This window comes from Agrobacterium larrymoorei, from assembly GCF_013322225.1.
In the GTDB taxonomy this organism is placed as follows: Bacteria; Pseudomonadota; Alphaproteobacteria; order Rhizobiales; family Rhizobiaceae; genus Agrobacterium; species Agrobacterium larrymoorei_A.
Map to the genome: position 1 here is coordinate 170,156 of NZ_JAAMFB010000027.1, position 114,586 is coordinate 284,741.

General features: G+C 56.1%; 105 protein-coding genes (2 of these 105 cut by a window edge). 46 read left to right on the forward strand and 59 right to left on the reverse strand.

The window, feature by feature from the left end; genetic code table 11:
• The 11 genes from G6L28_RS17270 to G6L28_RS17320 all read left to right on the forward strand — a co-directional run.
• On the forward strand, positions 1–471 hold the 3' portion of the coding sequence (locus G6L28_RS17270; RefSeq protein ID WP_174065059.1) for a LysR family transcriptional regulator. It extends 444 nt beyond the left edge of the window; 471 of the gene's 915 nt are visible here — the last part of the coding sequence; its start codon lies beyond the left edge, outside the window; its stop codon occupies positions 469–471.
• A 230-nt stretch (positions 472–701) separates the two neighbouring features.
• Entirely contained in the window at positions 702–1,757 is a 1,056-nt protein-coding gene (locus G6L28_RS17275) for a dipeptidase (protein ID WP_174065060.1), read from the forward strand.
• A gap of 38 nt (positions 1,758–1,795) precedes the next feature.
• Entirely contained in the window at positions 1,796–3,436 is a 1,641-nt protein-coding gene (locus G6L28_RS17280; protein ID WP_174065061.1) for an ABC transporter substrate-binding protein, read from the forward strand.
• Positions 3,437–3,460: 24 nt separating this feature from the next.
• On the forward strand, positions 3,461–4,522 hold the full coding sequence (locus G6L28_RS17285; protein ID WP_425292687.1) for an ABC transporter permease: 1,062 nt from the start codon (positions 3,461–3,463) through the stop codon (positions 4,520–4,522).
• Positions 4,519–5,451: an ABC transporter permease gene (locus G6L28_RS17290; RefSeq protein WP_174065063.1), complete on the forward strand. Its 933-nt coding sequence runs from the start codon at positions 4,519–4,521 to the stop codon at positions 5,449–5,451. The genes G6L28_RS17285 and G6L28_RS17290 overlap by 4 nt, the downstream gene beginning before the upstream one ends.
• Positions 5,448–6,284 carry an ATP-binding cassette domain-containing protein gene (locus G6L28_RS17295; protein ID WP_174065064.1) on the forward strand — a complete coding sequence of 279 codons (837 nt, stop codon included), beginning with the start codon at positions 5,448–5,450 and terminating at the stop codon, positions 6,282–6,284. The genes G6L28_RS17290 and G6L28_RS17295 overlap by 4 nt, the downstream gene beginning before the upstream one ends.
• Positions 6,281–7,030 carry an ABC transporter ATP-binding protein gene (locus tag G6L28_RS17300; protein ID WP_174065065.1) on the forward strand — a complete coding sequence of 250 codons (750 nt, stop codon included), beginning with the start codon at positions 6,281–6,283 and terminating at the stop codon, positions 7,028–7,030. Before G6L28_RS17295 ends, G6L28_RS17300 begins: the two co-directional genes overlap by 4 nt.
• A gap of 201 nt (positions 7,031–7,231) precedes the next feature.
• On the forward strand, positions 7,232–8,131 hold the full coding sequence (locus G6L28_RS17305) for a LysR family transcriptional regulator (RefSeq protein ID WP_174065066.1): 900 nt from the start codon (positions 7,232–7,234) through the stop codon (positions 8,129–8,131).
• Between the two features lie 186 nt (positions 8,132–8,317).
• Positions 8,318–9,802: an ABC transporter substrate-binding protein gene (locus G6L28_RS17310; RefSeq protein WP_425292688.1), complete on the forward strand. Its 1,485-nt coding sequence runs from the start codon at positions 8,318–8,320 to the stop codon at positions 9,800–9,802.
• Positions 9,803–9,980: 178 nt separating this feature from the next.
• Complete coding sequence (locus G6L28_RS17315; RefSeq protein ID WP_174065068.1) at positions 9,981–10,925, forward strand: ABC transporter permease; 945 nt, start codon at positions 9,981–9,983, stop codon at positions 10,923–10,925.
• Complete coding sequence (locus tag G6L28_RS17320; protein WP_174065069.1) at positions 10,922–11,740, forward strand: ABC transporter permease; 819 nt, start codon at positions 10,922–10,924, stop codon at positions 11,738–11,740. The genes G6L28_RS17315 and G6L28_RS17320 overlap by 4 nt, the downstream gene beginning before the upstream one ends.
• On the opposite strand, the gene G6L28_RS17325 is transcribed toward G6L28_RS17320, so the two are convergent.
• The 9 genes from G6L28_RS17325 to G6L28_RS17365 all read right to left on the reverse strand — a co-directional run bounded on the left by G6L28_RS17325 (position 11,741) and on the right by G6L28_RS17365 (position 22,445).
• Positions 11,741–13,315 carry an FGGY-family carbohydrate kinase gene (locus G6L28_RS17325; RefSeq protein WP_174065070.1) on the reverse strand — a complete coding sequence of 525 codons (1,575 nt, stop codon included), beginning with the start codon at positions 13,313–13,315 and terminating at the stop codon, positions 11,741–11,743.
• Positions 13,316–13,470: 155 nt separating this feature from the next.
• Complete coding sequence (locus tag G6L28_RS17330; RefSeq protein WP_174065071.1) at positions 13,471–14,160, reverse strand: HAD family hydrolase; 690 nt, start codon at positions 14,158–14,160, stop codon at positions 13,471–13,473.
• Positions 14,161–14,164: 4 nt separating this feature from the next.
• Positions 14,165–15,649 carry a mannitol dehydrogenase family protein gene (locus tag G6L28_RS17335; RefSeq protein ID WP_174065072.1) on the reverse strand — a complete coding sequence of 495 codons (1,485 nt, stop codon included), beginning with the start codon at positions 15,647–15,649 and terminating at the stop codon, positions 14,165–14,167.
• Between the two features lie 91 nt (positions 15,650–15,740).
• The gene (locus tag G6L28_RS17340; protein WP_174065073.1) at positions 15,741–16,739 is read right to left on the reverse strand and encodes an ABC transporter ATP-binding protein; all 999 of its coding nucleotides are present in this window, start codon (positions 16,737–16,739) and stop codon (positions 15,741–15,743) included.
• An 11-nt stretch (positions 16,740–16,750) separates the two neighbouring features.
• Positions 16,751–17,575, reverse strand: coding sequence for a carbohydrate ABC transporter permease (locus G6L28_RS17345; protein WP_137395102.1), 825 nt, complete (start codon positions 17,573–17,575; stop codon positions 16,751–16,753).
• Between the two features lie 10 nt (positions 17,576–17,585).
• Positions 17,586–18,458, reverse strand: coding sequence for a carbohydrate ABC transporter permease (locus tag G6L28_RS17350; protein ID WP_174065074.1), 873 nt, complete (start codon positions 18,456–18,458; stop codon positions 17,586–17,588).
• A 123-nt stretch (positions 18,459–18,581) separates the two neighbouring features.
• Entirely contained in the window at positions 18,582–19,895 is a 1,314-nt protein-coding gene (locus G6L28_RS17355; RefSeq protein WP_174065075.1) for an ABC transporter substrate-binding protein, read from the reverse strand.
• A gap of 143 nt (positions 19,896–20,038) precedes the next feature.
• Entirely contained in the window at positions 20,039–20,992 is a 954-nt protein-coding gene (locus tag G6L28_RS17360; protein ID WP_174065076.1) for a sugar-binding transcriptional regulator, read from the reverse strand.
• A gap of 163 nt (positions 20,993–21,155) precedes the next feature.
• Entirely contained in the window at positions 21,156–22,445 is a 1,290-nt protein-coding gene (locus G6L28_RS17365) for a Gfo/Idh/MocA family oxidoreductase (RefSeq protein WP_174065077.1), read from the reverse strand.
• Positions 22,446–22,743: 298 nt separating this feature from the next.
• Here G6L28_RS17365 and G6L28_RS17370 point away from each other — a divergent pair, with 298 nt between their 5' ends.
• The gene (locus G6L28_RS17370) at positions 22,744–24,903 is read left to right on the forward strand and encodes a methyl-accepting chemotaxis protein (protein ID WP_202033691.1); all 2,160 of its coding nucleotides are present in this window, start codon (positions 22,744–22,746) and stop codon (positions 24,901–24,903) included.
• Positions 24,904–24,925: 22 nt separating this feature from the next.
• Here G6L28_RS17370 and G6L28_RS17375 read toward each other — a convergent pair whose 3' ends face one another.
• The 4 genes from G6L28_RS17375 to G6L28_RS17390 all read right to left on the reverse strand — a co-directional run bounded on the left by G6L28_RS17375 (position 24,926) and on the right by G6L28_RS17390 (position 29,816).
• Entirely contained in the window at positions 24,926–26,008 is a 1,083-nt protein-coding gene (locus G6L28_RS17375; protein ID WP_174065078.1) for an RHE_PE00001 family protein, read from the reverse strand.
• A gap of 99 nt (positions 26,009–26,107) precedes the next feature.
• A complete protein-coding gene (locus G6L28_RS17380; RefSeq protein ID WP_174065079.1) occupies positions 26,108–27,436 on the reverse strand; it encodes an ATP-binding protein in 1,329 nt (442 codons plus the stop codon).
• Between the two features lie 4 nt (positions 27,437–27,440).
• On the reverse strand, positions 27,441–28,094 hold the full coding sequence (locus G6L28_RS17385; protein WP_174065080.1) for a response regulator: 654 nt from the start codon (positions 28,092–28,094) through the stop codon (positions 27,441–27,443).
• A 66-nt stretch (positions 28,095–28,160) separates the two neighbouring features.
• On the reverse strand, positions 28,161–29,816 hold the full coding sequence (locus G6L28_RS17390) for a phosphoethanolamine transferase (protein WP_272955851.1): 1,656 nt from the start codon (positions 29,814–29,816) through the stop codon (positions 28,161–28,163).
• Between the two features lie 308 nt (positions 29,817–30,124).
• Between G6L28_RS17390 and G6L28_RS17395 the strand changes: the two genes are divergently transcribed.
• Entirely contained in the window at positions 30,125–30,721 is a 597-nt protein-coding gene (locus G6L28_RS17395; RefSeq protein WP_202033693.1) for a hypothetical protein, read from the forward strand.
• Here the strand turns inward: G6L28_RS17395 and G6L28_RS17400 are convergent, their stop codons facing one another.
• Complete coding sequence (locus G6L28_RS17400; protein ID WP_174065082.1) at positions 30,722–31,738, reverse strand: DNA topoisomerase IB; 1,017 nt, start codon at positions 31,736–31,738, stop codon at positions 30,722–30,724.
• Between the two features lie 116 nt (positions 31,739–31,854).
• The gene (locus tag G6L28_RS17405) at positions 31,855–33,072 is read right to left on the reverse strand and encodes a PQQ-dependent sugar dehydrogenase (RefSeq protein ID WP_174065083.1); all 1,218 of its coding nucleotides are present in this window, start codon (positions 33,070–33,072) and stop codon (positions 31,855–31,857) included.
• 190 nt (positions 33,073–33,262) lie between these two features.
• On the opposite strand from G6L28_RS17405, the gene G6L28_RS17410 reads away from it, so the two are divergent.
• Complete coding sequence (locus G6L28_RS17410; RefSeq protein WP_174065084.1) at positions 33,263–33,448, forward strand: hypothetical protein; 186 nt, start codon at positions 33,263–33,265, stop codon at positions 33,446–33,448.
• Here G6L28_RS17410 and G6L28_RS17415 read toward each other — a convergent pair.
• From G6L28_RS17415 to G6L28_RS17425, 3 genes are read right to left on the reverse strand one after another with little or no spacing between them, the layout of a single operon-like run.
• Complete coding sequence (locus G6L28_RS17415) at positions 33,445–34,068, reverse strand: class I SAM-dependent methyltransferase (RefSeq protein ID WP_174065085.1); 624 nt, start codon at positions 34,066–34,068, stop codon at positions 33,445–33,447. The two genes, G6L28_RS17410 and G6L28_RS17415, sit on opposite strands and share 4 nt — an antisense overlap.
• A gap of 7 nt (positions 34,069–34,075) precedes the next feature.
• Entirely contained in the window at positions 34,076–34,741 is a 666-nt protein-coding gene (locus G6L28_RS17420) for an RluA family pseudouridine synthase (protein WP_174065086.1), read from the reverse strand.
• Positions 34,742–34,787: 46 nt separating this feature from the next.
• Positions 34,788–35,378 carry an IMPACT family protein gene (locus tag G6L28_RS17425; RefSeq protein ID WP_174065087.1) on the reverse strand — a complete coding sequence of 197 codons (591 nt, stop codon included), beginning with the start codon at positions 35,376–35,378 and terminating at the stop codon, positions 34,788–34,790.
• 76 nt (positions 35,379–35,454) lie between these two features.
• Between G6L28_RS17425 and G6L28_RS17430 the strand changes: the two genes are divergently transcribed.
• Both G6L28_RS17430 and G6L28_RS17435 read left to right on the forward strand, forming a co-directional pair.
• Complete coding sequence (locus G6L28_RS17430; RefSeq protein WP_174065088.1) at positions 35,455–36,672, forward strand: TIGR03862 family flavoprotein; 1,218 nt, start codon at positions 35,455–35,457, stop codon at positions 36,670–36,672.
• Between the two features lie 119 nt (positions 36,673–36,791).
• The gene (locus G6L28_RS17435) at positions 36,792–39,740 is read left to right on the forward strand and encodes a hybrid sensor histidine kinase/response regulator (RefSeq protein WP_174065089.1); all 2,949 of its coding nucleotides are present in this window, start codon (positions 36,792–36,794) and stop codon (positions 39,738–39,740) included.
• Positions 39,741–39,791: 51 nt separating this feature from the next.
• Here G6L28_RS17435 and G6L28_RS17440 read toward each other — a convergent pair whose 3' ends face one another.
• The 10 genes from G6L28_RS17440 to G6L28_RS17480 form a co-directional block, all read right to left on the reverse strand.
• A complete protein-coding gene (locus G6L28_RS17440; RefSeq protein WP_174065090.1) occupies positions 39,792–40,736 on the reverse strand; it encodes a 2-hydroxyacid dehydrogenase in 945 nt (314 codons plus the stop codon).
• Positions 40,737–40,866: 130 nt separating this feature from the next.
• A complete protein-coding gene (locus G6L28_RS17445; RefSeq protein WP_174065091.1) occupies positions 40,867–43,215 on the reverse strand; it encodes a polysaccharide biosynthesis tyrosine autokinase in 2,349 nt (782 codons plus the stop codon).
• Between the two features lie 77 nt (positions 43,216–43,292).
• Positions 43,293–44,198 carry a sugar phosphate nucleotidyltransferase gene (locus tag G6L28_RS17450; RefSeq protein WP_174065092.1) on the reverse strand — a complete coding sequence of 302 codons (906 nt, stop codon included), beginning with the start codon at positions 44,196–44,198 and terminating at the stop codon, positions 43,293–43,295.
• Between the two features lie 46 nt (positions 44,199–44,244).
• Positions 44,245–45,240: a glycosyltransferase family 2 protein gene (locus G6L28_RS17455; RefSeq protein ID WP_174065093.1), complete on the reverse strand. Its 996-nt coding sequence runs from the start codon at positions 45,238–45,240 to the stop codon at positions 44,245–44,247.
• Positions 45,237–46,166, reverse strand: coding sequence for a glycosyltransferase (locus G6L28_RS17460; protein ID WP_174065094.1), 930 nt, complete (start codon positions 46,164–46,166; stop codon positions 45,237–45,239). Before G6L28_RS17460 ends, G6L28_RS17455 begins: the two co-directional genes overlap by 4 nt.
• Positions 46,163–47,179 (reverse strand): glycosyltransferase family 2 protein, encoded by a 1,017-nt coding sequence (locus G6L28_RS22925; protein ID WP_234902618.1) that lies wholly within the window; start codon positions 47,177–47,179, stop codon positions 46,163–46,165. The genes G6L28_RS17460 and G6L28_RS22925 overlap by 4 nt, the downstream gene beginning before the upstream one ends.
• Before the next feature lie 12 nt (positions 47,180–47,191).
• Positions 47,192–48,373, reverse strand: coding sequence for a glycosyl transferase family 1 (locus G6L28_RS22930; protein ID WP_234902619.1), 1,182 nt, complete (start codon positions 48,371–48,373; stop codon positions 47,192–47,194).
• A gap of 18 nt (positions 48,374–48,391) precedes the next feature.
• Positions 48,392–49,180: a glycoside hydrolase family 16 protein gene (locus tag G6L28_RS17470; RefSeq protein WP_174065095.1), complete on the reverse strand. Its 789-nt coding sequence runs from the start codon at positions 49,178–49,180 to the stop codon at positions 48,392–48,394.
• Positions 49,181–49,184: 4 nt separating this feature from the next.
• Positions 49,185–50,291 (reverse strand): acyltransferase family protein, encoded by a 1,107-nt coding sequence (locus G6L28_RS17475; protein WP_174065189.1) that lies wholly within the window; start codon positions 50,289–50,291, stop codon positions 49,185–49,187.
• Positions 50,292–50,691: 400 nt separating this feature from the next.
• Entirely contained in the window at positions 50,692–52,176 is a 1,485-nt protein-coding gene (locus G6L28_RS17480; RefSeq protein ID WP_174065096.1) for a lipopolysaccharide biosynthesis protein, read from the reverse strand.
• A 119-nt stretch (positions 52,177–52,295) separates the two neighbouring features.
• Between G6L28_RS17480 and G6L28_RS17485 the strand changes: the two genes are divergently transcribed.
• Complete coding sequence (locus G6L28_RS17485; RefSeq protein WP_174065097.1) at positions 52,296–53,261, forward strand: glycosyltransferase family 2 protein; 966 nt, start codon at positions 52,296–52,298, stop codon at positions 53,259–53,261.
• Positions 53,262–53,299: 38 nt separating this feature from the next.
• Complete coding sequence (locus G6L28_RS17490; RefSeq protein ID WP_174065098.1) at positions 53,300–54,253, forward strand: polysaccharide pyruvyl transferase family protein; 954 nt, start codon at positions 53,300–53,302, stop codon at positions 54,251–54,253.
• Between the two features lie 65 nt (positions 54,254–54,318).
• Here the strand turns inward: G6L28_RS17490 and G6L28_RS17495 are convergent, their stop codons facing one another.
• Positions 54,319–55,314, reverse strand: coding sequence for a glycosyltransferase family 2 protein (locus tag G6L28_RS17495; RefSeq protein ID WP_174065099.1), 996 nt, complete (start codon positions 55,312–55,314; stop codon positions 54,319–54,321).
• A 115-nt stretch (positions 55,315–55,429) separates the two neighbouring features.
• Complete coding sequence (locus G6L28_RS17500; RefSeq protein WP_234902620.1) at positions 55,430–55,771, reverse strand: exopolysaccharide production repressor protein; 342 nt, start codon at positions 55,769–55,771, stop codon at positions 55,430–55,432.
• A gap of 217 nt (positions 55,772–55,988) precedes the next feature.
• Between G6L28_RS17500 and G6L28_RS22935 the strand changes: the two genes are divergently transcribed.
• The gene (locus tag G6L28_RS22935; RefSeq protein WP_234902621.1) at positions 55,989–56,339 is read left to right on the forward strand and encodes a DUF6074 family protein; all 351 of its coding nucleotides are present in this window, start codon (positions 55,989–55,991) and stop codon (positions 56,337–56,339) included.
• A gap of 8 nt (positions 56,340–56,347) precedes the next feature.
• On the opposite strand, the gene G6L28_RS17510 is transcribed toward G6L28_RS22935, so the two are convergent.
• From G6L28_RS17510 to G6L28_RS17520, 3 genes are all read right to left on the reverse strand, one after another.
• Positions 56,348–57,604 carry an NAD(P)/FAD-dependent oxidoreductase gene (locus G6L28_RS17510; RefSeq protein WP_174065100.1) on the reverse strand — a complete coding sequence of 419 codons (1,257 nt, stop codon included), beginning with the start codon at positions 57,602–57,604 and terminating at the stop codon, positions 56,348–56,350.
• 81 nt (positions 57,605–57,685) lie between these two features.
• The gene (locus G6L28_RS17515; RefSeq protein WP_174065101.1) at positions 57,686–59,248 is read right to left on the reverse strand and encodes a glycosyltransferase family 39 protein; all 1,563 of its coding nucleotides are present in this window, start codon (positions 59,246–59,248) and stop codon (positions 57,686–57,688) included.
• A gap of 198 nt (positions 59,249–59,446) precedes the next feature.
• Positions 59,447–61,735 (reverse strand): NADP-dependent malic enzyme, encoded by a 2,289-nt coding sequence (locus tag G6L28_RS17520; RefSeq protein WP_174065102.1) that lies wholly within the window; start codon positions 61,733–61,735, stop codon positions 59,447–59,449.
• A gap of 315 nt (positions 61,736–62,050) precedes the next feature.
• Between G6L28_RS17520 and G6L28_RS17525 the strand changes: the two genes are divergently transcribed.
• A complete protein-coding gene (locus tag G6L28_RS17525; RefSeq protein ID WP_174065103.1) occupies positions 62,051–63,481 on the forward strand; it encodes a mannose-1-phosphate guanylyltransferase/mannose-6-phosphate isomerase in 1,431 nt (476 codons plus the stop codon).
• Positions 63,482–63,487: 6 nt separating this feature from the next.
• Here G6L28_RS17525 and G6L28_RS17530 read toward each other — a convergent pair whose 3' ends face one another.
• The 10 genes from G6L28_RS17530 to G6L28_RS17575 all read right to left on the reverse strand — a co-directional run bounded on the left by G6L28_RS17530 (position 63,488) and on the right by G6L28_RS17575 (position 73,752).
• Positions 63,488–64,180: a ParA family protein gene (locus G6L28_RS17530; RefSeq protein ID WP_174065104.1), complete on the reverse strand. Its 693-nt coding sequence runs from the start codon at positions 64,178–64,180 to the stop codon at positions 63,488–63,490.
• Positions 64,181–64,362: 182 nt separating this feature from the next.
• Positions 64,363–65,451: a protein-glutamate methylesterase/protein-glutamine glutaminase gene (locus G6L28_RS17535; protein WP_174065105.1), complete on the reverse strand. Its 1,089-nt coding sequence runs from the start codon at positions 65,449–65,451 to the stop codon at positions 64,363–64,365.
• Between the two features lie 6 nt (positions 65,452–65,457).
• Entirely contained in the window at positions 65,458–66,306 is an 849-nt protein-coding gene (locus tag G6L28_RS17540) for a CheR family methyltransferase (RefSeq protein ID WP_234902622.1), read from the reverse strand.
• A 14-nt stretch (positions 66,307–66,320) separates the two neighbouring features.
• A complete protein-coding gene (locus G6L28_RS17545) occupies positions 66,321–66,815 on the reverse strand; it encodes a chemotaxis protein CheW (protein WP_174065106.1) in 495 nt (164 codons plus the stop codon).
• An 89-nt stretch (positions 66,816–66,904) separates the two neighbouring features.
• Positions 66,905–68,602 (reverse strand): methyl-accepting chemotaxis protein, encoded by a 1,698-nt coding sequence (locus G6L28_RS17550; RefSeq protein ID WP_174065107.1) that lies wholly within the window; start codon positions 68,600–68,602, stop codon positions 66,905–66,907.
• 124 nt (positions 68,603–68,726) lie between these two features.
• Positions 68,727–70,544: a methyl-accepting chemotaxis protein gene (locus tag G6L28_RS17555; RefSeq protein ID WP_174065108.1), complete on the reverse strand. Its 1,818-nt coding sequence runs from the start codon at positions 70,542–70,544 to the stop codon at positions 68,727–68,729.
• A gap of 1 nt (position 70,545) precedes the next feature.
• Positions 70,546–71,091 carry a chemotaxis protein CheW gene (locus G6L28_RS17560; RefSeq protein WP_174065109.1) on the reverse strand — a complete coding sequence of 182 codons (546 nt, stop codon included), beginning with the start codon at positions 71,089–71,091 and terminating at the stop codon, positions 70,546–70,548.
• The gene (locus G6L28_RS17565; RefSeq protein ID WP_174065110.1) at positions 71,088–73,076 is read right to left on the reverse strand and encodes a chemotaxis protein CheA; all 1,989 of its coding nucleotides are present in this window, start codon (positions 73,074–73,076) and stop codon (positions 71,088–71,090) included. Before G6L28_RS17565 ends, G6L28_RS17560 begins: the two co-directional genes overlap by 4 nt.
• The gene (locus G6L28_RS17570) at positions 73,073–73,441 is read right to left on the reverse strand and encodes a response regulator (RefSeq protein WP_174065111.1); all 369 of its coding nucleotides are present in this window, start codon (positions 73,439–73,441) and stop codon (positions 73,073–73,075) included. Before G6L28_RS17570 ends, G6L28_RS17565 begins: the two co-directional genes overlap by 4 nt.
• Positions 73,438–73,752 carry an STAS domain-containing protein gene (locus G6L28_RS17575; protein ID WP_174065112.1) on the reverse strand — a complete coding sequence of 105 codons (315 nt, stop codon included), beginning with the start codon at positions 73,750–73,752 and terminating at the stop codon, positions 73,438–73,440. Before G6L28_RS17575 ends, G6L28_RS17570 begins: the two co-directional genes overlap by 4 nt.
• Positions 73,753–74,619: 867 nt before the next feature.
• Between G6L28_RS17575 and G6L28_RS17580 the strand changes: the two genes are divergently transcribed.
• From G6L28_RS17580 to G6L28_RS17635, 12 genes are all read left to right on the forward strand, one after another.
• Positions 74,620–75,855, forward strand: coding sequence for an ABC transporter substrate-binding protein (locus G6L28_RS17580; protein WP_174065113.1), 1,236 nt, complete (start codon positions 74,620–74,622; stop codon positions 75,853–75,855).
• A 120-nt stretch (positions 75,856–75,975) separates the two neighbouring features.
• Positions 75,976–76,878, forward strand: a complete 903-nt coding sequence (locus tag G6L28_RS17585) for a carbohydrate ABC transporter permease (RefSeq protein ID WP_174065114.1) — start codon at positions 75,976–75,978, stop codon at positions 76,876–76,878.
• Entirely contained in the window at positions 76,871–77,812 is a 942-nt protein-coding gene (locus G6L28_RS17590; RefSeq protein WP_174065115.1) for an ABC transporter permease subunit, read from the forward strand. The genes G6L28_RS17585 and G6L28_RS17590 overlap by 8 nt, the downstream gene beginning before the upstream one ends.
• A gap of 5 nt (positions 77,813–77,817) precedes the next feature.
• The gene (locus G6L28_RS17595) at positions 77,818–78,906 is read left to right on the forward strand and encodes an ABC transporter ATP-binding protein (protein WP_174065116.1); all 1,089 of its coding nucleotides are present in this window, start codon (positions 77,818–77,820) and stop codon (positions 78,904–78,906) included.
• Positions 78,907–78,950: 44 nt separating this feature from the next.
• Positions 78,951–79,712: a sugar phosphate isomerase/epimerase family protein gene (locus G6L28_RS17600; RefSeq protein ID WP_174065117.1), complete on the forward strand. Its 762-nt coding sequence runs from the start codon at positions 78,951–78,953 to the stop codon at positions 79,710–79,712.
• A 25-nt stretch (positions 79,713–79,737) separates the two neighbouring features.
• Positions 79,738–80,871 carry a Gfo/Idh/MocA family protein gene (locus G6L28_RS17605; RefSeq protein ID WP_174065118.1) on the forward strand — a complete coding sequence of 378 codons (1,134 nt, stop codon included), beginning with the start codon at positions 79,738–79,740 and terminating at the stop codon, positions 80,869–80,871.
• 57 nt (positions 80,872–80,928) lie between these two features.
• Positions 80,929–82,542 carry a glycoside hydrolase family 43 protein gene (locus G6L28_RS17610; RefSeq protein ID WP_174065119.1) on the forward strand — a complete coding sequence of 538 codons (1,614 nt, stop codon included), beginning with the start codon at positions 80,929–80,931 and terminating at the stop codon, positions 82,540–82,542.
• Between the two features lie 89 nt (positions 82,543–82,631).
• Positions 82,632–83,342 (forward strand): 7-cyano-7-deazaguanine synthase QueC, encoded by a 711-nt coding sequence (queC, locus tag G6L28_RS17615; RefSeq protein ID WP_174065120.1) that lies wholly within the window; start codon positions 82,632–82,634, stop codon positions 83,340–83,342.
• Positions 83,342–83,710: a 6-carboxytetrahydropterin synthase QueD gene (gene queD, locus G6L28_RS17620; protein WP_174065121.1), complete on the forward strand. Its 369-nt coding sequence runs from the start codon at positions 83,342–83,344 to the stop codon at positions 83,708–83,710. The genes queC and queD overlap by 1 nt, the downstream gene beginning before the upstream one ends.
• Positions 83,707–84,444, forward strand: a complete 738-nt coding sequence (queE, locus tag G6L28_RS17625) for a 7-carboxy-7-deazaguanine synthase QueE (protein WP_174065122.1) — start codon at positions 83,707–83,709, stop codon at positions 84,442–84,444. Before queD ends, queE begins: the two co-directional genes overlap by 4 nt.
• A gap of 163 nt (positions 84,445–84,607) precedes the next feature.
• The gene (locus tag G6L28_RS17630) at positions 84,608–84,802 is read left to right on the forward strand and encodes a hypothetical protein (RefSeq protein ID WP_174065123.1); all 195 of its coding nucleotides are present in this window, start codon (positions 84,608–84,610) and stop codon (positions 84,800–84,802) included.
• 165 nt (positions 84,803–84,967) lie between these two features.
• A complete protein-coding gene (locus G6L28_RS17635) occupies positions 84,968–85,126 on the forward strand; it encodes a hypothetical protein (protein ID WP_174065124.1) in 159 nt (52 codons plus the stop codon).
• On the opposite strand, the gene G6L28_RS17640 is transcribed toward G6L28_RS17635, so the two are convergent.
• On the reverse strand, positions 85,123–85,671 hold the full coding sequence (locus tag G6L28_RS17640) for a DNA-3-methyladenine glycosylase (RefSeq protein WP_174065125.1): 549 nt from the start codon (positions 85,669–85,671) through the stop codon (positions 85,123–85,125). The genes G6L28_RS17635 and G6L28_RS17640 overlap by 4 nt on opposite strands.
• A 113-nt stretch (positions 85,672–85,784) precedes the next feature.
• Between G6L28_RS17640 and G6L28_RS17645 the strand changes: the two genes are divergently transcribed.
• The 3 genes from G6L28_RS17645 (at position 85,785) to G6L28_RS17655 (ending at position 88,516) form a co-directional block, all read left to right on the forward strand.
• A complete protein-coding gene (locus tag G6L28_RS17645; protein ID WP_174065126.1) occupies positions 85,785–86,564 on the forward strand; it encodes an SDR family oxidoreductase in 780 nt (259 codons plus the stop codon).
• A 140-nt stretch (positions 86,565–86,704) separates the two neighbouring features.
• Positions 86,705–87,760, forward strand: a complete 1,056-nt coding sequence (locus G6L28_RS17650) for a L,D-transpeptidase family protein (protein WP_234902623.1) — start codon at positions 86,705–86,707, stop codon at positions 87,758–87,760.
• A 21-nt stretch (positions 87,761–87,781) separates the two neighbouring features.
• On the forward strand, positions 87,782–88,516 hold the full coding sequence (locus G6L28_RS17655; RefSeq protein ID WP_202033695.1) for a L,D-transpeptidase: 735 nt from the start codon (positions 87,782–87,784) through the stop codon (positions 88,514–88,516).
• Positions 88,517–88,531: 15 nt separating this feature from the next.
• Here the strand turns inward: G6L28_RS17655 and G6L28_RS17660 are convergent, their stop codons facing one another.
• From G6L28_RS17660 to G6L28_RS17670, 3 genes are read right to left on the reverse strand one after another with little or no spacing between them, the layout of a single operon-like run.
• On the reverse strand, positions 88,532–89,566 hold the full coding sequence (locus G6L28_RS17660; RefSeq protein ID WP_174065128.1) for a histidine kinase dimerization/phosphoacceptor domain -containing protein: 1,035 nt from the start codon (positions 89,564–89,566) through the stop codon (positions 88,532–88,534).
• A 7-nt stretch (positions 89,567–89,573) separates the two neighbouring features.
• Positions 89,574–90,011, reverse strand: a complete 438-nt coding sequence (locus G6L28_RS17665) for a response regulator (RefSeq protein WP_174065129.1) — start codon at positions 90,009–90,011, stop codon at positions 89,574–89,576.
• Positions 90,008–91,462: a sensor histidine kinase gene (locus G6L28_RS17670; protein ID WP_174065193.1), complete on the reverse strand. Its 1,455-nt coding sequence runs from the start codon at positions 91,460–91,462 to the stop codon at positions 90,008–90,010. The genes G6L28_RS17665 and G6L28_RS17670 overlap by 4 nt, the downstream gene beginning before the upstream one ends.
• Positions 91,463–91,693: 231 nt before the next feature.
• On the opposite strand from G6L28_RS17670, the gene G6L28_RS17675 reads away from it, so the two are divergent.
• A complete protein-coding gene (locus G6L28_RS17675) occupies positions 91,694–92,005 on the forward strand; it encodes a hypothetical protein (RefSeq protein WP_174065130.1) in 312 nt (103 codons plus the stop codon).
• A gap of 30 nt (positions 92,006–92,035) precedes the next feature.
• Complete coding sequence (locus tag G6L28_RS17680; RefSeq protein ID WP_174065131.1) at positions 92,036–93,232, forward strand: low temperature requirement protein A; 1,197 nt, start codon at positions 92,036–92,038, stop codon at positions 93,230–93,232.
• A gap of 6 nt (positions 93,233–93,238) precedes the next feature.
• Here the strand turns inward: G6L28_RS17680 and G6L28_RS17685 are convergent, their stop codons facing one another.
• The 5 genes from G6L28_RS17685 to G6L28_RS17705 all read right to left on the reverse strand — a co-directional run bounded on the left by G6L28_RS17685 (position 93,239) and on the right by G6L28_RS17705 (position 98,756).
• Complete coding sequence (locus G6L28_RS17685; RefSeq protein ID WP_174065132.1) at positions 93,239–94,060, reverse strand: sugar phosphate isomerase/epimerase family protein; 822 nt, start codon at positions 94,058–94,060, stop codon at positions 93,239–93,241.
• Positions 94,057–95,487, reverse strand: a complete 1,431-nt coding sequence (locus G6L28_RS17690) for a mandelate racemase (RefSeq protein ID WP_174065133.1) — start codon at positions 95,485–95,487, stop codon at positions 94,057–94,059. Before G6L28_RS17690 ends, G6L28_RS17685 begins: the two co-directional genes overlap by 4 nt.
• 1 nt (position 95,488) lies before the next feature.
• On the reverse strand, positions 95,489–96,652 hold the full coding sequence (locus G6L28_RS17695; protein ID WP_174065134.1) for a dihydrodipicolinate synthase family protein: 1,164 nt from the start codon (positions 96,650–96,652) through the stop codon (positions 95,489–95,491).
• Between the two features lie 11 nt (positions 96,653–96,663).
• On the reverse strand, positions 96,664–97,806 hold the full coding sequence (locus G6L28_RS17700; protein WP_174065135.1) for a Gfo/Idh/MocA family protein: 1,143 nt from the start codon (positions 97,804–97,806) through the stop codon (positions 96,664–96,666).
• A gap of 245 nt (positions 97,807–98,051) precedes the next feature.
• Positions 98,052–98,756: a TetR/AcrR family transcriptional regulator gene (locus G6L28_RS17705; protein ID WP_174065136.1), complete on the reverse strand. Its 705-nt coding sequence runs from the start codon at positions 98,754–98,756 to the stop codon at positions 98,052–98,054.
• 120 nt (positions 98,757–98,876) lie between these two features.
• On the opposite strand from G6L28_RS17705, the gene G6L28_RS17710 reads away from it, so the two are divergent.
• Genes G6L28_RS17710 through G6L28_RS17735 form a run of 6 tightly spaced genes read left to right on the forward strand, consistent with a single transcriptional unit; the run spans position 98,877 to position 105,179 of the window.
• The gene (locus G6L28_RS17710; RefSeq protein WP_174065137.1) at positions 98,877–100,166 is read left to right on the forward strand and encodes an ABC transporter substrate-binding protein; all 1,290 of its coding nucleotides are present in this window, start codon (positions 98,877–98,879) and stop codon (positions 100,164–100,166) included.
• 6 nt (positions 100,167–100,172) lie between these two features.
• Positions 100,173–101,126, forward strand: a complete 954-nt coding sequence (locus G6L28_RS17715; RefSeq protein ID WP_174065138.1) for a carbohydrate ABC transporter permease — start codon at positions 100,173–100,175, stop codon at positions 101,124–101,126.
• A complete protein-coding gene (locus G6L28_RS17720; RefSeq protein WP_174065139.1) occupies positions 101,119–101,991 on the forward strand; it encodes a carbohydrate ABC transporter permease in 873 nt (290 codons plus the stop codon). The genes G6L28_RS17715 and G6L28_RS17720 overlap by 8 nt, the downstream gene beginning before the upstream one ends.
• Before the next feature lie 19 nt (positions 101,992–102,010).
• Positions 102,011–103,021: a Gfo/Idh/MocA family protein gene (locus G6L28_RS17725; RefSeq protein ID WP_174065140.1), complete on the forward strand. Its 1,011-nt coding sequence runs from the start codon at positions 102,011–102,013 to the stop codon at positions 103,019–103,021.
• Positions 103,014–104,081 (forward strand): Gfo/Idh/MocA family protein, encoded by a 1,068-nt coding sequence (locus G6L28_RS17730; protein ID WP_174065141.1) that lies wholly within the window; start codon positions 103,014–103,016, stop codon positions 104,079–104,081. The genes G6L28_RS17725 and G6L28_RS17730 overlap by 8 nt, the downstream gene beginning before the upstream one ends.
• A gap of 21 nt (positions 104,082–104,102) precedes the next feature.
• Positions 104,103–105,179 (forward strand): ABC transporter ATP-binding protein, encoded by a 1,077-nt coding sequence (locus G6L28_RS17735; protein ID WP_174065142.1) that lies wholly within the window; start codon positions 104,103–104,105, stop codon positions 105,177–105,179.
• Between the two features lie 14 nt (positions 105,180–105,193).
• Here the strand turns inward: G6L28_RS17735 and G6L28_RS17740 are convergent, their stop codons facing one another.
• From G6L28_RS17740 to G6L28_RS17765, 6 genes are all read right to left on the reverse strand, one after another.
• Positions 105,194–105,895, reverse strand: coding sequence for an SDR family NAD(P)-dependent oxidoreductase (locus tag G6L28_RS17740; RefSeq protein ID WP_234902624.1), 702 nt, complete (start codon positions 105,893–105,895; stop codon positions 105,194–105,196).
• Between the two features lie 95 nt (positions 105,896–105,990).
• A complete protein-coding gene (locus tag G6L28_RS17745; RefSeq protein WP_202033698.1) occupies positions 105,991–107,124 on the reverse strand; it encodes a PLP-dependent cysteine synthase family protein in 1,134 nt (377 codons plus the stop codon).
• A 234-nt stretch (positions 107,125–107,358) separates the two neighbouring features.
• Complete coding sequence (locus G6L28_RS17750) at positions 107,359–108,111, reverse strand: ABC transporter ATP-binding protein (RefSeq protein ID WP_174065144.1); 753 nt, start codon at positions 108,109–108,111, stop codon at positions 107,359–107,361.
• Entirely contained in the window at positions 108,105–109,172 is a 1,068-nt protein-coding gene (locus G6L28_RS17755; protein ID WP_174065145.1) for a FecCD family ABC transporter permease, read from the reverse strand. Before G6L28_RS17755 ends, G6L28_RS17750 begins: the two co-directional genes overlap by 7 nt.
• Positions 109,173–109,174: 2 nt before the next feature.
• Positions 109,175–110,311 (reverse strand): ABC transporter substrate-binding protein, encoded by a 1,137-nt coding sequence (locus G6L28_RS17760; protein ID WP_174065146.1) that lies wholly within the window; start codon positions 110,309–110,311, stop codon positions 109,175–109,177.
• A 93-nt stretch (positions 110,312–110,404) separates the two neighbouring features.
• Positions 110,405–111,538, reverse strand: a complete 1,134-nt coding sequence (locus tag G6L28_RS17765; protein ID WP_174065147.1) for an ABC transporter substrate-binding protein — start codon at positions 111,536–111,538, stop codon at positions 110,405–110,407.
• Positions 111,539–111,649: 111 nt separating this feature from the next.
• Between G6L28_RS17765 and G6L28_RS17770 the strand changes: the two genes are divergently transcribed.
• The 3 genes from G6L28_RS17770 (at position 111,650) to G6L28_RS17780 (ending at position 114,209) form a co-directional block, all read left to right on the forward strand.
• Complete coding sequence (locus G6L28_RS17770; protein ID WP_174065148.1) at positions 111,650–112,465, forward strand: class I SAM-dependent methyltransferase; 816 nt, start codon at positions 111,650–111,652, stop codon at positions 112,463–112,465.
• A gap of 55 nt (positions 112,466–112,520) precedes the next feature.
• Positions 112,521–112,919, forward strand: a complete 399-nt coding sequence (locus G6L28_RS17775) for a (R)-mandelonitrile lyase (RefSeq protein ID WP_174065149.1) — start codon at positions 112,521–112,523, stop codon at positions 112,917–112,919.
• Positions 112,920–113,162: 243 nt separating this feature from the next.
• A complete protein-coding gene (locus G6L28_RS17780; protein ID WP_174065150.1) occupies positions 113,163–114,209 on the forward strand; it encodes a LacI family DNA-binding transcriptional regulator in 1,047 nt (348 codons plus the stop codon).
• Positions 114,210–114,220: 11 nt separating this feature from the next.
• Here G6L28_RS17780 and G6L28_RS17785 read toward each other — a convergent pair whose 3' ends face one another.
• A protein-coding gene (locus tag G6L28_RS17785) for a carbohydrate ABC transporter permease (protein WP_174065151.1) crosses the window boundary here: on the reverse strand, positions 114,221–114,586 show its final stretch. 693 nt of this gene lie beyond the right edge of the window; 366 of the gene's 1,059 nt are visible here — the last part of the coding sequence; its start codon lies off the right edge, out of view; it ends in the stop codon at positions 114,221–114,223.

Sequence of the window (114,586 nt, forward strand, 5' to 3'; positions counted from 1 at the left end):
ATCCACATCGGTCAACCGGATTGGCCTGCGGCAGAGAGTATTTTCCTGATGGACGAGATGGTGGCACCGGTGTGCAGCCCCGCATTCCTCGAGAAAAATCCTATTCGTCAGGCCGAGGATATCTGCGGCCAGCCGCTTTTGCACATGGCGTCCCGTCCCGGTGCATGGGACCATTGGTTCAAGAGCCTAGGGATTGCAGCTCACCATGCCCCTGCCATGCGGTTCGAGCAGTTTTCGAGTGTCGCCCAGGCTTGCACGGCCGGGCTTGGCGTTGCCTTGATGCCGCTTTTCCTTATCGAGATCGAACTGAAAGCGGGGCAACTGGTGCAGGCGTTCGATCATCAGGTGAAAAGTCCCAGTTCCTACTATGCGGTGGCGCCGCTATCACGCATCAACCACGCACCGGTCGCGCTTTTCAGGCGCTGGTTACTGGGAGAAAGCGAAAATTTCCGTGCGCAAGCCAGCGGTTAATCAACCTATAATTTTGAAGATTTTTGACGAACGCCAAGCGTTTTGGTCATTATTTCATCCTGCTTAATTTTTGACTCGCGCAGTTTCGATTTATCATCCTAGGATCGCGCCGACAGAAAGAACGGCTTGGAGCTTGTGGCCCACCAGGCCGCGCGCGGTGGCATTCCGGCGTCTGCCAAGCTTATGGTTTCAAACGTAAAAGTCTCGCTCTCGCCTTGGAATATCCCCACATGCAATTGGTTTTCGATGGTCATAATGATGTGCTGCTTCGGCTGTGGCGCACAGCCAAAACGGGCGGGAATCCATTAAAGGAATTCGTGCTGGGCACGACAGAAGGCCATATCGATGCGCCTCGCGCCAGGGCAGGCGGATTGGCCGGTGGTATCTGCGCCATCTATATTCCCTCGGGCGATCTCATCTTGCAGGAGCCGGATGAGAACGGCCACTACGTAACGCCGCTTGCCGCCCCATTGGAACGCCAGCCGTCACTCGATATTGCGATGGAAAAGGCGTCCATCGCGTTGCAGCTGGAGCGCGCTGGCGGATGGAGGCTTTGCCGCTCCACCGCGGGTATCCGCAAAGCCATGGAAGATAACGTTTTTGCCGCCGTGCTACACATGGAGGGCTGCGAGCCTATTGCCGAAGATCTGGATGCGCTGGACGTGTTTTACGCCGCGGGTCTGCGCTCGCTCGGCCCAGTCTGGAGTCGCCATAACGTCTTCGGCCATGGCGTTCCCTTCGCTTTTCCAATGTCGCCGGACACGGCGCCGGGCTTGACCGATGCGGGTTTCGAACTGGTCAAACGCTGTAATCAGCTCGGCATCCTTGTCGATCTGGCGCATATTACCGAAAAGGGCTTCTGGGACGTTGCAAAGACGACCGATCAGCCTTTGATTGCCAGCCACTCCAATGCCCATGCCCTGACCGGCGTTGCCCGCAACCTGACCGACCGTCAGATGGATGCGATCAGGGAAACCCGCGGGCTCGTCGGGCTCAATTACGCCGTCACGATGCTGCGCCCGGATGCCCGCGACGATGCCAATGCGCCGCTTTCCGACATGGTTCGCCATATCGATTATATGGTGGAGCGGATGGGGATCGACTGCGTGGCGCTCGGCTCCGACTTCGACGGCGCGACCATTCCGGCGGAAATCAGAGACGCCAGCGGCAATCAAAATCTGGTTGCCGCACTGAAATCAGCAGGATACGCTGATGAAGAACTTGCTAAAATTTGCCGGGAAAACTGGCTGCGTGTTCTGGCTCAGGCATGGCATGAGCCGAACTGAAACGAGTGATATCAACCTGCTATAAAAAGGGGAGAACAATGACCAAATCGCTCAATAAAATGGCCCGCATCCTTGCCACAAGCGCTGCGCTGTCCCTGATCGCACTTTCCGCGCCGCAGGCTTTTGCGGCGACACCAGCCGATACGCTGGTCGAAGGCTTTGCGATAGATGACATTATTTCTCTCGATCCGGGCGAAGCGTTCGAAATCTCGACCGCCGAAGTCACCGGCAACACCTATAGCAAGCTGGTTTCCATCGACATTTCCGATACGTCCAAGGTGAAAGGCGACCTTGCCGAGAGTTGGACGACGTCTGAAGATGGCCTCACCTATACGTTCAAACTCAAGCAAGGACTCAAATTCGCCTCCGGCAATCCCGTGACGGCTGAAGACGTGGCTTTTTCAATCGAACGCGCCGTCAAGCTTGACAAGAACCCCGCCTTCCTTCTCAACCAGTTCGGTCTTAAGGGCGACAACGTCACTGAAAAGGCCAAGGCGACAGATGCCAATACCTTTGTTCTGACGGTCGACAAAGCCTACGCACCAAGCTTCGTTCTGAACGTTCTGACCGCCACTGTCGCCTCTGTGGTGGACAAGAAGCTTGTGATGGAAAAGGCTAAGGCCGTCACGCCAAGCGCGGATTACAAATATGAGACCGATTTCGGAAATGAATTCCTGAAAACCGGTTTTGCGGGCTCCGGTCCCTTCAAGATTCTTGGCTGGAAGGCCAACGAAGCTGTCATCCTCGAAGCGAATCCGAACTATTACGGTGACAAGCCGAAGCTCAAGCGTGTCATCTATCGCCACATGAAGGAAAGCGCCGGTCAGCGTCTGGCGCTGGAAAATGGCGATATCGATGTGGCGCGCAACCTGGAGCCCGGCGACATGGAAGCGGTTTCCAAGAAGGAAGGCTTCACCGTCATCTCCGCACCCAAAGGCACCGTCTATTATCTCGGCCTCAACCAGAAAAACGAAAATCTGAAGAAGCCGGAAGTGGTCGAAGCCTTCAAATATCTGGTCGATTATGAAGGCATCGGCGCGACCATCATCAAGGGCATCGGCGAGATACACCAGACCTTCCTGCCGAAGGGGCAGTTGGGCGCGCTGGACGAAAATCCTTACAAGCTGGATGTCGCCAAAGCCAAGGAATTGCTGGCCAAGGCTGGCCTGAAGGATGGCTTCAGCGTCACCATGGATGTGCGCAACACGCAGCCGGTGACGGGCATTGCCGAGAACATCCAGCAGACCCTGGCCCAGGCTGGCATCAAGCTCAGCATCATTCCCGGTGACGGCAAGCAGACCTTGACCAAGTATCGCGCCCGCCAGCACGATATCTACATCGGCGACTGGGGCTCGGACTATTTCGACCCGAATTCCAACGCTGAAACCTTCACCATCAACTACGACAATTCCGATGAGGGCAAGAACAAGACACTGGCTTGGCGCAATGCCTGGGATGTGCCTGAGCTGACCAAGGTAACGCAGGCTGCCCTTCTGGAAAAGGACAACGCCAAGCGCGCCGCCATGTATCAGGACCTTCAGAAGAAGGTGCTGGAAAGCGGTCCTTTCGTCGTCATCGAGCAGAAGACGGAAATTGCCGGCTTCTCCAATAAGGTCAAGGGCCTGAAGCTCGGACCGAGCTTCGACACGAACTATGTCTATCCGGTCTCCAAGGAGTAATCCGGCAGGATTGGTCCATTGAGCATCGCTGACACATCGCCAAGGCCAAGGCGCGGCAAGAGCCGCGCCAACAAGCGCCTGTTTGCCGTTCTGGGCTTCGTCGTTACCGTCGTCACGACTTTTTTGGGTCTGCTAGCGGTAACTTTTTTTATCGGTCGCGTTATCCCAATCGATCCTGCGCTTGCCATCGTGGGGGACCGCGCGCCTGCCCATGTGGTGGAGCGCGTGCGGGAGGAACTCGGCCTAAACCTGCCGCTGTGGCAGCAGTTTTTCATCTATCTCAAGCAGGCGCTTTCCGGTGAGTTCGGCACGTCGGTGCTGACCACCAATCCGGTGATGCAGGATATCAAGCGCGTCTTCCCGGCCACCATCGAGCTAGCGACGCTAGGAACGTTGATCGGTGCGATTTTCGGTATTCCGCTCGGCGTGCTGGCTGCGGTGAAGCGCGGCAGCATCATCGACCAGATCGTGCGCGTCATCGGTCTTGTCGGTTATTCGGTGCCGATCTTCTGGCTCGGTCTTCTGGCGCTTCTGGCATTTTATGCCAAGCTGAACTGGGTGGCCTATCCTGGTCGTATCGATATCGTTTACGAATTCACGTTCCAGCCGGTTACGGGTTTTTACCTGTTCGATGCCCTGTGGCAGCGGCAATGGGATGTGGTCTGGGATCTGTTCCGCCACATCATTCTGCCCGCCGGGCTGCTGGGCTATTTTTCGCTGGCCTATATCAGCCGCATGACGCGCTCCTTCATGCTTAATGAGCTGGCGCAGGAATATGTCGTGGCGGCGCGGGCCAAAGGCCTGTCGGAAACGCGCATCATCTGGTTTCACGCGCTGCGCAACGCCGCCGTGCCGTTGCTGACCGTCATCGTGCTGTCCTATGCCGGGCTGCTCGAAGGTTCGGTTCTAACGGAAACGATCTTCTCCTGGCCGGGGCTTGGCCTTTACATCACCAATTCCTTGCAGAATGCGGATATGAATGCCGTTCTCGGCGGCACCATTGTCATTGGCGCCGTCTTCATCGGCATCAATCTCCTGTCCGATCTGCTCTACCGGACGCTCGATCCAAGGACGCGCAGCCGATGACCGATACAGTTTCCATCGTCAAACGCTATAGCCGCGAATGGCTGCTGTCCGACCGACCGACCTCGCGCAAGCAGGCGCGGCTTGGGCGTGCCTATGTCATCTGGCGGCGTTTTTCCGAAAACCGGTTGGCGCTGGCCGGTCTCGGAATCATCCTTGCGCTCATTCTGGTCGCGATCTTTGCCGATGTGCTGGCACCGCACTCCGCTGTTCAGGGCGATTTGCGCAACGCCCGCCTGCTATCACCCGGAAGCGAAGGATATTGGCTCGGCACGGATGATCAAGGCCGCGATATTCTCTCGCGCCTCATCCACGGCTCTCGCCTGACCCTCTTCGTGGTGGTGCTGGTGGCCATCATCGCAGCACCCATCGGGCTCATCGTCGGCACGGTTTCCGGCTATGCCGGGGGCTGGATCGATGCGGTGCTGATGCGCATTACCGATATCTTTCTTGCCTTTCCGAAGTTGGTTCTGGCGCTGGCGCTGGTGGCGGCACTCGGGCCGGGTATCGAGAATGCGGTGCTTGCCATCGCCATCACCTCATGGCCGCCTTATGCCCGCATCGCGCGCGCCGAAACTATGACCTTCCGCAATTCCGATTTCATCGCGGCGGTCAAGCTCATGGGCGCTTCGCCGTGGCGCATCGTGCTAAAACACGTCATGCCGCTGTGCCTTTCGTCGCTCATCGTGCGCGTGACGCTGGATATGGCGGGCATCATCCTCACTGCGGCAGGTCTCGGCTTCCTCGGCCTCGGTGCCCAGCCGCCTCTGCCGGAATGGGGCGCGATGATTGCCTCCGGTCGCCGTTTCATTCTCGATCAATGGTGGGTTGCTGCCATGCCGGGTATCGCCATTCTCATCGTCAGCCTTGGCTTCAACCTGTTGGGCGATGGCCTTCGCGATGCGCTCGATCCGAAGGAGGCTGGCCAGTGACGACACCTCTTTTGACGGTCGATAATCTGCGCGTCAGCTTTCCCACCCGCACCGGGCTTGTGGAAGCGGTGCGCGGCGTTTCCTTCTCGCTGGGTAAGGAGCGGCTTGGCATCGTCGGTGAATCTGGCTCCGGCAAGTCGCAGACCGGCCGCGCTATCATGGGGCTGACGCCGGGACACGCGAAGATCGAAGCGGATGCGCTCCGTTTCGGCGATATCGATCTCCTGAAAGCCTCGGCGAAGCAGCGCCGCGCCATTCGCGGCAAGCGCATCGCCATGATTTTGCAGGACCCGAAATACTCCCTCAACCCGGTCATGACCATCGGTCGCCAGATCGTAGAAACGCTGAAGACCCATGAACGCGTCGGCTCGGCCGAGGCGAGGAAGCGCGCGCTCGACATGCTGGAAGCGGTGCAGATCCGCGGTCCCGAACGCGTTTTCAATCTCTATCCGCATGAAGTATCCGGCGGTATGGGCCAGCGCGTCATGATTGCCATGATGCTGGTCTGTGGCCCCGAGCTTCTGATCGCCGACGAACCGACCTCGGCGCTTGATGTGACCGTGCAGTTGGAAGTGCTGGATATTCTCGACAGACTGGTACGGGATCGTGGCATGGGCCTCATCTTCATCTCGCATGATCTGCGCCTCGTCTCCTCCTTCTGCGACCGCGTCATTGTTATGTATGCAGGCAAAGTGGTGGAGGAGCTGCCATCGGCCAACCTCCAGAATGCGCAGCATCCCTACACGAAGGGACTGTTGAACTGCCTGCCGAAAATCGGTGAGGACAGGCATCCGCTGCCGGTTCTCGAGCGCAAGGCGGAGTGGCGCCTATGACGACGGTTCTCTCCGCCCGCGATATGGTCGTGGATTTCGAAGGCTATCTGGCGCTGGATCGCGTCAGCATAGACGTCGCAAAGGGCGAATCCTTCGGCCTTGTCGGTGAATCCGGTTCGGGCAAATCCACGCTTCTAAGAGCCATTGCAGGCCTCAACCATTTCGATGAAGGCTCCCTCATGGTGGAGGGGCGGACTTACGACCGCAAATTCCGCGACAAGTCCTTCTACCGCGATGTGCAGATGGTGTTTCAGGATCCTTATGGATCGCTTCACCCGCGCCAAACGGTGGATTCGCTGCTACTGGAGCCGCTGGTCATTCACGGTCTGGATGACAGGGAAGGGCGTATCACCCGCGCCCTGGATGAGGTGGGCCTCGGCTCCGGCTTCCGCTTCCGCTACTCCCATCAGCTTTCCGGCGGGCAACGCCAGCGCATCGCCATTGCGCGCGCCTTGATCCTTGAGCCGAAAATCCTGCTTCTGGACGAACCGACCTCGGCGCTCGATGCCTCCATTCAGGCGGAAATTCTCAATCTGCTCGAACAGGCCCGTAAGGGCCGCGGCCTCACCTTCCTCATGGTCAGCCATGATCTTGGTGTTATAAGTCATATGTGCGACCGTCTAGCCGTGATGAAGAGCGGGAAGATCGTCGAGACGCTGGATGTAAAGGCGTTGGAAAGGCGGGATTTCGGGGCGGATTATACGCGCCAGTTGATGGTGGCGAGCGAAGGTTTTCGTCGCGATTGATGGATGGCTTTGAGCTTTGCCCACCCACCGCCGTCATTCTCAGGCTTGACCCGAGGATCCACAGAGGGGTACGGCATTTTCTCGTTTGCCGACAATGCGATGCACCGGCGGCAGATCCTCGGGACAAGCCGAAGGATGACGGCAGTGGAGTAGGTGTGGTCTACGATTCTTCCGAGACGCAGGCTGAGAGAAGGACGAAACATGCACCTGCGCGCATTGATGTATTTCGATGAACTTGTCCACACCAATTCCATGCGTGCAGCGGCGGAGAATCTCGGTGTGGCACCAACCGCCATCAGCCGCCAGATCGAAAGTCTGGAAGAACATTTCGGCACGCAGCTGGTGGAGCGTTCCAGTCGCGGCGTGAAACTGACGGCGGCGGGGGAGCTTTTGGCGGCCCGCGCGGGCAAGACTTTGCGCGAGCTGAACCTCGTACAGCAGCTGATGGACGACCTGAAGGGGCTGGAGCGAGGCGAGGTCACCATATTCGCCAATGGCGCGGCGGTGAACCTGCTGGCACCGGTACTGTCAGGCTTCAGCATCAAATATCCAAAACTGCGTTTCAATGTGCAGATTACCAGCGCGCGGCAGGCCATAGATGCCCTCAACTCGGCTGAAGCCGATGTGGCGCTGATACTTTTCGGCCCCAATGTTTCGGAGGTGGAAATCCGCGCGCGCAAGGACATCGTCTATGATGTGATCCTGCCTGCCGACCATCCCTTAGCGAGTGCGAAAAGCGTTACTCTGAAGGAGATCGCAGGCTATCCGCTGGCGCTTCCCGAAAAAGGTTTCGCTGCGCGGCAGGCTTTTGAAGAGATTTTTGCCTCTGCCAAAGTCGCACTCGACCCGGTCTTCACTGTCAGCTCGCTGGAGCTTTTACGGGAGCTGGTGCTGGATAAAGCGGCGATTACGCTCCTGCCGTCGCTCTCGGTATCACGCGACATCCGGGCCGGGCAGATGGTGGCGGTGCCGCTTGCGGGCACGAAGGGCGTGCGCACCGAGATCCAGCTCTGCACCGCGCCGGATCGCGATCTTTCTTTTGCTGCATCCACCTTCATTTCCTTCGTGCAAGAGGTGATGAAGACGGATGGCCAAAAATAGCGGCTTGCTTTTGCCACTCTATTTCGTGTAGCGATTTTCGCAACACGGTGGACACATAATGAGTTCACTGCTGGAACTTCTTCGCTTCCACGCGGTTCTGGCCACTCAGGCGCCGCCGCATCACAGGGGACAGGGATGGCAGCTTTTTCGACTTCGCAGACTTTGAGCATCACGCGCCGGCTGTTGATGGGAGCAGCATTTGGCGCGGGTCTTGCGCTTTCGCTGGGTTCGACCGCAGCTTTAGCTGCACAAAAGACCAGTGTCGTCCTTGGGATGGGCATCGAGCCTGCTGGTCTTGATCCCACCGTTGCGGCCCCGGTCGCTATCGGACAGGTGACTTGGCAGAACATCTTCGAAGGCCTTACCACCATCGATAAGGACGGCAAGGTGCAGCCTCAACTGGCGGCAAGCTGGAATGTGTCCGAGGATGGCAAGAGCTACACGTTTCATCTGCAGCAAGGGGTGAAGTTCCACGATGGGGAGGCGTTCAATTCCGCGGTCGCCAAGGCGTCTTTGGAGCGTGCGCGGGGAGATGGGTCCGTCAATCCGCAGAAGCGCTTCTTCGCGTCCATCGATACAATCGAGACACCCGATGCAAACACGCTTTTGCTGAAGCTCAAGCAGCCTGCGGGCAGTCTGCTTTACTGGCTCGGCTGGCCCGCCTCGGTCATGGTGGGCACGAAGTCGGCTGAAAACAACAAGACGACGCCCATTGGCACAGGGCCATTTAAATTCGTCAGTTGGGCAAAAGGCGACAAGGTCGAACTGACGCGAAACCCGGATTACTGGAACAAGGACGCCAACGTCGCTCTGGAAAAGGCCACCTTCCGCTTCATCACCGACCCGCAGGCTCAGGCTGCGGCCTTGAAGGCGGGGGATGTGGATGCGTTTCCGGAATTCGGCGCGCCGGAATTGATGAGCTCTTTCGACGGCGATTCACGTCTTGGCACTGCCGTTGGCAACACCGAATTGAAGGTGGTTGCGGGTATGAATAACGCCCGAAAGCCCTTCGATGACAAGCGTGTCCGCCGGGCTTTGATGAAGGCCGTCGACCGATCAATGGTCATCGAGGGTGCCTGGTCCGGCTTCGGCACGCCCATCGGCAGCCATTACACCCCGAATGATCGCGGCTACATTGATACGACCGGCGTGCTGCCTTACGATGCCGAGAAGGCAAAAGCACTCCTGGCGGAAGCGGGCTACCCCAACGGTTTCACCTTCACCATGAAGGCACCGCAGATGGCCTATGCCCAGCGCACCTCACAAATCCTGCAGGCCATGTTCGCTGAAATCGGCGTCACGATGAATATTAAGACCACGGAGTTCCCGGCAAAATGGGTTTCCGAGGTGCTGAAGGGCGCGGATTACGACATGACGATCGTGGCGCATGCAGAGCCCATGGATATCGACATCTATTCACGCGATCCATACTACTTCAACTATAGAAACCCGACCTTTAACGAGATCGTCCGCAACGTGGAACTGACATCCGATACCGTCGTGCAGGATAAGCTTTATGGTGATGCACAGAGGGTTTTGGCGGATGATGCTCCGGCACTGTTCCTGTTCGTCATGCCGAAGCTTGGCGTATGGGACAAGAAGCTGCAGGGCCTGTGGGTAAACGAGCCTATTCCGTCCAACGTTTTGACGGATGTTCATTGGGACGAGTAAGGGCCACACCCACCCTCATTCCTGTGCTTGTCACAGGAATCCAGTCAGCCCAGTCTTGGGCTGAAAAGAGTTCTTCCGCCGCGCAGACGCGCGGCGACTGGATTCCTGTCACAAGGACAGGAATGAGGGTGGATAGGCTCGCAAATGTTGTGCGCCATCACGCAGGATTGCATCTGACATGACAGCTCTCATTTCGAAACGCCTCCTCAGCCTCATCGCAACCCTTCTCGTCGTCTCATTCCTCATCATGGGCCTGCTGCCGGGTGATCCCGCAGCCATCATGCTCGGCACCTCCGCAAGCCCCGATACGCTCGCAGCATTGCAAAAACAGATGGGCCTCGATCAGCCTCTTTTACTGCGTTATATCGGCTGGCTTACCGGCGTCGTTTCGGGAAATTTGGGGCAGTCCTATACCTACGGCGTTCCGGTCATGGGCCTCATTCTGGAGCGCTTGAGCGTTACGCTACCGCTGGCGATGATGGCAGTCACTCTTTCCATCCTCATCGCATTGCCGCTCGGCGTCTGGGCCGCGCAGCATCGCAACGGACCGCTTGATTTCGTCGTGGGTCTCTTTGCCCAATCGAGCATTGCCGTTCCCGGTTTTGGGGTCGGTTTGTTGTTGATCATGCTATTCTCGACGGCTCTCGGCTGGATGCCAGCCGGTGGTTTTCCAGGTTGGGGTGTGGGGTTTGGACCGTCACTCAAGGCGCTCGTGCTTCCGGCGATTGCCTTGTCATTATCGCAGGCGGGTGTGTTGACGCGGGTGTGTCGCTCTGCCGTCTTGGAGGTTTTGAACGAGGATTTCGTTCGCACTGTTCGCGCCAAGGGCATCAGCGATGCGGCCATTCTCTGGAAACATGTGTTGCCAAATGCCCTGATCCCGGTCGTCACCATGGTTGGCCTGCAATTCACCTTCCTGATTGCGGGTGCGGTGCTGGTGGAAAACGTCTTCAACCTGCCAGGCCTAGGAAGGCTTGCCTATCAGGCGCTGACACAGCGCGATATCGTGGTGATGCAATCCGTCGTGCTGTTTTTCTGCTCACTTGTCATTGTGATGAATTTCCTTGTCGACATAGCATATCTCTTCATCGACCCGCGTTTGCGGGTGAAGGTACGAAGATGAGACTGCTTTCCCGCCAGCCAGCCTTCTTCGCCGGTGCTGTCATCGTTAGCATTCTGCTTGCCATGGCGCTGCTTTCACTCGTGTGGACCCCCGCGCCGCCTACGAAAATCCAGATTCTTGCCAAGCTGAAACCGCCGTTTGAGGCTGGGCTGCTGGGCACGGATCATTTCGGGCGGGACGTCCTGTCCATGCTCATGGTTGGAGCGTGGAATTCTCTGTTCACATCGGTCATTGCCGTTGCGATTGGCGCGTCGATTGGAAGTCTTGTCGGCATTATCGCGGCCGCGCAACGCGGTATCTTGGAAGCTGCACTGATGCGGCTCTGCGATATCATCTTTGCACTGCCGCCCATTCTGTCTGCGATGATGCTCGGTGCCTTTATCGGCTCCGGTCGCTTTACCGCCATCATCGCCATCGGCACATTCATGGTGCCAGTCTTTGCGCGGCTGACCTGTGGGGCGGCGCTGCAGATGTGGGCGCGGGATTTCGTGCTGGCGGCGGAAAGCATCGGGCGTAGCAAGATGGGTATCACCTTTTCTCACATCCTGCCGAACCTCGCCAATCTCATCATCGTGCAGATCAGCATTCAGCTGGGACTGGCGATCCTGACGGAGGCGGGACTGAGCTTCCTCGGCCTAGGCATGCCGCCGCCGACTCCCACCTGGGGCCGTATGCTGTGGGAAGCGCAGACATATCTCGGCACTGCACCTTGGCTGGCGATCCTGCCGGGCCTCATGATCGCGCTTGCCGTTATGGGCTTCAATCTAATGGGTGACGGGTTGCGTGACATGCTCGACCCTCGGTCAAGGCGCTAGTTAAAGCCGATCAAGCTCCTCGCGGTGGCGATACATTGCCAGAAACCGCTGGTAGTCGCGCTCATAAGCGCCACGGCGCGCGGGGTTGGCGGTGAGCTCCCGATATCCGGAATACATTGCGCTCCCTGCTGCAACCAGTCCCTCATGGATACCGCCTGCCGATGCTGCTGTCATCGCTGTGCCAAGCAGAACCGCATCGGTGGTGCCTGGGACGATGATGCGTTTGCCCGTGATATCGGCATAAAGCTCCATCAACAGGGGGTTATGGATATGTCCACCTGCGACGTGAAGGGTTTCGACGCGGTAGCCGAAGCCCTCCATCGCATCCAGAACATGTCGAGTGCTAAGCGCAATCGACACGGCGGTACGCCAGTAGAGCGCGCATAGGCTGTCGAACGATGTGTCGAGCGTCAACCCGCTGATAACGCCGCGCGCATGCGGATCGGCAAGGGGAGAACGGTTGCCATGAAAGTCCGGCAGAACATGCAGGCGCTCGGCGAATTTATCTCCCTCGTGCGACCGCAATTCCTGAACCCGTCTTACGATACGGGCATGGAGAGTTGTCGTGGGCTCTCCACCCGCAGAATGTAGCCGCACGATGTGGTCGAGCAAAGCACCGGTTGCCGATTGGCCACCTTCCACCAGCCAATGGCCGGGAAGGGCGGCCTGCCAATATGGCCCCCAAAGGCTACGACCCGGCATGGATTTACCGGTGAGCGTAACAAGGCAACTGGAGGTTCCAGCAATCAGCGCGACGCTGCTCTCGACATTCGATTCTAGGCTACCGCCAAGGGCGCCCAAGGCACCCGCATAGGCATCGATCATGCCTGCTGCCACATGGCAGCCAGTATCTAGACCGAGTTCTTTTGCTGCCTGCGTGGACAGGGTGCCGAGGCTTGCGCCAGGCAAGATTGTATCCTTGGGGAGCCCGCCACGCTCAAGCAGATCGCCAACTCCTGCATGTTCCAGATAATCCTGCTGCCAGCCTTGTTCTTCATGTGCCAGGAAATTCCACTTGGCGGTCAACGTGCAGTTGGAACGTTTGGTAGTACCGCTCGCCCTCCACGTCAGGAAATCCGCGAGATCGAAGAAATAGCCTGCCTTCGACCAGCTTTGCGGCAGGTGCTTTTTCAGCCACATCAGCTTGGGCATCTGCATTTCGGGCGAAATCGAGCCGCCTGCGAAATCCAGCACCCGATGGCCGGATGCCGTCAGGAAATCGGCCTCGGTAATCGCGCGGTGGTCGAGCCAGACGATGGTGTCGAAACGGGCTTCGCCGGTTGTGGAGACCGAAATCGGTTCACCGGATTTGCCGCGCATGACGAGAGAGCAGGTGGCATCGAAACCGATGGCGGCGACTTCATCCGCTGGAATGGCCGCTTCCACCATCGCAGCGCGCACGGAAAGGCATACGGCGTTCCAGATATCTTCGGAATCATGCTCTGCATGATTTTCCTTCGGCCTGTTCATGATTATGGGATGGGTCGCGCGAGACTGCAAATTGCCCTTGGCATCGAAAACGCCCGCTCGCGCGCTGCCTGTTCCGACATCGACCGCAACAAGATATTGACGCATTCCCCTCATTCCTGTCCTTGTGACAGGAAACTAGTCGACGCGCGTCTGCGCGGCGGGAAAAGTTCTTTCAGCCCAAGGACTTGGGCTGACTGGATTCCTGTGACAAGCACAGGAATGAGGGAGGAGTAGGTGTCGATGGTCACGTTAGCCAGCCTTCATTCTGGAGCCCTAAGGTTCCTCGTGCCGACAAGTTGAACCAAATCCGGCATGGCGTCAAACAACAGATCGGGCTCCAGACCGGCAATCTGCTCCCGGAATGCGGGAAAGCGCGCGTGAGAACCACCTGTAAAAGCGAAAACGCACATACCGGCAGCCTTCGCCGCCAGAATGCCCGCCGGGCTGTCTTCGATAACGATACAGTTGGCGGGATCGACGCCCATCTGGCTTGCCGCGTAAAGGAAGAGATCGGGTGCTGGCTTGCCGTTCTTGACCATGGTCGCACTGAAAATATGTGGCTCGAATTTTTCAAGCAGCCCTGTCAGTCCGAGCGAGTAACGAATGCGCTCCGGCTGACTTGAGGATGCCACGCAACGCGGCATTTCAAGGCGGTCCAGCGTTTCTGCCATGCCTTCGATTGCTTTGAGTTCCAGCCGAAAACGCTCAAACAGGGCACTGCGCATGTGATCGAGAAAATCGATATCGGTTTCGATACCGTATTCTTCCCAGAGCGTTGCGGTCATGCTGGCAAGGCTGCGACCAAGGAAGCGCTGATAGGCCTCTTCCTCGGTCAGTTCGACGCCCAGATGGGCGAGCATATCGATTAGGACGGCGACTGAAACCGGCTCGCTATCGACGAGAACACCGTCGCAGTCGAAGATCAGCAGGGGGCCGGTTTCGCTTGGCATAAGATCAGCTTTCGGTGAGTTTATTGTCCAGATAGAGTTGCAGGGTATTGGCGGTGCCTTCGCTCCACAGCGTCTTTAGAGCATGAGCGAAGCGCTTGCGGAAGAGATCGGAATTGGCGACGTCTCCGAAAATATCGGACAAGGCCAGAAACGCCATCGGGTCGTCCTTCGCCTTGATTGCCGCTGCCTTCAAACGTTCGGCACTGGCATCGTTGAAGACGATCTCCTTGCCGCTGTCCGACGTGCCGTAGAAATAGCGGCACCACAGCGCCGATACCAGCGAGAGACCAACGATATCGTCACCCTTTGCCAGACGATCCGCTGTCGATGGCAGGATGAATTTCGGCTGGCGGTTGGAGCCATCCTGCGCCAGACGCGGAATGGTGTCGCCGATCTTCGGATTGAGGAAGCGGCGCTCGATCAGGTCGAAATATTCGTTGAGATTGGTGTCCGGTACCGGCGGGATGATCGGGATGATCTCTTCCTTTTCGAGTTTGGCCAGAAAAGCGCGGATCAGCGGATGCTCCATCGCCTCATGCACGAAATGGATATCGAGCAGTGCTGCCGGATAGGCAATAGCCGCATGGCCACCATTGAGGATGCGGATCTTCATATGCTCATAAGGCGCAACGTCAGGCACGAACTGCACACCGACCTTTTCCAGCGCCGGGCGACCGGCGGGGAACTTGTCCTCCATCACCCACTGCTTGAACTCTTCGCAGAAGACCGGCCAATTGTCCTCAATGCCGAAATCATCGCGTGCGATGCTTTTTTCGCGATCACCCGTTGCGGGCGTGATGCGGTCCACCATGGAATTGGGGAAGGACACGTTTTCGCCGATCCAGTTGGCGAAGGCAGGGTCGGACAGGGCCGCTAGACCAACGACCGCGTTTTTGGTGACCTTGCCATTATGCGGAATGTTATCGCAGGACATGACGGTGAAGGGCTGCAAGCCCTTGTCGCGGCGGGCGCGCAAACCGGCGACGATGAGGCCGAAAACCGTTTTTGGCGAAGCTGGGTTTTTGCCATCCTCGGCAATGGCGGGATGCTGCGGGTTGAACGAGCCTGATGCATCTATGAAATATCCGCCTTCCGTGATCGTCATTGAGACGATGCGAATATTCGGGTCTGAAAGCGCTTCGATGATCGCCTTAGTGTCGCCAACCGGAAGAATATCGATCATCGGTCCCGTCACGCGGGCGGCGGTGCGGTTGTTGTCCTGCTCGACAACAGTCGTCAGAAAATCCTGTGCCGCGAGTTTCTCACGCATGGCCGTATCGGACGGCAGAACGCCTGCGCCGATGATCGCCCAGTCATGGTCCGCGCCGGTGTTGAACAGATCGTCTAGATAGATCCCCTGATGTGCGCGGTGGAAATTGCCGACACCGAAATGGACGATGCCTGGGGATAGATCGTTGCGGGAGTAGGACGGAACCGCCGCTGTGGCCTTTGCCTGATCAAGCGTTGCAAGGGATAGTTTGCACGTCATGAGACAATCCTCGAATAAATGTCGGTCATGGCCCGGCGCATCGGGTGCGCCCGGTCCTTCGCGTTAATGACTGGTCAAAAAGGGATCGAGGTTAGATCGCCAATCCCTTGTCGTTGAACTTGTGAACCTTGCTCTCATCAGGCGTGATGAAGACCGTATCGCCGTGCTGGCAAGCAAACTCGCCACCGGCGCGGGCGGTTATCATGCCGATGCCATCGACATCGATATGCAGGAAGGTGTCGGAGCCGAGATGCTCGGCCACCGAGACCGTACCGCGCCACAACCCGCTCTCTTTGGACAGCAGCAGATGTTCCGGGCGAACGCCTGCCGTATGCGCGCCCTTGCCTTGCGCATATTCGCCCTTGACGAGGTTCATGCGCGGCGAGCCGATGAAGCCCGCAACGAAGAGATTGGCGGGGTTGCGATAAAGATCAAGAGGCGAGCCGACCTGCTCGATATTGCCGCGATTGAGCACCACGATCTTGTCGGCCATGGTCATGGCTTCCACTTGATCGTGGGTGACGTAGATCATCGTGGTCTTGAGTTGATTGTGAAGATCGCTGATCTCAAGCCGCATCGTGCCGCGAAGGGCAGCATCGAGGTTCGACAAGGGTTCATCGAACAGGAAGGCGGAAGGTTCGCGCACGATTGCGCGACCAATGGCGACGCGCTGGCGCTGGCCGCCCGAAAGCTGCGACGGACGGCGGTCCAGATAATCCGTCAGGTTGAGGATAGCCGCAGCATCATTGACCTTCTTGTCGATGGCGGATTTTTCCATCTTTGCCATCTTCAGCGGAAAGCCGATATTGTTGCGGACCGACATATGCGGATAAAGCGCGTAAGACTGGAACACCATGGCAAGTCCGCGTTCGGCGGGTGCCCTTTCGGTCACGTCCTTGCCATCGATGACGATCTGGCCGCCGCTGACATCTTCAAGCCCCGCGATCAAGCGCAGTAGCGTGGACTTGCCGCAACCGGATGGCCCGACGAAGACCACGAACTCGCCATCCTCGATATCGAGATTGATGGAGGGAATGACCTTGGCGTCACCGAAAACCTTGGAAACGTTTTTAAGCGAAATGCTGCCCATTGTTGTTTTCCTTATTTCACCGCGCCAAAGGTCAGGCCGCGAACGAGTTGTTTCTGACTGAACCAGCCAAGCACGAGGATCGGAGCAATCGCCATCATCGAGGCTGCGGAAAGCTTTGCCCAGAACAGGCCTTGAGGCGACGAGAAGGAGGCGATGAAGGCCGTCAGCGGTGCTGCATTTGTGGTCGTCAGGCGAATGGTCCAGAAGGATTCGTTCCACGCCAGAATGATATTGAGAAGAAGCGTAGACGCTATGCCGGGAACAGCCATCGGCGTCAGAACGTATATGATCTCGTTCCATAGCGACGCGCCGTCCATGCGGGCCGCTTCAAGAATTTCACCCGGAATTTCCCGGAAGTAAGTGTAGAGCATCCACACCACGATCGGCAGGTTGATCATGGTCAGCATGATCGTGAGGCCGATGCGCGTATCGAGCAGCCCTGCATTGCGGAACATCAGATAGATCGGCACCAGCACTGCAACTGCCGGCATCATTTTGGTGGAGAGCATCCACATCAGAATGTCCTTGGTGCGTTTGGTCGGCGAGAACGCCATAGCCCATGCTGCCGGAATGGCGATGATCAGTGCCAGAATGGTGGAGCCGACCGACAGGACGACCGAATTCATGAAGGGCTTGAAGTAATCGCGTTGCGTATTGACCGTGATGTAGTTTTCCAGCGTGCCCGATGGCCAGAGGCTAAAGCCCGCAATGGCTTCCGGCTCCGTCTTGATGGAGGTGAGGAAGGCATAGAGGATCGGGAAGAAGAGGATGAGCGCGACCACCCACGCGGCAATGGAAAAGCCGATCTTTGAGCGGGTAGAGACTTTACGAGCCATGATACGTCTCCTAGCGATCGAGGTTCTTGCCGACGGCGCGCATCAGGAAGATGGCGACGATGTTGGCGAGTACGATGGCGATGATGCCGCCAGCCGATGCGCCACCCACGTCATATCCAAGAAGCGCGGTGCGGTAGATCAGGAACGGCAGGTTGGTCGAGGCATAGCCCGGTCCGCCATTGGTGGTGACGAGAATTTCGGCATAGACGCCCAGAAGGAAGATCGTCTGGATAAGGATGACGACGGTGATCGCCCGCGCCAGATGCGGCAGCGTCAGATAGATGAAGCGGTTGAAGAAATTCGCGCCATCCATTTCGGCTGCTTCCTTCTGCTCTCCGTCCAGGGACTGAAGGGCGGTCAGAATGATCAGCGTTGCAAAGGGCAGCCACTGCCATGCCACGATGATGACGATGGACAGAAGCGGAAATTGCGAGAACCAGTCTATGGGTTGGAAACCGAAGAACCTGTTCAGGTCCGCAAGCACGCCGTATCCGGGGTGCATGATCATGTTCTTCCAGATCAATGCAGCGACTGGTGGCATGACGAAGAAAGGCGAGATCACCAGAATGCGCACGACGCCCTGTCCGAAGATCGGCTGGTCCAAGAGAAGCGCAATGGCGGTGCCGCCGATGATGGTGATGAGCAAGACACCGCCGACGATGACGAGCGTGTTCCAGATGGACTGGAAGAAGGCCGGATCGGTGTAGAAGAATTTATAGTTGAACAGGCCAGCAAAGCTGACATTGGTCGGGTTCAGAAGATTGTAGTTCTGGAAGGAGAACCACAGCGTCATCGCCAGCGGCACGATCATCCAGATCAGAAGCAGGAAGACGGAGGGCGCCATCATCACGCGCGCCAGATTTCTGGTATTTTGCGTCGCCATAAGCTGCCCTCCCAATGTCGCGCGCGGTTGAACCCGCAGGCGGTGTCGTTCTTCTTTTATTGGTGACTGTCTGTCCAAGTGGCCGCCGCCCGGCGGATTGCCGGACGACGGTCTTCGGGAGGATTACTTGATGTAACCGGCGCGCGTCATTTCACGCGTTGCGGTGGACTGGGCGCCTGCAAGCGCATCGTCGACCGAGGACTGGCCTGCAACGACCGCGGAGAAGAGCTGACCGACCGTGGTGCCGAGCGACTGGAACTCGGGGATCGCCACGAACTGACCACCCGTGTAAGGCACGGGCTTGACGGTCGGCTTGGTGATGTCGGCTGCGTTCATTGCCGCAAGCGTCGTCTTGGCGAATGGCGCTGCCTTCTCGTAGTCCGCATTCTTGTAGAGCGAGGTGCGCGTGCCCGGAGGAACGTTTGCCCAGCCTTCCTTGGAAGCGACGAGTGCGGAATAGTCCTTGCTGGTTGCCCAGGAAATGAACTTTTCAGCCGCATCGGCCTTTTTCGAGCTCTTCGGGATGGCAAGGTTCCAAGACCACAGCCAGTTGCCATGGTTCTTCAGCTCGCCATGCGTCGGGAACAGCGCATAGCCGACCTTGTCCGCAACCGTCGAATCCTTGGGGTTGGACACGAAGGACGCAGCGACGGTCGCATCGATCCACATACCGCACTTGCCCTGCTGGAACAGCGTCAGGTTTTCGTTGAAGCCGTTGGAAGCTGCACCGGACGGACCGGCATCCTTCATCAGATCCACGTAGAACTGGAGAGAGCTCTTCCATTCAGGCTGATCGAACTGAGGCTTCCAGTTTTCATCGAACCAGCGACCGCCAAACGAGTTGTTCAGCGCGGTGATGAAGGCCATGTTCTCACCCCAGCCCGCCTTGCCGCGCAGGCAGATGCCGTTGATATCGGTATTGCGGTCGGTGATCTTGCGGGCCGCATCGCCGATGAATTCCCATGTCGGGTTTTCCGGCATCTTCAGACCCGCTTTTTCAAACAGGTCCTTGCGGTACATGATCATTGCGGATTCGCCGTAGAACGGTGCCGCATAGAGTTTGCCGTCAACCGTCAGGCCGCCCTTGATGGACGGCAGCATGTCGTTGACGTCATAGTTGTCGCCGAGCTTTTCGAGCGGCAGAAGCCAGCCCTGTTTTGCCCAGATCGGAACTTCATAGTTGCCGATGGTCATGATGTCGTACTGGCCGCCATTGGTGGCGATATCCGTCGTCACGCGTTCGCGCAGGACGTTTTCTTCCAGCGTGACCCATTCAACCTGAATGTCCGGGTTCTTGTCGGTAAATTCCTTCGTCAGGCCCTGCATGCGGATCATATCACCGTTGTTGACGGTGGCGATGGTCAGCGTTTCTGCGGAAGCGAGGCCCGAAAAGGCGAGAGCCGAGCACGCGCCCAGCAGAAGTGTCTTCAATGTCATGATCTTCCTCCCAGAAGAAAATTATGAGCATTCGCTTTGCTCGAGGGCAATTACTCACTTTTGGGCATCAAAAGTCAAGCATCATCCTGCGCTGCGATGCACAAGTAATAGCTAAAATACTGATTTTATTTGCAAATTATTGCTCAATTGGCGAGCAAATACTCGGCGGAGTGCTCATCCGTAATGATGCCATTCAGCAATCCGCCCCGCAGCGCAGCAAGGATTGCGGGTGATTTTCTCTTGCCTTGAGCAATGCCGATGACGGTGCAGGTTTCCCGGGACGGCACCGGAACGGAGGCGACCCGATCATTGATCGGATTGTTCATGATCCTGCCGTCGCCATCATAGAACCAGCCGCAGATTTCTCCGGCAGCCCCCTCAGCGATCAGGCGCTTCATCTCGTCTACGGCAATGAAGCCATCGAGACAAAGCGGTGCGTTTTCGCCCAATTCGCCGACGCCGACGAAAGTGACGTTCGCCGCCGCCCCAAGTGCCAGATTGGAGCGAACCAAAGACTGCTCATGCAGCAATTCCCGCTCTTCCGCCGAAGGGCAGAGTACCGGCAGCGGCATGGGAAAATGCCGGGCCTTAATGGCATCCGCCATGGAGAAGATGACATTGTAATAGGCCGCAGAACCATCGGGTCCGATATTGCCGGTCAGGGAGACGATGCGGTGCTGTGGACATTCCATGGGCGGCAACTGATCGACGGCAGCCCTCAGCGTTCGCCCCGTGCCGATTGCAAGTACGATGGGCTCGGGCGTGCGGAGCCATCGCTCGATTTCTGCAGCACCCGCTTCGGCGATACCGACGGTGGATGAAATCCCTGTCGGATCGCTAGGCACGACTTCGACATGCTTCAGAGAAAAGCGTTGCCGCAGAGCCTGCGCTTTTTCCAAACACGCGGCGATGGGGTGATCGAGCCTGACCTTGATCAGGCGTTCGGCAACCGCGAGAGAGACGAGCCTTTGTGCTGACTGGCGGGAAATTCCCATTGCGGCGGCAATCTCATCCTGTGTTCGACCCGCGACATAATACAGCCAGCCAGCCCTTGCCGCATCGTCTAACCGCCCACCGCTATCGGATCGCCTGGCCATGCACCTGCCTTTACGTCAAATTTTATAATTGCTGACATTTTTCGCAGGGATATGTCAAACGTCTTGGCCGCCTGGCGACATGTTCGGCGGCGGCGTTCGGATGGCGTCGGCGCCATGCATTTTAAGGCAGCGCAGACGCTCTCAAGGATTTGGGCGACACGTTTCAGATTTGTATGCCGCGAGATATTAGCATCGTGCGAATGTTGACTGCCGATCCTGTTTCGATCGAAGCGTTTGCCGCGATACCGGTCAGGATCGACCAAGCGCCTGATACGTGGTCGGAAGCGCGGTTGAACCTGTCTGGCTCCATGCCGGTGGGGTCGAAGATGTAGCCGAGCATAACGGGATCTGCGCCGCCGTGGCTGCCTTTGACCTTCGGTACGTCAACGGCTTTTGGAGCCTCTCCGGCAAGATGAATTGAAGTCGTGACTGCCTCTTCATCGGCATGGTCACGCACCCCGCCAAACACCCCGTGAACCTCGATGTGCTTGTGGACGATTTCTCCCTTGGTCCCCTGGAAGCGAATCTCCAGACCTTCCCAAGGTGAGTAGGCCGTCAAGGTATAGTTTGCGGTAGCGCCGGAGGCGTAACGTATATGTGCCTGCATAGTGTCTTCGATGCCGATATCTGCGTCGAAAACGCATCTGTCACGGAAGTAACCGTCTTCGCCCTCGGCGTCGAGATAAAGCGCTTTCAGCTGCTCATCGGCAGACAAATCCAGCCTAAAAGCGCAGCGCTGCGCGACGGGACAGTCTGTGCAACGCGGCCCATGATCCGCAAGGCCAAGCTCGACTGCAGTTTCCGGTCTGTAGAACGCACGCTGGCCGGACGCGAAAACCTCCGTAGGAACGGAGGCCAGCCACCAGTTCAAAAGGTCGAAATGGTGGGTGGATTTATGAACCAGCAAGCCGCCGGAATTCTCCTTGTGCCGATGCCAGCGCCGGAAATAATCGGCGCCATGAACGCGGTCGAGATGCCAGCGGAAATCGACTGCGGTTATCTGACCTATCATGCCTGACGCCAGCATTTCCTTTATCTGCGTGCGCGCGGGCGAATAACGATAGTTGAAGGTCACCATGACCCTCTGCCCTGTGCGCGCTTGTGCATCCACGATTTGCTTCAATCGGGAAAGATCGATCGTCAACGGCTTTTCGCAAATGACATCACAACCGGCTTCGAACGCTTTTATGATGTATTCGGAATGCAGAAAATCGGGCGTTGCGACAACGACCGTATCCGGCCTCTGTTCGGCAATCAGTTGGTCGAAGTTATCTGCGAGATAAGTGGCAACACCGTTTGTTCCGGGTTTTGAAATCGCGCGTGCCGCTTCGCCTAGCCGATGGGCGTTCGTATCGCACAAGGCAACGATCTCATGTTTGTCGGAATAATCTTCCGTAACGGAAGCGCGGAACATCTTATGTCGGGAACCGCAGCCGACTATTGCTATTTTCACGTCTCTTCCCTTTGCATTGTCATGTCAGAAGCCAGCCGTCGAAGGTGCGCACAATCCTCCACACACCATAAGCACTCATTTTAGGTCTGGCTAACTGATAATACGCTTAGATTAGATTCATAATATCATTTCTGGCAAGGCAAATGCGATGGAAGCGTTATGAAAATTATGCGGGTTTTGCCCGACGAACGCGCCCGAATTTGCCGATTATTTATCATTTTCGATAATAATATTGTAGAGAACAAATAGGGGTCCCGTTCATGGGAAGTATATTCAGATCAGTTCAGGCAAACTCGTATTGGCAACAGGGACCGCTATTACCTGTATCCTCATTGCCTACACCGCATTTAATGTCGCTGCCGTCAAGGAGCGGACGGAGCGTGACGTCATGGCGCTTGCGGCGGAAAAAGCCAGTGTCGTCAGCCAGGATCTGGCAGCCGGTATTACAGAAGCGACATCTGCAAGTGCCGCACTTGCCGCCACTTTGACCGGATTCCTGAACGACGGTACGCGCAGCCGCTCCGACATAATTGCCATGATCAAGGCCGTTGCTCCGCAGTATCCGAGCGTTTTCGGCGCATGGATGTGTGAACTGATTGACGGCAAAACGCCGAAGCCAAGCCTTGGGCCTGAGGGATTGAACAAGGAGGGCATTTTTACGCCCTATTGGACGAAGGGCGATAATGGGCAAATGGAGTTCTCCACTTGGACCATCAAGCCTGCTGACGAATATTACGACCGTGTGCTGAAAACCGGACAGCCGATCATCACATCACCCTATCTTACTGGCATGAAGAAGCTGGTGACGTCTGTCTCTGTGCCAATGAAGATCGATGGAAACATCGTCGGCCTTGCTGGCGTCGATATCAAGCTTGATGACCTCACGGCGTCGCTTGCAACGATGAAGCCGTTCGAAGGCGGTCGGGTCATGCTGCTAGCGAATAACGGCAAATGGCTTGCGCATCCCGATGCAGGCCACCTGATGACGGATTATACGGAAACCGGTGCAGATGCAGTTAAGGCTGCGCTGGCAGACGGGAAGATGAAGGTCATCTCGGATATGCCGGACGGCTCGGTCCGTCTTATCTATCCCTTCACAGCCACTGGAATGAATACGACCTGGGCGGCGGTTCTCGATATTCCGCCAGCTGTTTTCTCCGCACCGGTCTGGCAGCAGGTTTACAGCACCCTCATCGGTGGCCTGCTCATTCTTTTTGTGACGCTCGGCGTAATACTGCTGGCCACACAAATGCTTATCAAAAAGCCGTTGACGGGCGTGCTTGGAGCGGTTCGCAAGATGGCGGACGGTAATTACACGCATGAGGTCAAACAGACCGGCCGTCAGGATGAACTGGGAAGCCTGACCTCGGCACTTGAAAAATTCAGAACGGCGCTGTCCCGTGGCGAGCAGATGCAGGCGGAGCAGGAAATGCTTCAGCAGCAGATCGAAGTCGACCGCAAGCGCCAGGGCGAGCTCGATAATGCTAAAGCGGAAGACCTGCGCCATTTCGTGGAACTGGTGCAGAGCCGGTTCGATATTCTCGCTTCCGGCGACCTGACGGTTCGCATGAGCGAACGCGTCGCACCGGAATTCGATAGCATCCGCCAGAATTTCAATGCGTCCGTCTCCACTCTGGAAGAAACGATCAGTGGCGTCGTTCATGCGGTTTACACCATCCGCTCCGGCCTCGGTGAGATATCGACGGCTTCGAATGATCTGGCGCGGCGCACCGAACAGCAGGCTGCTGCTCTGGAGGAGACCGTCGCCGCACTTGGTGAAGTTACGCGTGGCGTCAACGAAACTGCAGACGGTGCCAACAGCGCGCAGCAGACCGTGAATGTCGCACGCGGGGATGCCGAAAAGGGCGGCCAGGTCGTCGCCCGTGCGATTGCCGCAATGACTGAAATCCAGGGATCTTCCAGCAAGATCGGCAATATCATCAGCGTTATCGACGAGATCGCTTTCCAGACCAACCTGCTTGCGCTCAATGCCGGTGTCGAAGCGGCCCGTGCGGGTGAGGCGGGCAAGGGTTTTGCCGTCGTTGCACAGGAAGTCCGCGAACTCGCGCAGCGTTCCGCTCAGGCCGCCAAGGAAATCAAGGAATTGATTTCCACGTCGTCCTCGCAGGTCGAATCCGGTGTCAATCTGGTTGAGGAAACCGGTTCCTCGCTGGGCAAAATCGTTGAGCAGGTTCTGGGCATGAGCCAGACCGTGAACCAGATTGCATCTAACGCACGCGAACAGGCGATCAGCCTCCGCGAAGTGTCATCGGCAGCCGACCAGATGGACAAGGTCACTCAGCAAAATGCTGCGATGGTTGAGGAAACCACGGCCGCCGCACAGAGCCTATCACAGGAAACCGAAAGCCTTGCTACGATGATTGGTCGGTTCAAGGTCGGGCAGTCACAGGCTCAGCGTCCGCAAGGAGACTATCAGCGCTACGCCATGGCAAGCTGATCTCCCCGACCAAACGGGATCGTTAAACAGCACCCCAGGCGCGGAACCGTCCGCGCCCGGTTACTTCACGAAGCTCAAGCTGGTTTGCAAGGCCGACAGCGCCCTGCGGCGTCGTTCCCAAGGCTTTGACGATCATCGCAGTCGAAACCACCGGGCGCGCCAATACGAGCTCGGCAAGTTCCGGTAGCCGTGAATTGGAGCGTCGGCCGGAAAGCCGCCGGTCCATCCGCTTCTTGGCGTTTAGCAGGCGGTCGTGCTCCTTAAGACCCAGCATGGCGGTTTCAATAAAGCCATCGAGTATGGCACTCAGCCGCTCAACTTCACTTTTTGCGCGTCTACGCTCTCGGGAAATTGACCGTAACCCGGTGTTTACAGCGGGAAGGTGAGATAGCCCCTGTTGCCGAAGCAGAACCGCAGCCAACTGACGGCCAAGCCATGGGCTGCGCTGCAATACCTCCATCTCATTCCACGCGTCCAGCATGACCGCAGCGAGCGGGGCAGGGGGGAGTCCGTGCCACTGTTTGAGGCGTTGCTGCCACTGTTTCAGTCTCCTATCTTTGTCCCAATCAGAGTCGTCGTACAGAGATTGATCTACAGCAGTGGTAAGCACGGGCTTCTGTTCTAATATCGCGTCCAGGGTTGCGGAACTGCGGGCGAGCAGGGCATCCATTTCCACAAGTTCGTCCGTTAGCAATGCATCGCCCTCCGTCGAAGATCGTGGCGCCACGTCTGCAATGTCGTTGGAACTCGACGACATTTGGCCTTTGCCGCGCAGCTGTGAGATCCCTGCGTCACTCAGCGCCCAGTCAGGTTCCTGCCCGAAGATCAACCGTCGCATACGAAGAATGCGATGAGCATTGATCATTTCGTGGGTGGGCGCACGCACGTCCATCTGAGCATCGTGAAGCGCTAGATCCTCGATGTGAACAAGCTCGCCGTCCAGCCACAAGGAGGATACCGCGTCGAAAAAATCCTGCCGTTCCAGAAACCCTGTCCTAATCGGCGAACGAGCCACGCGTTCGTCCAGGCGGGCGAGGGCTTCGGTCGCTTTAACCAATGGATTGAGCAGTTCCGAAAGCGAAAGCTGTGTCGTGTGATCGGCCATCTGCCGTTTTTAATACAGAGTTGCTTGTGAAAGCAATCTCGCCATTCACTTTCAAATTCTTATCCAGCGATATGTTGTTTATACATTGAAGACCGAAATTCAGACCTTCGGTATATCGATCCGGGCTTCAAAGCCCTGCTTTCTGCCGCTGGCGGGAGACGAGAGCGTAAGAGAGCCGTTCATTCTGTCGGCGAGGTTCTTGACGATGGCGAGCCCCAGACCGGAGCCGCTGGCCTGCGTCGGTCCGCGTGTGAAACGCGTTGTCAGGCGTGGCATAAGTGTATTGTCGAGCGTTGGACCATCATTGACAACGCGAATGCAATTTTCAGTATCGATATAGACATCGACCGCACTTCCCTCGGGGCTGTGAACAAGTGCGTTTTCCAGAAGATTGCGAACAGCAATACCGAAAGCGTCCGGGTTGATCATGCCTTGCAGATTGACGTCCGGCGATTGGTGAAGGTGAATGCGGCCTGCACCCAGTTCCGACCGGCTGAGGTCTTCGACAAGTAGTTCCACGACAGGAAAGAGGTCTGCGATGGTCTCCGAGGCACCGATACCCGCTTCTGCCCGCGACATCTGGAGAAGCTTTTCGGAAAGCTGGGCGAGGTGAGACAGGGAACGTTCGATCTGAGAGAGACGCGGCGCGAACTCTGGCGTAATATCTGCTTGCAGGCGCTGGGCCTGCGCGAGAGCTCCAGCAATGGGTGTACGCAATTCATGTGCGCTGTTGGATGCGAAAGAGCGTTCCGATTCCAGCGCGGATCGCAACCGCTCTAGCAAAAGATTTACGGAGCGTGCAATCGGGTGAAGTTCCGAAGGGAGTTGTGCGGAATCGACCGGCGCAAGGTTGCCGCTGTCCTTGGTCCCGATTTCGTCTCGCAGAACCTGAATAGGTGCCAGCGTTTTGCGAATGACGAGAATGACGGCGACGATGCTGGCGGGAATGAGAATCAGGACCGGCAATATCAGCGCTGTCCCGGCCTCGACAATTGCCTCACGCCGGTTTGCAAAAGCATCTGCCACTTGAAGATAGAGTTCGCCGTCTGGAGTGGAGACGGTATAGATACGCTGCGATTGCGTATCGGCGAAGCCGGGTGTCAGCGGCACATCGAAAGGTTCTGCCGCACTTTCATGGGAACGAAGGATCACCTCTCCCTCCCGGTCTCGAACCTGATAGGTCAGATATTCCGTGTCCTGCTCGGACTGGAGAAGGCGGCGTTGGGCTATGGGACTACGGTCGCGGAAACCCTCGGTGATGAGAGGCAGAAGCCGATCCGCTGTCTCCTGCACGCTGCTGTCGAAAATCTCCGCAAACTCATCCTGCATCACCATGATGCCGAGCCCGGACGCAACGAGCCAGGATAGGGATAATACACTCATCAATGCGACGACCATTCGGCGGGTCATGCTTTCGCGGCGCTTCATTGTTTCACCTGATCGTGTAGCCAAGTCCGCGAACCGTTTCGACGCGGTCTGAACCGATTTTCTTGCGCAGCCGACTGATGTAGACTTCGACCGTATTGCTTTCGATCTCTGCGCCAAACTCGTAAAGCGTTTCATGCAACTGGTTCTTGGATACGACCGCGCCGGGTCTTTCCACCAGCTTTTCCAGCACCGCCCATTCGCGCGCACTGAGCGTCAGCGCCTTGCCGTCGACGACGATGTTACGAGCGACCTGATCGATCTCGATACCCGGCAGGCGAACGACGGGAGCGGATCGCCCCTCGTATCGGCGTGAGACGGCCAGCATGCGCGCCGTCAATTCCCCGAGATTGAACGGTTTGACGAGATAGTCGTCAGCACCCGCGTTCAGTCCCTCTATCCTGTCCGTGACCTGATCGTGGGCGGTGAGAATGATGACGGGCGTCGGGTCGTTGCTACGGCGTAAACCCCGCAGTAGTGTCAACCCTTCTCCGTCGGGCAAGCGCAAGTCCAGGAGGACCAGGCCGTAACTGACTGTCTGTGTTGCGGCCGTAGCGTCATTCAGCGTCTTGAACCAGTCGACGGCGTGGCCTGCGGCAGCCACGTGGTCGCGCAACGCTTCTCCCAGCACATAATCGTCTTCGACCAGTAGAACCCGCAAGTTCGCTCCGCTCCTGCCACCCGAAATGGGTATCGCTTCGGGGGCATTTGCGCAAGCACCTCGCTATCAGGCATTGGGTCTGGAGACGCAGCCGCTAAACACATCGAGCGACGGATCGTAGACCGAGGTGGAGATGTTCATCATGCCAAGAATACTGTGGAAGAAGTTATCGTGAGATTTGCCGCCGGCTTTCGCCTGATTGGCAAGACATGCCTTGTCCAACCCCATCGATTTGGCAAAATCGTTATCGAACCATACGAGAAATGGCACGTGCGTCTGTTCAGCAGGAGCCAGCATGTAAGGCGCGCCATGCAAGTAGAGCCCATTTTCACCAAGCGACTCGCCGTGGTCTGAAGCATAGATCATGCCGGTCGCCAGCTTGTCCTTGCGCGCCTTCAGCTTGTCTATGATGCTGGACAGGAAGTGGTCGGTATAGAGGATTGTATTGTCGTAGGAGTTGACGATTTCCGCATCCTTGCAGTTGGCGAGTTCGGCGGTCCGGCAGTCCGGTGTGAATTTGCGGAAGGCATCGGTGTAGCGGTCGTGATAGGTCGGACCGTGACTTCCGAGCTGGTGCAGCACGATAACGCTGTCTTTGGTGACCTGATTAAGCCAGCTGTCCAGCCGGTCCAGGAATATGTCGTCGCGGCATTCGCCGGAGGGGCAAAACTGTGGATCGCGCGTAGAGGTCAGATCGAAATAGGGGATACGGTCGGCGACGTTCTTGCTGCCGGTATTGTTATCCCACCAGCGGGCATCAACGCCCGCATGTACGAGCACATCCAGCACGTTTTCATTGGAGAGCGCCTTGCTGTGGCTATATTCGGTACGCGGAAAACGGGAGAACATGCAGGGAATGGAAATAGCCGTTGCGGTGCCGCAGCTGACGGTGCTTGGGAAATAGACGACATCGCGCGTCTTCAGCTCAGGATTGGTTTCGCGCTGATAGCCGTTCAGGGAGAAATTGGCTGCACGCGCGGTCTCGCCCGCAACGATAATAGTCACGCGTGGCTTCGTCACCCCACCCAGCGCAGGTAGAATCTTCGCATCCTGCCCTGTCGGCGTCACGGTCAGCTTCGCTTCCTTGTCCACCTGAGAGAAGTAGTGAATCGTGGAAGAGATCGGGGTGACGGGGTTCAGGCTCTTGACGATATCCTTGTGCTGGCGAACGGCAGTGGTGAAAGTCTTGGAGTTTGCCGCACCGATAGCGCCGACGACTACGAGGCAGGCCAAAACGCTGACTGTATTCCAAAAGAGCTTGCCGAGGATATTATGATGGCGAACACGGACGACCATCAACACGATCATTGGCAACAATCCATAAAGCACCAGGTGCAACAGGAACGCTGGCGTTATGAGGTTGCCCGCTTCATTGGTTGTAGTTTCGAAGGCATTGCGCACCATGTCGCTGTCGATGACAGCGCCGAATCGATCCATGAACCATGAGGACACCGCCGCGATGCCGATGAGAATCATGAAGACCGGCTTCATGACGTACTTGGCGGAAAAGAAGATCAGAACCGCCGAGAACAGTGCGATCATTGCAATGTAAAGAGCGTAGATCGCGACAGGGTAAGGCGACAGATAGGAATCTACCTTTGCCCAGAACGTATGATTGGTGAAGAATACCAGATAAAGCGCAGTCATGATGCTGAGCGAAATGCTGCCAATTTCCGGTCTTTTGAAAAGACTGCGATCAATATTCGTTACCAAAATCGTCAAGTGCATGCTCCCGCGCCGTGAATTCATGCTCGTGCTTGGGTTCTGGATATATCGCAGCGAGCATTCATGGACCTTTGAAGGCGAATTCTGACACGAAGCTGAACGCGCAAGCGGCGGCTGGCACATACGGTAATCGTTGCCCAATTGTTAAAATAAACCACTAAAAATGCGTGGGTTTTCCTTTTCTTCGTTATCTGCAAATCTGCTTTTGTCGCAGTGCAGCGATAGTTTCTCTAGCCCCCGGCCTTCTGCCCTTCTGTCAGGTTACGTTCCCAAACCTGGATCGCTGAAACGAAATGGATGTCCTGATGACGATGCTGACCTTGTCAAAAACGTTGCTGCTGACTTCTTTCCTTCTTCCGGCAACGGCATATGCAGTCGAAGATTTTCCCGCGCTGGATCAGGTTGCGTTGATGAGCGTTGCGAAGAAAAGCGATCTTGTTGGCACCGCAACAAAAACCAAGGAGGTCGATGCCCGCCCGGCCTTGCCGGGTGAGATCGTCATTACCTTTATCAAGGGACAGGGAGTGGAGAAACGGTCGAAACCTGCGGAAGAAGGTGATTGGGTCGTTCGAAACCGCTGCGAGGAAACCGGTAACGAAGAGGTTCTCGTCAAAGCCAGGTACTTCCCAAAGAGTTATGGAGAACCGGTTTCGCCGTCCACTGTTTCTGGCTACATGGCGTTCAAGCCAAAAAGCGGAGAAATGAACTATTTTATCGTGCCGGAAGAATGGGGCGCCTTCAACTTCAAGGCTCCGACCGGGGATACGATGCTGGCCATGCCAGGCGATGCCATCGTACAGGTTTCATCCGATGAGGCGGAAACATACAGAGTTGCTGGCCCCGCGTTCGAATGCACTTACGATGTCGTCGTACCGGCGAAGATGGTAACGGCACTCCGATAGTCAGGGCAGAAATGCCAGAAGCCGCCGCTCATCCGCCCGCAGACCCGAAATAGCTTTCACATCGGATTGCAAGATCTTGCGAAGTTTCCGGATCGATTTTTCTTCCGTAGCGAGATCAAGCACAGCAGGGTGAACGTAGCTCTTGCGGCAGATCGCGGGCGTATTCGAAAGCTCCTGAGCTGCGGCCTCGCACATGCTTTTTATGGTTGGCTCTTCCTGTTCTGAAACACGCTTGGCGGCGTGGCAGAAGGCAGCCAGCGTTCCGCCCCAGGTTCGAAATGTTTTCGCGGAAATGCCTTCGCCTGCTGTTTCTGACAGGTAGGCGTTTAGCGCGCTGGAATCGATCGGGTGGACGATGTGGTTCTCGTCCTGCCATACAAACAACTGCTTTCCCGGCAGATCCGATATCTCTTCCAGAATCTGTTGAAGACGTGGATGCTTAAGTTGACGGCGTACCTTCTGTCTACCCTTGGCCGCGAAACGCAACTCGATCGTTTCGCCCAGAGTGACATGACGCTTGAGCAGTGTGGTTGCGCCGTAGGTTCCGTTGCTTTCCAGATATGCTTTGTTGCCGACCCTTAAGTAAGCCGCATCAAGCAGAAGAACGAGTGCCGCAAGGGTTACATATTGGCTATGCACCTGCTTTTCGATGTCGGATATTGCGCGTCTGCGAATGGCAGGTAGCGCCTCCCCGAATGCTTTCAACTGATAGAATTTCGTTTCGCCGCGGAAGGAATGCCATTCCGGGTGGTAGCGATACTGCTTGCGTCCGCGCGCATCATATCCCGTTGCCTGAAGGTGACCGGTAGGGTCAAGGCAAATCCAGACTTTTTCATAAGCGGGAGGAATGCTGAGCGTTCTGATCCTCGTTATTTCCAGCGCGTCCGCCAGCCGGGTGCCATCCGGCAAGCGGTAGGAGAACCCCTTGCCTCGTCGTTCGCGGGAGATGCCCGGTTCCTGATCGTTGACATAGGTTAGTCCGATCTTTTGCAGAAGGCGTGTGGGATGCTGGTTCATGGTCACTCGAACTCACTGAAGGACTGTCCGAATTAACTCCATGGGCCAAATGTCAGTTCCCAGCAAAATGGGAGCGGAATGAACCGCTCCCAAACAATTTTTATCAACGGCAGATGTTACGCACCGGGTGCAAGCCGCAGGATTTGCGAACCGCCACCGCCTCGTGTCTCGGTCACCGCGTAAACCGCGCCATCGCTGCCGACCTTCACGTCCCGGATACGGGCCTCCAATGGCAGGCGTCCTTCTGTGACTACTTTCTCTCCGTCCACCTTCAAGACGACTATGCCTTGGCTGACCAGCCCACCAATGAGAAAGGTGCCCTTCCATTCGGGGATCGCATCGCTATCGTAATAGGCCATGCCAGAAGGGCCGATAACTGGGTCCCAGTAGTAGACAGGCTGCTCCATGCCTTCCTTCGCTGTCACGCCTTCTCCGACCTTGCCGCCGCTGTACTCGATGCCATAGGTGATGACCGGCCAGCCGTAGTTCAGGCCAGCTTTCGGAAGGTTCAGTTCGTCTCCACCCTTGGGGCCGTGTTCCACGGTCCACAAGCGTCCTTCTGCGTCGACTGCGGCAGACTGGATGTTGCGGTGGCCATAGCTCCAGATTTCCGGCAGGGCATTTTCGCGACCGATGAACGGATTGCCTTCGATGGCCTTTCCGTCTGTATCGATACGAAAGACCTTGCCAAGGCCGCTGGCGATGTCCTGAGCCTGAACGCGAGGTTCTCTATCCGAGCGCTCGCCGACAGTGACGTATAGTTCCTTGTTCGTCCCGAAGGCCAATCTCGAACCATAGTGCTTGTCGCCATCATAGGTTGGGGTCTGTCTGAAGATGACTTTCGTGTCTTCCAGCGCGGCCTTCCCACTGTTTTCCACCAGCTTTGCCGATGCGACCGATGTGCCGTTGCCGCCATCGTGCGGTTCGGAGAATGAGAAGTAGATCATGCCGGACGTTTCGAAATCTGGCGCGAGTGCGATATCGAGAAGGCCGCCCTGTCCTGATGCATCCACTTCCGGCACGCCTTCCAGCGGCTCGCTCGCCTTGCCGTCAGCAACGATATGCATCGTGCCTTCCTTAGCCGACACCAGCATACGACCATCAGGCAGGAGTTCCAGCGCCCAAAGGTTCGGCAGGCCTTCCGCAACGACAGTTTTCTGAAGCGACGGCATTTTTTCCGGTTGCGGTGCCCTCGTCTGCCCTTCAAAAGCTGGTTTCTGATTTGGGGCATTGGGCGCGCCGGTTTCCACAGCCGTGCCCGTTTGGGCTATCGCGGGAAATGCAAGGCACGCCGATAGAAATGTGGTTGTGAGCAACTGCAGTGCGCGGTTCATATGTCTCCCTTCCGTCCAAATAATAAACCAATGAGCCGGGAACATGTGGGGCGAGATTTCGTTCACGCTATGGCTCTCAACAAAACTTGAACGTGCCGTGTACGTGGCTGAATACTAGTTCTTGCCCCTCTAATTTTAGCGGGAACTGAAAACTCCCTCCGGCGTTTCATGTCGTCGGATAGGAGACGTCATGCAAATTTTGGATAATACCGAGCTTGAGGCAACTGAAATCAAGCCTGTACTCAGTGTCGTGGAATTTTGCCGCAGATACCGGCTGGATGAAGCGGAGGAGATTCGATTGCGCAAGCTTTTCGGAGAATTTGCCTCCCGTCATGAACTCTTGATGAATGCTCAGCGCAAGGCAGTCTTTCGCTAATCTTCTGGGAGATCGTCCTTGAAAATCATGAACACGTCATAGCGCGTGTTCTTGCCAATGATCTGGTGCGAGGGGCTGCGAATTCCCGCCATAGGCGCAGCCCTCAGAGGCCACTTCAGAATGACGCGTTTGCTGGCGCTGGCAAGCGCGATTTCCATAAGTTCGGTCTGGTCAGGATCGGAACCGACGACATCCCGTAAAACCCTCATTTCCTTTTTCACCAGTGCCGTATTTTGCCTTGGCGGATGCATGGGGTCGACAACGATCACCTCCGGCTGCAGGGATTTTAGAAGTTCGCGAGAATCGCCGTGAAGCAGCGTCATGCGCGAAACGATTTCCTTGTAAATTTCGCCTTCGTTTTTTGCCCGTTCGATACCTTCGGCAAGATGTGCATGCATTTCCGGCGAGCGTTCGATGAGCGTTACCTCGGCACCCAGTGACGCCAGAAGGAAGGCGTCGCGGCCTAATCCTGCCGTTGCATCCACGATCTTAGGCGTACGGCCTTTGCTGAACCCCGCCGCTTTCGGCAGAGCCTGCCCGCGCCCTTCGCCAGAACGAAGCCGATGGCCGACTGCTCCACCAACGAAATCGACAATGAAGCTTTCGTCTTTTCTTTCCATGGTCGCCTCAGAACGGACAGGGGATATGGAAGGTCAGGTCGCGCCCGTCGGGATGGCGCAAGCCTAGTTCTTCCGCATGCAGCAGAAGTCGATCTGCTGCTGCCAATGCTTCGCCTTCCGCGTAAAATTCATCTCCCAATATTGGATGACCCATTGCTTTCATATGGACACGAAGCTGGTGTGTGCGCCCCGTTAGAGGATGAAGCCGCAGCCGTGTCGCATTTGCGGCGCGATCCAGCACCTGCCATTCCGTCTGAGAAGGTCTGCCATTCTCATGATCGACACGATGGCGTGGTTTGTTCTCGATGTCGCTACCTAAGGGAAGATCGATGAGACCTTCCTCACCTTCGACTGTGCCCCACACCACGGCAATATAGGATTTTCTGGTGGTGCGATTTTCGAATTGGGATGCAATTGCCGCATGGGCTTTGCGGTTCAGGGACATCAAAACGATGCCGGACGTATCCTTATCCAGCCGGTTGATCATCAATGCTTTCGTAAACTGTTTCTGCACCCGGGTCATCAGGCTATCGTGCAGCGCCGGGTCGCGCCCCGGAACTGACAGCAGGCCGCTCGGTTTGTCGAGCACGATAAGATCGTCATCGCGATGGATGATCGAAATATAGGGCTCCATCGGCGGATTGTAGATAAGGTTTGCAAGCTCGGACGACATGATGCCTCTTACCAATGTTTTTACGCGCTCGCCAGCGTCACGGATTTCATTGGTCCGGCAGCGCCATCGTCACACGTCCGCTGGTAATGTCGCTGATCATCTGCGCTGCCCGCTCCACCTCTATGCTGGGAAGAGAAAGCTGGAGGTCGGCCCCGGAGGCGGTGAAATTTTCACTATCGATGGAAAGGTGTGGAATGGCAAGCAACCTCGCCTTTACCAGCGCAAGATCGGAAAATCCGCATGCGATACTCGTTGCGAACATCGCAATAACTTCGGCTTTTTCCGCATTTCTGAGACAGGTGGCCGCCGTACCGCCATAGGCGCGCATAAGCCCACCGCTTCCAAGTAGAATGCCACCGAACCAGCGAATGACCACGACCGCAACCGAATCCAGGGACTGGCCGTCGATCGCCTGCAAGATAGGCTTTCCCGCTGTGCCGGAAGGCTCTCCATCATCGCTGAAGCGATAGGTCTGCCCTGTGCGCCACGCCCAGCAATTATGATTTGCCGAAAGGTCCGAATTCTCGGCAATGAAACGCTTTGCGGCGTCTTCGTTGGCCGCGGGGGAGGCGAAGGCAACGAAGCGGCTTTTCTTGATGTCCTGCGAGAAGGTTTCGGTGCGGGTAAGCGTGAACATGTTGCTTCAATATCGCATATACCGGGCAAGGCAATCTCTATAAGAGGGCCTGTAAAAAGATAGGGAGTTTTCGCGTATGCAGTACGGCCAAGTGGCAATCATCGGCGGTGGACCAGCCGGGCTCATGGCTGCAGAAACGCTGGCTCAGGCTGGTGTCGCAGTAACGCTTTACGAGGCGATGCCAACGGTTGCGCGCAAATTTCTGATGGCGGGAAAATCGGGGCTCAACATCACCCATGCGGAAGATTACGCTCGTTTCACCTCCCGTTTCGGACGCGCTAAGGAGCGTCTGGACAACACACTCGATAATTTTACGCCCACAATGCTTCGGGCTTGGGTCGCGGATCTCGGGCAGGAAACATTCATCGGCACCTCTGGACGTGTCTTTCCGACGGTCATGAAGGCATCACCCCTCCTGCGAGCCTGGCTTCACCGGCTGGAAGCGCTGGGTGTGGAGATCAGAACCAGACATCAGTGGCTTGGCTATGATAGTGATGCGCTGGTTTTCCAGACACCGGATGGTCGGCAACGGATTGAAGCCGATGCAATAATTCTGGCTCTTGGCGGGGCAAGCTGGCCACGCTTGGGCTCAACGGCGGCATGGGTGCCATGGCTCCGCGAGAGGCAAGTTGAGATCGATGATTTCCAGCCTGCCAATTGCGGGTTCAACGTTGCATGGAGCGATTATTTTCGCGAGCGCTTTGCGGGCGAGCCATTGAAATCCGTGGCAACGACCTCTGCTGCCGGTCGCTTCGAAGGAGAATTCGTTGTTACGAAACATGGCGTAGAGGGCAGTGTCGTCTACGCGCATTCCGCCGTTCTGCGAGACCAGATTGCTATCGAAGGAAGCACAACGATTACTATCGATCTCGCTCCTGACAGGTCAGTAGATCGGCTTTCCAGAGATATGAACCGTCAGTCTCGAAAGGAGAGCCTGTCCAACCGCCTGCGAAAAGGGGCAGGTCTGTCGCCGGTAAAAAGCGCCTTGCTGCGGGAATGTGAACCAAATTTGGTGGGAAAATCTGCCGAAGAGATCGCGGCACTCATAAAGACGCTTCCGCTTCGATTGCAGTCACCACGCCCAATCGACGAAGCCATCTCCAGTGCGGGAGGCATTACATGGAGCGCACTTGACGAGAACTACATGCTGAAAGTGCTGCCCGGCACATTTGCAGCAGGGGAGATGCTGGATTGGGAAGCACCGACCGGCGGCTATCTGCTGACTGCATGTTTTGCGACGGGAAAAGCGGCTGCCAAGGGCATTATCAAGTGGTTTGAAAGTTATCCTTCATGACAAACCCGTTATGCCTCTTGCGCAATAACACAAAAAAAGCTTGATAAGCCTATTCGAATGAATGGGCATTCAAACGATGCTGCTGTGGACAGGGCCCTGCTCTTGTTGGTGATTCTTGCATGACTGATATGGACGTTTCTTCCCACTGGCCAATCGGTGGTGGCCAAACCGGTGCCCTGGTGCGTGCCTTCGACTGGTCGAAAACCTCGTTGGGATGCAGATCCACATGGTCCAACATTCTGCGCCTGAAGGTGAATTCCGTCGTTAATTCGCCCATTCCACAGGTGTTGATGTGGGGCGAAGACCACGTCATGATCTATAATGACGGTTACGTGGAGATCGCTGGAAATTATCACCCCGCAGCCCTTGGCGGCACTGTCCCAGGGACCTGGCCGGAAATCTGGGACTGGAACAAGAAAGTTCTCGAGGCAGGTTTTCGTGGCGAAGTGCAAGCCTTCCGCGATCAGAAAATGGTTCTTCGTCGCCACGGCGAACCCGAGGAAGTAGTCTTCGACCTCTTCTACACGCCCATTTACAACGACCACGCTATCGTTGAAGGCGTTCTTTGCACGGTGCTGGAAAACACCGAGAAGGAAAAGGCCATTCAGGCTCTGGCGGAAAGCCGCGAGGAATTGAGCCGCCTGACGGCTGCGCTGCCGATACTGGTCGGCTTCATCGACCGCGATCATGTGTACCGGTTCGCCAATCAAGGTTACATCGAATGGTTTGGTCATGCGCCCGAAGATGTAATTGGCCGTCGCGTCCTCGATATCGTTGGCGAGGAGTTCTATCGTCAGCGCCTACCATTCATAGAGAAGGCCTTGGCGGGCGAAAGCGTGATCACCGACACGCAGATAAAGCGTCCCGACGGCAATCTACGGGCCGCTGAAATCCGCTATGTTCCGCGCAGGACGCAGAGTGGCGAAATCGATGGCAGCTATATTCTCGTCATCGATATCGAGACACGCAAACGCGCCGAGCTTGATCTTATCCTCAGCAACAATCGGTTCCGGGCCGCCGTTGAGGCCGTTCACGGTGTTCTCTGGACCAACAGCCCGGATGGCCGGATGCTGGGAGAACAGCCGGGCTGGTCTGCTCTCACCGGGCAGAGTGCCGATCAATATCAGGGCTTCGGCTGGTCCGAGGCAGTCCACCCGGAAGATCGCGAAGGTTCCATCAACAGCTGGAACAAGGCGGTCGCGGCCAAGGCGACCTACGTGTGGGAGCACCGGGTGCGCCGGGGTGACGGCATCTACCGGACATTCGCCATCCGCGCCGTGCCCATCATCGATGGTGCTGGCACCATCGTCGAGTGGGTCGGTATCCACACCGACATCACCGAGCATCGAACGGCGGAAGCATCGCTCAAGGAACATGCGGCCAATCTGGAACGCGAAATCCGTCATCGCATTCGTGCGGAAGAACAGCTTCGCCAGTTGAATGAAGGGCTTGAGGCCCGCGTCGAAAAGGAAATCGCCGAGCGCCGCCAGACGGAAAAGGCGCTGCAACAGGCGCAGAAGATGGAATCCATCGGTCAGTTGACCGGCGGCGTGGCGCACGATTTCAACAACCTGCTTCAGGTCATCGCGGGTAATCTCCAGCTTCTGTCCAAAGATGTGGCCGGAAACGAACGGGCCGAGCGGCGCGTCAGCAATGCATTGGCGGGTGTGAGCCGTGGTGCGAAACTCGCCAGCCAGCTTCTTGCGTTCGGGCGTCGTCAGGCACTGGAGCCACGGGTCATCAATGTCGGTCGTTTCGTCGCAGGCATGGACGATCTCTTGCGGCGCTCGCTGGGAGAGGCGGTGGAGGTCGAGGTCATCACGGCTGGCGGTCTGTGGAACACATATGCCGACCCGAACCAGGTCGAAAATGCCTTGTTGAACCTCGCCATCAATGCCCGCGATGCGATGGACGGATCAGGCAAGCTCACCATCGAGGTCGGCAACGCCTCGCTGGATATGGACTATGCGCGCAGCCATGCAGAGGTCGAACCGGGACAGTATGTCATGCTGGCGGTAACGGATACCGGCTCCGGCATGGCACCGGAAATTCTCGACAAGGTGTTCGAGCCATTCTTCTCCACCAAGCCAGAAGGCAAGGGGACCGGGCTTGGCCTCTCCATGGTCTACGGCTTCGTCAAGCAGTCCGGTGGTCACGTTAAAATCTACAGCGAGCTCGGGCAGGGCACGACCGTCAAGGTCTATCTGCCGCGTTCCATGTCCGACGAGGATCGGGAAATCGTCATCCATAATGGCCCTGTCGTCGGCGGTTCGGAAACGATTCTGGTGGTGGAAGACGACGATGAAGTCCGCGGTACCGTCGTGGAAGTCCTGACCGATCTAGGCTATCGCGTGCTGACGGCACGTGATGCGCAGGCTGGGTTGACCGTTGCGGAAAGCGGTATTCCCATCGACGTCATCTTCACGGATGTGGTCATGCCCGGCCCTCTGAAAAGCAGTGAAATGGCGCGGCGTGCCAAGGAGCGGTTGCCGCATCTCGCCATCCTCTTCACTTCCGGTTATACGGAAAACTCCATCGTCCATGGCGGCAAGCTGGATGCGGGCGTGGAGCTGCTTTCCAAGCCTTACACCCGTGAAGCCCTGGCAAGACGGCTTCGCCACGTTATCGCAAACCAGAAACAGAGAGCAGAGTCTGGTCGAGACCGCTCTAACGAGCCACCTTCGGTCAACGAAACGATCGCAAGAATGCGCAACCAGAATGCCGTTCGTGTTATGCTGGTCGAAGACGATGAGCTGATCCGGATGAACACGACCGATATCCTGCTTGAAGTTGGACACTCTGTTCTCGAGGCTGCCAACGCCACCCAGGCAATCGACCTTCTGGAGCGGGAAGAGGTCGATGTTCTCGTGACCGATGTCGGTCTGCCGGACATGAGCGGGGCCGACCTGGCGGTGCTTATCAAGCAGCGAATGCCGGAAATCGGCATCGTTTTCGCGACGGGCGATAATTTCCTGCCTAACAACGCGCCAGCCGGTTCTGTGCTCTTGTGCAAGCCTTACAACGAAAGCGACGTGCGCTTTGCGATAGAGCAGGCGACCAGGGCCTGACGCAGGATGCGTAATGCGCATCCTGCGAATTCGTTGTTATGAAGAATGATTTCAGTATCCGAGGGTCATGTCCACGGTTGCTGGTAATTCTCCAGTATTGCGCCAATTCTCAATATTCTGCGCCACGATGCCTGCGGACGTCTTCCGGTTCGTCGGAGCGGAAATGTGCGGAAGCACGGTCACTTTCGGGTGCTGCCAGAAGGGGGAGGCAGCATCGAGCGGTTCCTGCTCGAACACATCGAGCACGGCGTGGGAGATGCGCCCTTCATCCAATGCTGCCATGAGATCCTTCGCGACGATTACGGCGCCACGCGCGAAATTTATGATCGCCGCACCCTGTTTCACATGAGTCAACCGCTTGGCGTCGATCAGTCCACGCGTTTCAGCCGTCAATGGAACCAGGCAAACCGAGATATCGCTTTTTCCCAGAAGATCATTCAGACCACCATCGCCATGTGTCGTCTCGACACCTTCAATCGTCTTCGGCGAGCGGCTCCAGCCGATGACGTTGAAGCCCGCATCGCGCAGTCTCCGTGCTGAGGCTGTGCCCAGCGTGCCGAGACCGATCAGGCCCACGGTTACGTCCTGCGGGTGCCTGTACTCCAGTTCTTTCCAGAGAGCTTTCTGTTGATGCTCCCGATAGGCAGGCATGTCGCGGTGAAGATAATAGGTCCATGCAAGCACAGCCTCCGCCATCACCCGGGTCAATTCTGGGTCGGTCAGGCGCACGATGGGCGGCGCCTGCGTGCCGAGTTCAGCAACCAGACGCTCGACGCCTGCCCAAAGGCTGTGAATCCATTTCAGGTTCGTCAACTTCGCAAGATGTGCGGGATCGGGGTTGGCGACGATGGCGATTTCTGTGGTTGAGCGCTGCCCATCCGTCATCGCCTTGATGGAGATGATCGTCTCGCTTGGCATGGCTGCCGACAACACCTCGATCCATTCTGCTTCGTTGGCTTCGGTCGTACGAGAAACGAATGCGATGGGGGAGGGCATGAACGAGTTTCCTGTTTTGATATCTTTCGAGTGGATATCAATGCGGAAAACGACTTCGAAATCTACCCTTGATTTGGCGAAGTCATTGAAAAGAAATGCCCGCTCAAGGCGGGCATCTCGATTACGTGGATCAGGCCGTTTCCGGCACAGGCTTTTTGGCATCTCCGTAATAGGCGGAGAACTGCTCGTGATAGTGCTCGGAGCCGCCTGGACCGGCATAGCGCTGCAATTCCGTCATGTCGGTCTTGTTGAGCACGATGCCAAGCGTCTTGCGCGCAATCTCCGGTTCGTGGTTCATCAGGTTCTGCACCATCTGGATCGGGGTCTTGCCCCATTCCGTCACAAATACGAAACCATCAACCTGCGAGGCGAAAGCCTTCGCATCGATAACCGGCACGACCGGCGCAAGGTCGACAATAATATAATCGCAGGCCTCGCGCGCAGAATCCATGAATTTGCGCATGCCGGACGAAGCGAGAAGCTCACTGGAATGGGCGAACTGGTTGCTGGTCGAAACCGGCAGGATGCCCATTTTTGTGCGGCTGTCGACTTTCACAGCCTTGGTCCACGGAACCTCATCCAGTACCACCTCGACCAGACCTGCCGACTGGCGCGTCGTCAACATGCGGCTGAGGCCCGGATTGCGGATGTCGGCATCAACGACAAGCGTTCGCTTGCCCGTCGTGGCAATGAGCCCTGCGAGGTTCAGTGCGACCACCGATTTACCTTCATTCGGCAGGCAGGAGATGACACCGATCACCCGGCACTGGCGTTCCTGTATCACCACATCCGCCGTCAGCTTCACGTTGCGCAACGTCTCAGTGAAGCTGGAGCGCGGGCTGTCCACGGCAAGCCGCAACATTTTCTGGAACGAGACCTGACCGTTATCCTCAATGTTGGTGTCAGGAATTTCGGGCGTTGCGGCACCGGTTTCCGCCTTCGCGGTCTCCACGCCCTTTTCACCGATGAAGGGAAGGTAGCCGAGGAAGCGCATGCGAAGATTGTCGCGCACGTCGTTGCCCGTGTGGAAATAACGGTCACGGAATTCCAGAACTGCCGCTACACCACCGCCGAGCATCAGGCCGAGTACGATGGAAAGCGCCATCGTCATGGTCTTCTTCGGGCTGGAAGGTGAGGTTGGCAGACCAGCTTCCGAGATCACGCGAGCCTTGGCGATCGGGAAGGATTGCTTCTGTGATGCTTCTTCGAAACGGCCAAGGTAGGATTCGTATAGCGTCTTCAAAGCCGCAGCCTGTTGCTCAAGCTCCCTCAGCTTGACCATCGTCATATTGGCTTCGGAGTTGCGTCCGGCCACTCGGTCGATGTTTTGGCGCAGCGATTCCACGCGGGACTGCGTGACGTCGAACTCGTTCTTGAAGCTGCCGGTGAGCTGTTGCAGTTCCTGATAAATCTGGCGTGCAACGTCACTCTTTTCGCTTGCCAGCGCGACGGCCTGCGGATGGTCTTTGCCAAACTGCTGTATAACCCCGCGCTCACGGTCGGAGATCGTGATGTAGCGTTTGCGAAGATCCTGAATGACGGTGTTATCCGTATCGCGGGCTGAGACGACGGCGTTGTTCACCGCATTGTCCGGACCCTGATCGATGATCGATTTGTACTGGCTGTAACGGGCCTGTGCTGTCGCGGCATCCGCTTGGGCAGCAATCAGCTGACCGTTCAGGTCAGCAAGCTGACCTTCGGACATCAACTCGCCACGGGACGAGACGATGTTGTTCTCCGCTTTGTATTTTTCCACGGCGAGGGAGGCTGCTTGCGAACGTTGGTTGAGATCGGTCAAGCGTTCCTGAAGCCAGACAGAAGCGCGCTCCGAGGCATTGAAATTAGCATCAAGCTGTTCCGTCAGGTACGAATTAGCATAGGTCTTGGCGATGTTGGTCGCTAGCTGACGATCCGTTGAGCGGATCGAAATCGCGATTACGGAGCTTCGTCCGACGCGCTCCACCTCCAAAGCCTGCTGAATGACGGCGGCGGCTTTTTCGCGGCGACCATTGCGCATGGCCTCTTCGGAGGCAGGCGGCGAATTTGGCGTCAGCAGATCGACGACACCCTTAACGGAAGACTTGACCAGATCGATCGGCGACATCGGCGGATTGACGATGGTGTCGTTTTCATCGAGCTTCGCCTTGTCTACGACATTCAGGGCCATCTCCTTCGATTTCAGGATTTCGACAGCGCTGGCGATGCGGTTGTCTATAACCTGAGCGGCGGGTACTGGGCTTTCCTCTTCCGCATAACGGGACAGGCTCTCATCTAGCAGAACCTGCGTCATCGCCGTATAGACGGGCGTCGCAAGAACGAGGTAGAGCCCTGCCAGCACCATGCTTGCAACAACGCAGGCGGCGATGACATTGGCACGGCGCACCACGGCGGCCCAAAGGCGGTCGAGGTCGATAAATGTATCGGAATCCTTATCGGAGCCCGGGAAATTTACATTCGATCTAAAGGTCTTTTGGTGCATGGACCACCTTGTGATTTTTAAACGGCGCGCGGGAAGGCAGTCATCTACCGCCTTCCCGCCTCCCGCTGTTTCTAGTTTCAGGCCGCTTTCACACGGCTTTCATGGGTCAGAACCAGTTCCTTGATGGAGGCCAGAACCTGAGCCTCCATGTCCGAGCGCATGAGCGAAAATGCGACGTTGGCGGCGATAAAGCCCTGCTTGCTACCGCAATCGAACGTGCGCCCTGTATACTTCTGTGCATGGAACGGCTGGGTTTCGGCTAGGCGCTTCATGCCATCTGTTAGCTGAATTTCATTGCCTGCACCGCGTTCCTGTTTGGCGAGAATGTCGAAGATTTCTGGCTGCAGAATATAGCGGCCATTCAGGTAATAATTGGACGGGGCAGCAGATGGTTCCGGCTTCTCGACCATTTCTGTCACCTGGAAGCCGTGGCTGACGCGATTGCCGACGCCAACGACACCATAGGAAGACGTTTCCTCAGGGAGGCATTCTTCGACGCCGAGGATATTGCCGCCGACCTCCTCATAAAGCTCCATCAGCCCTGCGATGCAGCCGCGTGCACCGTAGGAAACCATGTCCGGCAGCAGAAGGGCAAACGGCTCCTTGCCGACGAGCTCGCGCGCGCACCATACCGCGTGACCAAGGCCAAGGGGGACTTGCTGGCGGGTGTAGCTCACGGTTCCGGCGACAGGCAGCATTTTTTCAAGCTGGAGAATCTGCACCGTCTTGCCGGATTTGGTCAACGTATTGACGAGTTCCGGCGCGCTGTCGAAATAGTCCTCGATAGCGGTCTTGTTGCGGCTGGTCACGAAAATGATGTGTTCGATGCCGGCCTGCATCGCTTCGTCGACGGCGTATTGCACGACGGGCCGGTCGACGATTGTCAGCATTTCCTTCGGCATGGCCTTGGTGGCGGGCAGGAAGCGTGTTCCGTTACCTGCAACAGGGATAACTGCTTTTCTAACGGTGTTCTTTAGGTCCACGGCGTTCTCCTTGATTTGAAATACGGAAAATCAGTCCTTATGAAATTCACGAAGTTTGTCTTTTCGCACCCGTCTGCACGCCCGATGTGAAAACCGCATCGCGCATCTTTTTCAGCCTGACGGCGATGGGCATACGCAAATGCCGCAATGCCACCGGATCTCGCAAAGCAGTGCGCATCACACCGGAAATGGAGCGGCGCTTGATACTGTCCACGAGCATGAGAAAATGCCTGGCTTCGATCAGGCTTCGGCTGCGCTCCCTTTGTGCGTCCATTGCGGCAGGCAGAAGCGTGTAGTTTGCGAGAAATTCGGCATCGGCGGCGATCATGGCGTCCACATGCTTCAATTCCAGCACGCGGGAGATCGAACCCTCGCGTATATTGTATACGTAGCCGGGGGAGGGCTCGATAGCGCAAAGGCCGCCAACAGCAAGGGCAGAAGCCAGGAGAAGGTAGTCTTCACCGATACGTAGGTCCGGGCGGAAACGCAGAGCATGCGCTTCCAAAAAATCCCGGCGGAACATCGGCTTCATGTAGCCGAAATTGAAAGTGGATTTGAACAGGATGTTCGACCGTATGAATTGTTCGAGTGAGAGCGTTGCCGTGTCCGCCAGAAACTTCGGGCAGAACATCGTGTCTTTGGCGCGTCCGTCCATGTAAACGACGTCGAGATTATCGACCGCTATCTCCGCGCCCGCACTCTCTGCTCGCGCAATCATTTGTGCGCTCCGCGGTGCGTAGATCATGTCGTCGGAATCGAGTACCGCAATCCAGCGACCGGATGCAGCGTCGATTCCTGCGTTTCGAGCGCCGCCGGGCCCCAGGTTATTCTCCAAAGCGATTAGGCGCACACGGGGTTCGCGCTCGCTGAGCGCCGTGACGATCTCGCGTGTGTTATCAACCGAGCGATCATCCACGACGATCACTTCCAGCGTCACGCCTTCCTGCGCAAGCGCGCTTTCAACCGCCAGGACAATCGTTTCTGCGGAATTATATGCGGCGATGACGAAGCTGACGTCCGGTTGCGCGATGGGTGGGGTCATGCGGCCTCCACGGTGCCGTATTGGCGGATTTCGCGTACCCCGAAGGCACCACTGAGCGAGCCGATGTGCAGTGCCGCCCGCAATGCCGAGCGATTTCGGCGAACCGGATTGAATGCTGCAAGCACTATCGCCAATCCGCAATAAGCTATCTTGGCCATTGCCGCCGCAATCTGGGGCAGGCGGCGAAGCCCGGGCTTTCTTTCGGCAAGAAGACGTCCATGGGTTTGGCCCGAGCGAAAACGACGCTTGGCGAGCCACATGAAGCTGGCGCGAGTTTCCGGTACGGGTTCAGAAAGCATTGCCCTTTCCGCAAAGGCAATGCGACCGCCCGCGGCGTGCATGTGCGAGAAGAAATGCGTATCTTCTCCGCCGCTCTGACCAAGCGAGAGTGCAAATCGACGTCCCTCTATCGAGGGCGCGTCCATGCGTAGCAGCGTATTGCAGGTGTAGCCAGTGATGATTTCGCCGTTTACCCAAACGGGGGATGTCGAATGAAAGTCGCCCTTCTTCATCCACCCGGGGGTGCTGTCCTTGTAAATCGCGGTCACTGGACCGAGCACAGCTTCCGCCCCGGTCTCCTGTGCAACCTTCAAAAGCTCTGCCAGCCATTCACGCGACGCGGTCTCATCATCATCGATGAAAGCCAGATAATCGGCCTCGCAGGCAGAAAGGCAGGCGTTGCGCGCAATCGAAATGTTCGATTTCGGGCAATGAATGTAGTTAATCTCGAAGGGTGAAGTCTCGCGCAGGCGGTCTATGCTGTCCTTCGCAGATGGTTCAGCGTCGTTATCCGCGACGATCAGCCGGACATGGACGCCTTCTGGGACATCCAGTTCGAACAGTGAAAGCAACGTCGCCACCACCGCCGGGCGGCGGTAGGTGCAGATGCCGATATCGACTCGGATGGGGTGCGAGGCAAAAGTCATGAAACAGCCTTTCTCGTAAATGGCGCAGGCGTGCCGAGAGAACTGAAAAGCTCCAGCCAAAATCCAGTGGACCATGCCAGATGCATGATCATGGCGGAGACTGCCGCCAACGGGCCGTATGAATTCTTCTGGCCAATAGCCATCCACATGCCGTAGCCGAGACATGCGGCGATCCAGAGGCAAAGCGGCACGAGCGCTACCCAGTGGAACACACCGAAAAGCGCAAGCACTGCGACTGGTAACACGCTGAGCGGTATCATCTGGCGAATTTTGGGTACGGTATGGTGCTTCAGCAGGTTCTTTGCACGACCGCGGCCATAGGCGAGGTACTGCTTGAACAATGGCGTGACGCTGGCGCGAGGATAATAGGTCATGCGCGTTTTGTCAGTCATCCAGATACGGAAACCGGACTTGCGTAGACGATGATCAAGTTCGGCATCTTCATTATGGCTGAAGCTTTCGTCATAACCCCCAACAGCGGTAAAAGCGGCGACGCGCATCAACGCATGATGGCCATGATCGATCCAATGGCCTTTGGCACCAGCACGGTGTTTAGATCCGCCATTGCCAAGCTTCGAGTTCTGGGCGATGGCAGTCGCCTTCTGGAAAGTGCTATGGCCGACGGTGTCCATGGCGACGACCACCGAATCCGCCCCGGTTTTCACCGCGTCTTCCAACAGACAATGACAATAATCGTTCGGATAATCGCCATGTGCATCAATGCGTATGAAATAATCATAATCCTTGCCGAACATCTCGACGGCGAGATTGATGCCCGCGCTCTGAATGCGCTTGGGGTTCGCAAGAAGAATGACGCGCGGGTCCTGCCGGGAGAAATTCGCGACGATATCGCGTGTGCCATCGGTGCTGCCGCCATCTGCGACCACGATGCGATCTGCAGTGCTGTTCAGCGTGCCCGAAAATTTTAGCAAAAGGTCGTCAATGGTCTTGGCCTCGTTGAGGCACGGTATGACGATCAGCGTCTTTACATCGGGAATTGGCTGCAATTTCATCTCGTTCCCCTGTCAAACCGTCGAAAGCGCTGCTTCCACTGCACGCGTGTTGCGCGGTGCGGCGAGCGAGTGCAGTTTGCGAACAAGTTCGTCGCAATCGTTCTGGTCGGTAATCCACTGATGGCGATCTATCGCAATCAGTGAAGCGAAAGACTCAAGATAGACCTGTTCAGTCATGCCATGGAAAAGGGCCTCCAATGTTTCAGCATTGGCGACCGGCAGAACGTGATCGATGTCACGTTTTTGCAGGAAGCGGGCTGTCTCCGTTCCTTCGAGCGCAATCGGCAAGGTGCCATAGAGGCAACCCTCGTATAGCCGGTTTGGAAGCAGCCAGCTGGAATTCTGGCCCTCTTCGAAAAAGTCGATTGCCCAGGTGAATTGAACCTCGTTGTAAATCGAGGCCAGATCCTCCGGGTTCTTGTAGGGGCCGTGAAAGGTTACATGCGGAGCCCTGGCAACAAAACTGTCAAAGTCATCGAATTCGGAATAGGCAGGACGTCCACGAAGAATGATCTCGACTCTACCATCCATACGCCGGGCGAAATCGGCAAGAATGCTAAGGGATTTTCGGCAGCGAAGAGCACCGAACCAGCCGATTTTCCATGGCTCGTCAGCTTCTGGCACGCGAGGCGCGGGCATTGCCGCGTCGATGCCATCAAGCATCAACACCTTGTTCTCCTGCAACATCACTGGAAGATCGAGATTGGAGCGCGGGGTGAAATAATTCTCCACGAAGGCAGGCGAACTGGTGATGAGCAGTCGTGCACCTCTTGCGAAATAACGTTGCGCCGAATTCAGAAGGTTGCCTGGAAGTCCATCGTTTAAAAGCAGACGGTGAATATCGAGGCATTCATAGACGACCGGAACGTCTCCGCCATAAATTGCGTTCGCCCGACGCGCCAGCGCCAGCATCTCTAAATTTCGGGCGATGATCACATCGGGTCTGGGAACGGCCGCAAGTAGGCCACTAAGCGCGATACTCGACTTCACGACAGACATGACTCGTTGTGCGAAACGACCATCTGCCGTTTCGCCGAGAATGACAGGTGTCAGACCCTCCACGCTCGCCAATGCGTTTTCGCCCCGCTTGAAGCCTGCAAGGCTGATGATCGCGCCGCCGGTTTGCAACGTCATGACGCGCCGGCGGATGGCCGGATCGGCTAGGTCATGTGCGAGGTAGAGAATGTGGGTCATGACGTTTTGTTTTCCACCTCAGTTCGAAACGCAGGCGACGGATTCCGGAAACTGGCACTTGTCGCCAAGTGCGGTGAAGGCAAACCTGTCGACCAACATCGTGGTTGGGCCGCTGTAATCAAACTTGCCCATCCAGCTTTTCAGTGTGTCCGTGCCCCAGAGGCTGAAGAAAATCTTCTGCGCATTCTGCGGAATTTTTGATGGGTCGGTCACGTCGTGAACCATCTTGCCGTTCACGTAATATCGCAGCCTTTGTGGTTCCCAAACGAAGGCATAGTCGTTAAAGCCCTTATCGGCCCCACCGTGAACATCCACCAGCTGCTCGTTGCCGCCTTTAGCGGAAATATACTGGTTGAGTTGCACCTGGCTGCTGTTCTTGCCCAGAACTTCCATGTCGATTTCGTCATGCGGCTTCTTGTCGGTGGGGCCGATATAGGTGAAGAAGGCGGAGTTCAGGCCAGAACCGGGTGCCGTCTTGATCCGCGCCTCGTAGGTGCCGTAGCGATAGCGGCCCTTGGTTTGGATTTCACCGCAGGAATAATTGCGGTCGCCCGCCTTACCCTCCTGAAAACCGAGCTGAAGATTGCCGTCTTCAAATTTCACGAGCTTCTTTGACCATGTGCAGTTTTGATGCGGGCCGTTGTTCCAGCCATCGGACACGTACCAGAAGGAACGGTCCATGCTGTCAAACTTCTCAATGAAGGATTTGCCATTGCTTTCCTGCGCAATCGCAGAGGATGCGCCGAGGCTTAAAGCGAGAATTGCAGTGGTCAGGAAGCGCGACTGAACGCGGGTGAAACAGGTCATAAGGTCACCTCTGTCGTTGCGAATAAATGGCGTCGGCGGAGGGCTTTCGAGAGGCCTGCCCAGCCGGTACGCTTTGATGAACTGGTGTCGGTTTGCCGTTGCGACTGCCCGTCAATACCGCGTAGACTGTGGGCATTCTGGCGCGAACCTGAGCGTTGCTGAAAATCAGGATGCCGAAAGTCAGCAGAACGGCACCAAGATAAAACGCAGGATAAAAATCAGGGCCGCCCCTGTTCCAAATCATCCACATGATGACAAGCAAGGGGTAATGGGCGCAGAAAATCCAGAAGCTAAGGCTGCCGGTTTTCGAAAGGCGCTGACCGAGCCGGTTTTCCACCATAATGGAGGAGGCGACCCAGAAGCCGACTGCTCCGAATACGGCCAGCAGGTTCCGCAGCATGTTCAGCTCGAAGGTGAATTCGGGGCCAGTAAAGTAGAGACCCGTCGCCAGCATCGCTGCGGTAGCGAGTGTCATGATCGCGAGCTTCCCGGCGTGCGGATCAAGTTTCTTCAGGTCAACGTGATGCAAAGCTAGCGCGATGCCCAGAGTGAAGCTGAAGAGAATGGATTTTTTCTGCACGATGAAGATCGTGAGGTCCGGCACGGCGGTAATCACCAGCAGCGCGGCAAGCGTCGGCAGAGCGAAGCGCTTTACGCAGAAGGCCAGCAATGGCGACAGCAAAATGCAAACGAAAAGATCGCGTAGAAAATAAAGCGGTACGTTGACCGGCAGCTCTTCTATAGCAGCACCGTGGCTGATCATCTCGCGAGGGCTGGCATTCCAAAGATCGGGAAAATACCCAACCCCTAGGCCAACGCGCTGAATAAGCAGGACAGCCAGAAACAGCGCTCCATTCCAAAGAAGGAATGGAAGCAGCACCGTTTTCGTCTTGGACTTGATCGTGGCTGTGTAGTCGAACGCTTTCATGCCCCTGCGGAACAGCAGATAGCCGGAAATAGCACTCAGACATGGCACGCCGATGCGAAATAGCGCATCGCCGAGAAACACACGAAGCCAGTCGAAGAAACCATAGACACCCAGAAATGGGCTGGTTTCAGGATTGTGTGGCACGTGAACAAACACAATGCCGGATATCAAAAGTATGCGCATCAAATTGATACGGGAAGATAGGTTCTGATCAACAGTCACACCAGTTACCCTAGTTGGGCGGTGTCTCCCCTACACCGCGTTTCACACAGAGCGAACTTGAGCCCGTGACCGAAAGTCTGGTTTTGAGTTGAGGGTAAAATGTGGCGACGCAGAAAAAATGGCTCTCGAAATGTGAGGGGTAAATGTCTGGAGAGGAGCCTTACGTAACGATCGATGCCGATTAAAGATTTGATTTTAAATCGGTTTGTAGAATGGTCGTCACATGGGCCTTGCGGGAAATTTTACACCACCGCATCGGTGAATATGTTGCAGTGCAAAATATTCATGCGATTTCGCCACTGAATTTTTAGTGGCGATGTCAAAAACCGGTCGAAGTCGTGTCAAAAGTAAGGCGAAGCTTCTATGCTGGCTCTGTGACGGTCGCGTTTTCGGATTTCCTGTTCTTCACGAGGCCCAGAATTTTCTCCAAGAGTGTGCGTTCCGTTAGGAGAATGAGCACGCCGTAAATCACGCCACCCGCAACGCCGCCGACCAGAACCTGCATGTAGGCGTGGGGCAGGCTCGGTTCTGCGAGAGTAAGGATGTAACGTACCACCAGAGCCATCACGAAGGCAGCGATCATAGGGCGGCTGCTGGTGTAGAGACCGCGGAAAAATGGCGTTTCGCTCGCTTTAAACACCGCCCAAGAATAGGCAATCAACGTCGCGGCATTTACGATACACAGCCAGACCATGGCTTCGATCAACGTTCCATAGATCGCCGCCAGCCAGACCGCGACGGTTGTAACAATGGCGCGAATCGTTGCGGACCAGAAGAGTACGCGTCCGTAGCCTGCACCCTTCAGATAGGGGATGAAGGTGCTGCATGGCGTCAGGATCGCCTTGGAAAGAGCAAGCAGCCCCAGCACCGGCCACGCATAGGCCCAGTTCGGACCGAAGATCACCAGCATCGCCGGTTCTGCGACGGCCCAAAGCCCGAACATCATCGGCGCGAGGATTACCGTCAAAACCTGCGTGCTGAACATCAGCGCGTCTCGACGTCGCTGCTTATCGTCCATCATTCGGCTGAAGGCGGGAAAAAGCACACCCATGACGGCAGACAGCACGACCTGATTCGGAATGCTGGCGAAACGGTTCGATGCCGAATAGGCACCGGCATCCGCAAGGCCAAGATAGCGGGCAATGATGACCATGGGCGACTGGAAGGTAACGAAGTTGGCAATTTCCGAACCCATCAGTCCCGAGCTGAAGCCGAGCAAAGGTACCAACCGCTTTGGTTTCATGACCAAACGGGGCATGTAACGTGAGACTGCGTACAGGCCGACGAGCCTGATCAGCGCTGCGGCGAACAACTGGATGATAAGCGCCCAGACACCAAATCCTGCAAAAGCCAGCACGACCGCAATAATCGCCGCCGCACTTTCGGACGCCATGCTCCATATTGCGTCCTTGCTAAAATTCATGCGTCGCGCCAGGAGCGAGTATGCGACGTCCCCCGCCAGCTGCAGCGGAATGAGGAAGGCCATGATTCGTAGCAAATAAGCGCTCTCGACAGCGCCCAACAGGCCACCGAAGAACTCCGCACCGAAGTAGAGAATAGCGGCCATGGTGCAGGAAATCGCAAGATTGGCCCAGAAGACGGTATGGATCGTGTCCATATCCTCTTCCTTCTCCACGATCAGCGCGGAGGTGAGGCCGGCACCGGCGATCATCGTCAAAAACTGCACGACCGTCAGGCCAACGGCTACAACGCCGAATTCTTCTGGCGTCAGCAAACGCGCGAGAATCGGCACCGTGACAAATTTAAGCCCGAATGTGCCTGTCTTTGATAGCACGCTCCAGCCGACATTGGCCGTAATTGTCTTGACGCTCGGGGCTGGAGGCATAAGTGCTTCCTATATTTGGAGGCCAGCGAATGGTATCGCTGGCGGGGAGAATTGCCACTCATCGGGGCCGCGTCATTTAGCGGGCCCGACACTTCTTGATCAGAACAAGGGGCGAAACAATGGCGAAATTTACAGTCGTTATTCCATACTATCAAAAACAGCACGGCGTACTTGGCCGAGCACTGGTATCCGTTTTCTCCCAGACCTGCCAGGATTTCGACCTCGTCATCGTGGATGACGAGTCGCCTTATCCTATTGAAAATGAACTGAATGAGCTGGACGAAGCACAGCGGAACCGCATCAAGGTCATTAGCCAAGCGAATGGTGGGCCGGGTGGTGCGCGTAACACCGGGCTTGATAATGTGCCAGCGGAAACGACCTATGTCGCCTTCCTCGATTCAGACGACATCTGGACACCAGATCATCTAAAGAATGCCGAGCACAGTCTCGATAGCTTCGGAGGTGAGTGCTATTGGGCGTCGATGCAGGCAAGCGACGAATTCTATTATCACTTCGCCATGTCCGAACTGGAGAAAAACGAAGGTGCCACCCGGCTCTCCGAATCTCCAAAGGTGATCGAGCTACCGGATCTGGCCAGCGTCATGCTGCGCAACTGGAGCTTCCTGCATCTTTCCTGCATGGTCATCGCCAGGCCACTGTTTGAAAAAGTTCGATTCGATCCGGCACTGAGACTGGCAGCGGAAGACGTATTGTTCTTTTGCGACTGCATCCTTGCATCCAAACGTTCACTGCTTTGCGACGATGCGGGCGCTGCGCGTGGCATGGGTGTCAACATCTTCCATAGTATCGACAACACCTCACCAGAGTTTCTGCGCCAGCAATTCAATACCTGGGTGGCGCTGGATACGTTGCAGGGACGTTTTGCCAAACGCCCGGCGGATGTAGCGTCCATTGCATCTTACAAAAACACGGCGCGCAAGCAGGCTTTGTGGAGCCAGGCGGGTAATCTGAAACGGCGGAAGCCGCCGGAATTCGGGCTACTGTTTAAATGGATGATGCGCGATCCGGCGATTTTAAGAGCGGCTTTCGAGCTGGGTGCCGGAAAATTTGCACGGCCGAAGTGAGCTGCCTTGCGGTCTTAAACTTTATTCAGGAGTGATCCATGAAACCATATCACTGGGAATCGCATCACGGTAACTTCGGCGATGACCTCAATCTCTGGCTCTGGGACTTTCTGTTGCCGGGCCTTCGCGATGTGCATCACGACGTTCTGCTCGTTGGCGTCGGCACGGTGTTGAATGACGTTCTCTTCCCGCCCGGTCAGCGAAAACTCGTCGTTGGTAGCGGCTATGGTTACGGTGCAGTGCCAAACACGTCCGATACGTCGCTGTGGGATATCCGTTGCGTGCGCGGTGAAATGACTGCGGCAAAGCTTGGATTACCCGCCGAAATGGGCATCGTTGACCCCGCAGTGATGGTCACGGAAATGCCGGAGTTTCGCAACCTGACGAAAATCCACAAGAAGACCTTCGTTCCGCATTGGGAATCGGCGGAGTTCGGCATGTGGGAAACGGTTTGCGAGCCATCCGGTCTGACTTATCTCGATCCTCGTGGTGAGGCCAAATCAGTAATCAAGCACATTGCTCAGTCGGAATTCATCGTCGCCGAATCCATGCATGGCGCGATTCTGGCAGACGCTTTCCGCGTGCCGTGGGTCGCTGTCAGCACGTCTACGTCTATCAACAGCTTCAAATGGAGCGACTGGGCCGGTAGCGTCGGCGTGAAATACGAACCGCGCTACGTACCCGTTTCAACCCGTGCCGAGGCGGCGAAGAAAGGTTCGAAGTTCTGGGGCATGAGCTTCCCACCACCTGCACCAGCGGAAATCGTGGATCGCCCGGCCATTGAGCATCATGACGACGGGGACGTTCTGGTTCGTGCTGAGCCTCAGCGCCCGCTACGAAAGCTTGCCAAGCAAGTGCTTGCCGCTCCGTCCAGTCTTGCCTTGTGGCAGGCGAGCCGCGCAGAACCACGCCTCAGCCCAGACGGCCGCCTCGAGGAGCGCAAGGAACGCTTCCAGACAGTGATCGAAACGATCAGGCGTGATTATCTTTAAGCTAAACCATATCTTTATCGCAAACCGCTGTGCAGATTTGCGACATGCTTAGGATAGCCGCTACCTTATGACGGTAGCGGCGTTCCCTTCAGCAGATAACGAATATCGGCGGGCTGTTGTGGCTTCTTGCGAAGCCGGGCGGTTTTGTCGAACCATATGCCGCTTGTGATGGCTGGCACAGCCGGTAGCCGTGCAAGTGCGTGGCTCACCGCGCCGCCCAGGCCACCTTTAGCCTTCGCGTCCAGAAAGTCTCTTAATTCGAATTTTTGGCGGATGTGCCGTTCGTGCTCTTCCAGAATGGCTATCTCCGGTGCGGTAAGTGAGTAGTCCTCCAGTATTTTTCGGTCTGCCTCGTAAAGGAGCCGCAAGTCTTCAGTCCTGTGTCGTCCGCTAAGCGAATCACCGCGGATGATCGCCCCGTAACCGCAATTGCGGATAACTTTGTAGCGTGCTCCGCATGCAAGCGCGCGGACATAGAGTTCATAGTCCTCACCTAACCGGAGGGGCTCGTCATACCGCAAATTATGCTGTTCCAAAAAAGAACGTCGAATAACGGGCTTGAGAAACCCTGTTTCTCCACGCTCTAATCCGCGCTTTGAAATGTTGCCTTCAACGAATTCGGTGAGGTTTAGAAACTGATGGTCGGGTGCGAAACGATCCGGCGTGATGGAGGATGCTCGCTGGACACCTTGCTGAATGAAAGCGATATTATCTGCAACGAGATCCCAGTCGTCATCCGCCAGCATTGCGGTGAAGCGCCCTTTGAAGAAGAAATCATCGGCATCCAGAATACTGATCAGCGGAGCCGACGAAATCGCAATAGCGTGGTTACGGGCAGCCGAAGGTCCACGGTTGACATCGAAACGTTCGACCTTAAGGCGACCGCTCCCGTCATCGCAGGCTTGGGCTATCGCGGAAGTCGCGTCGGTCGAACCGTCATCGATCACGACGACTTCGCTGACCTCAGTCTCCGCCAAAGCCGATGATATAGCCGTTGAAATCGTGTCGGAGGCGTTCTTTGCAGCGATGATCACGCAAATGGAATTCGAACCGAATGTCATGCCTGCTCCCTTGCTTCGTTGCCGAAGTGACTTTTGGAAACAGAAAATGTCAGGGATAAGGAACGATCAATTTTATTTCGCACCTGCAAAAAATCAGGAAGCGAGATGGCGTCGATCAGATATCGGTAAGCTTGGGATGATGTCGCGGAACGGACGAAATATTTTCCGCTGCTGAATGTTCTGGCGCTGGCGATACTTCACGCTGGAACTCCAGCGTCTTGCGCATAAGCTTCTTTTCGCGCGAAACCAGAAAGAGCACTCCAACAAAATATCCGATCTGGATAATCACAAGACAGATCAGGGTCTGGATAAATGCGGTGTAAAACGAGCCGTGAATAAAATATGTCGCAACCGCAAACACCATCAGGGCACAGATCATGCTGATGAAGACGCGCGGCGCGTGCATGTCACTTTCCTCCCCTGACTGAGTTCTCCCTATGGAGATATCATTTTTCATTGGTTCTTTTTCGCGCGAATATATTATGAAACAGATGTCGTTTCAACTGAGTTATACTTCCATTAGCGTGCGCGGAATGAAATTTCGGTAAGGTTTAATGGTAAAGTTTACGCGAATTCGCGTGATTGTTCGAAATATTTTCCTGAAACGTTTTAGGGAGCCGAAGCGCAGGGTTGTATGTCGTCGGCGTCTTTTAAAAACTAGGAGCAGTCTACCGATGGGGCATATTGGTACGTACGTTGCAAACTTCATTAACCATGTACGCCTTAAAAATGGGAAATCGATTCCCAACCACCAAGGTGTGCGTGTGACAAAGCGTTCTGAAGTAATTGCGTTTCCTGCCAAAAATCGACTTCGCGACATTCAGCGTTGCGTGCAGATGCTCGGCAACCTCCACGGCATCGAAGCAAACAGCTTCTGGCGCGACGAATGCCGCGCGCTCGCTGCGCACCTCACCAACCTTGGTTATGACGACGCGGCAATGCGTCACGAAGTCATGGAATTCCAGGATGCGGTTCAGATGCAGCTCTGGTCCTTGTCTCAGCCGGAAGAAGCTATTCGAGTTTAAGCTCGCACTCAGGCGAAACGGCTGGCGCGAAATGGATCGATCCAAATCGACGTATCCTCGCCATTGACCAATTCCGTGACAAGTCGGGCAGTGGCCGCAGACTGCGTCAGGCCCAGATGACCATGGCCGAAGGCGTAAATCACCGACGATGTTGCGCGAGACGGCCCGATGACTGGCAGGCTATCGGGCAGCGATGGCCTGAAACCCATCCATTGCTTGCCGTCCTCAATCTTCAAGCCGGGCAGGAAGCGGCTCGCCTTTTTCAGTATTGCTTCCGACCTTTTGAAATTTGGTGGAAGATCAAGTCCGCCCAGCTCTACCGCACCACCAACGCGAACTCCGGACGAGAGCGGCGTGACGACGAATGCATGGTCGTTGAAATACAATTGCCGCTTCAGATCGAATGCGCCTTTGGGCAGGGTGGTGTTGTAACCGCGTTCAGTTTCCAGCGGCACGATGTTGCCAAGTGTTGCCGCAAGCGATTTGGACCACGCGCCGCCAGCAACGATGACCCTATCCGCATCGATCTTGTCGCCATTTGCCAACGTGACGATGGTGCTTTCACCCACCGGCTCTATTCGGATCGCTTCGCCCTTTCTGAGTGTAGCGCCTCTGGAGATCACCAGATCGGCAATCCCTCGCGTAAACTCGTAAGGATCGCTGACCTGCAAACCGGCTGGCGTGAAGATGGCATGTGCAAATTGCGGTGCGAGACCTGGTTGCAGTTCGTCGATCTCGGCCCTGCCTATTCGGGAGAAGGTGAAGCCCGCTTTGGCCTTTTCCTCCCAGTGTGCTGCAGATCCGTCGAAGGATGACCGAGAGCCATAAAGATCAAGGGTTCCCGTGTTGGAAATGAAGCGCGACAGCTCCGGTATTGCCGCGACATGCTGCATCTCCGCAGCTGCCAGCGCCATCATCTTTGTCTGCACTTTCAGTCCGTGCTCAAACATACGCGGCGAGCTGGATTTCCAGAAGCGCCAAAGCCACGGAGCGATTTTATGCGCATAGGCAGGCGGAACGCTGAGGGGACCCAAGGGATCGACCAGCCACTTCGGCGCTTTCTTCATGATGCCGGGGGCGGGAATCGGAATGATTTCCGGGAAGGCGAGTATCCCGGCATTTCCTGCGCTGGCCCCACGCGCAACCTCGCCTCGTTCAAGCAATGTGACTGATTTTCCTGCATTTTGCAGGTACAGCGCTGACATGACGCCGATGATGCCCGTGCCAACGACGAGCACTTCGCACTTACCAGAGTTTCCGTCCATGGCTTGCCTCATTCACACTGCGCACTTAGACGCCACTCGCGTCTGGCCCGTTTCGTACCATTGTTGAATACAGTTTGTCGACTAGCGCGGTGGGGAGGCTGCTTCGAAGTTATCCGGCGTTATGACGGCATAGCTGAACACCTGCATCTTTCCTCCGACTGGAAAATACATGGGTGTTTTAAACTGCTGGATCGTTACGCTCTTGAGCTTGACGCTGATCTGTTCTTCCAGCCAGTGCGATAATCTGTCCGTTGCGTCACCATCACCGTTCCAGACAAAGAGAATTGGATGATCGAAGGACGGCTGAAACTTGGGATCGAAATCATCATAGATGATCGTAGCGACTGGCGTCTTGTTGAACACGAACCGAAGATTTCCTCCCGTATGCCAGTCCGGTGTGATGATGACGGAGGGGGAGATACCTTTATCGTTATGAATGTAACGCTGGAAACTTTCGTAGTCATAGTTCGATCTGGAGGCTTTACCCGTCCATGCTTGCAAAGGAACGCTCAGGATCAGCGCAACAGGCAGTAATGCCATGATTGCGAGTGCGGTAGGCAGAACTCTCTTTTGGAACCCGACCTCATCGAGTGACCGCTGCTCAAGCCAAAGCGCAGCAAGAATGGGAAACGGCATCATTAACGGCAAAAGCCACCGATCGCGCACTTCGGTCATGGTCGTGGAAACAATGACGACGAAGAGGACCACGGTGAGGGCAAAGAAATAATGCACGAAGAAACGCAGCCAGTCGGATTTGGCGGCACGGCTTGTTTTGCCGGCAGTTTGTTTTTGAGCCGACCACCAGATGAGCAAAGAAGGCAGTGCGATGATGACGAGCGAACCGAACGCGACGCGCGCCAGCCCGAGCAGGATTTGCAGTGGCCTGCTGTCCGGTGCCTCTTCTGCCATACGCCGCATCGTCACATCGGATGCAAAGGTAAAGTTTTCGAAGAGCCAGAAAGCATGAGGCAGAAAGACGATAAGGCTGATGCCGATGGTAAGCAGAAAGCGACGGTCGAGAATGCGCTCGCGCCCCTGCGGATGAAACCACACGGCGGCAAGCACCGCTGGCAGGACAAGCACAAAATTGTACTTCGACAACATTCCGAGGCCGACAGCGAGGCCAACGAGCGCATAACCCACCGTCGTCGGCTTCTGAATGAGGCGAATGCTGAGATAAACGACCCATGTGCAGGTCAGCATCAGCATCGTGGTATGGGTGAGATCCCGCTGCGCCTGCCAGAATACCTGCGGACTGAAGAATAGCGCCATGGCTGCAATCAGAACCAGTCGCTTGTCTTTTAATACAAGAGCGGCGCTCTTGATGTAGATGGCGAAGGTAAGGAAAAGGATGAGGTTCTTGGCGATGGCAATGGTGGCCAGAGATGTGCCAAATAGCTGGAAGACTGCCTGCTGAAACCAGTTGTAGAGCGGCGGCTGCGCATCGTAACCAAGTGCGAGCCACTGTGCGAACAACACCTGTTGCGCTTCATCGATACGCAATGCGGGTGGCATGGCGAGCCGGGTGAATATCTGGAGAAGATAATATAAGCCGAATAGAGCGATAACTGCGTTCGGATTGCCGATGAGACTTTCCGAAATACGCCTGTAAAAACCTTCAGTGGTTTCACCGGACGTTCTCATCGTCGGGCATTTCAACATCGTGTTTCCGTATCCCAGCCACTACCTGCGCTTCTCAGGCAGCACAGATGCCCCCTAATTGCGAAGGGACGCAATCCGAATTATGTGGCTGAAACGTGTTCTCCAGAAAATACAGAGAAACTTCCTGTGAATTATGAAATTGTAGTACCGCCCGGAGTTCTGGGCGGTACTGATTTTTCCTTACCGACCGGCGTTATAGGCCGCAATCGCTGCCATGTTAACGATGTCGCTGTCCTTTGCACCCATCGATGTGATCTGTACGGATTTGTCGAGACCGACGAGTAAAGGGCCGATGACGGTCGCGCCACCGAGTTCCTGAAGCATCTTGGTCGATATTGAGGCCGAATGGATGGCAGGCATCACCAGAACGTTGGCCGCGCCGGAAAGGCGGGCGAAGGGATACTGGCTCTGCATCTTCTGGTGATTAAGCGCGATATCCGCCGACATTTCGCCGTCGACTTCAAAGGCGACATTGCGTTTGTCGAGTATACGCACCGCTTCACGAACCTTGTCGGAACGCTCGCCGGTCGGGTGACCGAAGGTTGAGTAGGCCAGCATGGCCACGCGAGGCTCATAGCCAAACCGACGGGCAAGCCCCGCAGCTTCTTCAGCGATATCCGCCAGATCTTCGGCGGAAGGCATGTCGTGAACGGCCGTATCGGCCACGAACACCGTCCGGTTACGAGAAACAACCAGCGAAACGCCAATGACGCGGTGACCGGGTTTCACATCGATGCAGCGGCGAACGTCTTCCAAGGCGGTGGAATAGTTGCGCGTTGTTCCCGTCACCATGGCATCGGCATCGCCCATTGCCACCATGCAGGATGCAAAGTGGTTGCGGTCATTATGTATCAGGCGCTGAACGTCCCGCAACAACAGGCCTTTGCGCTGAAGCCGAGCATAGAGATAATCGATGTACGCATCGACGCGTCCTGAAAGGCGAGCATTGGTGATTTCGATGTTCGGCCGGTCGAGGTCGATGCCTGCGCTCTCGGCATTTGCCTTGATGATATCGTCGCGGCCCAGAAGAATGGCGGTGCCGAGACCCTGCGCTGTGAACGAGATTGCAGCGCGCATGACCTGTTCTTCTTCCGCTTCCGCGAAAACGACGCGCTTGGGCGAACGACGAACGCGTTCATAGAGCCTTTGCGTCGTGGACGCCATCGGATCGCGTCGAGCGGAAAGCTCACGCGCATAGGCATCCAGGTCAGGCAAAACGCGACGTGCCACTCCTGTCTCGATAGCCGCCTTGGCAACGGCCACCGGAATTGCTGAGATCAGACGGGGATCGAACGGGACTGGGATGATATATTGCGGTCCGAAGCGCGGCCGGTTGCCCTGATAGGCCGCAGCGACATCATCCGGCACATCTTCGCGTGCCAGATCGGCGAGTGCCTGTGCGGCGGCGATTTTCATTTCGTCATTGATCTGGCTTGCACGCACATCCAACGCGCCACGGAAGATATAAGGGAAGCCGAGAACGTTGTTCACCTGATTGGCGTAGTCGGAGCGGCCCGTCGCCATGATTGCATCGTCACGAATGCGTGCAACTTCTTCCGGCGTGATTTCCGGGTCGGGGTTGGCCATGGCGAAGATGATCGGCTTCGGTGCCATGGAGCGGATCATATCTTCGGTGAACGCGCCCTTCTGCGAAAGACCGAATACGACATCCGCGCCCTTCATAGCTTCCGCCAGCGTGCGGTCATCGGTCTTTACCGCATGGGCAGACTTCCACTGGTTCATGCCTTCGGTGCGACCCTGATAGATCACGCCCTTCGTATCGCAAAGCGTGATGTTTTCCGGGTTGAAACCCATCGCCTTGATCAGGTCCATACAGGCAATCGCCGCAGCACCGGCACCGTTGCAGACAAGCTTGGTGGTCTTGAAATCGCGGCCGGTCAGCTCGATGGCGTTGATGAGACCCGCAGCCGCGATGATCGCTGTTCCATGCTGGTCATCATGAAATACCGGAATATCCATGATTTCGCGCAGGCGGCTTTCGATGATGAAACATTCCGGCGCCTTGATGTCTTCAAGGTTGATGCCGCCGAAGGAAGGGCCGAGATAACGCACGCAGTTGACGAATTCGTCCGCATCTTCGGTATCGACCTCTAGATCGATGGAATCGACATCCGCGAAACGCTTGAACAGAACGGACTTGCCTTCCATCACCGGCTTGGATGCAAGCGCGCCGAGATTGCCAAGGCCGAGAATGGCCGTACCGTTGGAAATGACGGCAACCATGTTGCCGCGAGTGGTATAATCATAGGCGGTGGCCGGGTCTTCTGCGATGGCCTTTACCGGCACGGCTACCCCTGGTGAATAGGCCAGTGAAAGATCCCGCTGCGTCGCCATCGGCTTGGTGGGGGTGATTTCCAACTTTCCGGGACGGCCTTCAGCGTGAAAGTCCAGCGCTTCCTGATCCGTCACAGATGTCCTGCCCGTTGCCGATTTCGCTTTGTCTGACATTCGCCCCGCCTTCTTTTTTCAATAGCTATGCCGGCGTTGTTATTTTATTTTTCAGCGTGCTGCCAAGCTTTCAATGTTGTTCACTGCAACAAATCCACTCATCTGCGGGCGGAGCGAACGCTTCAATCGATTAGGTGTTCCGAATAAGACGATGCTCATCGCTTTTGATTTCTTTCACCGCGTCTACGAGAATCGGAACCGGGTCGGCTGGTAGCCGTTTCAACGTATGCTGCAACGCAAACTTGGCATTTATTGTCATACATGATTTGTTGGATGCGGTGTAAGTTGAGCGTCCTGAAAGTGAAGAGGTGAAGTGTGAGTGAGCAGGTTCGAAAGATTACCCCGGTACTTCTGGCAGGTGGTGCGGGTTCGAGACTTTGGCCTGTGTCGCGTGATCAACTTCCAAAGCAGTTTCAACCTCTCGTCGGCGAGTTTTCCACCTATCAGCAGACATTGAAACGTGTCGGCGATAAAAGCCTTTATGCCGAGCCGCTTGTCATCACAAATGAGGACTTCCGCTTTTTTGCCCGTCGTCAGGCCGAGGAAGTCGACCTCCCGGCGACGGTCGTTCTCGAACCCGCTCGCCGGGACAGTGCAGCTGCCATGGCAGCCGCAGCTGTTCTCGCCGAAAAGCGCGAAAAAGGCTCGCTAGTGCTGGCGCTCGCCGCCGACCATGTCGTGCTGGACGACGAGCTCTTCGCGAATGCGGTGAAGCTTGGCGCAGAAGCGGCGGAACAGGGCAACATCGTCGTGTTCGGCCTGACGCCCACCGAACCCCGCACCGCCTACGGCTACATAAATCCGGGCGCGCCCATAAACGGCAGTGACGATCTCTGCGTCGTGGAGGCATTTGTTGAAAAGCCGGATGAAGAGCGCGCCATTACCTATGTTGAAAATGGCTATCTCTGGAATTCCGGCAACTTCCTGTTCCGCTCCGATGTGATGATCGGAGAGCTGGAGAAATATGCACCTGAAATTCTGAAGGCAGTGACAGCGGCCGTCGAGAATTACGAAAGCGACCTGGGCTTCGTTCGTCTGCATAAGGAAAGTTTCGAGGAATCGCCCAAAAACTCCATCGACTATGCCGTGATCGAGAATACTCAACGGATGGCGGTCGTACGCGGTCATTTCCGCTGGTCTGATATTGGTAGCTGGGATGCTATCTGGGAAATTGCTGACAAGCAGGGGAACCAGAACGCGGTGGAAGGACAGGGTCTATTGCTGGATTCCGAAGGGTGCCTGATCCACTCCAACAGCATTCTGACGACCGTCGTAGGAGCAAAAGACCTTGTAGTTGTTGCCACCAAAGACGCCGTGCTGGTCACTCCCAAGGACCGCGTGCAGGACGTAAAGGGGCTCGTAGAAACGCTGAAAAGCGGCGATCACTCCACCAAGACGGAAAAGCACAAGCGAGTCTATCGTCCCTGGGGGCATATCGAGCAGACTGATTCAGGCCCTCGTTTCCGGGTCAGCCACCTCAAGGTGGAGCCGGGTCAACGCATATCCCTGCAGCAGCATTATCATCGCTCCGAACACTGGATCATCGTCCGCGGTACTGCGACTGTGACGATAGAGGGCGAAAAGCGCTTGCTGACCGAAAATGAATCCATCTACATCCCTATCGGTAAGCAGCATCGGCTGGCCAATGAAGGGAAAATTCCGCTGGAGTTGATCGAAGTTCAGACCGGATCGTATTTTGGCGAAGATGACATCCTTCGTCTGGAGGACGACTACAAGCGCAACTGATCTGGCTCAGGCCGCCGAAGAAAGGCGGCCAGCACCCTGTTGCGGGAGGAGTTTCAGAACCTCGTCGGCAAACGCCATGCTGTTCTGAAGCGCCTTGTCGAGATTGCTCACCTGCGATGGGCTCATCATGTGCAGGTAGCCGCAAAATTCGAACATATCGCGGAAAGCTGCGCGCTCAATGATAGGCACATCGAGAACGTGAACGTCACGTTTGGCGAGCAGCGCTTTTGCTGCCAGGAGTGCGCGTGTCGTCACCATCGAGTTGACCCGGGAAAGCACGACGGAGTGCGGAATCTTGATCGAAGCGCGATCGTCCAGATAGCGAAGCAATTCCAGAACCTGTGCACCACCTTGCGCATCCATCGTGCTGCCCTGCACGGGAATGAGGACGTGGTTTGACAAGCCCACGGCAGTCGCGAGCAGGGGAGACTGCGCACCGGGCAGGTCGATGATGACATGGTCGAATTTCTTGCGATTATCCAGCACGTGTTGCTGAAGACTGGACGCGGAAACGTAGGTGATGACCGAAAGATCGACACGATAATCGGAATTTTCGCGCCATTTGGAAAGCCAGCGCTGTGGATCGGTATCGATGACGCAGATCTGCAGGCCACGACGGGCAAACTCGGACGCGAGAAGCAGCACGGCGGTCGTCTTGCCGGCCCCGCCCTTGGTGTTTGCAAAAGTTATGACTGCCATGATCGCCCCGACGACAAGAGGAATGGTGGGCGATCATCGCGCGTTGCACTGCGCCTACTTCATGGCGCATCGCAATCATTCAGCATTATGGTTAACAGGAACTGAAGACATGAGGCGAATTAAAGCATTCCAGCGAAAGTGTGGAACGGGTTTATGCCCTAGGAACGTCTGAAAACAGGGAGCTATCGCCGTCTGTCCTCTGCCAAAATTTCCTGGGCGATCCGATCCAGCGATACAATCTTGTCGACGCCGCCATAAGCAATTGCTTCCTTCGGCATGCCGAACACAATGGAGGATGCCTCGTCCTGCGCCACCGTATAAGCACCGGCCTGATGCATCTCCAGCATCCCGCGCGCTCCATCATCTCCCATGCCTGTCATGATGACACCCATGGCGTTCGACCCGGCAGAGCGGGCGGCGGAGCGGAATAGCACATCGACGGACGGACGATGACGTGAAACCAGCGGGCCGTTTCGGACGGAAACGTGATAGCGTGCGCCCTGACGCTCCAGCAGCATGTGCTTGTCTCCGGGAGCGATCAGAACATGGCCGCGCAGCACCGGATCGCCGTCCACCGCTTCTTTGATCTCCACATCGCAAAGTGTGTTGAGCCGCTTGGCAAATGCGGCAGTGAATTTCTCCGGCATGTGCTGGACGATGACGATGCCCGGTGAGTTCGAGGGCAGTCTCTCCAGCATCTCGCGCAAAGCTTCAGTTCCGCCTGTCGATGCGCCAACACAAACCACCATTTCGGTGGTGCGTGCCATCGCCTTGCCAGATGGCGGAGGCAGAACGGCATCCGCAGTCAGCTTCGCCTGCGGGCCACGCGCGGCAGCGGAGCGGGCTGGCAGCTTTATTTCCTTGACGCGTGCTTGTGCAGCACTTTTCACGACTTCGCAAATCCGCATGCCGGATTCCGCAAGATGGTCGGCAGCGCCGATGCGCGGCTTGAGGATGACATCCACGGCACCGGCTTCCAGCGCCTGTAGAAGCGTTTCCGAGCCCGCTTCCGTTAAGGAGGAACACATGACCACCGGTATCGGGTGCTGCGACATGATCTTGCGCAGGAATGTGATGCCATCCATGCGGGGCATTTCCACGTCCAGCGTGATCACGTCCGGTACGTCTTCCTGAAGCTTCTTCGCTGCCATGAACGGATCGGAAGCAACGCCGATGACCTCAATGGCGGGGTCGGCCTCAAGCACCGCCGTCAGCGTCTGCCTAACGCTTGCGGAATCATCGACAATCAGAACTCGGGTCTTTTTCACCATGGCGCGCTACTGTTTCATGAAAACGGTATTGGAAACCTGTTTGATCGGCAGGTTGATCCCCGTCACCGTTTCGGAGTGGCCGATCATCAGATAGCCGCCCGGCATCAGGCATTTGCATAGCTGTGTCAAAACGTGGGTCTGTGTCTTCTTGTCGAAGTAGATCAGCACATTGCGGCAGAAGATGATGTGGTAGCCATCCCCGACCTCGTAAGTCGGGTTCATCAGGTTCATCCGCGCAAAGCCGACTTTAGAGCGAAGTTTGGGTACGATGCGCACGTCGTTGCGCTGTCTGTCCTTCGCCTGCATCACGTATTTGCGCATCATTTCCGTCGGCACAGGATCGACGAGTTCCCTTTGATAGATGCCGCTATGCGCTTTCTTCAAAACGTCAGTCGAGAGGTCTGTTGCAAGAATACTGAAATCAGAGATCACACCCTTAGCCACAGAATCCGCCATGACCATGGCCATCGTATAGGGCTCCGCACCTGTCGAGCAGGCAGAACTCCAGGCGCGAATGCGCCCATGCCCTTTTTTTGCCAGTGTCGGCAGGGCTGATTTTTCCATGTAATCGAAATGATTTGGCTCACGGAAAAAGTCCGTCTTGTTCGTCGTTACCACGTCGATCAGGAAGATCGCCTCTTCTTCCATTCCACCATGACGAAACAGGAAGTCGCAATATGCGCTGAACGTTGAAAGGCCTGTTGCCCGCAGCCGCTTGCGCAGGCGACCTTCCAGCATGGACCGTTTGGTTTCCGGCATCTTGATGCCGCAGTAGTTGTAGATGAAATTGGAAAGCTCACGAAAATCACGCGTGCTCAGGCTGTCGTCGAAATTGACGGTGGCTGCTGCAGTCAACGTTCATATTCCTTTCAGGCGGCGCGCATGGGGCCGCTATTCACCTTGGCAAGATCTGTTGCCTCCCCGGAAAACAGCTGCGCCAGATCGATGATGACAACGAAATCGCCATCGCGGCGCACGACACCGGCGATGTAACTTGAATTCCAGCGTATGCCGATATCCGGTGCGGTTTCGATCTGGTCGTGTCGGAACGGCGTCACCTCGAAGACCTTGTCGGCAACGAGACCCAAAGCCAGCAACTTTTCGCCAATCGGAATATCGAGAACCAATATGCGCGTATGCGGCGTCTTGATTGTCCTGCTCATACCGAGACGCAGGCGCAGGTCGATGACCGGCACACCCTGTCCACGCACATCCCTTAGGCCCAGGAGATAATCGGGACCGTGGGGTATCTTGAACGCTTCCTCGTGATCGAGAATTTCGCGCACGACGTCTACGGGAACGGCGAAGACCTCTTCTCCGAGGCTGAACGTCACGAACTGAGTGTCAGATGATGTGCTTGCCATGTTTACAGCGCCTTCTCGAGGTCTTCATTCTTTGTTGTTCCGGTTCATCGATACGGGCCAGATGCGCCCGTATTGATGCCGATCAGCCATCAGGCCGAGTGGCGGAAGTCTTCGTCATGGGCGTCCGGTCCGCCCATGGACATGTCGAGAGCAAAGCCCTTTGCGCGCGCCTGTTGGGATGTGACGGAGTGATCATGCACGTTACGCTGCTGACCAGCGATTGCCTTTGCAGCGGGGCGGGATGGTGCTTCCGAGCGAATATTAGCCGGTTTTGGTGTCGCCGCACGAGCGGAACGCTCCACGCGGAAGAAGGCGATGCTTGCCTGAAGTTCTTCGGCCTGCGCCGCCAGTTCCTCGGAGGTTGCAGACATCTCTTCGGACGCGCTTGTATTCTGCTGTGTTACGCGGTCAAGCTGCTGGATTGCCTCGTTGATCTGGCTTGCGCCGATGTCCTGTTCGCGGCATGCCGCCGAGATTTCAGAAACGAGTTCGGCAGTTTTACGGATGTCTGGTACAAGGCGGTTTAGCATCTCGCCTGCATCGGCAGCTGCCTTGACGGTATCGCTCGACATTGCTCCGATTTCAGCGGCGGCAGCCTGACTGCGCTCTGCAAGCTTGCGTACTTCGGATGCGACGACGGCAAAGCCCTTGCCGTGTTCGCCTGCACGGGCTGCTTCGACAGCTGCGTTGAGTGCGAGAAGATCGGTCTGACGAGCGATTTCCTGCACAATGGAGATTTTTTCTGCGATGGTGCGCATAGCGACGACCGCACGGCCAACCGCTTCGCCACTCGTTTCCGCATCCTTGGATGACTGGCGAGCAATCTTTTCCGTCTGTGCAGCATTTTCTGCATTTTGACGGATGTTAGCGGCCATCTGCTCCATGGAAGCCGATGCTTCTTCAGTGGATGAAGCCTGTTCGGTTGCTCCCTGTGATACCTGCTCGGAGCTTGCGGAAAGTTCCTGGCTTCCGGTGGAAACATTCTCAGCGGCATTTGCGGAATCTGCGACGACCAATCGAAGACGCTCGATCATGAGATTGACCTGTTCAAGAAGCTCGCCAATCTCGTCGCGGGCTTTAACTTCGGCCATCTTTGTCAGATCACCATCGGCAACATCGCGAACCGCAGTGATCGCCTTCGACAGACCGCGATTGATACCGACGGCAATAAGCGTAGCTGCGAGTAGAGCAATGACCACAACGACAGCTGCAATACCGGTGAGCATACCCCACGTGCTGGTGTAAAGCTGGTTAGTTTCCTTATCTGCCTGGCTCATCAGACTTCTGTTAGCTTCAACACGCTCGTCGATAATTGCACCGATCTTGTCCGTGACTGCACGGGAATCGCGCTTGGCCTTCTCGAGCGCAAGGGCGTAGTTTCCTGAATTAACGAGTTGTCGAATCTGATCGTCGACGAGGAACAGCTCATCAGTCAGCTTGCGCGCTTCCAGCCATTGGGCGCGTCGATCTTCACTACCGGCCTGCTCCTGAAGCCATGTCAACCGTTCAAGAAACACGGTGCGAAGACGTTCGCTGTTCTGCATCGACTGTACTGCATCAGCCTGATTATCGGCAGTGGCCGCATTCATCTGAGAGCGCGTGATACTTAGCTGCAGACGGCTCAATTCTCGCGTCGCGTCCAAGCGTGCAGCCGGACCAGCGATGACCTGCGTAATCGCAGAGTTAAGGGTATTCAGACTATTCAATGCATACATCACAGTGCCTGCAAGCATGATTAGAATGAGGCCAAACGTCATAGCCAGTTTGAGTTTGATCGTCATGCGCATAAGTATGTCCTATTGCTTTTAGATTTTTGTCGAGCCCAGAAACCGGCTAGGCTGATGGGCACTTAAGATCGGCATTTGCTAGCTCCGGCTTAAAATGACCGGAGCCCTTGGTCTTGCGACTGTTCTATGCGCTTTCGCGAAAGTCCGCGTCATCCGCATCTGGGCCGCCCATCGACATATCCAGCGTAAAGCCCTTGGCGCGTGCCTGCTGGCCATGGATGGAATGGTCGGCCGTTGGCCGGCGTACCGGTGCAGAGGCCTTCAGGGGTTGGCGCGGTGCAGGGGCAGCACTGCGAGCTGGTGCGTGACCCCGGGCAACGGGCGCTCCGGTAGAACGGTCAACCTTGAAGAAGGCGATGCTGGCCTGAAGTTCTTCGGCCTGTGCGGCAAGCTCTTCGGAGGTTGCGGACATTTCTTCCGAAGCACCGGAATTCTGCTGCGTCACCTTGTCCAGCTGCTGAATTGCTTCGTTGATCTGGCTTGCACCGATGTCTTGCTCGCGGCATGCGGCAGAAATTTCGGAGACCAGCTCGGCGGTTTTGCGGATGTCGGGTACGAGACGATTGAGCATTTCGCCGGCTTCGGTCGCGACCTGCACCGTTTCGCCGGAGAGCGAAGAGATTTCAGCCGCTGCCGCCTGGCTGCGTTCGGCCAGCTTGCGAACTTCGGATGCGACGACTGCAAAGCCCTTGCCGTGTTCACCTGCGCGGGCCGCTTCGACGGCAGCGTTGAGTGCGAGAAGGTCGGTCTGGCGAGCGATTTCCTGAACGATGGAAATTTTCTCGGCAATGGTGCGCATTGCGGACACAGCGCGGCCTACGGCCTCGCCGCTTGCTTCTGCATCCTTGGAGGACTGGCGCGCAATCTTTTCGGTCTGCGCTGCGTTGTCAGCGTTCTGCTTGATGTTGGCAGCCATTTCTTCCATCGAGGCGGAAGCCTCTTCCGCAGAGGATGCCTGTTCTGTCGCGCCCTGCGACAACTGTTCCGAGCTTGCGGAGAGTTCCTGGCTACCGGACGAAACGTTGTCGGCTGCGGCAAGCGCATCGGCGACGACTCCACGCAGGCGCTCGACCATACGCTGCAGCGAGACGCCCAGCGTGTCCTTGTCGGAAAGCGGCTTCGGCGTGATCGTCAGGTTGCCGTCGGCGATCTCGTTTGCAACGCTTGCGGTGTTGCGCAGATTTCCGGTCATCACATTGATACGGTCAACCAGATCCTTGATCTCATCGTTCGACTTGATTTCGACATCCTGATCGAGATCGCCAACAGCGACGGCTTCTGCGACGATCATGATTTTACGCAGTCCACTGCTGATGCCGAGCGCGATCCAGATGGCGGTGATGACTGCGATGACGACTGCCGCAATCGATATCGCGATCAACAGCATTCTGGTGTTTTCGTACTCGGCAGCGGCCGCCTTCTTTGCCGCATCCAGTCGAGCGCGATTGAATTTCACGGTTTCATCGAGCTTCTGCGTCAACTCGTTCGCCGCCACGCGACCTTCACCGGAGGAGTAAGCTGCCGCGGCCGAGGTGTTGCCTTGAGCGACCAACTCACGAATGCGATCATCTGTCGCCTCGAACTTCTGGTTCGCAGCCAGAATGGAGGACCACGTCGCCTGCATCTCCGGGGAGGCAGTGGATGCCATCTCGTTGGCCAGCTTATCCAGTTGAGCGCGGCTCTCGTTGCCGGTTTCCTTGTGGCGCTGAACTTCTTCCGGCGAGGTCGCAAGGATGAGGTTTTTCTGTGAGCGCACCGTTACAAGTGAAAGAGCGTTGATCTGATGAACTTTATCGAGGCGTACAACCGTACCTTCTACGACCTCATTCATGGAATCTCTGGCTAGACTGAGACTGTAGATGCCATAGCCTGCTGTACCTGCGAGCATTGCGATCAGAAATCCGAACGCGACTGCCAGCTTCATCTTGATCGTGAAACGCATGTCAAAAATCCTTCGAAAGCTCGATGACATTGCTTCGCTGGCTGCTTTTGGCAGTGTTGGCGTCGCGTTGTGCAGTGAAGATTGCTATGAGGTTGGGCATGATTACGAATTGCGAACCACGCTTGATGAGGCAGTTGATGTAGTCAGGGCGCCAGCGCATGCCGACACTTGGCGGAGGCTCGCTTGCGGATTGGGAAAAGGTCGTGACTTCGTACACCTTGTCGGTCCGCAGGCCGATTAGCGTCAGTTCGCCTTCGAGCGATAGTTCGATGACGATGATGCGGCTGTCGATTGTTTTTTCCGCCGCATCCATGCCGAAAGCGAGGCGGATATCCGCCAGTGGAATGACCTTGCCGCGGAAGTTGATGACGCTGGAGACGAACGGTTTGGCACCGGGAACCGCCGTTTCCGGTAGAAGATCGAGGATTTCCTGCACCTGTATCGCTTCGATTGCGAAGGTCTCGCCTTCTATGGAGAAGGTGAGCACTTCCAGATCTTCCCGACCCGCCCAGAAATCGTGTGGCTGTTTCAAAAGAGGATGATTCATCCGGCAATGCGCATCTGCGCCTCCTGCTGCTGCCCTGCCGTCACCAGATGCGCGACATCGAGAATGAGGGCGACACTGCCATCGCCCAGAATGGTGGCGCCAGAGAACGTCGCGACATCATGATGCAGCTTTGACATTGCCTTGATCACTGTCTGGTGGTCACCGATGATCTGGTCGACGACGAGACCAACGCGTTCCGACCCAGTGGAGATGACCACGACCTTCTGGAACTGATCAGGTTTCGTACCCGTTTGGAAAAGCTCGCGGAGACGAATGAAGGGGACGAGGCTTTCGCGAAGCGATATGAAGGAACGTCCGCGGGACTTCACATCGTCCTCAGGGGAAAGTTCGAGGCACTCTTCCACGGCTGAAAGCGGAATGACGTAGCAGCCTCCGCCAACGCGTACGAGCAGGCCATCTATGATCGCCAGCGTCAGTGGAATAGCGAGCGAGATTTCCGAGCCTGCGCCGGGTGTTGAGGTGACACTGATCGAGCCGCGCAGGGTTTCGATTGTTTTCTTGACCACATCCATGCCAACGCCACGGCCTGACAGGTTGGTGACCTGTGCAGCGGTGGAGAAGCCCGGCTCGAAGATCATCTGCAAAAGTTCCTGATCCGCAAGCGTTGCGCCGGGGGCGACAAGGCCCACCGATTCCGCCTTTGCGCGTACGCGCTGACGGTCGATCCCGCGTCCGTCGTCGCGTATGGTGATCGTGACATCGCCACCGGACTGCCGCGCGACGAGCGTGACGCGACCTGTCGGGTTTTTTCCTACCGCGATGCGTTCTTCCGGCTGCTCAAGACCGTGGTCACAGGAATTGCGAACGAGATGCACAAGCGGATCGGCAAGACGTTCGATAACGGCCTTGTCGACCTCTGTGCTTTCGCCTTCGGTGACAAGTTCGATCTGTTTGCCGGTTTCGCGTGCCAGATCGTGCGTCAGGCGGCGGAAACGGCTGAAAAGTTGGGCGATGGGCACCATCCGCAGAACCATCATCGTATCGCGCAACTCGCCCGACAGGCGCTCCACGTCCTCGGAAACCGAGCGAAGCTGAATGTCGACGCTGGTGTTGGCGAGCTGTGAGAGGCGGGACTGTGCAATAACCAGTTCTCCGACACGGTCCATCAGTTCATCCAGCCGTTCGGCGGGAACGCGCACGTTCTCAGTAGCCTTTGACTGCTTGGCATCAGCCGGGGACTGTGCTGCTGCCGGATTAGTTTTCGCTGCCTCTTCGACGGGCGAGGGCAGGGGCACAATCTCGTGCTGGGGAGCCTCGTCTTCCAGCTTTGTGACCTTTAGGTCCATGTCGTCCATCACGAAGATGAAGACATCATCGATGGCTTCACGGGACTGTTCGGTGGTAAGCGTCGTGGACCAGGAAACGTAGAGATTGGCGGGATCGAACTCATCCAGCGACGGGATGGTGGATGTATCTGCAACGATCTCGCACTCACCCATTTCTGCCAGTTCATCCAGCAAGCCAAGCGGGTTTGTGCCATTCGCCATGGCATTGGCGGGCAGGCGGAAGTCTATCTTCCATGTTGTTTTTGCCGGGCCCTGTTGCTTTGCCGGTGCCGCCTTTTGTGGCTGTGGTGTTTCAGCACCGGTTTCACCGCCGACCGCAGCTTGCAGCTTGGCGAGCAGGCGGTCGCCAGTTTCTGGAAACGCGGTAGCTGGGTTGTCTACAAGGCGACGCATATGGTCCTGCGCTTCCAGAACCGCCGCGATCAATTCGCTGCTCGCGGGGACTTCGCCCTTGCGAACGCGATCGAACGCCGTCTCGCAATGGTGTGTAAACGCAGCCAATGCCTCGAAGCCGAACATTGCTCCGGACCCCTTTAGGGTATGCAGGCCGCGAAACACGGCATCGATCTGACTCTGGTTGGAAAGATCATGCAACAGATCCAGAAGGCCGCTTTCGATCTGCTCGAAAAGCTCTCCTGCTTCCGTTCTGAAAACCTGAATGGGGTCCAGTATCGTCATCTACCAAGAACCTTTCTGGCGATCTTCACGAGGCTTTCAGGATCGAATGGCTTGGTGATCCAGCCGGTCGCGCCCGCGGCCTTTGCACGCGCCTTCATGTCGGCGTCGGACTCCGTCGTCAGGAAGATGATCGGAATACCGGTGTGAGCTGGCGACTGGCGAAGCGCCTCGATCATTTCGAGACCGTTCATGTTCGGCATGTTCAGATCGGTAACGATAAGGTCGAATGATGCGCCCTTGGCCTTCGCCAGACCGTCAGCGCCATCGACCGCCTCGGTGACCTGGTAGCCTGCATTGGTGAGGGCGATTTTCGTCGTCATCCGTATGCTGGCAGAATCGTCGACGGTAAGAATGTTGGCGCTCATTGAATATCCTTTCCATGCAGCCAGAAGAGGCGAGACGCCTCGTCCATTTTCGTGAGGAAGCCGCCACGCTGGAGCGTATCCACTACGCCGGGTGTTGCGGGCTTCTTGAGGGTGATGAATTTGCCGTGCTTGCGGGCGTAACCGCGTGATGCCTCCACCAGCTGGATAAAGCTGAGGTCAACCGTCACGTCTTCGGGAATATCCAGCACGATGGCATCGTTCATCTGAAACGCGGACAAAAGCTTTTCGTGAACAGCACCTATCCCCCGGATAGACAGGGAGGATGGGAGAGCAAGTATTTCCGGCGTCATAGACTTGTCCTGGGTTCAGCGGTGTTTTGAAGTCGGTTTGTTGTGAGCGAAGCGTAATTATCTGCGGTGGCAATCAGCGGAGGGGCTGCCTGGATCGCATTTTGATAAATTTATCAGTGGTCTTGCTGGAGCCATTGCCTGTCGGATGACGAGAGATACTCTGAATGGAATAGACTGTCGCTTTGGCGGCATGTTTATCGACGCGCGGCACAAAGACTGCGGCCTCGCTATCGTCTATAAGCACAACTCTCACGTTTGAACTCCGGGCGGGCAGGAAATGGGCAAGTCATCTACTCCAGCGGTTGCGGGGGTAGGATTTCTCGCGACTAAACATCTTTTGAGTTTAAGGCCTGCTTCATGCGCCCATGGCAAATATCGATCATTTTTAGAGGGTTGCCCCAGAAATCGTCTTGGTCACCATATTAGCGTATTAGATATTGCAATGGTTAAGGTGAGATTAAGGGGGGTTGAATTAATTGGATTTTGTTAAACGAAAGGGTTGTACAACATTCAATTTAGAATTGACCAATTCAATCCTTCCAGTTTGCTTAAATTTGTCTCTTCTATTTAAGATTCGGCTGAAAATTTATGCGACAAAATTAATGTTTGTGCGTTCCGATCTTGCGTTCATCTTTTTGATGGTTGTTGAATTACTGCATTTTACCTTTAGAAGATGGACGTGAAGAAATTTTCGTCGGCGTTTCTGAACTTCGCATATTTTTCTGCCGCCATAGGTTTGATATTTAGCTTAAAATATTGAAAAATAATGACTTTTATTGAAACGTAAAATTTACTCGCGCAACTGTTGCACATCGTAAATCTTTCGCATACGGTTTTACGGCAACGTTTCAGTGAGGGAGGAGACTCATGCGCATTCGTTCTATTCTGGCTGCTTTGGCTGCCGGTGTTATGCTTCCGGCGGGTATTGCCAATGCCGCGGATCTAGAGGTGACACATTGGTGGACATCGGGAGGAGAGGCCGCAGCCGTAGCGGAACTTGCCAAGGCGTTCGATGCAACCGGTAACAAATGGGTCGATGGTGCGATTGCGGGAGGTGGAAGCACGGCTCGTCCCATCATGGTCAGCCGCATCACCGGCGGCGATCCCATGGGCGCCACGCAGTTCAATCATGGTCGGCAGGCAGAAGAGCTCGTTCAATCCGGCTTGATGCGAGATCTCAGCGATGTCGCTGAAAAAGGCAAATGGAAAGACGTCATCAAGCCGTCCAGCCTGCTTGATAGCTGCACCATCGACGGCAAAATTTATTGCGCGCCCGTCAACATTCACTCATGGCAGTGGTTGTGGCTTTCCAACGAAGCTTTTAAAACGGCCGGTGTCCCGGTCCCTAAAAACTGGGCGGAGTTTGTGGCTGCGGGACCTGCGCTTCAGAAGGCAGGAATTCAGGCGCTTGCACTTGGCGGTCAGGCCTGGCAGTCGAACGGTCTGTTCGATACGTTGACACTCTCGCTTGGCGGCAAGGAACTTTACGAGAAGGTCTACAAGGACAAGGATGCAGATGTAGCAGCGGGACCAGAAATGGCGAAAATCTTCGCTGCTGCTGACGAAGCGCGCAAGCTCTCCAAGGGGTCCAACGTTCAGGATTGGAACCAGGCAACCAACATGGTCATCACTGGCAAGGCTGGCGGTCAGGTCATGGGCGATTGGGCGCAGGGTGAATTCCAGATCGCCAACAAGAAAGCCGGCACTGACTACACTTGCCTGCCTGGTCTCGGAATGAACGAGTATCTTACCACCGGGGGCGATGCTTTCTATTTCCCGCTTCTGGATAATGAAGAGAAATCGAAGGCACAGGATGTTCTTGCGGAAACCATCGTCGATCAAAAAGTGCAGGTCGCCTTCAACCTGAAAAAAGGCTCGCTCCCAATTCGCGGCGACGTCGATCTGGCAGCTGCCAACGACTGCATGAAGAAGGGGCTTGAAATAATCGGGAAAGGCAATGCGCTCACCAGCACGGACCAGCTCGTCTCCGCTGACACGCAGAAGCAGAAGGAAGATCTCATGGCGGAATTCTTCGCCAATGCTTCCCTGACGCCTGAAGCTGCGCAAAAGCGCTTTGCCGAGATCATTTCCTCAGCGGATTGATTGCAATCGCTGGCATCGGTGGGTTTCACCGGTGCCGATGACGTCTCTCCAAGGCGTCCCCCGTAATGGGGGACGTCATGGATAAGGCATGCCAACGGCAACGATTGACAGGAGAGGTGCATGGCGGGGAGAACCCACGCTGGTCGTCCAAACCAGTTATTCCGCAATCTCAATTCGAAGATTGCATCAATACCCATGATTTTGGTCTCTATGGTCATTTTTCTAGGGGGAACGATCTGGACCGTCGTTTATTCCTTTACGAACTCCAAACTACTGCCGCGCGCCAGTTTCATCGGTTTCGACCAGTATGAACGCCTTTGGGACGCACCACGCTGGATCGTTTCAATTCAGAATCTGGCAATATACGGCGTTCTGTCTCTGATATTCAGCCTTGTTATCGGCTTCGTTCTTGCGGCTCTGATGGATCAGAAAATCCGTTTCGAGAATACCTTCAGAACGATCTTTCTTTATCCCTTTGCTCTGTCTTTCATCGTGACCGGTCTCGTATGGCAGTGGTTGCTCAATCCGGAATTCGGCATTCAGTCCGTCGTACGGTCGATGGGTTGGGAAAGCTTCACCTTCGACCCTCTCTATAATTCTCAAATCGTCATCTACGGCATTCTGATCGCAGCGCTATGGCAGGGTACGGGGCTCGTAATGTGTCTGATGCTGGCCGGTTTGCGCGGCATCGATGAGGATATTTGGAAAGCCTCGCGGGTCGATGGCATCCCGATGTGGAAGACCTATCTGCTGATCGTCATTCCCATGATGCGCCCGGTCTTCATCACCACACTGGTCATCATCGCCAGCGGCATCGTCAAGGTTTACGATCTTGTGGTTGCGCAAACCAGCGGTGGTCCCGGCATCGCTTCGGAAGTGCCAGCGAAATACGTCTACGATTACATGTTTCAGGCGCAGAATCTCGGGCAGGGATTTGCGGCGTCGACGATGATGCTGATCACTGTCGCAATCATCATCATTCCATGGGCTTACCTCGAATTCGGAGGGCGCAAACGTGGCTAATATCAGTACATTGAATACGGTCGCAGCGGGGGCGGATGCCGTCTCGAAAAACCTCGCCGGTCCGCGTGGTCGCAAGCCTCGCAAACGCCTTTCCCGGCGCAACATCATGCTCTACGGCACTCTTTTTGTCGCTGCGGTTTATTACTTGTTGCCTCTCTATGTCATGGTCGTGACGTCGTTGAAAGGCATGCCTGAAATCCGCCTTGGCAATATTTTCGCGCCGCCGGTCGAAATTACCTTCGAGCCCTGGGTCAAGGCCTGGGCAAATGCCTGCACGGGCCTGAATTGTGATGGCCTCTCGCGCGGCTTCTGGAACTCCGTAAGGATCATGGTGCCGTCGACAATCGTTTCGATCCTTGTCGCGTCCGTCAGCGGTTACGCACTGGCAAACTGGAAGTTCAAAGGGTCGGAGCTTTTCTTTTCGATCCTCATCATCGGAGCGTTCATTCCCTATCAGGTGATGATCTACCCAATCGTGATCGTCCTGCGTGAAATGGGCGTCTACGGCACGCTGACCGGCCTCGTCATCGTCCATACGATTTTTGGAATGCCGATCCTGACACTTCTCTTCCGCAACTACTTTGCGGGTTTGCCGGAAGAGTTGTTCAAGGCGGCACGTATCGACGGCGCGAATTTCTGGCAGATCTATTTCCGGATCATGTTGCCCATGTCGCTGCCTATCTTCGTGGTGGCGATGATTTTGCAGGTCACAGGTATCTGGAACGACTTCCTCTTCGGTGTCGTGTTCACGCGACCTGAATATTACCCGATGACGGTGCAGCTCAACAACATCGTCAACTCGGTTCAGGGCGTCAAGGAATACAACGTCAACATGGCGGCTACCCTGCTGACCGGTGCCGTTCCGCTGTTCGTTTACTTCGTTTCAGGCAGACTTTTTGTCCGCGGCATCGCCGCAGGCGCAGTCAAAGGTTAAGCTTCATGAACAAAAGCGTTTCAATCCAAGACCTTTCCCTGTCGTTCGGCGCCGTCAACGTGCTGACCGACCTCAATCTGGATATTTACGACGGCGAGTTTCTGGTGCTGCTGGGATCGTCCGGTTGCGGAAAATCGACCCTGCTTAATTGTATCGCAGGACTTCTGGAACCCACCGACGGGCAGATTTTCATCAAGGATCGCAACGTCACATGGGAAGAGCCTAAAGACCGTGGCATCGGCATGGTGTTCCAGTCCTACGCGCTTTATCCGCAGATGACAGTTGAAAAAAACCTGTCGTTCGGCCTTCAGGTGGCAAAGGTGCCGAAAGATGAAATCGATAGGAGGGTGAAACGGGCGGCTGGCATTCTCCAGATCGAACCGCTGCTTAAACGCAAACCGGCCGAGCTTTCAGGCGGACAGCGACAGCGCGTTGCCATTGGCCGGGCGCTGGTGCGCGACGTCGACGTATTCCTGTTCGATGAACCTCTGTCCAACCTCGATGCCAAGCTGCGCTCGGAGCTTCGCGTCGAAATCAAGAGGCTTCACCAGTCACTCAAAAATACGATGATCTATGTCACGCACGACCAGATTGAGGCGCTGACACTGGCAGACCGCATCGCCATCATGAAAAGCGGCGTCATTCAGCAGCTGGACGACCCGGTCTCGATTTACAACAAACCCAAAAACCTCTTCGTGGCGGGCTTCATCGGTTCCCCGTCAATGAACTTCCTGCGCGGCGAGTTGCAGGAGAAAGACGGCAAAGTCGTCTTCGTCACCAACGGCGTCAGCTTCACGCTCGACGGTTATGCAGCATCCGCGCCGCTCGTGGCGGGTAGTTCTGCCGTGCTCGGCGTGAGACCGGAACATGTTCGCGTCGATGCGGACATCACCGGAGGAGAAGTCCACGAGGCCGTGGTCGATATCGAAGAGCCGATGGGTGCCGATAATCTTATCTGGCTTAAGCATGCCGGGCATACCCTGTCCGTGCGTGTGGGCGGGCACCGGCGGTTCGCTCCCGGCACCAAGGTCAAGCTGTCTTTCGATATGAGCATGGCCTCCCTTTTCGATGCGACGACGGAAGATCGCATCTGACCATAGCAATCCACCCCAGATAGTCCCAATGTCAGGAGAGACATATGACGAAACTTGGCTTTCAACTTTACAGCGCGCGCAATTTTCCACCGCTTTCAGACATTTTCAAAAAGCTCTCGGCAGCCGGGTATTCCCATGTCGAAGGCTTTGGCGGCATTTACGGCACCATGGACGATGCGGCCTTGCAGGCGTTGAAGAATGATCTGGATGCCAATGGTCTGACGATGCCGACTGGTCATTTCGGTCTGGACATGCTGGAAAGCGATCCGCAGCGGGCGCTCAAGATCGCCAAGACGCTTGGCATCGAGGCCATCTATTGCCCTTATCTTCTTCCCGATCAGCGCCCACGCGATGCCGCAGGATGGTTCGCATTCGGCAAACGTCTTCAGGAAGCTGGAAAGCCGTTCCGCGATGCTGGCCATTCCTTCGGCTGGCATAACCACGATTTCGAGTTTGTGTCCCTCGAGGACGGCTCCACGCCGCAAGAGCAGATCTTTGCTGGCGGCCCAGAATTGGATTGGGAAGCCGATATAGCTTGGATCATTCGCGGCAGTGCCGATCCGTTCGCCTGGATCGAGGGGTACGGGAAGCGCATTACTGCGGTTCATGTGAAGGATATCGCGCCGCTGGGTGAAAACACCGATGAAGATGGCTGGGCGGATGTTGGCCACGGTAAGGTAGACTGGAAGGGTCTGGTTGCTGCGCTCAAAGACACGTCCGTAAAATATTACGTCGTCGAGCATGATAATCCGAGCGATGTGGATCGCCTGATCACGCGCTCCATCTCTTCTTTCAACACCTATTAATCCCCCACGTATCTGGAGTTAGATCATGGCCAAGGAACTTGGCGTCGGCATCATTGGATGCGGCAATATTTCTACCACCTATTTTTCCCTATCCCCTTTGTTCAAGGGCCTGAAGGTTTTGGCATGCGCCGACCTCAACAGAAGCGCTGCGGAACTGCGAGCCGAAGAATTCGGTGTAAAGGCGCAGTCCATCGAAGAATTGCTGGCCAATGACGAGATCGACGTCGTCGTCAACCTTACCATTCCGGCGGCGCATTTCGAGGTTTCGAAAGAAATTCTCGAAGCGGGCAAGCACGTCTATTCGGAAAAGCCTCTGGTTCTGAGCCTTGAGGAAGGCGAAGAACTTCGGCGCATCGCCACTGAAAAGAATCTTGCTGTCGACTGTGCGCCCGACACATTCCTTGGCGGCGCACATCAGCTTGCGCGAAAACATATCGATGAAGGCGGCATTGGTCGCGTCACATCGGGAACCTGCCATGTCATGAGCCCCGGTATGGAAATGTGGCATCCCAACCCGGGCTTTTTCTTTTTGAAGGGTGGCGGTCCGATCCTTGACCTCGGTCCATACTACATAGCCAACCTTATCAACCTGATCGGGCCTGTGAAACGCGTCGGGGCCTTGACCACCATGGCGAACCCGACGCGTACCGTTACCAGCCAACCGCTCAATGGTCAGATTATTCCGGTCGAAACGCCGACCAATATTCATGCGCTTCTGGAATTCGTGAACGGCGCAACAATTACACTCTCGGCAAGCTGGGATGTATGGTCGCATCGTCATGCCAATATGGAACTTTACGGCACCGAAGGTTCTATTTACGTGCCGGACCCCAACTTCTTCGGCGGAGTGGTGGAAGCCAGCGGACGAGACAAGGATATCAAGCCGCTGAATGACTGGAACCACCCGTTCGGAATTTCAAATCAGGAGAGCCCGCACGGTCCGCGCGCCAATTATCGAACGGCTGGCCTTGCCGATATGGCGATGGCGCTCATTGAAGGGCGTGATGCACGTTGCTCCTTGGATCGCTCCCTGCACGGCATCGACATCATGACATCCATTTTGAAATCCGGTGAGGAAGGCCGTTTCATCGAATTGACGACAACCTGCACGCAACCGGAAGCGTTGGGTGTCGAAGAGGCAAAGTCACTGCTTTGTTGATTGCAAAAATGGGCGGCAAAGAACTCTTGCCGCCTTTCACGCGAGGGAAAGCAACACATGATCCGTAACCCCATTTTGCCGGGCTTCAACCCCGACCCTTCGATTTGCCGTGTGGGGGAAGATTACTATATCGCAACTTCAACGTTCGAATGGTATCCGGGCGTTCAGATCCACCACTCCCGCGATCTTGTGAACTGGAAGCTGGTACGTCGTCCGCTGGAACGTGCCAGCCAGTTGGATATGCGCGGGAACCCTGACAGCTGCGGTATCTGGGCACCCTGCCTTTCCTATGCGGATGGTCGTTTCTGGTTGGTCTATACGGATGTCAAACGCTACGACGGCAACTTCAAAGACGCGCATAATTACATCGTCACATCTGAGACGATCGAGGGTGAGTGGTCGGATCCGGTCTATGTGAATTCTTCAGGCTTCGATCCTTCACTGTTTCATGACGACGATGGTCGAAAGTGGTTCATGAATATGCAGTGGAACCACCGCACCGAAAGCTACGGAGGTGCGCCAAAGCATCCGGCCTTCGATGGCATTCTTTTACAGGAATGGGATGCAGAGACCGGACATCTCGTTGGCCCCATCAAAAATATCTTTCCTGGTAGTCCGCTTGGACTTGTCGAAGGTCCTCACATTTTCAAACGCAATGGCTGGTATTATCTGACGACAGCGGAGGGTGGCACGGGATACGACCATGCGGTGACGATGGCCCGATCGCGCCAGATCGACGGGCCTTACGAGATGCACCCCGATACCCACCTCATCACATCCAAGGACCACCCGGATGCGCCCCTGCAACGAGCGGGCCACGGGCAATATGTCGAAACGTCGGATGGGCAGTTTTATCACACGCATCTGTGCGGGCGGCCTATCGGTTCCGAGCGGCGCTGTACGCTCGGTCGAGAAACGGGTTTGCAAAAATGTATCTGGAAGGATGACGACTGGCTGTATCTGGAACATGGAAGCGTCGTGCCGGCCGTCGACGTGCCCGCCCCAACCGGTGCGGAGCATTTGTCGCAGGCACAGGAAACCGAAACTCGTTTCGATAGCGACAAGCTTCCATCGGAGTTTCAATGGCTGCGCTCTCCTCACCCGGAAACTCTGTTCAGCCTGAAGGAATTTCCGGGAAACCTCCGCCTATACGGCAGGGAGAGTATAGGGTCATGGTTCGATCAGGCGCTGGTAGCGCGAAGACAGGAACATCATAGTTTCCGTGCGGAAACCACGGTGGTTTTCTCCCCGGAAACCTACCAGCAGGTTGCGGGCCTTACGCACTATTATAATCGTCAGAAGTTTCATGCCATCGCTGTCACTCTTCACGAGAAAATGGGCCGCGTCGTCACCGCGTTTTCCTGCCTGGGAGATTTTCCCAATGGCCGGTTGACCTTTCATGAGGGTAGTGTGGCTGTTCCCGAAGGCGCAATCGAGCTCGCGCTTGAGGTCGAAGAAGCGGATCTGCAGTTTTTCTGGCGCTCAGCTGGTGCGAATGACTGGAATTCGCTCGCTCCTAAACTGGACGCCAGTATCGTTTCGGATGAGGCTGGACGAGGTGAGCATGGTTCGTTCACCGGCGCATTCGTCGGCATGTTCGCTTTCGACACATCCGGTCGCCGCAAGCCTGCGGATTTCTCGCGGTTTCTCTATTCGAGTCTGAAAACCTAAAAGGACTTCACATGTGCGCGGCTTTGCTCTAAAAGCCGCGCCTTGAATCCGGTCGCAGCCCACCCGGTCAAAACAAGGGATCCTGAATTATGAAAACCATCGTCATCTGCTCCGGCGGATTGGACTCCGTTTCGCTTGCGCATAGAATTGCTGCGGAACACGAGCTTGTTGCTCTTCTTTCTTTCGATTACGGCCAGCGCCACAAAAAGGAACTGGACTTCGCCGCAGCCTGCGCCACACGGCTCGGCGTGCCGCATCATGTCATCGATATTCGCACCATTGGCGCCCATCTGACGGGCTCTGCGCTTACGGATGATGTGGAGGTGCCGGACGGACATTATGCCGAGGAGACCATGCGTTCCACCGTGGTTCCGAACCGAAATGCGATCATGCTGACTATTGCGTTCGGGCTGGCTGCTGCACAGCAGGCGGATGCGGTGGCTATTGCCGTCCACGGCGGCGATCACTTCATATACCCGGATTGTCGCCCTGGCTTTATCGACAGCTTTAATTCGATGCAAAAGCACGCGCTGGAGGGATATGCGGATGTAAAGCTGTTTGCACCCTATGTCACTGTCTCCAAAGCGGATATCGTCACCGACGGGGCGAAACATCATACGCCCTTTGTCGAAACATGGTCTTGTTACAAAGGCGGGTTGCGCCACTGCGGACGCTGCGGAACCTGCGTGGAGCGCCGCGAGGCCTTCCACCTCGCAGGCGTGGCCGACCCGACTGACTACGAAGATCCGGATTTCTGGGTCGCGGCAACGCAAGGCTATGCGGCGCAGGAGGTGCGCTGATGTTTCGCATCACCAAAGAGTTTCACTTCTCCGCTTCTCATCAACTCAAGAACCTTCCAGCGGATCATCAATGCGCGCGTCTGCATGGCCATAATTATGTCGTGGAAGTCGAGCTTTCCGGCGAGGAGTTAAACGAACATGGCTTCGTGCGTGATTATCACGAGCTTGCACCGCTGAAGCGCTACATCGATGACAGCTTCGATCATCGCCATTTGAACGAGGTGCTTGGCCACGACATGGTGACGGCTGAGCGGTTGGCGAAGCATTTTTATGAGTGGTGCAAGGAACGGCTGCCCGAAACGAGCGCGGTTCGCGTCAGTGAAACGGCAAAAACCTGGGCGGAATATCGACCCTCGGTTCGGTCATGAGTGGTACGAAAGAAACCATGATACGCATCAGCGAAATCTTTGGCCCAACCATTCAGGGCGAAGGTTTGTTGATAGGCTTGCCGACCATTTTTGTGCGCACCGGTGGCTGCGATTATCGCTGCTTGTGGTGCGATACGCTCCATGCCGTGGATAGCGAGTATCGCGAAGACTGGAAACCGTTGACCGTGGATGCGATCTGGTCGGAAGTGACGCGGCTTTCGAATGGTAAACCCGTGACGATCTCTCTTTCCGGCGGCAACCCTGCCATCCAGCCACTCGGCGAACTCATCGAAAAAGGTCATCATGAGGGCTATCGTTTCGCGCTGGAAACGCAAGGTAGCGTTGACAAAGATTGGTTTGCAGAACTCGACTATCTGGTGCTTAGCCCAAAACCACCTTCCAGCGGAATGAAGACCGACTGGGAAGCCTTCGAACGCTGTCTGGTCGCGGCTGGGCCAAAGCCGCAGATCGCGCTGAAAGTTGTCGTCTTCGATGATGAGGACTTTGCCTACGCGAGGCAAACGGCCTCCCGTTTCCCGCATTTGGCCGTTTATCTCCAGCCAGGAAACCACACGCCACCGCCGCCTGATGACGATGATGCGCGCGTGGATATCGACGGCATCATGGACCGGATGTTGTGGCTGGTGGACAAGGTATGCGCGGAGGGCTGGTTTGATGCACGCGTTCTGCCGCAACTGCATGTTCTACTGTGGGGCAACAAGCGCGGTGTCTGAGTTTTTTGCGCTGCTCATTCGATAGCGACAAGTTGCATGTCCCATATAACGAATTGTCAAATAGGCGTGTTATAAGATTGTATTCAGGCGCATCGTTACGAACGCTATGAGGAGGGAACGTAGCGTAAGGTGATGCGTTTAGGATATCAAATGGGAGGTTGCGATGTTCGACTTTTTAAAATCCACTCAGCCTATTGTCGACAACGACGAGGAAACCGGCACCTACGCAGATGCACTTCTGCAGGTTCCTGAAGTGCAGCTGACCCGCACGACTGCGCGCGAGCAGGGTCACGAAGCTCACACTCGTGATTACGGACACCAGCGAGAAGTAGCCCGTGGCGCGCTCGGTTTCGCATAAACTCGATTTTTGACGAAACCAGATCACTCTCTTGGCGTTTGACTCATGCGCCAAGAATGGCGGGCAACGCCTGAATGTCGCTTGGATCAAGCTGGCGAACTCCAGTGGACCGGCTGACGATTTCGATGTCGGAGTTGCCCGCACAAATCTGAAAGACCGTTTTTCATGACGATTATACCGACCGAGACGCCACCAGGCGAGCCGAAGCCTATCGTGCCTCATCCGGATTTGCCGCCGGTCAAAGAGCCGGAGCCAGACGGGCTTCCGGATGAAATTCCAACACCAAACCCGGATGAGAACGACGAGCCGCCAAAGGTTCTTTAGCTCCCCGGAAACCGCTTGCTCAAATGCTTCGACCCTTCAAGCCCGAAGCGCCAAGCCAAATCTACGGCTTTTGTAATACCGATCCGCGGCCCGGCGACTATGTTTGCCTTGCGATTGTGCCTCAGCAATATGGGCTCTTGAAATAGCGACATACCATCGTTCTGCCCGCTGATCCCCAGCGCTTGACACAGTTTTCCGGGGCCGGAGCAAAGGTTTCTTTCGTTCGTCGTTCCTCGCCTTATCGCCATCATCTCGATACCTGTCGTGGGCTCGAGCGCTCGTATCAAAACGGCAGAACCCGATGTGCAAACGAAGTTTGCGCACCAGTGGATTCCATAGGACCGGTAGACGTAGAGATGCCCCGGCTCCCCAAACATTGTGCGATTTCGTGCTGTCGGTCCGTTAAAACTGTGGGAGGCAGCATCATCGGGGCGATACGCTTCAGTCTCTACAATGATTCCGCCGGTGTTGTGGAAACGGAACTCTGCGCCGATCAAATCTTTCGCAACGATGACGGCGTCCCGTGAAAAATAAGCTTCATCCATTCGTGTAACTTATCCGCTGGTAAAGCCGGAACAAGCTGATTTGTTTGAGGTTAACGATAGGATCGCTTCAAAAAGAGGGAGTGTTTTGACGATGAGCCGATGGAGACATAACGATGACGGTTGAAAAGGTCGCTCTGGTGACGGGGGCGGGATCAGGCATCGGACGGGCTGCGGCTCTCGCACTTGCCAGGCGAGGCTACGCAATAGGTGCGTTGGGAAGAACAGCATCGGAACTCGATCAAGTAGTGGCAGAAATCCGGAATGCCGGAGGGTCGGCGAAGACATTGCTGGCCGATGTGTCGGATGAGAAGACGATGGGGGAAGCGGTCGATCTTCTGATCGAAACTTTCGGTAGACTTGACGTCGTCGTCGCGAATGCCGGTATCAATGGTGTTTGGGCTCCCATAGATGATCTAAAACCTGAGGAGTGGGACCAGACGATAGCGGTCAATCTTCGTGGCACCTATCTCACTATGCACAAGACAGTGCCGCATATGAAGGCTGGCAGAAGCGGATCGATCATCATTATATCATCTATCAATGGAACGCGCACTTTTACTTCGCCGGGAGCAACCGCATACTCCGCGACCAAGGCTGCGCAGCTTGCGATGGCGCAGCAATTGGCGCTGGAGCTTGGGCAACATGGTATCCGGGTCAACGCCATATGTCCGGGAGCTATCGATACCGAAATAGACGACAACACCGATATTCGCGCCAGACATGAAACTGAAATTCCGGTAAACTGGCCAAATGGTGAAATTCCGATAAGTGGTGGGAAAGCGGGTTCAAGCGAGGACGTGGCTGATCTGGTGGTTTTTCTCGCCAGTGACGCGTCGCGTCATATTACCGGCACTCCGATATGGATCGATGGCGGGCAGGGCCTGCTGCGGTAATGCAGCTCACTTCCTTGTGTTCGTATGATTAACGAACTCGTAACGTAAATTCACGACTCTTTGTCCAGAAGGGTGGTTGCCGTCATGCGGCCACCTTCTTTATTTACAAAACCGCATAGAGAGACGGGCAAAGACATTCCATGAGCAGTTCCATATTTTCCGGTTTCGTTTCCGCGAGGCTTCGGGGCATCTTGAGCTTATCGTTGAAAGCCGCTGCGACCATCGTGGTGTGCGCAAGCCTTGCCGCGTGTACATCCATGGGTCTGGACAGCGTGACGAAAGAGGCCCCCAAGCTTTCTTCGAAGATGGTCGCGTCCATGTCGGCTAAAGGCATGAAGCCGGAGAGCCCGGTTCTGGTACGGATTTTCAAGCAGGAAAGTGAACTGGAAGTCTGGAAGGTAGACAAGAGTGGCGCGTACGCTCTGTTCAAGACCTATCCCATGTGCCGCTGGTCCGGAAAGCTAGGTCCTAAAACCAAGAGTGGTGACAGACAGGCACCGGAAGGCTTTTATCACGTCTCGGCAGGGATGCTGAACCCGAACTCTCAATATTACGTGTCTTTCAATCTCGGTTATCCCAACAGGCTCGAGTCAGCGCTGGGTTACACCGGCGAGGCGTTGATGGTGCATGGCGCCTGTTCGTCCTCCGGCTGTTATGCCATGACCGACCAGCAGGTCGGCGAAATCTATGCCATCGTGGAGCGGGCATTAAAGGGCGGGCAGGATCGTTTCCAAGTCCAGGCCTATCCCTTCCGCATGACGGCGAAGAACATGGCGCGCTATAAGGATGATCCGAATTTCGGCTATTGGCGCACTCTGAAGGAAGGCTACGACTATTTCGAAGTGACAAAGCGCCAGCCGAAGGTTTCCGTCTGCGGTCGCCGCTACGTGTTCAATTCGGAGTTCGCAGGTGGCGAGCCTGCTGATCCACTTGCAGCCTGCCCGCCGGTGGTAAACCAGCCCGACCCGCTTATTGCCGCGAAGCTCACGGCTGAAAAACAAAAGCTTGATGTCGCCGTGATCGAGGGAACTTCGAGTGCCTTGAGCGCTTATGTCGATGGCGGAATGCACCCAAGCTTCCGCGCTATTCTAAAGAGCAATGGCGCAGAGAGCATGGCGAAGAAAGTTTCAGGTACGAAATACCCGATCAGCCGCCCTGACGCGGCCCTTGCCGACCCCTTCGCGGGCGCAAGATAAGCATGTGAAATGAGGAAAACATTGAGTAACTACGACACCACGCGCCGGGGTTTTCTACTCGGTACGGGCGGCCTCGCAGTGACGGCGCTGGCCAGTTGCACTGCGACCTCGAGAGAAGTCGCGGTCAACGCGCCACCGAAGGCTGATCCGTTTTATGCCGAAATTTATGGTCCCAAGCCGAACGAACAGTTTCCTCTGCCCGCAATCCCCTATGAAAAGATAGATAGGCGTCTCTACCGTCAGATGGTTGAGAATCCGACTGGCGAGCGACCCGGCACCATCGTCGTGGATACCGCCAATCATTTTCTTTATCTGACTTACGAGAACAATCAGGCCATGCGTTATGGCGTTGGTCTAGGTCGTCAGGGATTTGAGTGGTCCGGGCGCGGTGTTATTCAGTATAAACGACAGTGGCCGCGCTGGACGCCGCCAGATGAAATGATCGCGCGTCAACCGGAATTGGCTCCCTATAGCGCGGCCAATGGCGGTATGGAGCCCGGTCTGATGAACCCGCTCGGTGCCCGCGCGCTCTACATCTTCAAGGACGGAAAGGACACGATTTTTCGTCTGCACGGAAACCCTGAATGGTGGACCATCGGCAAGTCGGTGTCGTCCGGCTGCGTGCGCTTGATCAACCAGGACATCATTGACCTTTACAATCGCGTGCCGGACGGAACGCCAATTGTGGTGACGTCGCTTGCTCCATCGCAGCCGGTCATTGCCAATGCCGCACTTCCGGGCGCTATGCCTTATTGATCTTTCGGCAGTGCCTCACGCCAGAGGCGCTTCCCACTGCACGCAGATGCGTGTGCCGCCATCGATAGTGGTCGAGCCTTGTTCGATATTCGCCTTCAGGCTTTGGGCCATGGCGGATATGAGCTTCGTGCCGAGACCGGTGCCGGTAGGCTTCGCTCCCGCCTTCATTCCCACGCCATCATCCTCGACGGTGAGTGTGAATTTCTCGCCCATTTTGTTCAGGCGGATACGGATATCGCCGCGATGTACGGGATATGCGTATTTCAGCGCATTCGTCGTCAGTTCCGTCACGATGACGCCGAGAGCGACCGCCTGATCGGGCGCTGCCTTGATGGTTTCCATGTCCGTCGAAATGCGGATTTTTTCGCTGTCAGGAACGGATTTGGCAAGTTCGTTGATGATGGAAGAGAGGTAGGCGTCGAGATCGACGACGCCCATATTGTCCGCCGTGTAGAGACTGCGATGCACTCCCGCAATAGCAGAAATACGGCTTTGCGTTTCCAAAAGCGCGGTGCGTGCCTCGTCCGTTGAGGCGGCATTCATCTGCATGCGGATCATGGCCGAAACGAGCGAAAGACTATTGGCGATGCGGTGGTTCATCTCCTTTGCCATCAGTTCCGCCCGTTCTTTCGCCTGGATGAGCAGCCGTTCCGTCTCTTCTTTTTCTTTTCTCAGCTGAAAATTCGCGCACGCCTGCTGTATCGATGTCAGCAGCAGTGGAAAGAAATCGTCCGTGACGGTTTTGATAACGTAATCAGCCGCCCCAGCCTTAAGCGCATCAATGGCGATTTGCGCTTCGCTTGCGCCGGTGACGTAGAGTACCGGTACGTTGCGGCTTTCCTCACCAATGGCATTCAGGAACTGGAGCCCAGTGCCGCTTTGAAAATAGTGATCGAGAACGACCGCGTCGAAGCGGCCTGCCTTGAATTTCTCCAGACCGAGTGAAACGGATGGCGCATGTTCCACATGTACGTCATGCCGACCGAGCACGCGAATGGCGAGCTTTGCAAGCGCAGGGTCGTCATCGACATAAAGTACCTGTAACGCCATCACGTCTTCATGGAACCTGTATCACGGAAAAGAAAAGACCGAGGTTTTTGATCGCGGTTGCGAATCCCTCATAATCTACAGGCTTCGTGATATACACATTTGCGCCAAGGTCATAACACTTTTGTATTTCCGTTTCGTCGTCGGTTGTCGTCAGCACGACGACTGGAAGGCGCCTTGTGTGTTCGTTGCTCTTGATTTGCTCCAGAATCCGGATGCCGGACATATCCGGCAGGTTCAGGTCGAGCAGCACGAGAATATATCGGTCCTTGCTGACGAGGCCGTTTCGCTCTGGCCCCAAAATGTAGTCCAGCGCTTTGTTGCCGAGCGTGAACGGTACGATTTCGTTATTGACGCCTGCGCGCCGAACGTTTTTTTCGATGAGACGCGCATGCCCCTCGTCATCCTCTATCATGACGATGGTGACTTCCTGGCCCGTGGTTTTCATACTTCACTACCTCGCGTGATTTTTCGCAGATCCGTTGGCAAGGTCAGGTGGAACGTGCTTCCCTTGCCAAGTTCAGACGCGACCGTAATGTCTCCACCTAAATTTCTTATTAGCGACCTTACGTGAGCAAGCCCGATCCCTTCTCCGGGCTGATCCTGATCGCCCGCGCGACGGAAGAGTTCGAAAATACGCTCCAGATCGTCGTCCGCGATGCCGCGTCCGTTGTCACTGATATCCACGCGCACGATGCCGCGTCCCTGCGGGAGGATTCGCGCGGAAAGCTTCAGCGGTCTACCGGGCATCTGGTATTTGACCGCGTTATCGAAAAGGTTGCCGAGAACCTGATCGAGCGAAATTCTGTCCGTGATGACAGTAAAGGACTGCACATCGACATTGATTTCGCCATCGACGGCGGAAACCTGATGCTGCACACTGGCCGCCGCGGTCGTCAGCAAGTCCTTCAGATCGACCTTTTCTGCCTGCAATTTACGGCGTCCATCTCGGGAAATCTTGAGGATGGCATTGATCAGCTGATCCATCTTGCGCGTAGACGAGCGAATGAAGCCGATAGCCTCAGGCAAGTCCTGCTCTACGGCAAGCCGCGCTTCCTTGATTTGTCCTTCGGAGAGCGCTTTTCCATCAGCAAGCACGTAAGCTTCAATCGGTTTCAAAGAAGCCTCGAACTCCGAGAGGAAGCCCATGATGTTGACTAGGGGCGCTCGCAAGTCATGTGTTACGATGTAAGCGAAACGCTGGATTTCCTGATTGGCGCGTATCAGGTCTGTCGTGCGTTCGTTGACGCGTTCTTCCAGCCCCTGGTTCAGCGCGTCTACTTCCTCACGCGAGCGCATGAGTTCGCCGACATATTTAAAGATCAGAGTAATGGCACCGCCGACAACCGCGATAATGGCTACCGATCCGCCAATCGTCACCCAGCGAAGATTGCTCGCGGCGGCAAGCTGGTCGGCAACGATAATGCGCAGGCGATTATCTGTGAGCGTCTGGTATTCATCCAGTGTGCTACGGATTTGCTGCATGTAAAGAAGGCCGGTATCGTCCCGGACTATTGCAACAGCTTCGTCCGTGGCGCCGGATTTAACCAGTTCGATGGTTCTGCCGATCTCGGCCATTTTAGCCCTGATCGCCGTTTGCAAATTTGACAGGCTTGCGGTGTATTCCGGGCCGTTGTCCATGCGCTGTGAAAGTCGGGCGAGCTTCTCGTTAAGCGCGGTTTCTGCCTCTCGGTACGGGGTAAGGTACTTCTCTTCTCCGGTCAGGAGAAAGCCACGCTGGCCGGTTTCAGCATCCTGAACCGTCGTCAAAACGTCCAGAATAGATGCACGCACGCGACGGAGTTCAGCGGTTTCCTGGGAGTAGCGATCATTCGCCTGCACGAGCCATAACGATGCGCCCACCATGCCGATGAGAAGCGCCACGCCCAGTCCCAGCATGATCAACGTTCGGCGAACGAAGGGAGACAATTTTACCAACGAATTCCTCAGCGATTTTAAAATGAATGTGGAAGAGCGTATGTAGACCTGTTTATGCAAGTTTCCGAATATTTTCCACTGCCCGCGCGGGTTTTACACGATAAGTATCTCTTGTTGTTGCCATAGGTTCGCTGGAACTAATTTCACAGTCATATGTTGTTTCTCCAACGATTTAGCCCGATGGAGAGAATGATGAACCGGTTCGCCTGGAGTGCTGCCGCCTGCTTACTTTTGACTGGCACCACGATAGCGATGGCGCAAAATTTTGAGGTTAGTAGCTTGGAAAGCAAACGCCCAGCCGAGCTTGGCGCCAGCCTTAAGAAAGCCGAGTCGCATACCTCGCAGGCGCAGTATATCATCGATGTTTCAGGCAGGCGTGTTCGAATGGTGGGACCACGTTTCTATCCTGAAAGCAACAAGGACATTGAGCTTATCGGTCGAGCTGATGCATTGCAGAGAGAGGCCGTGCGACTGGAAGCATCGCTTCCGCCCGACAATAACTAATATTTGCCGCATATCAGGGGTAACGGCGGGATGGACACCAAGGATACGCGCGTCGCGGGGAGACACGACCTTATTCGCCGTGAGGATGAAGACACCGGGAAGGCAACGTTTCCAGAGCTTTTCTTCGACCTCGTATTCGTGTTCGCACTCATCCAGCTTTCCGAGACACTAACAAAGGATTTCGGACCTACAGCCTTGTTAGAGGCTGGCATACTCGTGCTCGCGTTATGGTGGCTGTGGGTGCACACCACCTGGCTTACCAACCTCCTCGATACCGAGCGCGGTCCGGTCAGGATGTTGCTTTTTGCGATGATGTTCGGTGGCGTTTTGCTGGCCATTGCGTTGCCAAAGGCGTTTTCTGAACAGGGGCTGATTTTCGCTGCGATCTATAGCGTCATGCAGCTGTGCCGCTCTATGTTTGGGCTTTACGTTTTCAAAGGCGTGGATCACGCAAACTCCCAGACGTTCGGACGCATCAGCATTTGGCTGGCTATTTCAGCCATTTTCTGGATCGCAGGCGGGCTGGCCGAGCAGCTTGAGTGGCGGATCGCTCTCTGGCTTGCCGCCATTGCCATCGAATACATCGCGCCGTCGCTGCGCTATCCCGTGCCGGGAATGCATGCCGCTAAAGATGAGAAGCTACATCTTTCCGGTGAGCATCTGGCAGAACGATGCGCCCTCTTCGTTATCATCTGCCTTGGCGAAACCATTCTCACGACAGGCAAGACTGCGGCTGAATATATGAATTCCAGCCTGACGTTCGCGGTCTTCTGTTCGGCTTTCTCAAGCACGGTTTTCATGTGGTGGATTTATTTCCATCACGGGCAGGAAAAAGTTTCGGAAAAGGTGGAGGACTCAGCTGAGCCCGAGCGCATCGTGCAGTCACTCTTCAATTACGGTCATCTGCCGATCGTCGCAGGTGTCATCCTGACTGCGGTGGGTGAGGATTTTAGCCTGTCGCACAGTCAGGATTATTCGACGCTGAGAGAGGCCGCCGCAATCGTCGGCGGGCCTATCCTTTTTCTCGCTGGCAATATATGGGTTAAGGTGGCGGCTTCTTACGTACGGCCGGTCTCCCATATTGCCGGGATCGTCGTCCTGACCGTGCTGCTTCTCTTTCCGGCGATGCCGCTTTACGTGCTGCAGATAACCAGTGCTGCGACATTGTTCCTCGTAGCGCTATGGGAATATATCGCGCTCAAGAAAAGGTCGCCCGAGGTGGCATAACTTTAACTAGCAAGCCGTTCTGAAGCGTTCGATCACTGTCGACAAAACCTCATCAATGGGTTTGGCATTCCACGTGTGAGAAAAGATTTCTACTTCCTGCGGGCCGGTGAAGCCAGCATTTTCGATCATTCGCCGAAATGCCCTTAGATCGATTACGCCATCGCCCATCATTCCCCGGTCGTTCAACGGGTCGGTCGTGGGCACCAGCCAATCACAGATATGATGCGCCAGGATTTGGCCGTTGCGTCCAGCTCGGGCAACCTGCTCCTCCAGTTCGGGGTCCCACCACACATGGTAGACGTCAATTGCGACACCCGTTCCTTCGCCCAGCTTGTCGCAAAGATCGAGCGACTGCTTCAGAGTGTTGATGCACGCGCGATCAGCCGCATAGAAGGGGTGCAGAGGTTCGATTGCCAGGGGAACGCCCGCCTGTTTCGCGTAAGGCAAAAGCTCTGCGATACCGTCTTCCACCATTTGGCGTGCGCCGAAAATATCCTTCGATCCATGCGGAAGACCGCCCACCACCAGCACAAGGCAATCGGCGTTCAAGGCGGCGGCTTCATCGACGGCGCGCCTGTTGTCTTCTATGGCGTTGCGGCGGCCTTCTGCATCAATAGCGGGAAAGAAACCACCTCGACAATGGCCAGTCAGGCGAATGCCGTTACTGGCAACGATCCGAGCCGCCTCATCGAGCCCAATGGCGTGAACATGTTCGCGCCAGGGGGAAATCGTCGTGATGCCATGCGCAAGACACGCATCCACAAGCGCGCCGAAGGTGCCTCCTTGCTTGATGGTGGCGAAGTTGATCGAAAGACCTTCGAGGCTCATGCGACATCCTTCCCTTTTTGAAGTGCCTGAAATGTTGCCGCCGCCGCATGTTCAGCGACGCCGAGACCGGTAGCGGTCAGCACCGTTTGAAGCGAAAGCGTACCATCGGTTATTTTTAGGCGGGCGCACCCTTGTGCATCGCGATAAAGATCACTGTGGTCCCGCAACCATTCAGCATTCTCATGTCGAGATGCACCCTGCATCCCGTCGACATAGTGATGGCCGTTACGCTCTATGTGTTCGAGGCCGAGTAACGCGGCCAGCGCCAGATCCTGCTGCACGGCGATGCCCGCCTGCGTGGTCAGGTCTTCGGCAGACATGAAGTAGCCGCCTGAGGTTTCGGTGTTCCATTTTTCCACGCGCATGCGGTTGAGCAGCGAGCGATAGAAACCCTTGCAGGATTTGGATGAAACGCCACAATAGCCTTGGGATTTCGCCTTAAGGAAGGCATCTGGCGTGCCATCCGACTCATCGATTTCCAGCGCAATACGCTTAGCCAATCTTTCCACCGGCTGAGAAAGTGCGACTGCGCGGGAGATCGGCTGCTCCACGAACAAAAGTGATCGGCGCAAACGGGCAAGAGCGGGTTCTGCCTCGATCCGATCCATTAATTCAATGACGGCGGCCTCGTCTTCAGACTGCTCGTTGCCGTCCAGCGTCGCCCTGTATTCCGGCAATTGATCCAAAACGGTAGCGATTGCTTTCAGCCGCTGCGTATCTTCCTGCGGTCTGCCCGAAACTTTCAGCTTGAAATATTTGACGCCGTAACTGTCGATCTCTTCCTGCAGGCATTCCGGCAAACCGTCATTGCGGCGGGCACCGGAAATCTCTTCTGGCATCAGCGGGTCGATGTAGCCCACCGTATGACGGAGTTGAATGTTTTGCCGCGGTTTGAGCGCTTGCAGGAAGTCATTGACGTTAAAGCCTGCAAGATCCGGTGTGGTGGAACTGTCGATGGCGGGAAGATTATGGCGGATCGCCTCGACCGCCGGCAAATCGTGCAGCCTGCAAAGAGCGTCGAGAATCGCTCGGTCCACCAGCGCAAGGCCGAAGGAGGCGATAAGTCCGTTTAGTTCTTCAGACGCTGCCCGCTCATGTTGCTCCGGCTCCAGCAAAGCATGTATGCCGAACGCCGTCGCAGCTTTGGACTTCTTTGCAAGGTCGACAGCGATGTGCACTGAGCGGCGCAATTGCTGTTCGTTATCGGCGTTGCTGAGCGCCGGGTTCTTGTCGAACCATTTCGGCACCATCAGCTCTGCCGCGTAACCCTTGCTCGTCCGTCCTGGCGCATCTTCGACGGTCAGCGACACGAAGATTTGTGCCGCTTCGGTAACGGTCGCGGCACCGAAACGGAACGGCATGCGCATCGTCAGACGCCGCTCGAAAATGGCGGCATCCACGACTTTCAGGTTTGGTGCGTCGGCCATCTCAATGAACGCCTCTTACGGCGAGAAACGCTCTCATGCGCCCCATTGCGTCATCGGGATCGGCCAAGACATTTGCCTTGTCGGCGAGGCGAAACAGTTCGGCAAAATGCAGGGTGGAACGCGCGCTTTCCTGGCCGCCGATCATGGTGAAATGGTCCTGCAAGCCGTTCAGATAGGCAAGAAAAACGACGCCCGTCTTGTAAAAGCGGGTAGGCGCCTTGAAGATATGCCGCGACAGCGCGACGGTCGGCTCCAGAATATCGAAGAACTCGTTGTTCGCTCCACTCTTCAGGCTCGCAAGAGCCTTGGAGGCCGCGGGCGCGATGGCATCGAAAATGCCGAGCAGCGCATCCGAATGCCCCTGTTCGTCACCCGCAATCAGCTCCGCATAATTGAAGTCATCGCCCGTATACATGCGCACGCCCGCAGGCAGCTTACGGCGCATTGTGATTTCCTTTTCCTTGGAGAGAAGCGAAATCTTGATGCCGTCGATCTTGTCGGCATTCGCTTTAATCATCTCAAGGCATGTATCCATCGCAGCCATGTGGTCGCTGGAACCCCAATAACCCTCCAGCGCGGGATCGAACATTTCGCCGAGCCAGTGGATGATAACCTTGTCATTGGCGCCAGCCAGAACCCTGGAATAGGTTTCGAGATAATCATCTTGTGATTTGGCGCTGGCGGCCAGTGCGCGGCTTGCCATCAGAATGACGCGCCCGCCTTGCCCCTGAACGAAATCCAGTTGCTCGTGATAGGCATCGACAATCTGGTTCAACGTATAGTCGGTCCCGGTCAGATGCTCGGTGCCGACGCCGCAGGCAATCAACGCATCGCCGCGTGTCGATGCTTCCTTCAAAGCGCGGGGAATCAGTTCCTGCGCCTGCGGCCAAGCCAATCCCATACCCCGTTGCGCTGTGTCCATGGCCTCGGCAACGCCAAGCCCTAGATCCCAGAGCCGGTGGCGGAAGCGCAAGGTTCCTTCCCAGTCGATTGCGGGTGTTAGCCATGGATCGTTTTCAGCAAAAGGATCGGCCACCACATGGGCTGCGGCAAAAGCTATGCGGTTGAAATCGGCGGCACTGCGTTTTTCAAGCGCGATCGGCGTGCCGGTCAGCTTGTAGAGCGCGATGGAGCGGTCTTCGTTCGGCAACTTGAGCTCGGTCATCCGTCGTCTCCTCAGACGATTGCCGGAACGTCGAGCCAGCGGCGTTCCTTCCATGACTGGATACCGAGTTCGGCAAGTTGAACGCCCTTCACGCCTTCCATCAGCCCGTAAGGCCATGGCTCGTCATTCACCAGATGGCGCACGAACATTTCCCATTGCGCCTTGAAGCCATTGTCGTAGACCACATTGTCCGGCACTTCCTGCCATGTCTTGTAGAAATCGATTGTCTGCGGCTGGTCCGGGTTCCAGACGGGCTTGGGCGTGTTGGTGCGGTGCTGGGTGAAGCATTTCGTCAGCCCGGCAACTGCCGAACCATGTGTGCCATCCACCTGGAACGTCACGAGATCATCACGGCGCACGCGCACCGCCCATGAAGAATTGATGTGCGCAATCACGCCGCCCTCGAGTTCGAACGTGGCATAGACCGCATCATCGGCATCCGCTACATAAGCGCGACCCTGCTCATCGAAACGTTGCGGAATATGCGTTGTGCCAAGGCAGCTGACCGATTTTACTTCGCCAAAAAGGTTGTCCAGCACATACCGCCAGTGGCACAGCATATCGAGAATGATGCCGCCGCCGTCTTTTAGACGATAGTTCCAGGAAGGACGCTGGGCAGGCTGCCAGTCACCCTCGAAAACCCAATAGCCAAATTCGCCCCGCACCGACAGAATCTTGCCGAAGAAACCGCTGTCCCGCAGCATCGCCAGCTTGCGCAAGCCGGGCAGGAACAGCTTGTCCTGAACCACGCCGTGCTTCACGCCCGAGCTTTCCGCCAGTTTTGCTACGGCGATCGCCTCCGGCGTGTTGTCGGAAATCGGCTTCTCACAATAAACGTTCTTGCCCGCCCTGATCGCCTTTTCCAAAAGGCTACCGCGCATCTGCGTCGTTCCGGCATCGAAAAACAGCGTGTCGTCCGGGTTTGCGAGCGCCGCGTCCAGATCGGTCGCCCAGCGGGCAACATTGTGCTTTTTGGCGATTTCCTCGATCTTTTCGGCGTTGCGACCGACGAGAATCGGATCGAGCATGACTTTTTCGCCGCTTTTGAGCGTTACGCCGCCTTGATCGCGAATGGCCAGAACCGAGCGGACCAGATGCTGATTATAGCCCATGCGTCCGGTGATGCCGTGCATGATGACGCCGATACGTTTCATGAAACTTCCTCCCAAACCGGCCCGCTCCCGACGGGTCGTAGCAATTCCACTTGGTCACTTGTAACCATTTGGTTATTTGTGGTCGCGAATTCACACCGATGTCAAGAGGCTTTGAGCCACGATAGGATTGATGAGGTGGTGATTTCTAATCGGTGAAAATCGGGTAAGCAGCAAAGATTCATACACATTTCGCAGTTGCACAAAACTGAGGTCTTGTTCCTGCTCGATAATTTTAGGCCGAGCAGTCAGATCGGCCGCAGTGCAGCAATAACCGTATTGACGATATGCTGCCCCCAGCGTTCCAGCTCTGCCGGTGCCGCGAGATCGCGCTGGAAGATCGTCGACAGGGTGAACCGGTTCGACAGGTAGAAGAAACCGAGCGACGCAATCGTCAGATAGACGTCCACCGGATCCAGCCCCGCACGGAAATCTCCAGAAACTTCGCCGCGCTTCAGCACGCCTTCAAGTTCAGAAATGAAATTCGAGTGCATTTCGGCAATATTGCTGGACTGCCGCAAATATCTGGCCTGATTGAGGTTTTCCGTAGCAAGAATGCTGAGAAATTCGGGATGGTCGAGAAAATAGTGCCAGGTAAACAGGGCAAGTTCGCGCAGGCCTTCCACCGGCTGCTTGCGCGCCAGATCAAGCCTGTGTTCGGCGTTGCGGATATGCCGATAGGCGTCCTCAAGAACCGCCAGATACAGCGCGTCCTTGTCTCCGAAATAGTGATAGATCATCCGTTTGTTGGTGCCGGCGCGTCTTGCGACCACATCGATCCGCGCACCTGCGAGACCTTTGGCAGCAACTTCCCGGCGTGCCGCTTCAAGAATGGCAGCGCGCGTGCGCTCCGGGTTTCGCGGCTGAGTACTCACACGTTTCCCGCCAGCCGCCGACGTTTTTGTCGTCGCAGGCTTTTCGTCGGGCAGGACCGATTTGCTTTCATCATTCATTGCTAAAGGCCGCTTGACAATGGTGTCGATCAATGATCCCATGTAACCAATTAGTTATAAAACGGCAAGTGTCGTTTACTTTCATCATCAATTTGGCAGTCAATTTGGGAGGAGTTGCCAATGTCCGTGATGCTTCAAAGGCGTACTGTATTGTCCGCCGGTCTGGCCGCGTTGTCTCTTGCAACGGTGGGGGGAGGCTCGGCTTTCGCGCAAGCGGCCCGTCTTCGCCTCTTGTGGTGGGGCTCGCAAGAACGCGCAGATCGCACCAACAAAGCGCTGGCCGCCTTCAAGCAGGTCAAGCCGGATATCGATATTGCCGGGGAATTTGCGGGATGGTCGGATTACTGGCCGCGTCTCGCCACGCAGGTTGCGGGCCGCAATGCGCCTGACCTGATCCAGATGGATTACCGCTATATCTTCGAATATGCCCGCCGTGGTGCCTTGGCGCCGATGGATGAATATCTCGGAAAATCCCTGAAAATCGACGATTTCGGTGCGCCAAATATCGATTCCGGTCGCGTCGACGGCAAGCTTTACGGCATCAATCTGGGTGTGAACTCGAGCGCGGTGTTCTACGATGCTGCGGGTTGGGAAAAGACCGGTGTGGCGGCACCGAAAGCTGGCCAGACCTGGGAAGAGTTTGCCAAGAATGCAGCCGAGTTCGGTAAGAACAAGCCAAAGCCTGGCTACTATGCGACAGCGGACGCCAGCGGCGTGGAGCCAAGCTTTGAAAACTGGCTGCGTCAGCAGAAGAAGGCTTTGTTCAGTGAAGAAGGTGGCCTGGGCTATAATGCCAAGGACGCGACCGATTGGTTCACCATGTGGCATGAGATGCGCGAGGCCGGGGCCTGCGTTCCGGCAGACATTCAGGCTCTCGACCAACTCAACATCGAAAGCAACGCACTGACCACCGGCAAGGCTGCGACGGCCTTCGCCCATTCCAACCAGTTCGTCGGCTACCAGGCCGTCAACAAAGCCAAGCTTTCGATTACCTCCTACCCGAAAATTTCGGCGGATTCGCCATCCGGCCATTATCTCAAGCCGTCGATGTTGATGAGTGTTGCGGCGGGCAGTGCGAATGTGGCGGCGGCAGTCGATTTCATCAATTTCCTGGTCGCCGTTCCCGAGGGTGTAGATATTCTCGGCGTCGAGCGCGGTGTTCCGGCCTCAGAATCGATGCGCAACCAGCTTAGCCCCAAGCTCAACGATGTCAGCAAGGCGATGGTGGAATACATCGCGGAAGTCACGCCGAATGTCGGTCCGCTGCCGCCAGCGCCGCCTCCGGGTGCTGGCGAGTTCGCCTTCGTGCTGAAACGGACAGCAGAGGAAGTCGCCTTCAAACGCATCACGCCAGCAGAGGGTGGGGAGCGTCTCGTCAAGGAGTCGGAAACCGTCATCAAGCGGAAGTAATGATCAATGGCGCTTGGATCTGATGCGATACAGGGGGAGGGTCGCTCAGCGGCTCTCCAGAAACAGGGCGGCTTCCGCCGCATGTTCGACCGAAATTTCCATGCCTACATGTTCCTGCTGCCCTGGCTGATCGGCTTCTTCGGCCTGACGCTCGGACCGGCGCTCGTTTCGCTTTATCTGTCTTTCACGAATTACGACCTGTTGCAGTCTCCAGACTGGGTGGGTGCCGCAAACTATGTTCGCATCGCCACTGCCGATCCGAAATTCGCGGCCTCGATGCATGTCACATTCACCTATGTGCTGCTGTCCGTACCACTAAAACTCATCTTCGCGCTGATGGTCGCCATGGCCTTCAATCGCGGCATCAAGGGGCTGACACTCTATCGCGCGATCTTCTATTTGCCATCGCTGCTGGGTTCGAGCGTCGCCATTGCCGTTCTGTGGCGACAGCTTTTCGCCTCGGATGGCCTCATCAACATGCTGCTCTGGCAGGCTTTCGGCTATGAAGGCCCAAGCTGGGTTTCAAACCCGGATTATTCGATCTACACGCTCGTCATTCTGTCGATCTGGCAGTTCGGCTCTCCAATGATCATCTTTCTGGCGGGCCTGCGGCAAATCCCTCAGGATATGTATGAGGCAGCCGAAATGGATGGTGCGGGTAAAGCGCGGCAGTTCTTCCGCATTACGCTGCCGCTCCTGACCCCGGTCATCTTCTTCAACGCGGTGATCCAGACAATCGAGGCGTTCAAGGCATTCACGCCCGCCTTCATCATTTCTGAAGGGACCGGCGGGCCGATCAACTCGACGCTGTTCTACACGCTCTATCTCTATCAGGAAGCATTCGGCTTCTTCCGCATGGGTTATGCGTCTGCGCTGGCGTGGATACTGGTGGTCATCATCGCAGTCTTTACCGCCTTCTCCTTTCTCAGCGCGCGTTATTGGGTGCATTACGATGACTGATGTTACCGCTCCACGCCCCGGTCAGGATGTTCAGCGCCCGCTTTGGAAATCCGTTGGCCTTCATGCAATTTTGATCGCCGCGTCCATAGCCATGATGTACCCGATCCTCTGGATGATATCGGGTTCCGTCAGGCCGCAGGAAGAGCTGTTCGGCTCGTCTTCGCTCATTCCCTCGGCTATTGATTTCGGCGGATATATTCGCGGCTGGACTGGGCTTCAGGTCAGCTTCGGGCAGTTCTTCTGGAATTCCTTCTTCATCGCGGTGCTGGCAACCATTGGCAATGTCGTCGGCTGCTCGCTCGCGGCCTTCGCCTTTGCGCGGCTGCGGTTTGGCGGGCGAAATTTCTGGTTCGCATTGATGCTCGGCACTTTGATGCTGCCCTATCACGTCGTGCTCATCCCGCAATATATCCTGTTCCTGGAAATGGGCTGGGTGAACACCTCACTGCCGCTGATCGTGCCGAAATACCTGGCGACGGACGCCTTCTTCATCTTCCTGATGGTGCAGTTCTTCCGCGGCATTCCGCGTGAGCTGGACGAGGCGGCGGTGATGGATGGGTGCAGCCCGTTCCGCATCTACTGGAAGATCATGCTACCGCTGTCGTCGCCCGTGCTCGCAACAGCTGCTATCTTCTCCTTCATATGGACATGGGATGATTTCTTCGGGCCCCTAATTTACCTCAACGATATCAATACCTACACGGTACAGCTGGGCCTTAGATCCTTCGTGGACTCCACGGGCGCTTCGGACTGGACGTCACTTTTTGCCATGTCCAACCTCTCGCTGGTGCCGGTCTTCCTGTTCTTCCTCTTCTTCCAGCGTCTTCTCATCGAGGGCATCGCCACCACGGGCATGAAGCGCTGACATATCAAGGCATGAAATAATGAAACCCATTCGATTTGCGACAATCGGCGTCAACCACAACCACATCTACGGGCAGACGAACTGCCTTCTGAATGCAGGAGCCGAACTCGTCGGTTTTTATGCGGTGGAAGATGATCTGGCGAAAGAGTATTCGGAAAAATACCCTGACGCGCCGCGCGTTGATGATCAGCGCCGCTTGATCGAGGACGGCAGTATCGACCTCATCATCAGCGCCGCCATTCCGGCAGATCGCGCCGATATCGCCATCCGCGCCATGCAAGCAGGCAAGGATGTTATGGTCGACAAGCCCGGGATGGTGACGCTAGAAGAGCTTGCCGAAGTAAAGCGTGTCCAAGCAGAAACCGGCCGCATCTTCTCCGTGCTTTATTCCGAACATTTCGAAAATCGTGCGACCGTAAAGGCAGGTGATCTGATCGCTGCGGGCGCTATCGGCAAGGTCGTCTCGACTGCAGGTTTCGGCCCGCATCGCCTGCGTGCGTCAACCCGGCCCGAATGGTTCTTCAAACGAGAGAGCTATGGCGGCATCCTGGTCGATATTGCTTCGCACCAATGCGAACAGTTCCTGTTCTTCACAGGTTCGGAAACTGCGACGATCCGCTCCGCCACCGTCTCCAATCGCGCAAATGCTCAATGGCCGGGCTTACAGGATAGCGGCGATATCCACCTGTCGACTGACACGGCAGATGGCTTCATCCGCGTCGACTGGTTTACGCCGGATGGCCTGCCGAGCTGGGGTGATGGCCGCCTTTTCATCACTGGTACGGATGGTGCCATCGAAATCCGCAAAAATGTCGATGTTGCGGGACGCGATGGCGGCAATCATCTTTTCCTGACGGATAAAAATGGCGTGCAGTATATCAACTGTTCGGACGTAGCCTTGCCTTACGGCCCGCAGCTACTGAACGATATCCGTAACCGCACCGAGACGGCCATGCCGCAGGCGCGTTGCTTTGCCGCTATGGAAATTGCGCTGCGTGCCCAAGAGATTGCGGAGGGCAAGAATGCCTAAGCGTTACAGGGTTGGCATCATCGGTTGCGGCATCGGCAGATCACACATTCAGGAAGGTTATTCGGCCCATCCGGACAAGTATGAGGTGGCCGTGCTGTGCGACCTCAACACAGAGAGATTGAACGCAGTTGCTGATGAATTCGGCGTCGAAGGCCGTGTTACGTCCTCTGACGAATTGATCGCAATCCCCGATATCGACATTATCGACATTTGCACCCCGCCCGCCATCCATACCCAGCTCATTCTTCAGGCGCTTGCTGCTGGCAAGCATGTCGTATGCGAAAAACCGCTGACGGGTTCGCTTTCGGAAATCGATGAGGTCAAGGCAGCGGAGAAGATCGCCAAGGGCAAGCTGATGCCGATCTTTCAGTATCGCTATGGCGAAGGGGTGCAGCAGGCCCGTCGCATCATCGAAAGCGGCCTTGCAGGTAAGCCGTATGTCGGAACCGCCGAGACGTTGTGGAGGCGCGGCGCGGATTATTATGAAAATCCATGGCGCGGGCGCTGGGCAACGGAACTCGGCGGCGTCTTGATGACACATGCCATCCATCTCCATGACATGGTGACCTATCTCATGGGGCCGGTGGATCGGGTTTTTGCCCGGACGGCGACGCGGGTCAACGCAATCGAAGTGGAGGACTGCGTTTCCGCAAGCCTTCTGATGAAGAACGGCGCGCTGGTTTCCGCAACAGCCACGCTCGGGTCGCAGGAGGAAATAAGCCGCCTGCGTCTCGCATTCGAGAACGTCACGTTCGAGAGCAACAATTCCGCCTATGCTCCGGGGGATGGCCCATGGAAGATCATTCCGGCCAATGAGGAGATAGGCCAAGCGATCGATGAGCTATTGAAGAGCATGCCGCCCGTCCACAGGCGCTTTAACGGGCAGATGAAGGCCTTCTATCAAGCGCTCGAGAATGGCGAACGGCCACCCGTCAACACGGATGACGCCCAGCGCTCTCTGGAGTTACTGGCAGCGATCTATCATTCGAACGATACCAATTCCGATGTTGCCCTTCCTATTGGCCGAGGGCATCCGAAATATATGACCTGGCGGCCTTGAGTACAGGGTGGGAGCATCAGCATGGCAAGTAGCATCACTCTGGAAAAAATCGTCAAGCGTTACGGCGCGCTGCCGGTCGTTCATGGGATTGATCTGAAAATCGAGCCCGGCGAGTTCACGGTTTTCGTCGGGCCTTCCGGCTGCGGAAAATCGACGCTGCTGCGCATGATCGCGGGTCTTGAGGAGATCTCTGGCGGTGAGTTGAAGATCGATGGCGAAAGGGTCAATGAGACCGCAGCGTCCAAGCGCGGTATCGCCATGGTGTTCCAGTCCTACGCGCTTTACCCCCACATGAGTGTTTACAAGAACCTCGCCTTCGGCCTTGAAACTGCTGGATACAAGAAAGCAGAAATCGAGGCTCGCGTTCAAAAGGCGGCAGACATTTTGCAAATTGGCCCCTTGCTTCAGCGCAAGCCAAAGGCACTCTCCGGCGGTCAACGCCAGCGCGTCGCGATTGGTCGTGCCATCGTCCGCGAGCCGAAAATCTTCCTCTTCGATGAGCCGCTCTCCAACCTCGATGCGGAACTGCGCGTGCAGATGCGCGTCGAAATCGCCAAGCTTCACCAAAGCCTCGGCAGCACGATGATTTACGTGACGCACGATCAGGTGGAAGCCATGACCATGGCCGACAAGATCGTGGTGCTACGCGATGGCCGCATTATGCAGGTCGGTCGCCCGCTCGATCTTTACAACAACCCGGCCAACCAGTTCGTCGCCGGTTTCATCGGCTCTCCGAAGATGAACTTTCTGGAGGCAAGGCTTTCGCCATCCGACAGTTCGCGCCGCACTGTCGATGTGGCGGGCAGGCAGATTGTTCTCGACCGGCCGCTAGAGACAAGGGACGGCGAGAGGCTTACTCTCGGCGTTCGCCCGGAACATATCCAGCCGACTTCGCAATCGGCAAGCCTTGGCGATGGAAGCATTCAACTTGTGGAGCATCTGGGCGGCTCGACCGTCATCTATACCAATACGGCGGACGGGCAGCCGGTCACGGTCCTGCTTGAAGGCCAGAAGCAGCTGCGCATGGGAGAAACAGTTCCGCTCGCCTTTGATCTCGCGAATGCCCACATTTTCGGAGAGGATGGACGCCGCGTGTGATGGCGTCTCATACTTCAGAGAGACGCCCCGCCGCACACGAGAATTTCCTGACCTGTGATCGAAGCGGCATCGTCCGATAATAGGAATGAAACCAGCGCTGCGACCTCCCGCGGTTTCACCAATCGACCGATGGGCGGCATTTTGGGCGCGACACCCGCGCGTTTGGGGTCCTTCAGCATCGGTGTGTCCGTTGCTCCAGGGGAGACGATATTCACAGTGATGCCGCGAGGCGCGAGCTCGATGGCGCAGGATCTTCCGAGCCCCACCATCGCCGCCTTGCTCGCCGCATATTGCGCTCGTGAAGCCGAGCCACGAGCCGTCCGGCTTCCAAGCAGCACTATCCTTCCGCCATCTGAAAGACGCGGCGCGAGGCGGTCTATCAGTTGTGTGGAAGCTTCCACATGCAGACGCCACATGTCCTGACCGTCATCGAGGTTGATCGAACCGACGGCGCCGACGCGCAGAACACCTGCGGCGTGGACGAGAGCATCAAGGTCGGCGATCTGCGAAAGTGCGTCTTCCAGAGCCGCCCTGCTACTGAGATCGACCGGCAGAAAGGAGAAGCGTTTGTGTTCGATCTCAGGCTTTGATCGGCTCATGCCGATCACGTTCCATCCCGTGGAGAGTAGTTTCTGCGCGATCTCTGCTCCGATCCCCGAACTTGCCCCGGTAACAAGAACTCGTTTCGGGTTCGACGTAGACATGGGCTCCAACATGGCTTCCTCCATTTTCGATCGTCCTGTGATGCAAATACTGGACAGGTTCTTTTAATCGAGATGGAGAGGGAACTGGAAGCTTTTTGTCGTTGGCGTCAGGTTAACCCAGCCGTATCAAGGCTCTTGAAATCACCAATATCGATAAAAGTTTCCAGCATGGCGCGGTAGGGAGCTATATCGATGCCATTCTTGTCGAGCCAGTCTGGATTGTAATAGGTGGCGGCATAGCGGTCGCCGCTGTCGCAGATCAATGAAACGAGCGAACCCTCACGGCCTTCCTTCATCATGGTGGCGGCGATCCAGCACAGGCCGAAGAAGTTGGTGCCGGTGGAGCCGCCGACACGACGGAACAGTCGTTCCGAAAGCACATGCATGGCCGCGATGGAAGCGGCATCCGGTATCTTGATCATGTGGTCGATGACGCCGGGAATGAAGGACGGTTCCACACGTGGACGTCCGACACCTTCGATGCGGGAGGGAGTAGGGCAGGTCACGTCGCGATCACCGGACATGTAAGATGTGTAGAAAGCGGAATGTTCGACATCCACCACGCAAAGGCGAGTGGTCAGATTTCGGTAGCGGATGTAGCGGCCGATAGTGGCGGATGTTCCGCCGGTCCCGGCGTTCATCACAACCCATTCCGGTTCGGGATGCTCTTCACTCTTCATCTGATCGAAAATGGATTCGGCTATATTGTTGTTGCCGCGCCAGTCAGTTGCTCTTTCCGCATAGGTGAACTGGTCGAGATAATGGCCGCCTGCCTCGGCGGCCAGCCGTTCGGCAACGGTGTAGACCTCGGCTGGGCTATTGACGAAATGGCATTTCCCACCAAATCGCTCAATGGCTTCCACCTTCTGGCGGCTGGTGGAATGCGGCATGACGGCTATGAAAGGCAAATCCAGCAGATGAGCAAAATAGGCTTCACTGACGGCGGTTGATCCAGAGGAGGCCTCAACGAGCGTCGTGCCCTCACGAATTTTGCCATTGCAGATGCCGTACAGGAACAGTGAACGGGCCAGTCGGTGCTTCAAGCTGCCCGTCGGATGGGTCGACTCGTCCTTCAGATATATGGAAATGCCCCGCAGGCCCTTGAATACAGGTTTCACGAGATGCGTATCTGCCGAACGGCGTCCGTCACCTTGAAGAACGCCGATGGCGCGGCGCGCCCACTCGCGATCCTCACATGCTGGAAGCGGTGTCATGGGTGGAGCCGAGAGACAGTCGGACATGGTATTGCTAAACTCCCGCACGCCTTCATACAGCTACGCCTTCGGGCATAAATTCCATGTATGCAAAGCTTCATATAAAATTTTACTCCATGGACAAAATATCCAAGAAGAATGTTCTATTCAGAATAGATACTTTGGAAAATATGATTTGAAAAGACGGCAGGCTCGGCGCGCTTTGATTTGCAAGCGAAAAAGGCGGCGCTGAAATCAACGCCGCCTTCGCCTTCTGGCATTTCAGGCCGTCCCGTCGACCAGCACGAAGGGTTGCCCTCGCGAACAGGTCTCGATCCTCGCATCCACGCGGTAGATGTCGCGCAACATATCCGGCGTTATCACATTGCTGGTCTCGCCGCTGACTACCATTTCACCGCCGGAAATGACGATCGTGTTCTCGCAGTAGCGCAATGCGTGGTTCAGGTCGTGTAGGGCGATCAGAACGATCATGCCTTCGCGACGTGCCAGGTTGGAGATGAAATCCAGAACCTCGACCTGACGATGCAAATCCAGCGCGGACGTGGGCTCATCCATGAGCAAAACTTCCGGCTTGCGAACGAGCGCCTGCGCCAGCGATACGAGCTGGCGTTGCCCACCGGAAAGCTCGCCAAGGCCTCTGAAGGCGAGGTTGTCGATGTTGAGCGCCTTGAGGATCGCGTCGATATCGGCCAGTTCGTCGTCATGAACTTTCCAGCCGCTGCCTTGCTTTGCCGATAGCAGGATGGATTCGTAGACGGTCAGGACGGCGTTCGCCCCGGTATCCTGCGGCATGTAGCAAATGGTTCGCGGGCCCTGTTCGGTCTGCGAAAGCGTCACGACGCCAGGGCCTTTAATCAGTCCGGCAATGCGCTTGAACAGGGTGGATTTTCCGGCAGCGTTCGGGCCGATGACGGCCGTCATGCTTCCTGCCTTCAGCATGTCTATGCTGACGTTGGAAAGAACGGTGAGACGGCCATATTTCGCGCCGACATCCTGTAGAGCCAAGGCTACCATGCGCGTCTCCTGTTGGAAAAGATCAGCACGAAGAAGAAGGGAACGCCGACGAGCGCAGTGATGACGCCAATCGGCAAAACTGCGCCGGGGATCAGCATCTTGCTGACGACTGAGGTCACGGAAAGCAGTAGCGCGCCGCAAATGACCGAGCCGGGCAGGAAGAAACGCTGGTCTTCGCCCACCACCATGCGCGCAATGTGTGGTCCAACGAGACCGACGAAACCGATGGTGCCTACGAAGGACACGGGGATTGCGGCCAAAAGGCTGACGGTCAACATAGTGTGGAGGCGCAGGCGACGAACATTGACGCCCATGCTGGCGGCCTTGTCATCGCCAAGACGAAGCGCGGTCAAGGCCCAGGCATTCTTCATGAAAAGCGGTACGGTCAGCACCAGTATCGCCGCCGTTACATAGACCTTTGCCCATGTGGCTTTCGTCAGGCTGCCCATGGTCCAGAACACCACGGCGGCAAGCGCCTGTTCGGAAGCAAGATATTCGAGAAGCGAGAGCGCGGCATTGAAGGTGAAAACCAGAGCGATCCCGAGAAGAACGATCGTTTCAACGGTCACGCCACGCATTGTCGAAGCAAAGTGAATGAAAAGAGCCGCTAGCATGGCCATCAGGAAGGCGTTGATCGGCACCATATATTCGACAGCGCCGGGAAAAATCGCGATGCCACCGACGAGCGCCATAGCCGCGCCAAAACTGGCAGCTGCTGAGATTCCGAGCGTAAACGGGCTTGCCAGAGGGTTGGAAAGGATCGTCTGCATCTGCGCCCCAGCCACGGAAAGCGATGCGCCAACCGTGACCGCCATCAGCGCAATCGGCATGCGAATGTCCCAGATCACGACGCGCAATTGATTTCCGACAGCGGCGGGATCGAATATCGCGCCCACGACCTCCGAGAGCGTGTAACGCGCCGGGCCAAGCGCCATGTCTGTCGCCACACTGATGCAGAGCGCAAGCACGAGGCCGACCAGGATCATGATGCGTCGACCGGCAAGGGCGCGATATTGATGCCCCCCAGTCGTCTCCACGCGTGTTTCACCAATGGAAGCCATTTTTAGTTCACGCCTTTTTCGAGTGAGACGAAGTAGCCGGGTTTATAAGTGACCGGCAGGAATTTTTTGTGGAAGTCCTCGAAGTTCTTTTCCGGATCGAGCTCTGCAAAGAGTTCCGGGTGGAACCACTTGGCAAACTGCTGAATCGGGAAGAACTCGTAAGGCGCGCCATAAAACTGGTGCCAGACGGCATGAACATTGCCGTTCTTGACGGCATTCAGTTCGGGAAACGGCGTGCGCGTCATCAGCTTCGCCAGACGTTCGCGCGACAATGTCATATCTGCGCCGCGACCAACGGGAACGAACTGGTTGATGTCCGATTCTGCCGCCCAGTTGGAGCCGGTGACGATGACATGCTGAGGATCGGAAACGACCAGCTGCTCCGGGTTCAGGTCGCCGAATGTCGTCGTGATCACGTCTGCCGCGATGTTGTGACCACCCGCCTGCTCGATCATTGCACCGAAATTGACAGGGCCGAAGGTGCGGCAGCAATTGTTCTCGCCGGAAATGCCCGGAGCGCGCTCGATGAAAACGCCTGGGCGCTTGAGGTTCTTGACGCTTGCAAGCTTTTCGGTAACGAGCGCAATTTGTTCGCGGCGGTAAGCCATGAACTCCTCGGCGCGCTTTTCTGCCCCAAAGATCTGGCCAAGCGCGCGAATGGAGCGCTCGGTGTTCTTTTCCGGGTCCAACCGGAAATCGAGATAGACGACTTTAATCCCAGCTGCCGCAGCCTTTTCTTCAAAGCCGCTTTCCTTGGCGCTGTTTTCTGCTTCCAGGTTGAGCGTGATGACATCGGGAGCCAAGGCAATCGCAGCTTCAAGACTGAAACCACCCTGCGGCAGATAGCCGAACTGTGGCAGATCGTTGATTTGGGGAAAACGCTCGACGTAGGCCGTGTAGCTGTCTGGGTCTTTCTTGATCAGATCATCACGCCAGCCAACGATGGTATCGAATGTCTGGTCGCCCTTCAGCGCTGCGATGATGTGAACCTGACGCGCTTCGCCAATAATGATGCGCTTTGCAGGGAGGTCCATTTCCACGGTGCGTCCGGCAGCGTCGATGATCTCGGCAGAGAAGGCTGGCATGGAAAACATCGCCAACGCGAGGGTGGCAATAGCGCCAAGGGCTCTGAAATTCATGGGATAATCCCTTCTTTATAAATAGCAGTGCGAGGCGACTTTCGCCGCCTCGCTTTGGTCATTATCTGGCACCGCAATGCCATCTGCATTTCCTTACTTGTCGTCCTTCAGGGACACGAAGTAGCCGGGCTTGTAATCCAGTGGCAGGAAGCGGGCGTGCAGTTCCTTGAACGTCGCTTCAGGATCGAGATCCTTGAAGAGATCCGGATGCAGCCACTTGGCAATTTCCTGAATGGCGACGAACTGGTACGGGTTGTTGTAGAACTGGTGCCAGATGGCGTGAACGTTGCCGTCCTCTACAGCCTTGACGCCAGTAAAGGCCGGGCGCTTCGTCAGGTTCTCCAGTTTGCGACGGGCTTCTTTCAAATCCGCGCCGTAGCCGACACCGACCCAGTTGCCGCCGGGAACATAAGCGTCCCACTTTCCGCCAGTAACGATGATCTGTTCGGGGTTGGAGGCGATGACCTGCTCGGGATTGACCGTGCCGAAAGTGCCCGGAATGATATCCTTGGCCATGTTGATGCCACCGGCCAGTTCCACCATCTTGCCGAAGTTTTCGTTTCCGAAGGACATGCAGCAATCGTCGGAATAGCCGCCCGCGCGCTCAATGAACACGACCGGCTTCTTCGGGTTTTCCTTTTCCAGAACGTCCGTTACGCGGGCGATGCTGTCAGAGCGGAACTTGATGAAATCTTCCGCCACATCTTCCTTGCCCATCAGCTTGCCCATGATGCGCATGCTCGGCTCGGTGTTTTCCATCGGCTTTTCACGGAAATCGACGTAGACGAGAGGAATACCGACCTTGCCAAGTTTCTCGATATAACCCGCCTCTTCCGTCGCCGTCTTGGCGTCGACGTTCATCAGAATAACGTCTGGTTTAAGCGCAACGGCCTGCTCGATATCGAAAGTGCCATCCTTCATGCCGCCGAATGTCGGCAGCTTGGCGATATCGGGGTATTTCGCCAGGTAGGCTTCGTATGATTCAGGATCGGCCTTGGGCAGATCATCGCGCCAGCCGACGACGTGCTCGAACGGATTATTCTTGTCCAGAGCGGCGAGGAAATAGATTTGGCGGCCCTCACCGAGAATGACGTGCTTTACCGGCACGTTCACTTCGACATCACGCCCCGTAACGTCTTTAAGTGTAACTTTTTCGGCAAAGGCGGGCCAGACAGTGGAAACGAGAAGGCCCATTGCAAGAACGGCGGATTTGCCTGTAATGCGCATTGAAATAGTTCTCCAGTAAAACTTATGGCCGCATTAAGATTTTATGATTAGTGAATTCAAGTTTTATGTTTTAGAGCGATTCTTAAGTGGCAGGCGTGAGGGTTGGATCCGATGGATGACGTAAACGGATACGGGCGTAACTTTGGGCTTCGAGACGAAATCAAGGCCTACTGGTCTGCGCGGGCTGCGACTTTTGATTTATCTCCGGGGCATGAAATCTTTTCCGAAGAGGAGCGAGCAGCCTGGCATCGTCTGGTGACGAAACATCTGGGCCTCGGTGATGACCGGGCAGCGCTTGATCTTGCAAGCGGGACCGGGGTGATTTCTCATTTGATGGACGACCTCGGTTATCGAGTCACCGGCCTCGACTGGGCGGAGCCGATGCTTGAGCGCGCCAAAGCCAAAGCAAAAAAGCGTAATCGTTCCATCAGCTTCCGTATGGGCGATGCCGAAAACACGATGGAGCCGGATGGCGCCTATGATGCCGTTATCAACCGCCATCTGGTGTGGACCTTGGTGGACCCGAAGTCGGCATTTTCAGAATGGTTTCGCGTATTGAAACCGGGCGGTAAGCTGCTGATCGTCGATGGCGATTTCGTTAATGTCAGCCTGACTGAAAAGCTGTTGAAGAATCTGGCGAACCTGCTGCAGAAGCGCGGTCTGCTGAAGCCGGATCCGCTGCACGCACCGGCTGAAATGATGGCTGTGCACAACAGCATCCTGTCACGGGTGTATTTTTCGAAAGGGGCGCGTGCGGACGCTATCGCGGCCTTGCTGAAAGATGCTGGTTTCGTGGATATCGTCATCGATACCGACCTTCGGGAAGTCCACAAGACGCAGGCCAAAAACTGGAATTTTCTCAAGGCCGCGGCCCGAGGCATTCAACATCGCTTCGCAATCTGCGCATCTCGACCGCCTGAAGCCTGAGTTGATATAACGGCATATCGTTGCCGCCGCGGCGAAAGATACGGAGGTCCAAGTCATGAAGATCGATAGAAATGGTACCCCGCCCTCGGGTAAGGGGTCTGCTGACTGGTTTACTGGAACTGTCCGTATCGATTCCCTGTTTTCTGCCAATGAAGCAAGGCGCGGCGCGGCCGCCAGCGTGACCTTCGAGCCGGGTGCTCGAACCGCATGGCACACACATCCACTCGGACAGACGCTGATCGTGACCGCTGGGTCCGGTCTTGTTCAACGTGAAGGAGGACCTGTCGAAGAAATTAGACCGGGCGACGTGATCTGGTTCGAACCCGACGAGAAACATTGGCATGGCGCGTCCGCGACCACAGCGATGACACATATTGCGATCCAGGAAACTCTCAACGGCAAGGTGGTGGACTGGATGGAACAGGTGACAGATGTCCAGTATCAGGGCGGCTGATTGACGCAATAACTGGCATTCAAGATCGCTGACAGGCTCTCGCCCCGCTGCCGCAACGTGGTATATGATCTGCCCTTCTCGGAATTGGCCGTATTCGAGTAGAAAATCATTTCGCTTGGGAGAGCTATGAGATAGCTTTCAATCCAACATGAAGCAGCACTCCTTGCTGAAAGAAACCTGGCATAATCGATGCGAGGTTTTGCTTGCATCAAACAACACTCAGGCGCCCGATCCTCAACGCCCATGAAGATAGACCGGAAGACGACACTCAAAGATGTGGCGCGGGAGGCTGGTGTTTCACTCAGTACCGCTTCCCACGCGATCAATGGTACGGCCAAGCTGACGGTCGATGTCCGCGACCGGGTGATAGAGGTTGCCCGGACCCTCGGTTATCTTGAAACGCGCAGGCAAAAGGCATCCATCGCAACCCTGCGCGTCGTGCTTCTTGCCATGACCAATGATGCCGCGCCGCAAAGCGACCTCAACATGGTTAGCTGGACGATGCTGAACGGGTTCAGGCGGGAATGTGAAAGACGCGCCATCCGCATCGTTCCGCTGGTAAGCGCCACAAGTCGGGTAGACCCTCAGCAGGTGGTTGCGGCAGCGCAACAGGAGAGTGTCGATGGGATCGTCGTATTAAACGATGACAGGGCGGAACTCGTTCAAACGCTTTCATCGCTTAACCTGCCGGTGGTTATCATCAATGGTGAAGATCCGGCGATGGTCGTTGATACCGTGACGGCAGAAAATAGATTTGGAGCACGCCTCGGCATCGAAAATCTGCTTTCCCTTGGACATAAGAAGATACTGCATATCACATGGAAGGGGCGCACGACCATTCGACGCCGCTTCGACGGCTACAGTGACGCGTTTCTGGCCGCAGGATTGCCGGTAGAAACCAATATGGTGGTCGAGGTCGAAAGCTACGAACCTGCCTGCGGTGAGCGTGTCGTCAGGGATTTGCTAGAGCAGCCGGTGCCGCTTAGGGGGGCAACGGCGATCTTCTGCGCGGCTGACAACCTCGCGCTTGGTTGTCTCAAGGCCCTCGGCGAGGCTGGCATCAGGGTACCGGAAGACATCTCGGTCCTAGGTTTCGATGACATTATGCCGGCGGCTTTCACCACGCCACCGCTTAGCACCATTCAGCTTCCTGCTGATAGGCTGGGTGCAGCAGCGCTTTCCTTGCTGGAGCAGAGATTGGTCGCCGCCGATCCCACGCGGCCTGCACATAGACTGGAGCTCGGCTGTCGCCTCGTTCTAAGGGGCAGCATCGCGCCGCCCCCAAAATAAGCAATGTCTTATTATTTCATCCCTGTGCCAGCGATACCCGTCGTGATGTAGCGCTGGAGGAAAAGAAACACGACGGTTACGGGCGCAAGGCTGAGGAACGTCATGGCAAGGATATAATGCCACTGGACGGAAAACTCTCCCTGGAATGCATTCAACCCCACCTGAAGCGTGAAATTTTCCCTGCTGCTAAGGACGATCAGCGGCCATAGAAAGTCATTCCAGCGCCACAGCACGGAGAATATCGCAAGCACCGCAAGGGCAGGGGCCGTTAGTGGCAGGATAATGCGCCAGAATATGCGGAACTCGCTGGCTGCATCGACCCGCGCAGCTTCGATAAGCTCGTCCGGTATGGTGAGCATGTACTGCCGCAGAAGAAA

What these genes read in the sequence shown, in the direction of transcription:
- G6L28_RS17350 (WP_174065074.1), bottom strand. Translation starts at nt 18,458, where the DNA reads ATGGCGACGCAAAATACCAGAAATCTGGCGCGCGTGATGATGGCGCCC.
- G6L28_RS17305 (WP_174065066.1), top strand. Translation starts at nt 7,232, where the DNA reads ATGCACCTGCGCGCATTGATGTATTTCGATGAACTTGTCCACACCAAT.
- G6L28_RS22930 (WP_234902619.1), bottom strand. Translation starts at nt 48,373, where the DNA reads ATGACCCACATTCTCTACCTCGCACATGACCTAGCCGATCCGGCCATC.
- G6L28_RS17460 (WP_174065094.1), bottom strand. Translation starts at nt 46,166, where the DNA reads ATGACTTTTGCCTCGCACCCCATCCGAGTCGATATCGGCATCTGCACC.
- G6L28_RS17585 (WP_174065114.1), top strand. Translation starts at nt 75,976, where the DNA reads ATGGCGGGGAGAACCCACGCTGGTCGTCCAAACCAGTTATTCCGCAAT.
- G6L28_RS17650 (WP_234902623.1), top strand. Translation starts at nt 86,705, where the DNA reads ATGAGCAGTTCCATATTTTCCGGTTTCGTTTCCGCGAGGCTTCGGGGC.
- G6L28_RS17560 (WP_174065109.1), bottom strand. Translation starts at nt 71,091, where the DNA reads ATGAATCATCCTCTTTTGAAACAGCCACACGATTTCTGGGCGGGTCGG.
- G6L28_RS17480 (WP_174065096.1), bottom strand. Translation starts at nt 52,176, where the DNA reads ATGCCTCCAGCCCCGAGCGTCAAGACAATTACGGCCAATGTCGGCTGG.
- G6L28_RS17515 (WP_174065101.1), bottom strand. Translation starts at nt 59,248, where the DNA reads ATGAGAACGTCCGGTGAAACCACTGAAGGTTTTTACAGGCGTATTTCG.
- G6L28_RS17700 (WP_174065135.1), bottom strand. Translation starts at nt 97,806, where the DNA reads ATGAAACGTATCGGCGTCATCATGCACGGCATCACCGGACGCATGGGC.
- G6L28_RS17595 (WP_174065116.1), top strand. Translation starts at nt 77,818, where the DNA reads ATGAACAAAAGCGTTTCAATCCAAGACCTTTCCCTGTCGTTCGGCGCC.
- G6L28_RS17435 (WP_174065089.1), top strand. Translation starts at nt 36,792, where the DNA reads ATGACTGATATGGACGTTTCTTCCCACTGGCCAATCGGTGGTGGCCAA.
- G6L28_RS17580 (WP_174065113.1), top strand. Translation starts at nt 74,620, where the DNA reads ATGCGCATTCGTTCTATTCTGGCTGCTTTGGCTGCCGGTGTTATGCTT.
- G6L28_RS17550 (WP_174065107.1), bottom strand. Translation starts at nt 68,602, where the DNA reads ATGCGCATGACGATCAAACTCAAACTGGCTATGACGTTTGGCCTCATT.
- G6L28_RS17310 (WP_425292688.1), top strand. Translation starts at nt 8,318, where the DNA reads ATGGGAGCAGCATTTGGCGCGGGTCTTGCGCTTTCGCTGGGTTCGACC.
- G6L28_RS17750 (WP_174065144.1), bottom strand. Translation starts at nt 108,111, where the DNA reads ATGGTAGCCTTGGCTCTACAGGATGTCGGCGCGAAATATGGCCGTCTC.
- G6L28_RS17395 (WP_202033693.1), top strand. Translation starts at nt 30,125, where the DNA reads ATGACGATGCTGACCTTGTCAAAAACGTTGCTGCTGACTTCTTTCCTT.
- G6L28_RS17445 (WP_174065091.1), bottom strand. Translation starts at nt 43,215, where the DNA reads ATGCACCAAAAGACCTTTAGATCGAATGTAAATTTCCCGGGCTCCGAT.
- G6L28_RS17740 (WP_234902624.1), bottom strand. Translation starts at nt 105,895, where the DNA reads ATGTTGGAGCCCATGTCTACGTCGAACCCGAAACGAGTTCTTGTTACC.
- G6L28_RS17400 (WP_174065082.1), bottom strand. Translation starts at nt 31,738, where the DNA reads ATGAACCAGCATCCCACACGCCTTCTGCAAAAGATCGGACTAACCTAT.
- G6L28_RS17535 (WP_174065105.1), bottom strand. Translation starts at nt 65,451, where the DNA reads ATGGTGAAAAAGACCCGAGTTCTGATTGTCGATGATTCCGCAAGCGTT.
- G6L28_RS17300 (WP_174065065.1), top strand. Translation starts at nt 6,281, where the DNA reads ATGACGACGGTTCTCTCCGCCCGCGATATGGTCGTGGATTTCGAAGGC.
- G6L28_RS17325 (WP_174065070.1), bottom strand. Translation starts at nt 13,315, where the DNA reads ATGCGTCAATATCTTGTTGCGGTCGATGTCGGAACAGGCAGCGCGCGA.
- G6L28_RS17690 (WP_174065133.1), bottom strand. Translation starts at nt 95,487, where the DNA reads ATGGCCGACGCACCAAACCTGAAAGTCGTGGATGCCGCCATTTTCGAG.
- G6L28_RS17545 (WP_174065106.1), bottom strand. Translation starts at nt 66,815, where the DNA reads ATGGCAAGCACATCATCTGACACTCAGTTCGTGACGTTCAGCCTCGGA.
- G6L28_RS17280 (WP_174065061.1), top strand. Translation starts at nt 1,796, where the DNA reads ATGACCAAATCGCTCAATAAAATGGCCCGCATCCTTGCCACAAGCGCT.
- G6L28_RS17570 (WP_174065111.1), bottom strand. Translation starts at nt 73,441, where the DNA reads ATGAGCGCCAACATTCTTACCGTCGACGATTCTGCCAGCATACGGATG.
- G6L28_RS17770 (WP_174065148.1), top strand. Translation starts at nt 111,650, where the DNA reads ATGGATGACGTAAACGGATACGGGCGTAACTTTGGGCTTCGAGACGAA.
- G6L28_RS17555 (WP_174065108.1), bottom strand. Translation starts at nt 70,544, where the DNA reads ATGCGTTTCACGATCAAGATGAAGCTGGCAGTCGCGTTCGGATTTCTG.
- G6L28_RS17360 (WP_174065076.1), bottom strand. Translation starts at nt 20,992, where the DNA reads ATGGCCAGGCGATCCGATAGCGGTGGGCGGTTAGACGATGCGGCAAGG.
- G6L28_RS17330 (WP_174065071.1), bottom strand. Translation starts at nt 14,160, where the DNA reads ATGCCAAGCGAAACCGGCCCCCTGCTGATCTTCGACTGCGACGGTGTT.
- G6L28_RS17610 (WP_174065119.1), top strand. Translation starts at nt 80,929, where the DNA reads ATGATCCGTAACCCCATTTTGCCGGGCTTCAACCCCGACCCTTCGATT.
- queC (WP_174065120.1), top strand. Translation starts at nt 82,632, where the DNA reads ATGAAAACCATCGTCATCTGCTCCGGCGGATTGGACTCCGTTTCGCTT.
- G6L28_RS17720 (WP_174065139.1), top strand. Translation starts at nt 101,119, where the DNA reads ATGACTGATGTTACCGCTCCACGCCCCGGTCAGGATGTTCAGCGCCCG.
- G6L28_RS17670 (WP_174065193.1), bottom strand. Translation starts at nt 91,462, where the DNA reads ATGCTGGGACTGGGCGTGGCGCTTCTCATCGGCATGGTGGGCGCATCG.
- G6L28_RS17455 (WP_174065093.1), bottom strand. Translation starts at nt 45,240, where the DNA reads ATGACCCCACCCATCGCGCAACCGGACGTCAGCTTCGTCATCGCCGCA.
- G6L28_RS17345 (WP_137395102.1), bottom strand. Translation starts at nt 17,575, where the DNA reads ATGGCTCGTAAAGTCTCTACCCGCTCAAAGATCGGCTTTTCCATTGCC.
- G6L28_RS17470 (WP_174065095.1), bottom strand. Translation starts at nt 49,180, where the DNA reads ATGACCTGTTTCACCCGCGTTCAGTCGCGCTTCCTGACCACTGCAATT.
- G6L28_RS17530 (WP_174065104.1), bottom strand. Translation starts at nt 64,180, where the DNA reads ATGGCAGTCATAACTTTTGCAAACACCAAGGGCGGGGCCGGCAAGACG.
- G6L28_RS17575 (WP_174065112.1), bottom strand. Translation starts at nt 73,752, where the DNA reads ATGACGCCGGAAATACTTGCTCTCCCATCCTCCCTGTCTATCCGGGGG.
- G6L28_RS17640 (WP_174065125.1), bottom strand. Translation starts at nt 85,671, where the DNA reads ATGGATGAAGCTTATTTTTCACGGGACGCCGTCATCGTTGCGAAAGAT.
- G6L28_RS17765 (WP_174065147.1), bottom strand. Translation starts at nt 111,538, where the DNA reads ATGCGCATTACAGGCAAATCCGCCGTTCTTGCAATGGGCCTTCTCGTT.
- G6L28_RS17500 (WP_234902620.1), bottom strand. Translation starts at nt 55,771, where the DNA reads ATGAAAAATGATATCTCCATAGGGAGAACTCAGTCAGGGGAGGAAAGT.
- G6L28_RS17755 (WP_174065145.1), bottom strand. Translation starts at nt 109,172, where the DNA reads ATGGCTTCCATTGGTGAAACACGCGTGGAGACGACTGGGGGGCATCAA.
- G6L28_RS17485 (WP_174065097.1), top strand. Translation starts at nt 52,296, where the DNA reads ATGGCGAAATTTACAGTCGTTATTCCATACTATCAAAAACAGCACGGC.
- G6L28_RS17430 (WP_174065088.1), top strand. Translation starts at nt 35,455, where the DNA reads ATGCAGTACGGCCAAGTGGCAATCATCGGCGGTGGACCAGCCGGGCTC.
- G6L28_RS17340 (WP_174065073.1), bottom strand. Translation starts at nt 16,739, where the DNA reads ATGGGCAGCATTTCGCTTAAAAACGTTTCCAAGGTTTTCGGTGACGCC.
- G6L28_RS17405 (WP_174065083.1), bottom strand. Translation starts at nt 33,072, where the DNA reads ATGAACCGCGCACTGCAGTTGCTCACAACCACATTTCTATCGGCGTGC.
- G6L28_RS17440 (WP_174065090.1), bottom strand. Translation starts at nt 40,736, where the DNA reads ATGCCCTCCCCCATCGCATTCGTTTCTCGTACGACCGAAGCCAACGAA.
- G6L28_RS17510 (WP_174065100.1), bottom strand. Translation starts at nt 57,604, where the DNA reads ATGGACGGAAACTCTGGTAAGTGCGAAGTGCTCGTCGTTGGCACGGGC.
- G6L28_RS17335 (WP_174065072.1), bottom strand. Translation starts at nt 15,649, where the DNA reads ATGACGTGCAAACTATCCCTTGCAACGCTTGATCAGGCAAAGGCCACA.
- G6L28_RS17420 (WP_174065086.1), bottom strand. Translation starts at nt 34,741, where the DNA reads ATGTCGTCCGAGCTTGCAAACCTTATCTACAATCCGCCGATGGAGCCC.
- G6L28_RS17275 (WP_174065060.1), top strand. Translation starts at nt 702, where the DNA reads ATGCAATTGGTTTTCGATGGTCATAATGATGTGCTGCTTCGGCTGTGG.
- G6L28_RS17475 (WP_174065189.1), bottom strand. Translation starts at nt 50,291, where the DNA reads ATGCGCATACTTTTGATATCCGGCATTGTGTTTGTTCACGTGCCACAC.
- queE (WP_174065122.1), top strand. Translation starts at nt 83,707, where the DNA reads ATGAGTGGTACGAAAGAAACCATGATACGCATCAGCGAAATCTTTGGC.
- G6L28_RS17425 (WP_174065087.1), bottom strand. Translation starts at nt 35,378, where the DNA reads ATGTTCACGCTTACCCGCACCGAAACCTTCTCGCAGGACATCAAGAAA.
- G6L28_RS17775 (WP_174065149.1), top strand. Translation starts at nt 112,521, where the DNA reads ATGAAGATCGATAGAAATGGTACCCCGCCCTCGGGTAAGGGGTCTGCT.
- G6L28_RS17320 (WP_174065069.1), top strand. Translation starts at nt 10,922, where the DNA reads ATGAGACTGCTTTCCCGCCAGCCAGCCTTCTTCGCCGGTGCTGTCATC.
- G6L28_RS17410 (WP_174065084.1), top strand. Translation starts at nt 33,263, where the DNA reads ATGCAAATTTTGGATAATACCGAGCTTGAGGCAACTGAAATCAAGCCT.
- G6L28_RS17520 (WP_174065102.1), bottom strand. Translation starts at nt 61,735, where the DNA reads ATGTCAGACAAAGCGAAATCGGCAACGGGCAGGACATCTGTGACGGAT.
- G6L28_RS17605 (WP_174065118.1), top strand. Translation starts at nt 79,738, where the DNA reads ATGGCCAAGGAACTTGGCGTCGGCATCATTGGATGCGGCAATATTTCT.
- G6L28_RS17675 (WP_174065130.1), top strand. Translation starts at nt 91,694, where the DNA reads ATGAACCGGTTCGCCTGGAGTGCTGCCGCCTGCTTACTTTTGACTGGC.
- G6L28_RS17780 (WP_174065150.1), top strand. Translation starts at nt 113,163, where the DNA reads ATGAAGATAGACCGGAAGACGACACTCAAAGATGTGGCGCGGGAGGCT.
- G6L28_RS17415 (WP_174065085.1), bottom strand. Translation starts at nt 34,068, where the DNA reads ATGGAAAGAAAAGACGAAAGCTTCATTGTCGATTTCGTTGGTGGAGCA.
- G6L28_RS17710 (WP_174065137.1), top strand. Translation starts at nt 98,877, where the DNA reads ATGTCCGTGATGCTTCAAAGGCGTACTGTATTGTCCGCCGGTCTGGCC.
- G6L28_RS17635 (WP_174065124.1), top strand. Translation starts at nt 84,968, where the DNA reads ATGACGATTATACCGACCGAGACGCCACCAGGCGAGCCGAAGCCTATC.
- queD (WP_174065121.1), top strand. Translation starts at nt 83,342, where the DNA reads ATGTTTCGCATCACCAAAGAGTTTCACTTCTCCGCTTCTCATCAACTC.
- G6L28_RS22935 (WP_234902621.1), top strand. Translation starts at nt 55,989, where the DNA reads ATGGGGCATATTGGTACGTACGTTGCAAACTTCATTAACCATGTACGC.
- G6L28_RS17290 (WP_174065063.1), top strand. Translation starts at nt 4,519, where the DNA reads ATGACCGATACAGTTTCCATCGTCAAACGCTATAGCCGCGAATGGCTG.
- G6L28_RS17565 (WP_174065110.1), bottom strand. Translation starts at nt 73,076, where the DNA reads ATGACGATACTGGACCCCATTCAGGTTTTCAGAACGGAAGCAGGAGAG.
- G6L28_RS17760 (WP_174065146.1), bottom strand. Translation starts at nt 110,311, where the DNA reads ATGAATTTCAGAGCCCTTGGCGCTATTGCCACCCTCGCGTTGGCGATG.
- G6L28_RS17685 (WP_174065132.1), bottom strand. Translation starts at nt 94,060, where the DNA reads ATGAGCCTCGAAGGTCTTTCGATCAACTTCGCCACCATCAAGCAAGGA.
- G6L28_RS17660 (WP_174065128.1), bottom strand. Translation starts at nt 89,566, where the DNA reads ATGGCGTTACAGGTACTTTATGTCGATGACGACCCTGCGCTTGCAAAG.
- G6L28_RS17495 (WP_174065099.1), bottom strand. Translation starts at nt 55,314, where the DNA reads ATGACATTCGGTTCGAATTCCATTTGCGTGATCATCGCTGCAAAGAAC.
- G6L28_RS17490 (WP_174065098.1), top strand. Translation starts at nt 53,300, where the DNA reads ATGAAACCATATCACTGGGAATCGCATCACGGTAACTTCGGCGATGAC.
- G6L28_RS17680 (WP_174065131.1), top strand. Translation starts at nt 92,036, where the DNA reads ATGGACACCAAGGATACGCGCGTCGCGGGGAGACACGACCTTATTCGC.
- G6L28_RS17725 (WP_174065140.1), top strand. Translation starts at nt 102,011, where the DNA reads ATGAAACCCATTCGATTTGCGACAATCGGCGTCAACCACAACCACATC.
- G6L28_RS17355 (WP_174065075.1), bottom strand. Translation starts at nt 19,895, where the DNA reads ATGACATTGAAGACACTTCTGCTGGGCGCGTGCTCGGCTCTCGCCTTT.
- G6L28_RS17735 (WP_174065142.1), top strand. Translation starts at nt 104,103, where the DNA reads ATGGCAAGTAGCATCACTCTGGAAAAAATCGTCAAGCGTTACGGCGCG.
- G6L28_RS17705 (WP_174065136.1), bottom strand. Translation starts at nt 98,756, where the DNA reads ATGAATGATGAAAGCAAATCGGTCCTGCCCGACGAAAAGCCTGCGACG.
- G6L28_RS17315 (WP_174065068.1), top strand. Translation starts at nt 9,981, where the DNA reads ATGACAGCTCTCATTTCGAAACGCCTCCTCAGCCTCATCGCAACCCTT.
- G6L28_RS17665 (WP_174065129.1), bottom strand. Translation starts at nt 90,011, where the DNA reads ATGAAAACCACGGGCCAGGAAGTCACCATCGTCATGATAGAGGATGAC.
- G6L28_RS17600 (WP_174065117.1), top strand. Translation starts at nt 78,951, where the DNA reads ATGACGAAACTTGGCTTTCAACTTTACAGCGCGCGCAATTTTCCACCG.
- G6L28_RS17375 (WP_174065078.1), bottom strand. Translation starts at nt 26,008, where the DNA reads ATGGCCGATCACACGACACAGCTTTCGCTTTCGGAACTGCTCAATCCA.
- G6L28_RS17695 (WP_174065134.1), bottom strand. Translation starts at nt 96,652, where the DNA reads ATGACCGAGCTCAAGTTGCCGAACGAAGACCGCTCCATCGCGCTCTAC.
- G6L28_RS17745 (WP_202033698.1), bottom strand. Translation starts at nt 107,124, where the DNA reads ATGTCCGACTGTCTCTCGGCTCCACCCATGACACCGCTTCCAGCATGT.
- G6L28_RS17730 (WP_174065141.1), top strand. Translation starts at nt 103,014, where the DNA reads ATGCCTAAGCGTTACAGGGTTGGCATCATCGGTTGCGGCATCGGCAGA.
- G6L28_RS17380 (WP_174065079.1), bottom strand. Translation starts at nt 27,436, where the DNA reads ATGAAGCGCCGCGAAAGCATGACCCGCCGAATGGTCGTCGCATTGATG.
- G6L28_RS22925 (WP_234902618.1), bottom strand. Translation starts at nt 47,179, where the DNA reads ATGAAATTGCAGCCAATTCCCGATGTAAAGACGCTGATCGTCATACCG.
- G6L28_RS17630 (WP_174065123.1), top strand. Translation starts at nt 84,608, where the DNA reads ATGTTCGACTTTTTAAAATCCACTCAGCCTATTGTCGACAACGACGAG.
- G6L28_RS17645 (WP_174065126.1), top strand. Translation starts at nt 85,785, where the DNA reads ATGACGGTTGAAAAGGTCGCTCTGGTGACGGGGGCGGGATCAGGCATC.
- G6L28_RS17715 (WP_174065138.1), top strand. Translation starts at nt 100,173, where the DNA reads ATGGCGCTTGGATCTGATGCGATACAGGGGGAGGGTCGCTCAGCGGCT.